Here is a 96,476-nt window from a genome sequence, read left to right on the forward strand (position 1 = left end):
GTCAACGTGGGCTGTGTGCCCAAGAAGTTGTTTGCCTACGCCGCACATTTTGCCGAGGACGTCGAGGATGCCCGGGGCTATGGCTGGGATCTCAAGGTGGAATCCTTCAACTGGCAGCGCCTGGTAGAGAACAAGAACACCGAGATAACCCGCCTCAACGGCATCTATCACAACCTGCTGACCGGCGCCGGTGTCACGCTGATTCATGGTCGAGCCCGTCTGCTGGATTCGCACACGGTGGCCGTAGGTGACAAACGTTTCACGTCTGAACGCATACTGCTGGCGACCGGAGGCTGGCCCTTCGTACCCGAGTTCCCCGGACGCGAGCACGTCATTACCTCCAATGAGGTTTTCTATCTCGAGCAGCTGCCCGCCCGCTGCGCTGTTGTCGGCGGGGGGTATATCGCTGTCGAGTTCGCCAGCATATTCAACGGTCTGGGCTGCCAGACCAGTTTGCTGTACCGGGGCGAGCAGTTCCTGCGGGGTTTTGATCAGGGATTGCGTGACCATATGGTGGTCACCATGCAGAACAAGGGGCTGGATCTGCAGTTCAATGCCCAGGTCGAGCGCATCGACAAGCAGGCTGATGGCAGCCTGCTGCTGCACCTGCACAACGGTGAGACGCTGGAAACCGACCTGGTCCTCTACGCCACCGGCCGTCGCCCCAAGCTTGATGGGCTGGGCCTGGAAAACACGGCCGTCACCCTGGATGAGAAAGGCTTCATTGCGGTGGATGAGTTGTACCAGACTACCGATCCGGCGGTTTTCGCCATCGGCGATGTCACCGACACCATCCAGCTCACGCCTGTGGCACTGGCTGAAGGCATGGCACTGGCTCGGCGCCTGTACCGGCCGGAGGAGTATCGTCCGGTAGATTACGAGGATCTGGCAACGGCAGTGTTCTGCATTCCCAACATCGGCACCCTGGGGATGACCGAAGAGCAGGCCCGGGCACAGGGCTACAAGCTGGATATCTTCGAAAGTCGTTTCCGTCCGATGCGCAACACCCTGGCCGGCAATGCCGAGCAGAGCTTCATGAAGCTGGTGGTGGACCAGGCCAGCGACCGGGTACTGGGCGTGCACATGGTCGGCCCCGACGCCGGCGAGATCATTCAGGGGCTGGCGGTAGCCCTCAAGGCAGGTGCAACCAAGTCGGTGTTCGACGCCACGCTGGGCATCCATCCGACGGCGGCGGAGGAGTTCGTTACCATGCGTACGCCCTCGCGCCGCGACTGATCGAGGCGCCCGGCGGCGTCAGTGGTGGTGACCCTGCCCATGGTGGTCATGCACAGCGCGGTCGGCTGCAGGGGAGGGCTGTTCATGGACACGCACCTCCACCTCCAGCGCTCCGGCGCGCTCGAACTCCAGGGTCAGGGCGTAGGCAGTGTCCGCGGTCAACGGCTGCCGGAGATCGAACAGCATGACGTGGTAGCCGCCGGGTACGAACTCGACGCGGTCGCCGGGTGCGATTTCCACGCGCTCGATCTGCTGCATCTTCATCAGATCACCCTGATGTACATGTTCGTGCAGCTCGGCGTGACCCGCGATCGGAGTGCTGACCCCGATCAAGGCATCCGGCTGCTGCCCATGGTTCTCTATGACCATGTAAGCCGCGCCGGTGGGGGAGACCGGGGGCAGGGGGCGGGACCAGGGGTGCTGCACCCGGAGGTCTCCCGCCTGATAATCGTGGGCATGAACCATTCCGATAAGGCTGCTGCCTAAAAGCAACAGAGTTGAAGCCAATATACGCATGAGACCCCCTAGAAGTTCTTCGCAGGACGCTGGCCGGGCAACCCGTACAGGCGGACCGAGTATGGGACAGGAGGTGAACAGGGCGCAACCGCAGCTGTAATTGAACTCGATCACAAACTCGAGAAAAGCCCGCTTAAAGAAGAGGGGTATAGCTTATCGCCACCATACAAATGGTCCACAATCGAGTCATATGCGAGACGAAGCACATCATGCGGGATAGACGAAAACTGGAGCGCCATCACGTGAGCAGCAGCCTTGAAGTATATGATCTCGACAGCGGACAGCTACTTGGCCGTGTGGTTGATCTGCACGCCGAAGGTCTGATGTTGTTGAGCGAGAAACCCATCGAGCTGAACCGGGCCTGGGCTCTGCAGGTCAACCTGCCGATGACCCTTGACGGTGTCAGCGAATTCACCCTGGATGCGGAAAGCCGATGGAATCGCGAGAGCATCGGCGGCCAGCAGTTCTGGACTGGACTGCAGTTCACCTACCTGCCAGACGAGTCCCGGCAATGCATAGAGCGCATGGTGTCCAGTCGCTGACCGCACTGCCGCCCGGGCATCAGGCCCGGCTGAGATGGTTATCCCAATGCAATGCGTGCTGGACCAGCAACTGCGGCCCGGCACCGCTCGCTTCGATACGGAACAGCCCCGCGCCGGAAGACACGACGAAGCTCCCGTCTGCTCCGACCAGCACTCCGCCCGGATCAGCCAGCAGCACGATGCGCAGTGGCTCGGCGGAGCGATAATCCAGCAGTACCACGCACTTTCCCCGCGGCGCGGTAATCGCCGCCACGGGAGAATGCCGACTGATCGCGACACTCGCGGTATAGTTGCCCAAGTGCGCCTGCTGCGGAGCGGGCACGCGCCGGTCTCGGTGTCCAGCCGGGCGATCAGGGGCGGTGTTTCCCATTTCGGGCCTTCGAACTGGTAACCGGCGATGACCACGTCATCGCTGCTGATCTCCAGGTGGTGGCAACTGAACTGGTGATGGGACGGCTCGCAGCGCTGCAGGATCGTTCCGTCGTGGCGATCCATCACCACCAGGGCTGGCTTCATGGACTCCAGGTTCAGCTTGAACCGGCCATAATCCGGGTGGGTCTGGATTCCGCCCATGGTCACCACCAGGCGTTGGCCATCCGGGTGCAGGCGCAGCTCGTGCGGGCCCATGCCGGCCACGGGGAAGTCCTGCAGGTGCCGGTAACCGTCATCGGCGGCGTAGACGCGGATATACCCCTCGCCACTGGGATAGTGATTGGCAGTGGCATAGAAGCGCCTGCCATCCTGGCTGAACACCCCGTGGCCATAGAAGTGAAAGTCTTCTCCAGCTTCGACCAGCGCCTCAAGAGTGCCGTCCACCATATTGATTACATAGAGATTTATACCCGGCCTGCGGGACAGGATCACCGCATGGTCGGTGCTCGGGTGCGGCAACCGCTATGGCAGCGCTCGGCTACCGATATGCGGAACAGCTCTTCTCCGGCAGTGTTGGCGGCGACGATGAAGTGTTCGCCGAGGGCGTCGTTGACCGAGCTGAGAAAGCGCAGCGGCGATTGCCCCGGGCCGAGACCATAGCTGTGCCAGCTGCAGGCGGATGCGATATGCCACCAGCACGCCCCATCCGGTTCCGTGGCGAGGTGGACCGGGTGTGCTTCGACACGACGGCGGAGGTTCAGTTGCTCGATGGGGCCGCCGGCCCATTATGGGTACAGCGCCGCGGCAGTCGATCGGTGGTGGTATGGAGTCCCTGACAGGACAAGGGCGCGCGCCTGAGCCAGTTCCCGGCGCACGGCTATCGTCGCATGCTGTGCATCGAGGCCGCCAACGCCGGGCCGGATGCGCGCCTTCTCGAGCCGGGGCAGGTCCAGCGGCTGCAGACCATTATCAGCCGGCAACCGCCGGGCGGGGTGCCTACTGCTGCATCTACTACTAAATAACGACACCAGCCCTGCCAAGGAGGCATTCACGGTGCTTGCATGGAGTAACTAGTATCCAGGCATGACCTGAGCCGTGGGGCCAGGCTGCGCACAGAGGACTTCAACAATGATCTACGCCAATCCTGGAGCTGCCGGCTCCCTCATCACCTTCAAGAACCGCTATGGCAACTTCATCAATGGTGAGTTCGTCGCCCCGGTCAAAGGCCAGTACTTCACCAACACGACGCCGGTTACCGGCGAAGCCATCTGCGAAATCCCCCGTTCCACCGCCGAAGATATCGATCGGGCGCTAGATGCCGCTCACGCGGCGAAGACGGTCTGGGGTAAGACCTCTGTGCAGGAACGCTCCCACATCCTGTTGAAGATCGCCGACCGCATCGAGCAGAATCTGGAACTGCTCGCCGTGGCCGAGACCTGGGACAATGGCAAGGCGATACGTGAAACCCTGAATGCCGACATTCCGCTGGCCGCCGATCACTTCCGCTACTTTGCCGGCTGCATTCGCGCCCAGGAAGGTAGTACCGCGGAAATCAACGAAACCACCGTGGCCTACCACTTCCATGAGCCGCTGGGCGTGGTGGGGCAGATCATCCCCTGGAACTTCCCGATCCTGATGGCTGCCTGGAAGCTGGCGCCAGCGCTGGCGGCGGGTAACTGCGTTGTACTCAAGCCGGCCGAACAGACCCCGGTCAGCATCCTGGTACTGGCCGAGCTGATCGCCGACCTCCTGCCACCGGGCGTGCTCAATATCGTCAACGGCTATGGCCGGGAAGCCGGCGAGGCGCTGGCCACCAGCAAGCGTATCGCCAAGATTGCCTTCACCGGCTCCACCCCGGTGGGCCGGCACATCATGCGCTGTGCGGCGGAGAACATCATCCCGTCCACCACCGAGCTGGGGGGCAAGTCCCCGAATATCTACTTCGCCGACATCATGAAGGCCGAAGAGAGCTTTATCGACAAGGCTGCCGAGGGGCTGGTACTGGCTTTCTTCAACCAGGGTGAGGTCTGCACCTGCCCATCCCGGGCACTGATCCAGGAAGGCATGTACGACGACTTCATCGCCCGCGTGCTCGACCGTACCCGCCGTATTAAACGCGGCAATCCGCTGGATACCGAGACTCAGGTCGGCGCGCAGGCTTCTGAACAGCAGTTCGACAAGATTCTGTCCTATATGGAAATTGCCCGGGAGGAGGGTGCCGAGTTCCTTATCGGCGGCAACGCCGAGCGCCTGGAAGGCGAATTGGGCGGCGGTTACTACATCGAACCGACCCTGCTCAAGGGACACAACAAGATGCGTGTGTTCCAGGAGGAAATCTTCGGCCCGGTGGTCAGCGTCACCACCTTCAAGGACGAGGCCGAAGCGCTGGCCATCGCCAACGATACCGAGTTCGGCCTCGGCGCGGGCGTCTGGACCAGGGACATGAACGTTGCCTACCGCATGGGCCGGGGTATCCAGGCCGGGCGGGTATGGACCAATTGCTACCATATGTACCCGGTCCACGCCGCCTTTGGCGGCTACAAGAAATCCGGTGTCGGCCGGGAAACCCACAAGATGATCCTCGACAGCTATCAGCAGACCAAGAACCTGCTGGTCAGCTACGACGTGAATCCGATGGGCTTTTTCTGAGCCCTCGCTGAACAGACGGCGTACCGGCGCGCTCCACTGGTACGCCGCAGTAGCATGCTCCGCATCTTCAGGCCCTTCGGGGCCTTTTTTTATGCTACCAAGCTGTTGAGAAACTACGTCCAAAGTACCATGTCGGTTACTGTCGGTGTGCTGCTTAACTGGGTTCAGTGGCCAATGACAAAAAGGATAAGACCATGTACACAATACCCAATGATGGCAGAGGACGCTCAGCATCTCTTCGCAGCGCCATGACCAGAGCCGTAGCCTCTACGCCGGCTGTCTTCAACCCTGTGTTGAGGCTGACGCCGCTGGCGCTCGCACTGGTGCTGGTGCCCTACGGCCACGCCCATGAACGGCTCAGCCTGCCGGCACAGATCATCCTCGGCGGCGGCGACGATGGCCAGGACCTGCAACTGCCGCTGGCCCGGCATACCGTGACCGCGGAACAACTGAACGCCCCCAACCTGGGCGCCAACCTCTCCGAATCCCTGCAGCGGGCCCCCGGGCTGGTGGCGCTGAACCGCCAGAACTACGCCCAGGACCTGCAGATATCCTCGCGCGGCTTCGGTGCCCGCTCGCAGTTCGGCGTGCGCGGGGTGCGCCTGGTGCAGGACGGCATCCCGCTGACCATGCCCGACGGCCAGGGCCAGCCGGCATTGTTCGACCTCGATGGCCTGCAGCGCATCGAGGTCCTGCGCGGCCCGTTGACCACCCTGTACGGCAACGCCTCCGGCGGCATCATCCAGGGCTTTACCGGTGAAGCGCCGTTCTACCCGACCCTGGATAACCGCACCGCGGTGGGCAGCGACGGCCTGTGGCGCTCGCGTTTGCGCTACGGTGGCCAGCATGGCGACCTGAACATCAGCGCCAATATCTCGCGACTGGAGACCGATGGCTACCGCGACCACAGCGACACCCGCCGGGACATCGCCAACCTGCGTCTGGGTTGGGATATCGATGATGTCTCCAGCCTGACCCTGCTAGTCAACAGCCTCGATCAGCCTGACACCCAGGACCCGCTGGGACTGACCGCCGAACAGGTGCGTGCCGACCGGCACCAGGCACCGCCCCAGGCCGAACTGTTCGATACCCGCAAATCGGTACGCCACAACCAGATCGGCCTGAACTACCAACGGCGCCTGGCTAACGAGGACCAGTTGACGGTCATGGTCTATGGCGGTGAACGGGACATGCAGCAGTTCCTGGCCTTCCCCGGCAGTGGCGCGACCGCCGGTGGCGGGGTGGTCGAGCTGGACCGGCGCTTCGGGGGCGGCGAGCTGGGCTGGCAACGCGAGACTCGGCTGTTCGACCTGCCAGTGACCCTGGCCGCCGGCCTGGCCTACAACTACCAGGGCGAGGAGCGCAAGGGCTTCGTCAATGCCAACGGCAGCAAGGGCGGGCTGCAGCGCGACGAGTTCAACCGGGTGGACAGCCAGGAAGCCTACCTGATCAGCACCTGGCAGTTGGCGCCGCGCTGGGAGCTGGTCGCCGGGCTGCGCTACAATCGCGTGGAATTCGACTCGGATGACGACTACCTGGTCGACGGCCAGGACGACAGCGGCCGCATGCGCGTGCACCGCACCAACCCGGCGCTGGGCCTGAACTGGCAGTGGACCCCGCAGCTGAGCCTGTACGCCGCGCTTGGCCAGGGCTTCGAGACCCCGACCTTCCAGGAATTGGCCTATCGACAGGACGGCGCCGGGATGAACCAGGCGCTCAAGCCGAGCCTGTCGCGCAACGCCGAGGTCGGGCTGAAATGGCGCCGGGACAATACCCGACTGGATATCGCCCTGTTCGACAGCCGGGTCAAGGACGAGATCGTCACCGGCACCAACCAGTTGGGTACCGGCCGCGCCACCTATACCAACGCCGGACGTTCCACCCGCCGCGGGGTGGAGCTGAGTATCGAACAGCAGTTCGCCCATGGTCTGAGCGCCTATCTGGCCTATACCTGGCTGCAGGCCGAATATGACCGCTTCATCGATGGTGACGGCACCAGCCACGCCGGCAACCGCCTGCCGGGCATCCCGCGCCACAGCTTCTTCGCCGAACTGGCCTGGCAGCCACAGGACAGCGGCTTCGCCACCGCCCTCGAGGCCCAGGGCATGAGCCAACGCTACGCCACCGACGACAACCAGCACCAGGCCTCCGGCTACACCGTACTGAACTGGCGCGCCGGCTACCAGCAGCCGATCGGCAACCTCACCCTCGAACCTTTCGCCCGGCTGGACAACCTGACCGACCGCGAATACATCGGTTCATTGATCGTCAACGGCTCCGGCGGCCGCTACTACGAACCCGCCCCGGAGCGCAGCTGGCTGGTGGGTCTGGGCCTGCAGTACCAGTGGCGCTGACTGGAAGGCCGGGTTCCATCCCAGCCTGCGTTGTTTCGGGCCACCCACGGGTCGAGATGGAGCTCAATCCTCTAGCTTCCACGACTCCTCAACCCTTGTAGATCAATGCCTCTGCAGCAGCCTTGCGCTGACTTTTCTCGGCCTTCTTGCGCGCACTGACCGCTGCCACGCATTGCTGGTCGTCATGCAGGATGACGATGCATTCCAGGCACTGGATGCACTCGTCGTAGTCGATCCGTCCATCGCGGTGTATCGCGCCTATGCCGCAGTGGTTGCGACAATGCTGGCAGGGCTGGCCGCAGGCGTCGATGCGTTTCAGCCAGGAGAACAGGCGCAGCCTGCCGAGTATCGCCAGGCCGGCACCCAGCGGGCACAGGTAGCGGCAATAGAACTTGTGGATGAACAGGCCCAGCCCGAGCAGCAGCAGGGCATAGGCGACGAAGGGCCAACTGCGTACCAGGAACAGGGTGATGGTGGTCTTGAACGGTTCGACCTCGGCCAGGCGCTCGGCCAGGGTCTGCGATAGCAGGGCGCTGACCAGCAGCACCAGCAGAATCCCGTACTTGATCCATTGCAGCCGGCGATGCAGTGGCTCCGCTATCTTCCACTGCCGCAGGCGCAATTTCTGCCCCAGCCAGGCGACCAGTTCCTGCAGCGCGCCGAACGGGCAGAGCCAGCCGCAGAACAGGCCGCGCCCCCAGATGAACAGGCTGATAAAGGTAAAGCTCCAGAGCACGAAGATCACCGGGTCCATCAGAAATACCCGGATATCGAAGCCCTCGACCAACGCTAGCAACAGGGTGGTGATATTGACCACCGACAATTGCCCCTGGGCATACAGCCCGATGAACAGCAGGGTGAACAGCAGGAAGCCGCCGCGCAGCAGGTGAAAGGCGCGGCCGTGCCGGCTGATCCGGTGTTGGAAGGTGAATATCAGGCTTACCAGCAGCAAGGCGCTACCCAGCAGCGCCAATTGCCACCAGCGCTCCTGCCACAGGCGCAACCACACCGGAGCCGGTTTGTCGGCGGCGCTGGGCTGGTGGATTTCGAACAGCGCGGGGTCGGGCTCGACGGGGTGCTCCAGCACCAGTTGGCTTTCCACCAGGTGATTGCGTTGCAGGTTGACGTTGAGCCGCAGTTGGGCGGGTTGCGCCGGGTTGTAGGCGGCGTGGGCCTTGATGCGGAAGATATGCGCCTGGAGATCATCCGTGGGCGTTATCGCCAGGCTGTCCAGCAGGTTGCCATTGTCGAAGTCCATATCGTGCAGCTCGATGGCCTGGCCGTTCTGCACCAGCAGCAGCCGGCTGGGCGAGGAGGCGGGAGTGAAGTCCTCCGGCACATGGCGGTAGCTGCCGCGGGACATCACCAGCAGCGCCTGCTCTCCGTCGCGCAGGCTGTTCTGCAAGCGCGCAAAACCCTGCTCCCCCAGCAGGTTGCGCCCGCTCATGGGGGTATCCAGATAGGCAAAGAACAGCTCGCTGAAGGCCTGGTCGCGATCCATGCCCGGATAATGTGCCAGCGAGTGCCCCAGGTGTTGCTCCAGTTCGTCAGGCTGCAGCAGCCAGTGCTGGACCAGCCCACGTTCGAGCAGCTGTTGCCAGTCCAGAGGCTCGAACATATCCATGCGCGGTGTCGCCAGCGGCGCGCTGGTAAAGCCTTCGAGATAGGCCCGGGCTACCGCCAGCGCCGATTGCAGCACGCTTTCATTGAGAATCACCACCGACACCGTGGCCTTGCTGATGCCATCGAACTGGGTAATCGACTGGCCGTCACTGGAATCCGGCTTGCGCCCGCCAACCACTACCGGCTTGCTCAACGGGTGTTGACGGTACTGCTCGACAAAATCCAGCAGGGCCTTTTCCCCCATGCCATGCAGGAACACCGGTTCATGGTGGCCCAATACCCGCACTCCGGCCAGCACCCCGTCAACATTCAGGCCAATCAGCAGGCGTATGGGTTTGCCGGCAAATCCCTGCAGGCTGGAATGGTCGGTGGACTCGAAGGCATAACCGAGTAGCTCGTTCAACTGGTATACTGGGTAGGCCGGCACATCACCCTGTTTGGCGTCGATCCGGGTCGCCTGGGGAAACAGCGACTGAATCACCTCCCTGAGCTGTGCCGGTGGAGTGCTGTCGGCTGTCAGCAGGGGGCTGTGCAGCAGCAGGATTAGTGCCAGCGAGCGCAGCAATGGCTGCAGTCGAGAGAACAGCGTCATGGCATGCCTCGATCGGTTCATGGTGTATCACCATGCTTATCCGAATCGCGGTTGGCCACCATGCGACTTGGGGTGCGTCGGAGCACGACTTCAGTCGTAAAAACGCCGACACCGCCTGCTTTGAGGTAACCTGTGGCTTCCATAAATAAAACAACAAGGTCGATCATCACCATGGCCTACGATATCAGCCAACTGCGCAAATTCGTCACCCCCGAGATCATCTTCGGCGCCGGTTCACGCAAGACGGTAGCCAACTACGTCAACACCTTTGCCGCCCGCAAGGTCCTGTTGGTTTCCGACCCCGGTGTGGTCGCGGCGGGCTGGGTCGCCGATGTGGAACACAGCCTGCAGCAACAGGGCGTGGACTATGTGCTGTATACCGGGGTGTCAGCCAACCCACGGGTAGAGGAGGTGATGCAGGGCGCCGAACTCTATCGCGCCTCCGCCTGCGATGCGATCGTCGGCATCGGCGGGGGCAGCCCGATGGACTGCGCCAAGGCCATCGGCATCGTGGCCACCAACGGCGGGCATATCCTCGATTTCGAAGGGGTCGACACCATTCGCACGCCGGTGCCGCCAGTGATCCTGATCCCGACCACGGCGGGTACCTCGGCGGATGTATCGCAGTTCGTGATCATTTCCAACCAGCAGGACAAGGTCAAATTCTCGATCATCAGCAAGGCTGTGGTGCCGGATGTGGCGTTGATCGATCCCGAGGTCACCGCCACCATGGACCCGTTCCTGTCAGCCTGCACCGGGGTCGATGCGCTGGTGCATGCGATCGAGGCCTTCGTCTCCACCGGCAGCGGCCCGATGACCGATGCCCACGCCCTGGAAGCCATGCGGCTGATCAACGGCAACCTGGTCGAGATGATCAAGCAGCCCGACAATATCCAGCTGCGCGAGAAAATCATGCTCGGCAGCCTGCAGGCCGGGCTAGCGTTCTCCAATGCCATCCTCGGTGCGGTGCATGCCATGTCGCACAGCCTCGGCGGCTATCTGGACCTGCCCCACGGCCTGTGCAACGCCATCCTAATGGAGCACGTGGTGGCCTTTAACTACGACGCTGCACCGGACCGCTTCAAGGTGATCGCCCAGACGCTGGGGATCGATATCCGCGGCCTGTCCAACCAGCAGGTGCGCCAGCGGCTGGTGCAGCACCTGATCGACTTCAAGCGCGCCGTGGGCTTCGAGCAGACGCTGGGCATGCACGGGATCGGCATCAGTGATCTGCCGATGCTGTCGGTCCATGCCATGGACGACCCCTGTATCCTGACCAACCCCCGTGAACCCAGCCTCAGGGATGTGGAAGTGGTTTATGCCGAAGCCCTCTGACCCACGCCGCGAGATGCTCACCGGCCTGCTGGGGCTGGGGCTGCAGTCCGCGCGTAAAAGCTACTACCCGGAACTGATGGACCGTCTGCAGGAGCTGGAGGCCGAGCGCAATCGCTACAAGTGGCTGTTCGAGAATGCCGTGCACGGTATTTTCCAGGCTGACCTGGAGCATGGCATCCGAGCCGCCAACCCCTCGCTGGTGCGAATGCTTGGCTATCCCTCGACCGAGGCCGTGGTGGCGGCAGCCACCGAGCTGAAGGACAGTTTCTTTGCCGGCGGGCCGGCGGAGTTCGTCCAGGTCTGCAAGCGGCTGCAACAGGAGGGTGAACTGGTCGGCTACGAGACCCGTCTGCGGCGGCTGGATGGCAGCGAGCTGGATGTACGCATGAACCTGCTGCTCAATCAGGAAGAAGGGCAGCAGCTGGTGGAGGGCTTCGTGGCCGATATCAGTGGTCGCAAACAGGCCGAGCGGGCGATGCAGCAGCTCAACGAGCAACTCGAGCAACGGGTGCATGAGCGCACCCTGGAACTGGAAAACCTCAATGACAGCCTGCGCCGCGAGATCATCGAGCGCGAGCGGGTGCAATGTGCCCTGCGCGATGCCCGGGATGCTGCCGAGCTGGCCAACCGCAACAAGGACCACTATCTGGCGGCGGTCAGCCATGACCTGCTGCAGCCCTTGAACGCCGCACGGCTGCTCATGGCCACCCTGCGTGAGCGTGCTCTGCCGGCAGCGGAGGCGCAACTGGTCGAGCGCTCCCATGCTGCGCTGGAAAGTGCGGAGGACATCCTCAGCGACCTGCTCGACATCGCCCGGCTGGATCACGGCAATGTTCCCCTGGACCTGGGCAACCACACCCTGGCGGAGGTCATCGACCCGCTGTTGAGCGAGTTCCAGGGGCTGATCGAGGCCAGCGGTCTGCAGGTGCGGACCAGGCTCGGGCGCTGGGCCGTACGGACTGACTACCGCATGCTCAGTCGAATCATGCGCAATCTGCTCAGCAATGCCATTCGCTATACGCCCACGGGGCGGATACTGATCGGCTGCCGGCGTCGGGGTGATCTGCTGAACATCCAGGTGTGGGACACTGGCCTGGGCATTCCCCGCGAGCGTTTCGATGACATATTCCGCGAGTTCAACCAACTGCATGGCGACCGGGTCGGGCCGCGCAAGGGCGCCGGGCTGGGGCTGGCCATCGTTGAACGTATCGCCCGGCTGCTCGAAGCACCGCTGCAGGTGCACTCGGTGGTGGGGCAGGGCTCGATGTTCAGCGTCACGCTGCCGCTGGCCAAGGCAGACGCGCCCAGCCCGCCGGACGCCGTGCTGCAGCGGCTGAGCGCGCCACTGCAGGGCCGACATCTGCTGGTGATCGACAACGACACGATGATCCTGTCGAGCATGCAGGGGCTGCTGGAACAGTGGGGCGCCCGGGTGCAGGTGGCGGTGGACCTGCCGGGTGCGCTGGCGGTGCTCGATGGCCGCCGCCCCGATGCCATCTTGGTCGATTACCACCTGGATGCCAGGCAGACCGGCTGCGATGCGGTGGGCGTGCTGCGGGAGCACTTCCACTGGCAGATCCCGGCGATCATGATCACCGCCGATCGCAGCGAACACAGCCGGCAACGACTGCAGGACCTGGGCATACCGGTGCTCAACAAGCCGATCAAGGCCGGCAAGCTGCGGGCCATGCTCGGCCAGGTGCTGCACTAGCCCTGGCCCTGGGAACGTCAAGCACCAGCTTGATGGGCGAGTCAGCCGGTAACGCCATTGCCGCTGGCCAGCCCCGGTACGAGCTGGTGCTCGAACCTCCCAGGCTCGAGTCCTTCCATCTCGGCCAGAGCCAGGCAGCAATGTGCCCGAGATTGAGTGGAAAAATGCGCTTCCTCCCAAGGTGGCAAGCGAGCCAGTGCTTTGGCAGCAGCTCGCCAACCCTTGGTAGGCCCCACCAAAGCCCGGTGTTTTCAGCTCCTTGGCAGAATAGGGGGGCTGCCTGCGCTTTCCGATAATCCGCTGGACGTTCAGTTTCGTCAGTCACGGATTCCATCGGAGAGCACAATGAACAAGAACAATACTGCCTATCCTCTGTTGACCGCATTGGCTGCAGCCATGCTCAGCGCACCGGCCTCGGCAGCCATTACCCTGTACGACCAGGACGACACCAGCTTCTCGGTCGATGGCTATTTCAACGCCTTCTATGTGCACAACAAGGTCGACCATATCGACCCCGATCTGGACCGCAATCAGTCGCGGGTGAAGATGGGCTTTCTGCCCAACTACATCGGCTTCAATGTCGACAAGAAATTCGACAACCTGACCGTCGGCGGCCGTTCCTCGTTCTGGGTCACCATCAACGACAGCCAGGACAACGCCACCGAGACCGGCATCGATGTGCGCCAGTTCTACGGCACGGTGTCCGGCGATTGGGGTGAGGTGCTGTTCGGCAAGGACTTCGGCCTGTTCGGACGCTCCAACATCATGCTCGACGAGTTCCTCACCGCCTATGGCCAATCCAGCGACACGCTCGGGCTGGTCGATGGTGGCGGGGTGTCCTTCGGCAATATCGGCACCGGCTATCCCTATCCCTTTCCCACCTCGCAGATCACCTACCGCTCGCCGGTGATGAACGGCTTTCGTGCTGCCGTGGGTATCATGGACCCGGTCGATGGTCACCTGGTCGACGATAACGGCGTGCAGACCGGCAAGGATTATCAGGACAGCCCGCGTTTCGAGACCGAACTCACCTATCAGTTCGAGTTGGGTGGCGCGCAGCTGCACACCTGGCTCAACGGCATGTACCAGCAGGCGGATAACACCGGCGCGGGTGTGGACTCGGTCACCTCACGCGGTCTGGGTTATGGCCTGCAGGCCAAGCTGGGGCAGCTGTCGCTGACCGGTTCCGGCTTCAATGCCGAGGGCGTCAACCCGTTCTTCACCAACAACGCCACCCAGGCCAGCCTGCGCGAGAGCGACAGCAAGGGTTACCTGCTGCAGGGCTCCTATGCCTTCGGTAAGACGCGGGTAGCCCTGTCCTATGGCAAGACCCGGGATGACGGCAACGGTCTGGGCTACCAGGCGGACTTCAAGACCAGCGGCATCGGCCTGTTCCACAGCATCAACGACAACCTGACGCTGGTCGCCGAATACAACCGCTTCGACCTGAAGGACCGTGATGCCGGCGACCGGGTGGAGAAAACCGATACCCTGGCCCTGGGGGTGGCGCTGGGCTGGTAAGCGCCTGACAGGGAATGGCCTCTCGTTCTTTAGCACTAGCCCCTTGCTACTCAAGCAGCATGGGGCTGAGGCGGGGGGCTCAATAGAATGTCGGTCAGTGAGTATGGAGGTAACCATGCAGCAGATACTGGCAGATTGCTTCCAGACCGCCATGACCGACGTTGCCGATCCCGAACTGGCGGCGCAGAGCCTGGCCAGCCAGTTGCTTCATCCACACCTGGGCTTCGTGCTGTTCTTCTGCTCCGCGCACTATCCACTGGAACGGCTGGGGGCGGCGCTGGAACAGCATTTCGGTGGTGTGATGCTGGTCGGTTGCACCACCGCCGGAGAGATCACCCCGCAGGGCTATGGCCGTGGCTGCATCAGCGCGGTCGGTTTCGACTGCCGCGCCTTTGCCATCGACAGCACCCTGATCAGCGCGCTGGATGACTTCAGCCTGGTGGATGCCCAGGCGGTGGTTGACCGCATGCTCAACCACTGCCGCCAGGCGCGGCTGGCACCGATCAAGGGGCACACCTTCGCCCTGACCCTGCTCGATGGTCTGTCCAGCCGCGAGGAGGTAGTACTCGCCACCCTGGGCGCGACCTTGGGGAGCATCCCGCATTTTGGCGGATCGGCTGGCGGCGACGATCACCCGGTGCATACCTATGTCTATTACCAGGGCCGCTTCCACAGCGCCGCGGCGGTGGTGGTGATGGTCAATACCTGGCTCGACTTCGAGGTGTTCACCACCCACAACCTGCAGGCCAAGGCCGAGAAGCTGGTGGTGACCGCCGCCGACAACGACCGCCGCACAGTGCTGGAGCTGAATGCCGAACCCGCGGCGCAGGAGTACGCGCGGCTGGTCGGCGTACCTGTGGAGCAGTTGAGTAACGCCACCTTCGCGCTGAACGCGCTGGCGGTGCGGATTCGTGACCAGTTCTATGTGCGCTCCATCCAGCGGGTCAATGCCGACGGCAGCCTGACCTTCTATTGTGCGGTGGATACCGGCATCGTGCTGACCGCCATGGCCTCGCGACCACTGTTGCCGGACCTGCAGAAGCAGATGGCGCAACTACGCCAGCGCCTGGGCGAGCCGGTGCTGATCATCGCCTGTGACTGTGTGCTGCGCCGGCTGGAAGCGGAGCTGCGGGGGCAGGATTCCGAGCTGGCGGCCTACATGGCCAGCAACGCGATAGTGGGCTTCAACACCTACGGCGAACAGTTCAATGGCATGCATATCAACCAGACCTTCACCGGGGTGGCCTTTGCCTACCCGGGTTGAGGCAAGCGCGCAGGCCGATCGTGATGAGCTTCTGGCTCTGCGTGCAGCCAACAACAAGTTACGGCGAATCAATGCGGCGTTGATCGAGCGGGTCGAGTCGATTGCCAACCCGCGTACCGAGAGCTATGCGGCCTTCCAGCATTCGGTGGAACTGGCCGAGCAGGTCCGCGAGCGTACCCAGGCGTTGAATGAAACCATGGCCGAGCTGCAGGCCAGCAACCGCCTGCTCAGCGAGGCGCGGGCCCGGGCGGAAACCGCCCGGCATCACCTGGCGGATGCCATCGAAAGCATGAACGACGGTGTGGTGCTGTTCGACAAGGACCAGCGTGTGGTGCTGTTCAACAGCCACTATGCGCGCTTCTGGAAGGGCACCCGGGCGCGAGTGCGCGAGGGTATGCGGCTGGAGGAACTCAAGCGCCTGGCCACCGCCACAGGCCTGGTGACTGACATGGAGGCCGGCGCGGATGGGCACATGCTGTACCGCATGCGCAACAAGCGCTGGGTCCAGGTCAGCGAGCGGCCGACCCGGGAGGGTGGGCTGGTCATCATCTACACCGACATCACCGACCTGAAGAACTCCGAGACGGCCCGCCGGGAGCAGGCCCTGGCGCAGAAGACGCGACTGTTGCAGCGCACCGTGGACAGCCTGTCCCAGGGCGTTGCCGTGGTCAACGAGCAGGGCAGGCTGGAACTTTGGAACTACCGCTTCCTAGAGCTGGCTGGACTGGCCCCGATACGCCCGCATCGACCCTTCGCCGAGGTGCTGGAGGACAGCGAGCTGGAGCTGTTCACGCCGTACAGCCACATCACGGCGGGCCAGCCGCAACTGACCCGGGAACAGCGCCTGGACAACGGCCGGGTGCTGGAGATGCGCAGCCACCCCATGCCCGCCGGCGGCTTCGTCAATACCTATACCGATATCACCGAGCGCGACCTGTATGCCAAGGCGCTGCTGGAAAGCGAGCGCTGGGTACGCCTGATCACCGACCAGTTGCCGGCCATGATCGCCTATGTGGAACAGGATCTGAGCTATCAGTTCACTAACCGGATGTACGACGAATGGTACGGTTGGCAGCGCGGCAATATCCTCGGGCAAAGCATGATGCATGTGCATGACGCGGAGCAGTTCGCCCGCCTGGAACCCTATATCGAACGGGCCTTCAAGGGCGAAAGCGTGAGCTTCGAGTTTGCCGAGCGCAGCCTCAACGGGGATGAGCGCTACCTTCTACGCTCCTATGTACCCAACCGCAACCCGCATGGCGAGGTTATCGGCCTGTTCGTGCTGATCCGCGATGTCACCGAGCGTCGGCGCAGCGCCGAAGCCCTGCAACAGGCCTACCAGCATCTGGAACAGCGGGTGCGGGAGCGTACCCGGGAGCTGACCAGCGTCAATGACCAGTTGCGCCAGGAAATCAACGAGCGCGTCAGGGCAGAGGCGCGCCTGCGCGAGGCCAAGCATGAAGCCGAACAGGCCAACCTGTCGAAGACCAAGTTCCTTGCCGCGGTCAGCCATGATTTGCTGCAGCCGCTGAACGCGGCGCGCCTGTTCACCGGGGCACTGCTCGAGCATCCACTGCCGCCGGCCACTAGCGCGCTGGCGAGGCAGATCAACCAGTCCCTGGAAGATGTCGAGAACCTGCTCGGCACCCTGATGGATATCTCCAAGCTCGATGCCGGCGTGATCAAGCCCGACGTCGGCTCCTTCAATATCGCTGACCTGCTGGACAATCTGGCCAACGAGTACCGGCAGGTCTGCACCAGCCAGCACTTGCAATTTCGTTTTGTCGGCAGCCAATGCGTGGTGCACAGCGATGTGCAGTTGCTGGCGCGCATTCTGCGCAACTTCCTGACCAACGCGGTTCGCTATACGCAGCAGGGCCGGGTGCTGCTGGGTTGCCGTCGGCATGCCCAGGGGCTGCGCATTGAAGTCTGGGATACCGGCATGGGCATCGCCCAGGACAAGTTGGAAGAGATATTCCAGGAATTCAAACGCATCCAGTGCGCTGACCACGCCCGCGATCAGGGGCTGGGCCTGGGGCTGGCCATTGTCGATAAGATCGCGCGCATGCTTGGCCACCGCATCCATGTGCGTTCGGTGGAGGGCCGGGGGTCGGTATTTTCCGTCGAGGTTCCCTACGGCAGCCGCAGTCCGGGTCCGGTCACGCAACTGAGCATACCGGCTAGCATTGGTGAGCATCTGCGCGGCGCGCGCATCTGGGTGCTGGATAACGACCCGTCAATCTGTGCGGCCATGCGCACCTTGCTGGAGAACTGGGAGTGCCAGGTGATCACGGCGCTGTCGGCCGATGACCTGGCCAGCCAGGTGGACGACTTCCGCGCCGCCGCCGACCTGCTACTGGCTGACTATCACCTGGACAACGGGGTCAATGGCGTGGACGTCGCCGCAGCGATCAACGCCCGCCGCGCTACGCCCCTGCCGGTGCTGCTGATCACCGCCAACTACAGCAACGAGCTGAAACAACAGGTGCGCGAACTGGGCCATATGCTGATGCACAAACCGGTCAGGCCGATGAAACTGAAGGCCGCCATGAGCCATCTGCTGGCCCCGACGATCAGCGCCTGAGATAGGCGCTGAAATCCACATCGACGACGGACAGAATGGCCTGCACCCGGTTGCTGACGTTGAGTTTGCGTAGGATCTCGGAAACATGCGCCTTGACCGTGGTCTCGGCGATATTCAGGTGATAGGCGATCTGCTTGTTCGACTCGCCCTTGGCCATGCGCTCCAGCACCAGCAACTGCTTGCGGGTCAGGGCATACAGCAGCTCCGGTGACAGCGGCGTCTCTTCCGGGGTGCGCCGGGTGATGGTGCGGCTGGAGCGGATGATATCCGACGGCAGGTAGACATCACCGGCGAGGATCTGCTCGATGGCCTCGGTCATCTGCGCCCTTGGCGAGGATTTGGTGATGAAGCCCACCGCGCCATAGGTAATCGCCTGCAATACCACCTGCTTGTCTTCCTCGGCGGAGACTATCACCACCGGAATGGACGGTGACTCGTTGCGCAGGGTGATCAGGCCGTTCAGCCCATGCATGCCGGGCATGTTCAGATCCAGCAGGATCAGGTCCAGGTCATCATGTTCCCTGGCGATGCCCAGGGCACTGTCCAGGTCGTAGGTTTCCAGCAGTTCGGAGCCGGGAAAGCCGGCTGCAACCACGTTGCAGATAGCTTCACGGAACAGTGGGTGATCGTCGGCTATCAATATCTTGTGCATGGCCTGCTCCAGGCTGCTCTTGTTATGGGCTGCCAGTCATTGTGCTCGCAGCATTTTGTAATATGTCCGGCATTACACCCTGTGGCGGGGCTACTTTCAAATAGTACATTGGCATCACAAGATACAACCAAAGTAGTAGATGGCGGCCCGAATCCCGGCTCATCCTGCCAACAAGTAGCGTTCAACGAGTACCAAGGTAGCATTCAACTGCACCCCCCAGGCCCTAGCATGCAGGGGGAGCAGGGCTGGCCTGTACTGGCACATTGTCGTGCAGCAAGCCTCGGGGTGTAGCACGCCCGCGCTACGCCGGCTCTCAGCGGGCAGGGAGATCTGTCGTCGAGCAGGCGCTCGACAACCCGATATTTATGGGAGTTTCGGGGTATGCATATTCTGTTGCTGGATGATCACTTCATTGTCAGGCAGGGCTACCGCAGCCTGCTCGCGGCGCAGTATCCGCAGGCCGGCATTCTCGAAGCGAGCGATGGCGAGGAGGCACTCTCGGCAGTCCAGCAGCGGGTACCGGACCTGGTGATCCTCGAGGTCAGCCTGCCTGGCATCAGCGGAATCGAGACCGCCCGCCGTCTGCTGCAGCGCTGGCCGCTGCTGCGTATCCTGTTCTTCAGCATGCACGATGAGCTGCCGTTGGTGCGCCAGGCCCTGGCGGCCGGCGCCATGGGTTTCATCACCAAGGGGGCGGGGCGGGAGGTGCTGATCGAGGCCGTGAAGCGCTGCCTGGCTGGTCACCGCTACATAGAGCAGGAGCTGGCCATCCAGCTTGCCTGTTCGGCGGATGACAGCCGGCTCGATCCGCGCCTGGAGTGCATGACGCCACGTGAGTTCGAGATTTTCGTCATGCTGTCCAAGGGCCTTGCGCCGCGTCAGATTGCCCACCACCTGTGCCTGAGCAGCAAGACCATTTCCAACAACCTGACCAGCCTGAAACAGAAGCTCGAGGTGACCTCGTTGACCGAACTGGTCCACCTGGCCATCGATACCGGCGTGATCCGCCTGCATGGACTGGTTGGCCGGCAGGCGGGTTGAGAGGGACACCTAGTTTAGCGTGCCTGGGAGCTGAGATGGGCTTCCCAGTCCACCGGGCAGTCGGTGCAGTTGGTCATGTGCATGTTCAGGTAGGTGCCGTAGTGCAGGCGGGTACCGGTCATGGTGGCCGACTCGAGATTGGCGTGGTTCATCTTCGACTCCTGCAGATTGGCATCGCTCAGGTCGGCGCCCTTGAGGTCGGCCTTGGGCAACCAGGCCATCTCCAGATTGGCGGCACGCAATATCACCTCGTGCATGCGTGCTGCGCTGAAGCGGGCGAACTCCAGGTTGGCGCCGGTGAAGTCGGCCTGCCTGAACTCGCCGCCCTGGGCATTCAGGTTCCAGGCCTGAACCGCCACGAAACTGCTGCCGATGGCACTGGCACCGCGCATGGCGGTCTGTTGTAGGCTGGCACGGTTGAAGTTGGCGCCGTCGAGCCGGGCGTTATCCAGTTTGGCCTGGTCCAGTTTGGCGTGACGCAGGTCCGCGCCGCGCAGATCGGCGCCGGTGAAGTCGGCCTTGCTCAGGTCCTTGTGGCGCAGATCGGCCTGACGCAGATCCACGCCGGGGCAGGCGGTGCCGCGTACCAGCGCACAGCCATTGATGGTGACGATATCTTCCTCGGCAACATCAGCCACCTGGGCATGCAGTCCCAGGGTGAATAACGCCAGGCCGGACATCAGCAGTATCTGGGGTGTCAGTGGTTTCATGGTTGGTACCTCTGCCTGTGATTCATGCCGTTGCGCCAGGCTGAGCCTGGCGCAACGCGGGTCAGTGCATTCCCGATCAGCGCTTGGCTGTCTGTTCCCAGGAAGGCAGCTTGAACACCCAGAACGAACCACCCTGGGCGACCGGCTTGGTCAACTCGGCCATATCGCCGCCCCACAGTGGAACCGCGCCGCCGTAACCGGTGGTAACGCCGATGTACTGCTCACCATCCTGTTCCCAGGTGATCGGCGGGGAAATGATCCCGGTGCCGGTCTGGAATTTCCACAGCTCCTTGCCGGTCTTGGCATCGAACGCCTTGAAGTAGCCATCGCCTGTGCCGGTGAACACCAGGTTGCCCGCGGTCGCCAGGACGCCTGCCCACAGCGGCAGCGGTTCCTTGTGCTCCCATTCCACCTTGCCGGTGGTCGGGTTCATCGCGCGCAGAATGCCGACATGGTCGTCATACAGACGCTTGATGCGGAACCCCATGCCCAGGTAGGCCGAGCCCTTGTTGTAGCTGACTTCCTCGGTCCAGTAGTCTTCCTTCCAGTGGTTGGCGGGAACATAGAACAGACCGGTGTCCTTGCTGTAGGCCATCGGGTTCCAGTTCTTGCCACCGAGGAAGGGCGGCGATACCTCGACCGCTTCGCTACGCTCCTGGCCGGGCTGCAGGCGTGGCGGGCGTTGACCTTCGTTCTCCACCGGACGACCGGTCTCCAGGTCGATATGGCTGGCCCAGGTGATGTTGTCGACGAACGGGAACGCATTGATCAGCTTGCCGTTGTTGCGATCGACCACATAAAAGAAGCCGTTGCGGTCGGCGTGGGCGGTGGCCTTGACGGTCTTGCCCGACTGGTCCTTGTAGTCGAACAGCACCAGCTCGTTGTTGCCGGAGAAGTCCCAGGCATCGTTGGGGGTGTGCTGGTAGAACCACTTCACCTCGCCGGTGGTCGGGTCCACGGCGACCTGGCCGGAGGTGTAGAGGCTGTCATAGTCAGCCGGGTCGCCGTCCTTGGAGGTCCGCGCCCAGCCATTCCACGGCGCGGGGTTGCCGGCACCCACGATGATGGTATTGGTTTCCGGGTCGAAGCTCGCGCTCTGCCAGGGCGCACCGCCACCATGGCTCCATGCTTCGACCTTACCGGTGGGGGAGTTCGGATCGTCCGGCCAAGAGGGCGCCCTGATATCGCCGGTGGGCGTGCTGTCCTTGCCATTCAGGCGGCCCATATGGCCTTCGACGAAGGGGCGCATCCAGATTTCCTTGCCGGTCTCGGGGTCACGGGCAAACAGCTTGCCGACCACGCCGAACTCGTCGCCGGAAGAGCCGTGGATCAGCAGCATCTTGCCGGTCTTCTGGTCCTTGACGATGGTCGGTGCCCCGGTCATGGTGTAGCCGGCACGGTGATCACCGAACTTCTCCCGCCAGACCACCTTCCCGGTGTCCTTATTCAGCGCCACGATACTAGCATCCAGGGTGCCAAAGAACACCTTGTCGCCGTAGATCGCCGCGCCGCGATTGACCACGTCACAGCAGGGCCGGATGTCATCCGGCAGGCGATGGGAGTAGCTCCACAGGCGTTTGCCGGTCTTGGCATCCAGGGCGAACATCCGCGAGTACGAAGCGGTGACATAAATCACACCGTCGTGCACCAGCGCCTGGGACTCCTGCCCGCGCTGCTTCTCATCGCCGAACGAGAACGACCAGGCCGGAGTCAGCTTGAAGACGTTCTTATCGTTCACCAGGCTCAGCGGGCTGTAACGCTGGGCGTTGTTGCCCATGCCGTACATCAGGACGTCGTGGGTGGTGGTGTGATCGTTGGCGATATCGTCCCAGGTGACTGGCTTGGCCGCCACGTGGGATGCGCTCAGGGCAAGTCCAGCCGTGAGGATAAGGTATCTCACAGCCCGGGCTGCAGGCCTCATGGCAGGAAGTGTTTTTGTTGTCATGGCAGTGTTCCTTGTTGTTGGAAGAGGGCAGCGTTGCTGGTCCACGCCAACATCTTGGTCAGGGCCGGGAAGGGGCGAAACGGAAAATAACCCGTAGTTGGCGGGAAATAGTCCCTTGCCGATGCTCCTTGGGAGCGCTACCGGGGGATCGCTACTTCAGTAGCAGGAAATTGCTGCCTTGGTAGTTGCGGGTGGCAGGTCGTGCCCTGGGCGGCTGCCTTTGTGACAGCAGGGCTGCCCATGAACTACTACCAAGGGAGCAGGGCCCGACAACCAAAGCAGGATAGGGGGGGAGGCCGGGGCCTTTCTATCATGCTTGCCGACTGCAGAATAAAAACCATCCGTGATCACTCACAGATCACCCGGCCGCGAGGTAAGCAGGATGACACACTACAAGAAGACACTGAAACTGGTCGCCATCAGTCTGGCATTGGCAGCCGGCCAGGCATGGGCGCACGGCAATGTGACACCCCAGGCGGTCGACACCAAGGGCCTCAGCGATCTGGGCGATGAGTGGTTGGACACCAACCCTTACCGCGAAGGCCATCCGGAATACGACACCGCCGTGACCATCGGCGCCTCCGCCTATAACCAGAACTGCGCTGCCTGCCACGGGCTGGATGGAATCTCGGGGGGCATCAACCCCGACCTGCGTTACCTGGAGACCGGCGACTACGGGGATGAGTGGTACAAGGAAAGGGTCGTCAACGGAGCCGTGCGCGACGGCCGGGTGTATATGCCGAAGATGGCCGACTTCCTCAGCCAGGAAGCACTATGGGCGATCCGCGCCTGGCTGGAAACGATTGCCATAGAGCAGTAAGGCGCCGGTCTGGCGACCGGGAGAAAGTCGACAAGGGCCAACCTGGCTCCTATGGTAAAGGAGGCTTGCCTATGTAGCATCTTGTGGTTCAAGTGCTTAACCGGGTCTGTCGGCAGGTGCCGCCTGGCTCGATCGTCAACCCACCGGAGGATTCAACCATGTGGACCAAACCCAGCTATACCGCCCTGCGCATTGGTTTTGAAGTCACCATGTACTTCGCCAACCGTTGAGCGCAAACGCGCCGTCTGGCCGGTTGCCACGCTGAACCGGTCCGGCGGTCGCATCCGGGGGCCATGCCATGCTGATTCATATTCTCGGTTCTGCTGCTGGCGGTGGCTTTCCTCAGTGGAACTGCAACTGCCGCAATTGTGATGGTCTGCGCAAGGGAGAGATCAACGCCCGGCCGCGCACCCAGTCCTCGATTGCGCTCTCCGACGGTAGCGGCAACTGGGTGTTGTGCAACGCCTCACCGGATATCCGTACGCAACTGGAACAGACACCGGTGCTGCAACCCGGTCGTCAACTACGCGATACCGCCATTGGCGGGATCATTCTGATGGACAGCCAGATCGATCACACCGCGGGACTATTGACCCTGCGCGAGGGCTGTCCCCACCAGGTGTGGTGCACGGAGATGGTGCACCAGGACCTGACCACTGGCTTCCCGCTGTTCAACATCCTGGACCACTGGAACGGTGGATTGCAGTGGAACCGCATAGAGCTGGACGCCGGCTTCAGCATTCCGGCCTGTCCGGCGCTGGAGTTTACCCCGATCCCCCTGCGTAGCGCCGCGCCGCCGTACTCACCGCATCGTAACAATCCGCATCCCGGTGACAATATCGGTTTGCTGGTACGTGATACCAACACCGGCGGGGTGCTGTTCTACGCCCCTGGCCTGGGCCAGCTCAGCAGCCAGGTGCGGGATGCCATGGCCATGGCCGACTGCCTGCTGGTCGATGGCACCCTCTGGCGCGAGGATGAAATGATCCACGCCGGTGTCGGCACCAAGCTCGGCAGCGAGATGGGCCATCTGCCACAGAGCGGGGAGGGCGGGATGATCGAGGTACTAAGCGCCTACCCGCAGAGCCGGCGGGTGCTGACCCATATCAACAATACCAACCCGATTCTGGACGAAGACTCGGCCGAACGCGCCGAGTTGACGCGTCACGGCATCGAGGTCGCCCATGACGGGTTGGTGATCGACCTGTAAGGAGAGCAGCGTGCCAACTGAACCGATGAGCCGTGCGGCGTTCGAACAGGCCCTGCGTGACAAGGGGCGTTATTACCATATTCACCATCCTTTCCATATCGCCATGCATGAGGGGCGCGCCACACCGGAGCAGATTCGTGGCTGGGTTGCCAACCGCTTCTACTACCAGTTGAACATCCCGCTCAAGGATGCCGCGATCCTGGCCAACTGCGACGATGCTGCAGCACGCCGGGAATGGGTGCAGCGGATCATCGATCACGACGGTACAGCCGAAGGCGCGGGCGGTATCGAAGCCTGGCTGCAACTGGGCGAGGCCGTCGGTTTGCACCGGGAAGAGCTGCTCGATCAACGCCATGTGTTGCCTGGCGTGCGCTTTGCGGTCGATGCCTACGTCAACTTCGCCCGCCGCGCCGGCTGGAAGGAAGCCGCCAGCTCGTCGCTGACCGAACTCTTCGCCCCGCAAATTCACCAGTCGCGGCTGGACAGCTGGCCGGAGCACTATCCCTGGATCGATCCGCAGGGCTATCGCTACTTCCGTACCCGCTTGAGCGAAGCGCGCCGGGACGTGGAACACGGCCTGCGTATCACCCTGGATCATTACCGGACCTTCGAGGCCCAGCAGCGCATGTTGGAGATCCTGCAGTTCAAGCTGGATGTACTCTGGAGCATGCTCGACGCCATGTCGATGGCCTACGAACTGGAGCGGGCGCCATACCATACCGTCACGGACCAGCCCGCCTGGCATCGGGGGATCAAGTTATGAGCATTCCGTCATTGGCAGCCGTACCGACGCTCCGGCCTGGTTATCGCATGCAATGGGAACCGGTGCAGGACTGCCATGTGCTGCTCTATCCCGAGGGGATGGTCAAGCTCAATGGCAGCGCCGCCGAGGTGTTGCAACGGGTCGATGGCCGGCGCTCGGTCAACGAGATCATTGCTGAACTGCAAGCCTGCTTTCCGTCGGCATCCGGGCTGGATGAAGATGTAATGGCCTTTATCGGGGAAGCTCATGAGCAACACTGGATCCGTTTCCGCTGACAGCCAGGTCCGGTCGGAACAGGGGCCGCCGTTGTGGCTGCTGGCCGAGCTGACTTACCGCTGCCCATTGCAGTGCCCCTATTGCTCCAATCCGCTGGAGTTTGCCGAGCACAAGCAGGAGCTGAGCACTGCGCAATGGATCGACGTGTTCAGCCAGGCGCGGGCGCTGGGCGCGGCCCAGCTGGGCTTCTCCGGTGGCGAGCCGCTGGTACGTGACGATCTGGCCGAGCTGATCGGCGCCGCCCGGGAAATGGGTTACTACACCAACCTGATCACCTCCGGCATGGGCCTGAACCAGTCGCGTATCGACAAGTTCCTGGAGGCCGGGCTGGATCATATCCAGATCAGCTTCCAGTCCTCGGACAGCGAGGTGAACAACATGCTGGCCGGCTCGCGCAAGGCCTTCGATCAGAAACTGGCGATGGCCCGGGCGGTCAAGGCTGCCGGCTATCCCATGGTGCTGAACTTCGTTACCCACCGGCACAATATCGACCAGATCGAGAAAATCATCGAGTTGTGCCTGGCACTGGAAGCCGACTTCGTGGAGCTGGCCACCTGTCAGTACTACGGCTGGGCCCACCTGAATCGCGCCGGCCTGCTACCGACCAAGGCGCAGCTGGATCACGCTGAAGCCGTGACCAACCGCTACCGAGCCCAACTGGCGGAGCAGGGCCACCCCTGCAAGCTGATCCTGGTGACCCCCGACTATTACGAGGAGCGACCGAAAGGCTGCATGAACGGATGGGGCAATATCTTCCTGACCATTACCCCGGATGGCACGGCCTTGCCTTGCCATAGCGCCCGGCAATTGCCGGTGACCTTTCCCAGCGTCAGCGAATACAGCCTGTCGCATATCTGGTATGACTCCTTCGGCTTCAATCGCTATCGGGGCGATGACTGGATGCAGGAGCCCTGTCGCTCCTGTCCCGAAAAACACCAGGATTTCGGCGGTTGCCGCTGTCAGGCTTATATGCTGACCGGGGATGCGACCCAGGCCGATCCGGTGTGCAGCAAGTCACCGCACCATCACCAGATACTGTCCGCCCGGGCCGAGGCCGAACTGCCCCAGCCACCGATCGAGGAACTGACCTTTCGCAATGAACGCACCTCCAGAATCATCTGCAAGGTCTGAGCGGGCCGGACGCTGGCGCAGTGATTTTTCCGCTGCCGATGCGGTGGCCGCGGGCACCGATTACGCTGACCTGACCTGCGATGAGCAGCGGGTGCTGTGGGTCGAGTTTTTCCCAGGGGAGGGACGCAGCGCGGTAGTCGAGTGGACACCCAGGGGCACACGGCGCCTGACGCCGCCCGGCTACAGCGTGCGCAGCCGGGTCTACGAGTATGGCGGCGGCGCGTTGTGTCTTGCCGGCGATGGTCTGGTGTTCGTCAACGAGGCGGACCAGCAGCTCTATCACCAGCGGTTCGATGACCTGTCCTGTACCCAACTGAGCTGCGCTGTCGATTGCCGCTACGGTGGGCTGGTGTTTGACCCGGTACATCGCCGTATCATCGCCGTGGAGGAACAGCATGGTGGCAGTGAGGTGGCTCACCGACTGGTAGCGATCGATCTGCGTGGTATCCGGCATCTGCTGGCCGAGGGTGCGGACTTCTACAACAGCCCCTGTCTCAGCCCCGATGGCCAGCGCCTGGCGTGGATCGAATGGCAGCGCCCCGAGCTGCCCTGGACCAGCAGCACCCTGTGCTGGGCCAGGCTGGACAGTCAGGGGCTACCGGGCGATGTCGAGCGCATGGGACATGATGAGTCGCTGCAGCAGCCACTATTCAGTGACCGCGGTGAGCTGCTGTGCCTGACGGATCGCACTGGTCACTGGCAGCCCTGGCGGCAGTTGGCCGACCAGCAATGGCAGCTGCTGCCGTCACGGGCTGCCGACCACGCGCCGGCGCCCTGGCAGCTCACCCCCAGGCATTATCTGGCCTTGCCGGATGCTTGGCTGGCGCTGAGCTGGAGCGAGCAGGGCTATGGCCGCCTGGCTCTGCGCCATGCCGATCGGGGTGAAGAGCGACTGCTGGCTCAAGGTTATACGCGCTTTCGCGGGCTGGCCTGCAACAGCAACAGCCTGTTCTGCCTGGCCAGCTCACCGGACTGCAGTGCAGCTGTACTGCGCATTTCCCTGGATAGCGGGGAGGTCAGGGTCCTGGCCCAGGCGTCCAGTACATTGGGCTCGGAAGATATCTCCCGCCCCGAACCCATGGCTTATCCAACCGCGCAGCAGGAGATTGCCCATGGCTTCCATTATCCGCCATGCAACAGCCAGGCAAGACTGGCGACCGATGAACTCCCACCCCTGGTGATCTTCACCCACGGCGGGCCGACCTCGGCCTGTTATCCGGTACTGGATAACCGTATCCAGTACTGGACCCAGCGCGGTTTTGCCGTCGCCGACCTCAATTATCGTGGCAGCGTCGGCTTTGGCCGGGCCTATCGGCAGCGGCTGCAGGGCAACTGGGGTGTGACCGATGTGGAGGATGTGCTGGCGGCCATCGAGCATCTGGCCCAGCAGAAACTGATTGACCCGCAGCGGGTGTTTATCCGCGGCCAGAGTGCTGGTGGTTTTACCACACTGAATAGTCTGGTCAGTGCCAGCGAGCGCTTCCGCGCGGCGGCCAGCCTGTATGGTGTGAGCGATCCGTTGCAGTTGCGTGCCGTCACCCACAAGTTCGAGGCCGACTATATCGACTGGCTGATCGGCGACCCCCATGAGCAGCCCGAGCGCTACCAACAGCGCTCGCCGCTGGCCCAGGCTGCAGCCATCAGCACACCGACGATTTTCTTCCAGGGCATGCAGGACGCGGTGGTACTACCGTCCCAGACCGAGCAGATGGTCGCGGTATTGGAAGAGCAGGGCGTAGCCGTGCAGTACGTCAGGTTCGAGGAGGAGCGTCATGGTTTTCGCCAGCCTGCCAATCTACAACAGGTTCTCGAAAACGAATTAGATTTCTACCACAACTATTTGTAATTTAAGAATTTAAACAGAAGGTGAGGTGCCACTGGTTTTCGGGGTGTAGCGCACCCGCGCTACGCCAAGGTCCCCGCAGCCACGCAAGATTATGGAGATCAACAGACTTCATGCAACCCTTGGAACTACCACGCCTACCCAACGATGGCCGGCACTACCAGCTCTACACAGCCTCGAACGGACTGCTCTGCCTGCTGGTCAGTGACCCCATGGCCGATGCCGCCAGCTGCGTGGTCCAGTTCCGCGTGGGCAGTCACGACGAGCCGAAACATCTCCCCGGCCTGGCTCACCTGCTCGAACATATGCTGTTCATGGGTTCGGCGGATTACCCCCAGGCCGGCTCATTTCCGCAATTGGTAAGCCAGTGGTCCGGGCGCTTCAATGCCAGCACCGCAGCGCAGCGCACACGCTACCACTTCAGCGTCACCCCGGCCGGACTCGATGCCTGCCTGGCCCAATTGACAGACATGCTGACAGCCCCCTTGTTTTCCCCTGAGGCAGTGGCCGCGGAACGCCAGGTGATCGACGCCGAGTTTCATACCCGGCTGGCGGATGACGCACTGCACGAGCAGGCTGCCCTGGGCCAGGTCTTCAACCCGGCCCATCCCCTGAGCCGTTTCAGTGCAGGCAACCTCAGCACTCTGGGGCTTGAACCCGAGGCTCTGGCAAAAGCGTTGCGGGCGTTTCATCGCCGGCATTACCAGGCGGCGAATGGCTGCGTACTGATCCATGCGCCACAGCCCATGGCAGAGCTTCAATTGTTTGCCGCCCGGCTGGCTGAACGCCTGCCTGCCCAACCTCAAGCACCACGTCTCAGCCCTGGCCCACTCTTTGCGCCACAGGCATTACCCGGCCTGTTGCGTTGGCAGAGTTGCGCCCAGCAGAACCAGTGGCTACTGCTCTTTGCATTGAACAATGTGCAAACCGGGCAGGGCGCCAGCGCCCTCGGCTGGCTATGTGAATGGCTGGCCAGTCCAGCGCCTGCCGGCGCGCTTGGCTGGTTACGCAGGCAGGGGTTGATTGCCCAGCTGCAGGTCAGCACCCAGCATTACACCGACCAGCAAAGCTTATTGCGTATCGAGTTTGACCCATTGATCGAGGACAGTGACTATCCCGCGCTGCTCAATGGCTTCTTCTCCTGGTTGACGGCACTGAGACTGACCCCGATACAAGCTTGGCCACAGGCTGCCCGGCAGCAACTCGCCGATCAGGCTTTTGCCCATGGCCTACGGGGGGAGCCGTTGCACTGGCTCACCATGCAGGCCGAGCGCACCCTGTACCAGCCACCGGAACAGATTCTGGAAAGTACCGGCCAGTGGGCTGGACTTGATCAGCCATCCTGGCTTGGGTTGCTTGAACAGCTGCAACCCGAGAGCGTCCTGCTTGTCCAGAGCCAGAATGACGAGACCGCCTTGCCGCAACAAGCGGCCTGGACGCGTACTCACTTCGCCTTCAGCCCCTTGAACTGGCAACCCGTCGCAGGCCACGGTCAAGCGCTGGCCGAGGCGGATTGGCCGATCTGGGCAGTTGCCGAGCCGGAAGCCGAATGCCACGCCGGGGCCGACTGCAACTCTCTGCCAGGATTGCGCAGCATCCCTCTGCCGATCGAGTCCGAGGGGCAGGGCGGAGATACTGTCCGTCTTGCCTGGTGCTGGCCAGAGGGGCGACTGGATCGTTACCAGCGGGACAGGCTCAAAGTCCTGTGGAACCTGCAGACCGAGCCATTACATGGCTGGGCTAGCGCCAGTGGTATCAGCCTGGCGTGGCAGGATCAGGCAGGTCTGATCTGGCTTGAATTGAAGGGTCCGCGGCAAGGACTCCGGGCGGGTGTCGCCGCAGTGGTAGCGGCGCTGGCCCGGCAACCCGATCCGACCCTGCAGCATCTGGCCGAGCATCGCCATCAAAGAAATCTCAACGAGCGCCGGCAGGCGCTGCCTGCCTACCGCCTGCTGGAAGAGCTCGATATCCAGCTGAACCCGACACCGAACAATCCCGGCAGTGCACAACCAGCAGCCGCTCAGGTAGCCTGGCTGTATCCCCGGCAGTGGCAGTCCGAGTGGCTCAAGCTGGTAACCACCAGCCTGCAACAGCTCTGCCCGCGACTGGCAGAATCCTTCAACTGGCAGCCCCCTGCGCTGCGCCTGTTGGGGGAGGGCACCACCACCATTCGGGTGGACTGCCAGCACGCTGACCGGGCCTATCTTCTCTATTGTCAGGCCGGCTCAAGCAGCCTGGCCCAGCGTGCCAGCTGGCAACTGCTGCACCGGCATATCGGCTCATCCTTTTTTGACCAGCTGCGTACCCGCCAGCAACTGGGTTACTGGGTCGTGGCCCGTTACCACGAAGTGGCTGGAACCCCGGGGCTCATCCTGTTGCTGCAATCGCCCACTCACGATCATCAGCAGATCGAGACCGCCGTGAGCAACTGGTTGGAGAGCGAGCGCAAGCGCCTGGCTGAACTGCACTTTGCGCAGATCCGACACCAGGCGCAGCAGCTGGCAAGTCATCTGCGCGGGCAGTCCCGTTCGCCATCTGGTCAGCTGGAGCTGCATTGGGCCCAGGGGCTGGGATTGCCTGGTGCAGCGGTGAACGACGTCTGTACAGCCCTGGAGCAACTCACCCCAGCGTCATGGGCAGAAACGCTGGATGACTGGCTACAGCGACCTCGCCGGCTGCGCTTGCTCAGCCGGCCAGCACAGGAAAACTGAGCGGATCATACGCCGGGTTTGCGCTGCACTGCGACGACACGCTCGGCGGGCACCCGCAACTGGCGCAGCAGATATTCCTTGAATTCGGGCGTGTAGGGCTGCAACTCGATCGCCTGAGCCATACAACCCAGCCAGGCGTCCCGCTCAGCCTCGCCAATCGGCCAACTGGTATGGAACATGGGAATACTGATCGAACCGTAACGCTCCTGGAACAGTTTGGGCCCGCCCAGCCAGCCGCTGAGGAAGCAGGCCAGTTTGTCCCGGGCAAGGGTCAGATCCTCGGCATGCATGGCCCGAATGGCACGGGCGGGCTCCCAGCTATCCATGATCCGGTAGAAATCATCCACCAGTTGGCGAATGCCTTCGATACCCCCGGCGGCCTGATAGGAAGCGTCCTGAGTACCGTACATGGGTGGTTGAGCAGACATGTCTTTCCTCTCATCAGCAGTCCAGTGGCAGCGGTCACATGGCCTCTGCCTGTCGGGCTACAGTCTATCAACAAAGGAGCGCCATTTTGCCGGACCTTTGTTGTGTCAGACAAAACTGAGGAAGAACAGCATGAAGAAGGGCGCAGCAATGGTCAGGATCAGGCCACTGATGATGGCGGTGGGCACATATTCGTAATGGCAAGCCTGGCGCACAAAGGGCAGGGTGGTGTCCATGGCGGTTGCTCCGCAGACACCGATACTGCTGTTGGCAAAGTTGCGCCCCAGCATGAACACCACGGTCAGGCCGATCAGTTCGCGCATCAGGTCGTTGAGCAGGGCTACGCTGCCATAGGCCTCGCCCAGGTATTGTCCAGCCAGGGCGCCGGACAGGCTGAACCAGCCAAGACTGTCTGCCTGCGCGGTGCCGGGGCGGTTCAGCAACCGGAAAATGGAAAGAAGGAAAAACCGCAGTGGTTTTCAGTATGTCATCAAGGGCGCGAACTATAGCGCACAGAGGGCTTGGTTTGTAGCCATGCGAGGCTGGCATGCCCAAGGACCCATCCGGATAAATATACGATTTAACATAATATACCTTATGCGAACTACTGTGTAGCAGCGCTGATTATTGCCCTGGTCTGGTGTCTGTGGTCCATTCACTCGTCCAGTCAGAAAGCATACAGGAGTTGCTGATGATGAGTATCGACGAAGCCCGGCTTAAAGCCGGGTTTTTTGTGGGCGAATGTCTGGAATTGTTCGGGATCAGTGAACGTACCTGGTACCGCTGGTGTCAGCATGGCGCCCCGATATGGGCATACCGGTTATTGCATCTGCGGGCCGGCCACCTGGACCAGTTGGGCTGGAAGCATTGGCAGATCCGAGAGGGCATTCTCTACTTCGACGGATTCAAATCACACGGCTACCAATGGGAGCCAGGCGAACTACTGGCATATCACTGGACACGGCACAACACCAGAAAAGCAAGGACGGAGTTTGCGCCCGCCGCCCGAGCTGACCTCGCGCCTGATTCGGCAAGCCGAATCAACCCCGGCGCTCGCCCTTCGGGCGCTGCGGCACATACGTGCCTTGCGGTGCTCGCGGGCGGCGGGCGCGACAGTTAGGAGTAAGGGAACAAGAAAACCGTGGGGCGTTGCCCCACACCCCCCCCTAACAACTTCCAAAATATGAGGCACCCGGGGTGCCTCTGGCCCTATGCAGGCCCGGATGGAACCGGGCCGCCGGGCCGGTGCAACCATTCAGAGATCGGAGATCGGAGGAGGGAAAGAAAAAACCGTGGGGCGTTGCCCCACACCCCAATCCTCGCCGGATAGGCAGGGGTGCGGGGAGAAAAACCCTCCCCACACCCCAGCCAGAGGATGAATTGGAGAGGAGTCCATCAAGGGTTCGCTCCGCCCGTGCCTCCGTTCGACGGGGCAAGCCCCGACGAGCCGGGGGCGCGGCCCTTGACGGGGGAAGGCACGGAGCTGCTATCAGGTAACGTCACTAAAACCCGACGAACGGTAGCATTATCGGTAACGTTACCATTGACCATTATCGGTAACGTTACTATAATTAAGGCACACACAAAGCGGAGGGTTTGAAATGACATACGAAGAATGGCTGGGAGCGAACTACCTCACCGACGACGCCGAGGCCCGCAGACTGTATGCCGAGAGGAATTGCAGCATTGGCCACCCGTATCACGTATGGCGTGAGCGGTACGGGTACGCCGACACCGCGACAGCCCGGGCCGACTATGCCGAGTATCAAAAACAGCTGGATCTTCTGACACCGAAAAAGCGGAAACCGGGCAGACCGGCGACAGGCAACGCGATGACCCCAGCCGAGAAACAACGCGCCTACCGCGAGCGGCAAAAAAAGCGTGAGAAGGAACTGGAGGCGCGGGTATTGGTGCTAGAACAGAAATTGGAAAATGCCCTGGCTGAAATCGAGCGCCTAAAAGTAACGTTACCGGAGTAGAGTTAACGAACGCCGAAGCAACAGCGATCACAGGATAAGGCCAGACCTGGAACCGGCGACCATATAAACAAACGCGCCCCCGAGTAAGTCGGGGGCACGATACTTGAAGGAGGAGAATTCAGAGAATGGGAAGCAGGTAGTAGGTTCCCGCGGCACCGACGAGGATGCCGACGACCAGGGCGATCGGAACGCGAGACGCTGGAACAAGCCTGGCGGGCTTGACGCTCTTAAGAAGACGCTCAACGTCTGCTGAGGGGTTCGGTTTACGACTGGATGAGCCGGCGGGCTGGTCCCGGCGCATGTATTCCCTGTCAATTAGAGCCATTCTTGCCTCCTATCATGGCCATGTTCGGTATAGGAGCCTGAATGATGGCCCGACATTGCTGCAATGGCAAATCCAGCGGGGTCATGCTGGAGTCGTAGCAGAAGCAGCCGCGCTTGGATTCAATGCAGCCTGCCACGGGTTTCACAGGCGGTGTATGAGTCCATTGGAAGGTAGATTGCGGCAGCGGCGCGGGGGCGGCACTGCCTGCCCCTTCCGCTGCCGCTGAGCTGTCCGCCTCAACCAGTTGCATTGACTTGAAGCCGTCCGCCAGGGAATAGGCAACACCACAAGCACCCAGCAGAATCAGCGTCAGCAAAACAGTGATCTTACGAGGGATCCGGAACTTGTGCGTATGAATCGTTGCTGACTTGTACAGCTTGAAATGCTCTTTCGGAAACTTCCACAGATAGTGATCCGCCCTCTCCTGCTCACGTCGATCATTCGGATCGGAAACAGCAAATCCCCAGGTATAAACGTTGGCACCCTGAATACCGTTGGGCCGGTACAGATGGATATGTTCCCCGCAGAGCTTGCGGATGTGATGATGAAGGAAGCTTGGACTCTGCGTAATGAAGATAAGGTCATGCCCGGTATGACGGTGCACTTCCATTGAGGTCAGGCGTTCATCGGTAACGGGACCAGGGCGAGCGTTAGACGGAAATATCTCCTGTGCTTCGTCATAGATGACAAGGGAGCCTTCCGGCGTGTCCCTCCAGTCGTCAGGAGCAGGTTTAACCTTCTCGATCTGCAGACCGTCAATACGGGCATACACCGCCCTACCCTCGTCCAGCGCCTTCAGAATGCGCCCTATCGTGTACAGCGTCTTTCCGCTGCCCGGAACGGCAGTAATGATTGTAATCATGCTGAGAGCCCCACAGAGATTCGTGCAGCGGTAATTGCTGCCCTGGTAAGTAACGCGGAACCGATAATGCTGATCGCCTGATCAATCCCGGCAAGTGCGATCAGATCAATGACCGCTGACGGAAGCTGGCCGACGAACTGCGTCGCTTGTTCCAGGGCGAACTGAACCAACGACTTGATGCCGGTGTATGTGAACAGGCCAATGCCCAGGGAAACGAAAACCCGAGCGATAGCCGAGGACAGTACCCATATCAGAATGGGGGCAAGTAATGCAGGCATCAGTTTCTAGCCCTCGCAATTCCCAGGGAAATGAAAGCAGCGAAGATGGCCGCACTGGCCAGCACCAGCGGTCTGATGAAGGTGGCCAGATCACAGAAAGGCTGCCAGTTGAATTGAACTGGCGGGAACAGTCCCAGTTCGATGGTGTATGGCTCCGGGCAGGACGCTGCCAAAGTGAAGTCGAATTCTTCTTCGTAGTCCTGATCTTCGATCAGGGGCCATTCCACTTCAGGAGCATCAAAAGGCTCCTGGAACCATTCGATGAAGGAACAGACGACTGAAGCCCAGTCGCAGAAACCGGGCCATTCACCAGCAGCGCCACCGGGTGAAGGTTCAGTAACAGGAAGTTCACCAGGGGTTTCGGTGGTGGTTTCTGTGCTTGTATGAGTGCCGTTGGTATAAGTATTGGTCGTGGTGGTATTGGTAGTGGTTATGGTGGTGTCACCATAGGTGATATTGGTTGTCGTCTGCGTAGTAGTAACAACAGTGTCACCAGTAACAGGATCTGTACTGGTAGAAGTAGTCTCAGGCCCAGCAATTGAAGAAGGGCCACTGATTGTGGTGTCTGTATAACCCGGCAGAGGGTTACCGATGCGACGCTGGGCATCACCCGCAGCCTCGGCAACCTGACCCGGTGGCAATGCCGGCAATTGCGCTTCCAGCTCTGAAAAATCAACAGGAGCAGGAAGGAGCTCGGGGACACCCGGCTCGGTAATAATCATGCCGCGAAGCTGAGGAAAGGATCCATCCTTGGTAGGCCAGTTGCCAGAAGGGTATCTGGAGGTGCAGTTATTCAAAAAGGAATAACCGGGAGTACTAGCATCATGAGGGGCCACCATAACTGAAACAACGGTGCCAGCCGGGTAGTTTGTACCCCCCAACCGAAAAGAGCCTGACGCCGTAATTGTTTTTACTTCACCAATGCTAGTAAGTGCATACGGCTCGCGGCGGCACATATCCATGGGATGATAATTCCCATCAATGGCACAAATCGCACCAACGGGGCACTGCATTTCATATTTTACCCATTCCTGCGTCAACTCATCCCAAGCCCAATCAACCGCAAGGAACAGACCAGTAACAGCAGCAGAAGCAGCAACAGACGCAGGATTCACACGAACAAAGTTTTTCAGGCCATTAGCGACAGAGCCATATGGGATAACAGGATTTCGCGTAACCGTAAGCGTATTGAGCGACGAAGGAGGCACCCGGACAGTCTGACCGAAAGAGCTGCGAATGCCTGACGAAGTATGCGCGCCACTACTGCCGAAGTTGCGATAATCAGACGGCCCTAAATCAATGATTTCCGCCGCACTTACGGACGAGGCAGCAAGAAGAACGGCAGCGAGAAGAACAAAACGAGCAAGAACCATCCGGCGTATTCCTCTGGCATATGTCACCCGATGAAGTAGGCACCGGCCAGCCACAGGTAGCTGATCAGTACGTTGGCCAAAAAAAGCTTTTCAGGAACACTCATGTACTGGAAACCCATAACAAGCACTCCGAAAAAGAAGGGGGGCAAAGCCCCCCGTTACTGGATGGGCAATTAGAAGAAACTTGCCTTGATCCAGCGGAACGCCATAACAGCGGCCGCACAGATGACAATGGCACCACCAATGGTGACAATATCTTCCCGGACAGCCTCAACAGCCGCTTCAGCCTGAGCAGCAATACCTTCCATAACGATTACCTCTTGAAAAATTGACTCGCCACCATTGATATTCCCCAGGCAGTAACGCAGGCGAGCAAATACGCACTACCAAGCTGCATAGCATCTTCGATGCTAAGCGGAGGAAGAAGAAACGTTGTCTGCACCCACTCAGTACAGACATTGTTCTGAACTTGAGCGCAGACGAACGACATTTAACCCACCTTGGACGATGGAACTTGCTCAGGTTTGGGAGGCAGAGCCTGGAGCCGAACAGGAAAACCGCCCAAGTTATATTGCTGGTAAGCCTTACGACCTTGATAGATCGAAGCAGATACCGGAATAAACACTTCCGCACCAATCATGCTTCTATAGGAGTTATGCAACCCCTGTTTGACTTGTTCAGCAGAGACCCGAACATCAAAGTAACAATCGACCGGCCGGCCCTTTTCGTCGGAACTAACAGATTTAACCTCGATAATGGCAATGCGCATGTCATCACCAATAGTACGATCTTCAACCCGGAAAACCTCACCATGCAGCACCATTCCAAATAACTTAGACATAGTTAACCTCATGCAATTTTAAGTTCATGCCAAGAGCACACCGCCCTGGCTTCCATTACCTTCCTACGGAACGGAACGACTTTGCCGGCGGAAATATCAGCATCACCGAGGCCGGCAGCCCGGAGAATTGAAAGATGGCGGTACCAGACCGTTTTAGTGAAGGATTCACGCGCCCTCTCCCACCCTTCCGCTTGGATGAGCAGCCATGCGCCATAAGCGGCTCTGGCGGCGTTTTGGGCGTTGCGGGCACGGGGTTTATCGGGAATGGGTTTTCCTGCCGCCAGCGCCTTCACACGGCGTTCACGCCAGTTAGTCATGGCGTTATCAAATTCACGTTGGGTGGACACCTCAGCAGCGGCGAAGATGCGTTGTTTCAGGTCATTGTCTGTGGTCACTTCGGCACCCCCAATCATTCGGTCAAAGTAGTCATGCCACTGCATGCGGAGGGTTTCAGCAGTGCAGGCTTTCCAATCGTTACGGTTCCAGAATTCACGGCCCAACGTCAGTTCAAGGCGCAACAGGCGGTTTGCCTGGTCAATTTCGTCCCGGGTGTACTGGCGGCCGGTGTAGCCAGTGCGGGACATTTGATAGGAGAGATGCGGGCCCTTGGCGTAGGCCTTGCCCTTGCGGAGCTTGGATTTTTGCGACCAGTAGACGGTGTCGCCAGCCTGCTGGCTGACGCGGTACCGGCCACCCTCGCAGTCGCGGAGGATGCGCAGCGCGTCACGGACCTCGCTCAGGGAGCCAAGCAGCAGGTTTTCGGTAACGTCCACTCGCGACACGGTCCAGAGCGACAGGTCAGCGGGGAGCTCAATCCCGGTACCCTGCATTGCAAAAAGCCGCATGGCGTCAATACAACCTGCAAGATCCAGACGACTGGACGCGCCAGTGCCAAAAACAGAACAGCCGTCACCCATGACCCGAGCCGGGGAACCCATGATCCAGAAATCATGGCCGCTGGCCCTGATGTTGATCTGGTGAGAATCAGAGGCGATGGAATCCCAGGCGATAGATTCATAACGAACGTCACCGGTGAGCGGGCAGTAACGCTGGATGCGGTCGCCCAGCGTCAACGCTTTTTCGCGGGCCTGATCCGTCAGGAACTGGATCGGCACCCGGCAAGTTACCCAGTCAATCAGCATGACGATTTACCCGGAAATTCCCCACGTGGGGACAAAGTGGCGGTGTTACAGGGACCGCCACTCAGATTTGCATCCGACAGCGCAGCATTAAAAGCCAGAGCAACCTCATGAATGAGCTGTGCCTGGAAGACGAGAGACGTGGCCAGTCCAAGAAAAAACGGGAACACCCAGTTGTAAGCAAAGAAGCGAAGAGTGCGGAACCAGATACGGAAGCGAATTGAAGTCACCATGCCGCAGCCATCCCACCAAGGTCATGAAGACGAGCCATTCCTATGTTCCAGGCATCGCGGTGGTCCGGGTGATTGCGATACTCAATAAAGCGGGAATCCGTCAGCATCAGACGCATAGACCGATAACTGGCAGGGACAGAGACCGGGAGGCCTGTAGCATCACAGAGCTCTTCAAATTCGAAGGACAGCTGATGTTCACTCCGAGCCATGACGTTCACCATGACGTTAAAAATTAATTGACATGGGCGTTATAGTCAGGCGGAGAATGGATGTCAAGTTTTGCTTAACGTCGCAGAAAAATTAACGTTGACCTAAACTTGACTCCAAAGCCTTCAGGAGGCAGGAAATGAAGACACTCAGCGACTACTTAGACCAGGCAGCAGAAATCACAGGCAGCGATTACCAGACCGCTAAGCGATTGAATATGACCCGATCGGCGATAAGCCTTTGCCGGTCAAAAGGGACCATGAAGACGGACAACATTGTCGCCTTGGCTGATCTTATCAGCGTGAACCCGGCATTGATTGTGGCTGCTTGCGATATCGCGAAGAACCCTGAGAACGCCCGGATCTGGGCAAAGTGGGGAGCGGTGGCAGGGGTAATTATGGCAGTGACAGCTGATCAATTATTCTTTAATAATCAATCGGTTACGGCAGATGCTTTAACTGCACTGTTTATACCTTATGCGAACTACTGTATTCGTTATTATCAGCCTATGCTGGTTTTGTTGCGCCTACTACAAACGCGCTCCTCGTCATATCTGCTTTCATCCATTATCAATTTTGCACACCGAGGGAACATCAATGTCCCCTCGGTTCACGCAATCAGCTGAGGGCTGCGAGCGCCTTGTCGTAGTCGGGCTCGTTGCCGATTTCGGATACCAGCTCGCTGTGCAGTACCTTGTCGTTCTCGTCCAGCACTACCACCGCACGAGCAGTCAGGCCGGCCATGGGACCGTTTTCGATGGCGACGCCGTAGTTGCGGATGAATTCGCTGCCGCGCAGTGTGGACAGGTTTATCACGTTCTCCAGGCCTTCTGCAGCGCAGAAACGGGCCTGAGCAAAAGGCAGGTCAGCAGAAATGCACAGAACTACGGTATTGGGCAGATTGCTGGCCTTGCTGTTGAAGGTACGTACGGAGGTGGCACAGGTGGGCGTATCGACGCTGGGGAAGATGTTCAGGATCTTGCGCTTGCCGGCGAAGGACGACAGGCTGGCATCCGACAGGTCCTGGCGTACCAGGCTGAAGGCAGGTGCCTGATCGCCAACCGAGGGGAAAGTGCCACCGATGCTGATCGGATTACCGCGCAGTGTAACAGTTGCCATTCTCTAGCTCCTATAGCTCGCAAGTGCATCAGAAATCGATGCGGTAGAAGAAGTCCAGTGAGCTGGCCAAGCCACCCACTGCTTCCAGATATAATCGTTTGGTCAGATCGTAACGCAGTGCCAGCCGATTTGCCTGTTCAAAAACGCCAACTCCGTAGCGCAAACTCAGTTTTTCGGTGATATAGCCGGTGGCAACCACGCTGGTGGTCAGGCCGCTTCCCTCTGTATCCAGCTGAAAGTCATCAATGCCCAGTGAGCTGGCGATGTTCTTGGCGATCGGCGTGCTGCCTGCCATCCCGAGCGCCAGGGCAGCCTGTCCAAGCAGGTTGCTGTCCCCGGTATCGGCACCAAGCGGCCGTCCGAGGATCAGATAGGCCAGCGCCTGTTCCTGGGCCATGGCGGGTTCGGAGAACACTTCAGACACAGGTGCCTCGGCCTGTCCGGTCAGACGCAGTCCGGCGATGACATCATCGACTCGGCGTATTGCTTCGATGTCCAGATAGGGCTTGCTCAGCGGACCGGCAAACAGGATCTGCGCACGGCGCAGCTCCAGTCGCTGGCCATAACCACGGAAGCGTCCATCCAGAATATTCAGATCGCCCGTGGCCGTCAGGTTCTCCCGAACCTGCAGCAGCCCGCTGAGCCGCCCGGTAAGGCCGAAACCGCTGAAGTGCAGCTGATCGCCGACCAGCAGGCGGACATTGGCGGTGATGCCCAGCGGTGCGTCCTGCTCCATTTCGGGTTCGGCGCCAACGATTTCCGCATCCGGAGATACGCGAACCGCCGCCGGCGGCAGTTCTCGCACCGTGATTTCCCCTTCAGGTACCGCGATGTCGCCGGTGATATTGAGATTGTTGTCCTGTAGTCCGATGTGCAGGTCCGGACTGGTCAGCAGGTCGGCATAGGGAGCCACGCGAATGGGAAGATTCTCGCCATACAGTTTGAGGTCCACATGCATAGCCGGGGCCCAGGCGGCAGTCCCGGCAAGCCTGCCCTGCCCCGCTCCGCTGTTCCAGCGGCCATCGATGGACGCCTGCTGACCGGTAATGGCGACAAGCATTTCCAGCTGCTCGAAACTGACCGGCAGATCCGGTCCGCTGACCTGGCCATCACGCAGCTGTACCTGACCCTGCACCAACGGCTCCTTCAGCGTGCCGCTCAGGCTTCCATTGCCGATCAGGTCACCACTGAGGGTTTCCACCTGGGGCAGGAAAGGCCGCAAAATATCCAGTTGGACGTTGTCCAGCATGAATTGACCGACGAGCGTCTGAGCACCGCCGGGGTCGCTGATACTGGCCTGGACGTTCAGGTTGCCGAGCCCGCTGCTGAGCAGCTGCAGGCGCGTTTCAGCCCGGCGTTGGTCCAATTCGGCGGTGAACTCCAGGGTGTCATAGGGCAGCTGCAACTCCTGATCCGGATTGCTGACGCGGATCTCACCCTGATGGCTGCTCAGGTGTACCGTGCCGACCGGTGCTGCGCCGCTGCGCTGCTGCAATCGAGCTGCCGCATCCAGCCGGCCCTGCCAGTCAAAATCCTCGGGTAACCAGGGCTGCAGGGAAGCCAGCGGGAAATTTTCCAGCTGCAGGTTCAGCTGCCTGTCGGGTAGCAGCTGCTGCTCGCCGCTGAAGCATAGTTGACTGTCCAGATGGGCCCAGCAATGGGCGCCAAGCCGCAGATCCCCATCATGCATCCGATAGGCGATGCTCGCCGGATCCTGCAACTGCCAGAGCATGTCATCGGCGGCTATATTGCCGCTTGCCACAGACCCGCGCCAGGCGTCGTCACCGAGCCGGCCCGACAGCCTGGCATCCAGCTCAAGCACACCGCCCTGAAGGTCTGCTGCCAGATAGTGGGAGGCCTTGTTTCCATCGATCGAGAGACTCAGATCCCCCAGGCGGGTATCGCCATTACGCAGGCGCGCCGCTGTCAGGTTCAGACTGCCGGGCAACTGCTCGTCGAGGGTGACCGTACCGGCCAGATCAAGGTTGGCCATGGCAAAGGCATCGAAGGCCAGACGCTGCCCCTTGATGTCCATGCTGATTTTCGGCGACGCTGCCGCTCCGGATGCCTGAATCCGGCCGGCGAGATGTCCTCCAAGGCCAGGCCACAGGGTATGCAGGGCGGGCAGCTGCAGGTCCAGCGCACCGGACACCGTCTGCCCCCACTGCCCGGCTCCGCTGATCCGATTCTCACCCTGCTGCAGATTCAGCTCGCGCAACTGCCACTGTTCATCTCTGGCGCCCACCGCACCCTGCAGGCTCAAGGGCTGGCGCCGCAGGGTGCCGCCGATATTCCAGTCCGCGTCCAGCTCCAGCTGTCCATTGTGCAAGCGACCTGTACTGGTGACAGGCCCGCTCAGGGAGCCTGGCAACTGGCTGACGAACAACTGCGGGTTCAATCCGTCCAGGTGCAGGTCAGCCTGCCAGGTTATCGCCTCTTCCATTCCAACAGTGGCTGCGCCTGTGAGGCTGCCGCCCGAGGTGGTCAGCGTCAGTGGATTGATATCGAGCTGGCGCGCCGTACCACTCAGGGAAAGGCTCAAATCCGCAGTCTGGCCGCCGGCCCCACTGAGCCCGGCCTGCAGATTGGACTCGATACGCTCACCCCGCAGATGCGCCTGGGCATTAAGCTGGTTCACCTGCAGGTCGCCGAGCGACTGCGGATACAGCCATTGCCAGGGAAACTGCAGCATCTGCAGCTCGGCATCGGCGCTCAGCTGGTCTTCCCAGCCGAACCGGCCGTTGAGGTGCAGCAGGCGAGCAGGTTCGTCTGTCACGTTCAGTTGCAGCTCAACGCCACTGAACTCGCTGGTGGTGAGCTGCCCACTCAGCTGCAGATCCACATCACCGCCCTCGCCCTCCAGCCGGCTGCGCGCGGCCACCCCGATGCCCTGGTCCAGATCACCCTCCAGGTCCAGTTCGAGATCATGCAGGGTCAGGGTTTCCGGAAGCGACTGCGTTGCGAGGAAGGCACTCCCCCGCCAGCGTGCCTGCAGCGGCAGCTCCGCGCGCAGGGGCTGCACCTGGGCGGTAAGCTGACCGTCCAGATACCCGCTGCTGCGCGATTCCAGTTCGAGATTTGCGGCACTGCCTCCCAGCCGAGTCTGTAGCGCCCAGGGGCGACCATCGATCGGAGGCAGTTGAATATCAGCGAGAATCAGCAGTGGCCAATCCCCGCTCATGCGTACGTCCCCATCCAGTTGCCAGGCCATGTCCATACCCTGACCACTGAAGCGAGTGATGTGCAGGTTATCGCCGCTGGCCTGTGCCTGCAGCTGCACATCCTGCAGCATCGCCGGCGCGCCATTGAGTTCCAGCCTGCCGAGGCGCGCCTCATGCAGGTGAATACCCAGCGGCAGCCGGATATCGGGCAGATCGATGTCCCGACGGGGCTCGTCCTCACTGTCATCGGGCTCGGTGAATACCTGAACGCGCTCGGCGGCCAGCAGTTCGATACACAGCCGCCTGCCTCCGAGACACCCCGGTGACCAGTTCAGTTGGGCCTGCTCCACTTCCACCCGCAGGGTCTGGTCATGCCAGAGAATCCGCGAAAAAGCCCAGCCCTGCCACAGCCGCCCTCCTTCGAACTCCAGCTGGAGACGCGGTTCCAGTCGTTCTGCCTGCTGCAGCAGCCAGCGGTTGCCCGCTTCGCTTCCCAACAGCCCCGCAAGCATGGTGAGCAGCAATACGCACAGGACAAGCAATATCAGCAGGCCACGCAACAGGGCCCTGAGCAGAAACCGACTCACAACTCAGCCCCCATGGAAAAGTGAATGCGAAAGCCCTCATCCGGGTCGCTGATCGACTGGGCCAGATCAAGACGAATCGGCCCTACCGGCGACACCCAGCGAATGCCGACGCCCGCGCTGGTCTTCATCGGGTCGGTCCAGCTGTCCATGGCGTTACCGTGGTCCACAAAGGTCGCAGCACGCCATTTGGGGATGAATTCGTATTGGTATTCGAGACTGCCGGCGAGCATGAAACGGCCACCAACCCGGTCGCCAGTCTCGTCAGTCGGCGACAGCGTCCGGTAGTCATAGCCACGCACGCTCTGGTCACCACCGGCGAAGAAGCGCAGCGATGCCGGCACACTGGCGAATCCGTTGCTGGCGATGCCCCCAGCCTGCAGACGCCCCAGGAACCGATGCCGTTCATGCAACGTATACAGTCCCCGGGCGCCCAGGTGGAGTCGGATGAAATCGATATCCGAAAGCACCCCCGCCTTGGCGCCCTGCAAGTCCATCAGCAGGCTGTAACCTCTGGAGGGGTCCATCGTGTTGTCGCTGACGGTGCGCTGGAAGCCCAGACTTGGAATCAGCAGAGTACTGCGCCCCGAATCCGCACCCAGGGAGTAGCGCTCCTGTTCCAGGCGCAGGCCTATGCTGCGATCCCAGCCGTTGGCCAGACGCCGCTGGAGCAGTGCACCCAGCACCATGCTCTGACTGTCGGTATCGTCGATGTTTTCCCGCTGCCAGCCGGTGAAGAAACGCAGGTGACTGGACTGCGGCGGCGTAAGCGGAATCTGATACCAGCTCGAGAGTTTCTGTCGGGGCTCGGACAGCTCCATCTCCGCTCCCCGGCTGTGGCCACGGGAATTGAGCCAATGCTGTGTCCACTCGGCTCTGGCACGGGGGCCCACGTCGGTGGAAAAGCCCCCGCCGAAACCCAGCGAGTGGCGCTTGCGGGCGTTCAGGGTGACCTGCACCGGTATCTGCAGATCCTGGGCCTCGCTGGCGGGCGCCGATACCTGCACCGCATCGAAGTAGCCGCTGGCCAGCAACTCCCGGTTGAGCTTGGCAATGAGGTCGGCATCGTAGGGCACCCCGGGTTGGAACGGCACCATACGCTGCAACAGGTCTTCGTCGAAGGGGGTGTCGGAAAAACTGACCGCACCCAGGTGAAAGCGAGGGCCGGTGTCATAGCGCAGGATGATATCTGCCATGCGCTGCTCGACATCGATCAGCATGCGGTTATCCAGAAAGCGCCCGGAAAAATAACCGTAGCGCAGCGCCTGGTTTTCCAGCAGGGATTTGGTGTCTTCGTAATGGCCGTGATGGAGTTGCGCACCGGGACGCAGGTGGCGACTGCGTGGTAGCCGGAAGAAGTCCTCCTCCGCACCCTCGCCGCTTACCTCCAGGGTCACCTCATCCAGTCGAACCGGCTCCTGCAAAGACACATCCAGACGCAGCACCGGTTTGGCATCGGTACCTGTCACCCGAGGGCGGACCCGTGCGTGGTAGTACCCAAGGGCCTGCAATGCACTGAGCGCCTGCTCCCGACTGGCCCGCGCCATGCGCCACATGGCCTGCCGGCTGTCTGCCGAAATGGGGCCGATGTAGGCTTCTATGTTCTGCTTTGCAGCGTCATTGCGCGGCTGTATCACTACTTCCAGCTCCGCCCTGATCCCGGCGGTAAAAAACAGTAGTACCAGCAGTGCAAGTAAACGGGCCATGATTCAATCCGATCAAGGGTGGCAGCAGGTCGATGGTGGCCATGGCCGGGAACACATCAACGACGCTTGCGGGAATGCTACCATGCATAATCTGAAGGGCCGATCCCCTATTTGCCCTTTCCGCGTCTTTTCAATGGGATTTACATGAAAATAGTTTCGTTCAACATCAATGGCTTGCGCGCCAGACCTCATCAGCTGCAGGAGCTGGTCAATCAGCATGCGCCCGCCGTGATCGGGCTGCAGGAAACCAAGGTGGATGATCAGCAGTTTCCCCTCGAGGCGGTGCAGGAGCTGGGCTATCACGTGCATTATCATGGCCAGAAAGGCCATTACGGCGTTGCGTTGCTGACCCGTGATGAACCCCTGTGGGTACGCAAGGGCTTTCCGAATGACGGCGAGGACGCACAGTGCCGGATGATCAGCGCCGCCCTGCCCTGTGCCGATGGCCAGCCACTGATCGTGTTCAATGGATATTTCCCCCAGGGCGAGAGCCGGGACCACCCGATCAAGTTCCCCGCCAAGACCCGATTCTATGCAGACCTGCAGGCCCATTTGGAGCAGAATTTCGATCCCGCCCAGCGCATCGTGGTAATGGGTGATCTGAACATCTCGCCAGAGGACTGCGACATCGGCATCGGTGAGGCCAATGCCAGGCGCTGGTTGCGTACTGGAAAGTGCAGCTTTCTGCCGGAGGAACGGGAGTGGCTGCAAAGACTCAAGGACTGGGGGCTGGTGGATACCTTCCGGCATAAGAATCCCACAGTGAATGATCGTTTCAGCTGGTTCGACTACCGCAGTCGCGGGTTCGAGGATGACCCCAAGCGCGGACTGCGGATCGACCTGGTCATGGCCAGCAAGGGGCTTATCGAACACTGCATCGACACTGGCATCGACTACGGGATCAGGAGCATGGAAAAGCCATCGGATCACGCCCCGGTCTGGGCCAGGTTCAGCCTCTGACCGAGAAGCCTGACGCCACTTGCCGGCGTCAGGCTCCCGTGGCCCTGGTCAGGCCATTTCCTCCTCGGGTACGTCCAGAACCAGCTCCCCGTCGCGCAGGGTGACGTGCACAGTGCCGCCGTGATCGGCCAGATCGCCGAACAGGATCTGCTCCGCAAGCGGACGCTTGATCTTGTCCTGGATCAGCCGCGCCATCGGCCGAGCCCCCATCAGCGGGTCGTAACCGTGTTCGACCAGCCAGTTGCGTGCTGCATCGTCCACATCCAGCAGTACATGCTTGTCTTCCAGCTGGGCCTGCAGCTCGGTGAGGAACTTGTCCACCACCGACTTGACGCTGTCGTGGGTCAGGCGGCCGAACTGGATGATGGCATCCAGACGGTTGCGGAATTCCGGAGTAAAGGTTTTCTTGATCACTTCCATGGCATCAGTACTGTGGTCCTGGGTGGTGAACCCGATGGACGCACGGGCCATGGATTCCGCCCCGGCGTTGGTCGTGAGCACTATGATCGCGTTGCGGAAATCCGCCTTGCGCCCGTTGTTGTCGGTCAGGGTGCCATGGTCCATCACCTGCAGCAGCAGGTTGAAGACCTCAGGGTGCGCCTTTTCGATCTCGTCAAGCAGCAGCACGCAATGGGGCGTCTTGTTCAGCGCCTCGGTCAACAGGCCGCCCTGATCGAAGCCCACGTATCCCGGCGGTGCGCCGATGAGGCGTGACACCGTATGGCGCTCCATGTATTCGGACATGTCAAAACGCACCAGCTCCACGCCCAGGCTCTTGGCCAGCTGCCGGGTGACCTCGGTCTTGCCTACCCCGGTGGGACCGGCGAACAGGAAGGAGCCGACCGGCTTGTCCGGCGACTTCAGACCGGCACGGGACAGCTTGATCGCCGTACTCAGGGCCTCGATGGCCTGATCCTGGCCGAAGACGACCAGTTTCAGATCCCGCTCAAGATTTTTCAGCAACTGCTTGTCGCTGGTCGACACATGCTTGGGCGGAATCCGCGCGATCTTGGCCACTATGGCCTCCACCTCGGCGACATCAATGCGCTCGGGGCGGTCTTCCGCCGGTCGCAGGCGCTGATAGGCGCCGGCTTCGTCGATCACATCTATGGCCTTGTCCGGCATGTGCCGGTCATTGATGTAGCGGTCGGCCAGCTCCGCAGCCGCTTTCAGTGACTCGTCGGTGTAGCGGATACCATGATGTTCTTCGAAGCGGCTGCGAAGCCCCTTGAGAATCTGGATGGTGTCGCTGACCGAGGGCTCGACCACATCCACCTTCTGGAAGCGGCGTGCCAGTGCACGATCCTTCTCGAAAATGCCGCGGAACTCCTGAAAGGTGGTGGACCCTATGCAGCGGATCTCACCCGAGGACAGCAGCGGCTTGAGCAGGTTGGACGCATCCATGACACCGCCGGAAGCCGCGCCGGCGCCAATGATGGTATGGATTTCGTCGATGAACAGGATCGCCTGCGGACGCTTCTTCAGCGCCTTGAGCAGCGCCTTGAAGCGCTTCTCGAAGTCCCCGCGGTACTTGGTACCGGCCAGCAGTGCGCCGAGATCCAGCGAGTACACCACGGCCTGGGTCAGTACGTCGGGTACCTCGCCATCCACGATACGCTTGGCCAGACCTTCGGCAATGGCTGTCTTGCCGACACCAGCCTCACCCACCAGCAGCGGGTTGTTCTTGCGCCGGCGCACCAGGATCTGCGCCACCCGTTCGACTTCGTCGGCGCGCCCTACCAGAGGGTCGATGCGGCCGAGACGCGCCTGCTCGTTGAGGTTGGTGGCATAGGCGTCCAGCGGATTGCTGGAGCTGACGGCTTCGCCGGCCTCCTCGTCAAGATTCTCGGAATCCATCTGCACACTTTCGCTGTCATCCGCCACCTTGGAAATACCGTGGGAGATGAAATTGACCACGTCGATACGGGCGATGTGCTGCTGCTTGAGGAAGAAGACCGCCTGGCTTTCCTGCTCACTGAAAATGGCCGCGAGTACGTTGGCGCCGTTGACTTCGCTCTTGCCGGAGCTCTGCACATGGAACACCGCTCGCTGCAGCACCCGCTGGAAGCCGAGTGTCGGCTGGGTTTCACGTTCGCTGTCCTGGCTCGGGATCAGGGGCGTTGTCGAATCGATGAATTCGGACAGCTCACGGCGCAGGCGTTCCAGATCAGCACCGCAGGCGCGCAGGACCGCCACGGCCGCCTGGTTGTCCAGCAACGCAAGCAACAGGTGCTCGACGGTCATGAACTCATGCCGTTTGCTGCGAGCCTCCTTGAACGCCAGGTTCAGGGTAATCTCAAGGTCTCTGTTAAGCATATGCGCCCCCATCATCAAGCGACATTGTTCGTCTAGGCTTCCCGTTCAATCTGACACATAAGCGGGTGCTGACATTCCCGGGCGTATTCATTCACTTGAGCCGCCTTGGTTTCCGCCACATCCTTGGAGTACACACCACAGACTGCTTTACCTTCAGTATGGACCTGAAGCATCACTCGTGTAGCCGATTCGCGGTCCAGAGAGAAAAAAACTTCGAGTACCTCCACCACGAAATCCATCGGTGTGTAATCGTCATTCAGCATGACCACCTGATAGCGTGGCGGCGGCTTGAGTTCGGGCTTTCCGGTCTGGACAGCCAGATCACCCTGGTCCTCATGCTCCGGTTGACCCGGCATCTGCATAAAGGTTAGTTGAATTTCCATCGTTGCATAGATCTTGTGTGTCGGTTTGAGGCCATGAAAACCCCACCGTTGCGCTGTGCGCGGCAGGTTCATGAGTGAAGTATGCATCAGGCTACAGGCAAAATGTGCGCTGGTACACAGCTTGCCAGCACCCAACTTGACTTAAAATGATCCACTGTTAAAAAGTGTAACAGGCGTGCCCTGTATACGCTTAAGTGTATCGGGCGTTGGTTATGTTTGGGGACAGCAGAGGAATGCAGCATGGAGATCGGCAAGGTCAAATGGTTCAATAATGCCAAGGGGTATGGCTTCGTCGTCGCGGAAGGACGTAACGAAGACCTCTTCGCCCATTATTCTGCCATCCAGATGGATGGATATCGCACGCTCAAGGCCGGACAGCCTGTGCAGTTCGAGATCATTCAGGGCCCCAAGGGTCTGCATGCCGTCAACATCCAGGCGTTGGGTGAGCCGGTACGCAGATCGGAAGCCCCCGCCAGCGATCTGGCAACTGCCGAGTAACCACAACCGCCCGCTCCTCCTGCTGTAACGGGCACTCCAGATACACACAAGCCGGCAAATGCCGGCTTGTGTCGTTCTGCAGTCGGTAAGGCAGATGCTTACATTGCAGCAATCACATCGTCACCGAACTCGGAGCACTTGCGCAGCTTGGCACCGTCCATCAGGCGCTCGAAGTCGTAGGTAACGGTCTTGTTGGCGATGGCGCCTTCCACACCCTTGATGATCAGGTCGGCGGCTTCCACCCAACCCATGTGACGCAGCATCATCTCGGCGGACAGAATCAGGGAACCGGGGTTCACCTTGTCCTGACCGGCGTACTTGGGTGCGGTACCGTGGGTGGCTTCGAACATGGCAACCGAGTCGGACAGGTTGGCACCGGGAGCAATACCGATACCACCTACTTCGGCAGCCAGGGCGTCGGACAGGTAGTCACCATTGAGGTTCAGGGTGGCGATCACATCGTACTCGGCCGGACGCAGCAGGATCTGCTGCAGCATGGCGTCAGCAATGGCGTCCTTGACAATGATGTTCTTGCCGGTGTTGGGATTCTTGAACTGCATCCACGGGCCGCCGTCCAGCAGCTCGGCACCGAACTCGTCGCGAGCCACTTCGTAGCCCCACTCCTTGAAGGCACCTTCGGTGAACTTCATGATGTTGCCCTTGTGCACGATGGTCACCGAGCTGCGGTCGTTGTCTACCGCATACTGCAGTGCCTTGCGCATCAGGCGCTTGGTGCCCTGCTCGGATACCGGCTTGATGCCGATACCGCAACCTTCGGTAAAGCGGATCTTGGTGACGCCCATTTCCTCGGTCAGGAACTTGATCACCTTCTCGGCTTCAGGGGAGCCTGCCTTCCACTCGACACCGGCGTAGATGTCTTCGGAGTTCTCGCGGAAGATGACCATGTCCACGTCGCCGGGGTTCTTCACAGGGCTGGGGACGCCGGTGAACCAGCGGACCGGACGCTGACAGACATAGAGGTCCAGCTGTTGACGCAGCGCCACGTTCAGCGAACGGATACCGCCGCCCACCGGCGTGGTCAGGGGGCCCTTGATGGAGACAACGTAGTCCTTCACAGCTTCCAGGGTTTCTTCCGGGAGCCAGGTGTCCTGATCGTAAACCTGAGTGGCTTTCTCGCCGGCGTAGACTTCCATCCAGGAAATCTTGCGCTTGCCACCGTAGGACTTCTCAACGGCAGCGTCGACGACTTTCATCATGACGGGAGAAATATCGACACCGATACCATCACCTTCGATGAAGGGAATGATCGGGTTGTCAGGAACGTTCAGGGAAAGGTCGGCATTAACGGTAATTTTGTCGCCGCTGGCCGGCACCTGGATCTTTTGGTATCCCATTTGTGACTCCGTTGTCGTTGTCAATGAAGAACCCGGAGGCTTGTTCCGGGTCGTAAGAATACGGCACTGGTGGGGCCGTATTGTTGTAGTTTTCCTACATAAAGTCACGCACTTTATAGTGGCGACCTCGATAATACGTCTGTTTCAGGGAATTGGCCATGGCGCGAACTCAAAGAATGTAGTGCGACTACATTTCTCGCTACAAGCGCCGCATACAGCATCTTGGCTGGTTTTCTCGGCAAATCCAATAGGCATATAGATGATGCCGGAAGATTTCACCACTGACGCTGTTTGCGTTACCCTATCGCCCTTAATCGGGAGTCATGCATGCGTTTTCTACCCCACGTTACCGTTGCCACCATTGTAGAGCGGCAAGGACGGTTCCTCATGGTTGAGGAGATCAGCGGCAATTCAGTGGTTTTCAACCAGCCCGCCGGGCACCTGGAGGCAGACGAAAGTCTAATGCAGGCTGCTCTGCGCGAAACCCTTGAAGAGACCGCCTGGACCGTCGAACTCACCGGCGTTACCGGCATCTATCTGTTCCGGGGCGCCAATGGCGAAACCTATCAGCGCACCTGTTTCTCGGCCGATGCCCTGGAGCATCAGCCCGAACTGCCGCTGGATGACGGCATTCTCGCAGCCCACTGGCTGACCCTCGAGGAAATCCGCGCCCGCGAATCACGACTGCGCAGCCCCCTGGTGCTGCAGTGCATACTGGACTATCTGAACCGGCCGCGTTACCCACTGGATCTGATCCGCTGACATGAATACACAAGCCAAGCCCCCCGCTGATACCCGGGTCATCGTCGGCATGTCCGGCGGTGTCGACTCCTCCGTTTCCGCTGCCCTGCTGCTGGAGCAGGGATATCAGGTGGAGGGGTTGTTCATGAAGAACTGGGACGAGGATGACGGCACCGAATACTGCACCGCCAAGGAAGACCTGGCCGATGCCCAGGCAGTGAGCGACAAGCTGGGCATCAAGCTGCATACCGCCAACTTCGCTGCGGAATACTGGGACAACGTGTTCGAGCATTTCCTGGAGGAGTACCAGGCCGGACGCACGCCCAACCCGGATATCCTGTGCAACCGGGAAATCAAGTTCAAGGCCTTCCTCGAGTACGCCCTGTCGCTGGGCGCCGATCTCATCGCGACCGGCCACTATGCCCGCCGTGCGGATCGCGATGGCCAGTCGCTGCTGCTGCGCGGGGTCGATACCAACAAGGACCAGAGCTACTTCCTGCACGCCGTGGGCGGGGAGCAACTTGCACGCACCCTGTTTCCTGTGGGCGAGCTGGAAAAACCCGAGGTGCGGCGCATCGCGGAAAGGTACGAGCTGGCGACCGCACGCAAGAAGGATTCGACCGGCATCTGCTTCATCGGGGAGCGTCGCTTCAGCGACTTTCTCAAACGCTATCTGCCCGCCCAGCCCGGCGAGATCCAGACCACCGACGGCAAGGTCATCGGCCGCCATCACGGCCTGATGTACCACACCATAGGTCAGCGCCAGGGGCTGGGCATCGGCGGCCTGCAGGGGGCCAGCGATGACCCCTGGTACGTGCTGCGCAAGGATCTGGACCGCAACGTACTGGTGGTCGGCCAGGGTAATGATCACCCCTGGCTGTTTTCCAGTGCACTCGAGTGCTCGCTCATCTATTGGGTCAACCCCATGGACATACAGGAGCCCCTGCGCCTCACAGCCAAGGTCCGCTATCGCCAGCCGGACCAGGACTGCACACTGGAACCGGCCGAAGGCGGCTGGCTGATTCGCTTCGATGAGCCTCAGCGAGCGGTGACACCGGGTCAATCCATCGTCTTCTATCAGGGCGAGGTGTGTCTCGGCGGTGGCGTCATCGAGACCGCCATTCCGGCATTCAGCGAGGCCCAGGCATGACCGGGTACGAAGAGCAGGCACTGGCTCTTGGCGGCATCTTCGAGGCTGCCATCCAGGTAGACAAGCTGGCCCGCAGCGGCCAGTACGCAGAGGGGCCCGCGGCCTGCCTGGTGCAGAGCATTCTGGAGCGCTCCCCTGCCACTACGCTGGATGTGTATGGTGGCTCCCACCATCAGATCCGTGGCGGCCTGCAGGCCCTGGAAGCCATGCTCGAGCGCGATACCGCTGCCCTGCAACGCGATGCCCTGCGTTACGCCATGAACCTGATCGCACTGGAACGCCAGCTGGATAAGCGTCCCGACATGCTGGAGGTGTTGGGGCGGCGTCTGCAGCAGGTGGAAAATCAGGTAAGCCATTTCGGCCTGCTGCACGATAACGTGATGGCCGCGCTGGGCGGTGCCTATCAGGATACCCTGAGCACCCTGCGCCTGCGTATTCAGGTGCATGGCGACATGCGCCACCTCCAGCAGCCGGACATCGCCAACCGCATTCGGGCCCTGTTGCTGGCCGGGATTCGCTCGGCCCGCCTGTGGCGACAGCTGGGCGGTCACCGCTGGCAGCTGCTGCTGTCACGCCGCAAGCTGCTGGAGGCGGTCAGAACGATTCTCAACGGCTGAAGGAATAGCGCGGATGATGTATAATTTGCGCCTTTCTGCCAGCCCTATAGATGAGATCCTTCATGCAACTGTCCTCCCTGACTGCCGTATCTCCCGTTGATGGCCGTTACGGCAGCAAGACTGCCTCCCTGCGCAGTATCTTCAGTGAATATGGTCTGCTCCGCTTCCGCGTACAGGTTGAGGTGCGTTGGCTGCAGTGTCTGGCTGCCCATCCCGGCATCCCCGAGATCAAGCCTTTCTCCGCCGAGGCCAATGCCCTGCTCAACAGTCTGGTAGACAACTTCCAGCTGAGTCATGCCGAGCGCATCAAGGAGATCGAACGCACCACCAACCATGACGTCAAGGCGGTGGAGTATCTGCTGAAGGAAGAGGCCAAGGCCCTGCCCGAACTGGATGCCGTCGCCGAGTTCATCCACTTCGCCTGCACCTCCGAGGACATCAACAACCTGTCCCATGCCCTCATGCTGCGCGCCGGGCGTGACGAAGTGGTACTGCCAATGATGCGCCGGATTGCCGACGAGATCCGCAATCTGGCCGTACAGTTTGCTGATATTCCCATGCTGTCCCGTACCCACGGCCAACCGGCTTCCCCGACCACACTGGGCAAGGAGATGGCCAACGTGGTGTATCGACTGGAGCGCCAGATCGCCCAGATCGAGGCCGTACCGCTGCTGGGCAAAATCAATGGTGCCGTCGGCAACTATAACGCCCACCTGTCCGCCTACCCTCAGGTGGACTGGGAGGCCAATGCCCGCAGCTTCATCGAGGACACACTGGGGCTGACCTTCAACCCCTACACCACCCAGATCGAGCCGCATGATTACATCGCCGAGCTCTTCGACGCGGTGGCGCGCTTCAACACCATCCTCATTGATTTCGACCGAGATGTCTGGGGTTACATCTCCCTGGGCTACTTCAAGCAGAAGACCGTGGCTGGCGAGATCGGCTCCTCCACCATGCCGCACAAGGTCAATCCGATCGATTTCGAGAACTCCGAGGGCAACCTGGGGATTGCCAATGCCATCCTTCAGCACCTCGCGAGCAAGCTGCCGATCTCCCGCTGGCAGCGTGACCTGACCGACTCCACCGTGCTGCGCAATCTGGGCGTCGGCTTCGCTCACGGGGTTATAGCCTACGAGTCAACTCTCAAGGGAATCAGCAAGTTGGAAGTGAATATTCAACGAATTGCTGAAGACCTGAACAACAGCTGGGAAGTACTCGCCGAACCCGTGCAGACGGTCATGCGTCGCTATGCCGTGCCCGAGGCCTATGAGAAACTCAAGGAGCTGACCCGGGGCAAGGGCATCACCCCGGAAGCCATGCAGGCCTTTGTCGACAGTCTGGAGATTCCGCAGGAGGCCAAGCGCGAACTCAAGGCATTGACCCCGGCCAGCTACATCGGCAATGCCGCCGCACAGGCACGTCGGATCTGAGCTGCCGCGCTGCCCGGTCCAGGACCGGGCAGCAACCCTGAGCAAGCCCCCATCGCCACTCCACCCGCTCCAGCGCTCCGCGAGGCACCGTCATGACCCTTTCCGCATCCACCCTGCCCGGCGGCATGTCCGCTGAAGAGTTTCTTCGCGATTACTGGCAGAAGAAGCCTCTGCTCATCCGCCAGGCCTTTCCCGGGTTCGAGAGCCCGCTGTCCGCAGACGAGCTGGCCGGCCTGTCCCTGGAGGAGGAAGTCGAGTCGCGGATCGTACTCGAGCATGGCGCTACGCCCTGGGAGCTGCGCCGTGGTCCTTTCACCGAGGACAGCTACCGCGACCTGCCGGCACGGGACTGGACATTGCTGGTGCAGGCCGTTGACCAGTTCGTGCCGGAGGTTGCGGAGCTCCTCGATCAGTTCCGCTTTCTACCCAGCTGGCGGATCGATGATCTGATGATCAGTTTCGCCGCTCCGGGCGGCAGCGTCGGCCCGCATTTCGACAACTACGACGTGTTCCTGTTACAGACCCATGGTCATCGACGCTGGAAGGTCGGCCAGATGTGCGACAGCGACAGCCCCCTGCTCGAGCATCCGGACCTGCGCATTCTGAGCGACTTCCAGCAGCAGCAGGAGTGGGTGCTCGAGCCTGGCGACATGCTCTACCTGCCGCCGCGGCTGGCCCATTACGGCATAGCCGAGGACGAATGCATGACCTGGTCGGTCGGCTTCCGCGCCCCCAGTCATGCCGAGGTGCTGACCCACTTCACCGACTTCCTGGCCCAGTATCTGAGTGACGAGCAACGGTATGGTGACGCGGACCTGTCCCTGCCCGCCGACCCCGCGCAGATCGACGAACAGACCGTCGAGCGCCTGCAGCAGCTGGTTCTGGGGCTGGTTCAGGACCGGGAAGCGCTGGGCACCTGGTTCGGCCGCTTCATGACCGAACCGCGTTACCCGGAGCTTGTCCAGACGCAGGAACTGGACCCGGGACTGCTGCACGAGCTGCTGGCCAGCGGCTACGGGCTGGTGCGCAACCCGAGCGCGCGACTGGCCTGGCGCCAGGAGCGGCAGGACTACCTGATGCTGTTTGCCAGTGGCGAACACTGCATTCTGCCCCTGCACCTGCGTCCCCTGGTTCAGCTTATCTGCAACGGGCGCTATCTGGGCGCCGAGCAGCTGGCACCCTGGAGCGATGACGCTGAAGCCATGGAGCTGCTGCAGCAATTGCTCGGCAAAGGGGATCTGCTCCCCGAGCAAGACAGCGAGAACGAGGATGACGATGACTGAACCCCTTGTCCAGGTGGTGGAATGGTCGCGCACCCCGGCGCTGCGTGACATCCGCCAGCGCGTGTTCGTCGATGAGCAGCAGGTACCTGCGGAACTCGAGTGGGACGCGCATGACGCCGATGCCACGCACTTCCTGCTCACCGTCGAGGGTCGCCCCCTCGGTACCGCCCGCCTGCTCGCGGATGGTCATATTGGTCGCGTCGCCCTCCTTGCCAAGGCCCGTGGACAGGGGTTGGGCGAGCTGCTGATGCGCGCGGTCATGGCCCATGCCCGCAGCAAGGGCCTGCCGCGGCTGGCGCTGTCCGCCCAGACCCATGCCCTGGGCTTCTATCAGCGGCTCGGCTTCAGCGTCTGCTCCGAGGAGTATCTCGACGCAGGCATCCCCCACCGGGACATGTGCCTGCACTGGCCCACCCCATAATCGCAGTCTTGCTAGACTTGGGGCAGATCCCGATATCGAGAGCCCTGCGATGAAAGCACTCCCTCTGCTGATCTGGCTGCCCCTCCTGGTCCTGGCCAACACACTCGCATATGCTGCCCCCAGGACCGAGATCATTCCCCTCGATTACGGCATGGCCGAGGACCTGCTGCCGGCCCTGCAGCCGCTGCTGCATCCGGACGAGCGGGCCTCGGCCTACGGCAATCAGCTGATCATCCGCGCCGAGCCGGAGCGTCTGCAGGAAATCCGCGCCCTGCTCAGCGACCTCGATCGCAGGCCGACACGGTTGCGCATCAGCGTCGCCAATGCCGGCACCGGTGCCGCCAGCGAGCAGGGATACCAGATCGACGGGCGCATTCGCACCGGCGCCGGGGATATCGTCGTGGGCCAGCCTCGGGGCGGCAACCAGGCCCGCATCATACGCCGCGAAACCAGCCATGCTGACGACGGGGTACGGGTCATAGTGGCCAACGAGGGGTATCCGGTATTGATCCAGACGGGTCAGAGCATCCCCCTGACCACCACCACGACCAGTATCTACGGTCAGGTCATGCAGCAGACGGAGTATCACGACGTGACCTCGGGCTTCTACGCCACTGTGCGTTTGAACGGAGACACGGCCACCATCAATCTGAGTTCCAACCATGATCGCCAGAGCACCGCCGGGCGCGGTGTTGTCGACGTTCAGCGTACCGACACCGTGGTCAGCGCCCGGCTGGGCGAGTGGGTCACCATAGGTGGTGTAGACGACCTGGAAAGCGGTCAGCGCAGGGATGTCGGCCGCCGGATCACCACCCGCAATACCGCGCAGCAGAGCATTCGCCTGATGGTCGAACGGCTGGACTGAGTTTTGTTATAGATTTGTAGTGTTGTGTATTAATCACTACAAACACATTGACTTCTTTTCTGCTAAGTCGCATTATTGCCCCGCTCCCGCTAGCCAGAGCCCCTTACGGGCTCCGGATGAACTCCTGAACCTACGGAGTCATTCGTGTCCTTACCGCCCACAAGGCAGTTCGACGAGGTTGCGACTGGAACGAAGTTGTCCTGAGGGACGGGGAAGCGAACCAAACGAACAGACTGCATGACTCAGGCAGAACGCCGCCAGCGCCAGACGCAGGCAGTGTCTCCGACTCACGACGGGCTGAACGTCACCCTCTCCTCTCTCCTGTCATTCTTCAATTCCAGTCACTGTTTCGACGCACTGCGGAGTGCCGCGCCCAGGCCAAGGCTGTGGGTTCGGGGTCGACTAACGTCAGAACCAAACGCACATTTTGAAGGATTGACCATGTCAGCTTACCAAAACGAAATGAAAGCTGTTGCCGCACTGAAAGAAGCCGCAGGTAACGGCTGGAGCGCAATCAACCCGGAATACGCCGCTCGCATGCGCATTCAGAACCGCTTCAAGACCGGTCTGGACATTGCGAAGTACACCGCCGCCATCATGCGCAAGGACATGGCCGAGTACGATGCTGACAGCAGCGCTTACACCCAGTCCCTGGGCTGCTGGCACGGCTTCATTGGTCAGCAGAAGCTGATCTCCATCAAAAAGCACCTGAAGACCACCAGCAAGCGCTACCTGTACCTGTCCGGCTGGATGGTCGCTGCACTGCGCTCCGAGTTCGGTCCCCTGCCCGACCAGTCCATGCACGAGAAGACCGCTGTCTCTGCACTGATCGAGGAGCTGTACACCTTCCTGCGTCAGGCCGATGCCCGTGAACTGGACCTGCTGTTCACCGCGCTGGATGACGCCCGCGCTGCTGGCGACAAGACCAAGGAAGCTGAAATCCTGGATCAGATCGACAACTTCGAAACCCACGTTGTGCCGATCATCGCCGACATCGACGCCGGTTTCGGTAACGTCGAAGCCACCTACCTGCTGGCCAAGAAGATGATCGAAGCCGGCGCGTGCTGCATCCAGATCGAAAACCAGGTTGCCGACGAGAAGCAGTGTGGGCACCAGGACGGTAAAGTAACCGTTCCTCATGCCGAGTTTCTGGCCAAGATCAACGCTGTTCGCTACGCCTTCCTCGAACTGGGCGTTGATGACGGCGTCATCGTTGCCCGTACCGACTCCCTGGGTGCCGGTCTGACCAAGCAGATCGCCGTAACCAACGAACCCGGCGACCTGGGCGACCAGTACAACAGCTTCCTGGACGGTGACTACATCACCAGCGCTGACGACATCGAGAACGGCGACGTGGTCATCAAGGCCAACGGCAAGCTGCTCAAGCCCAAGCGCCTGGCCTCCGGTCTGTTCCAGTTCCGCGAAGGTACTGGTGAAGACCGCGTGGTTCTGGACTGCATCACCTCCCTGCAGAACGGCGCTGACCTGCTGTGGATCGAAACCGAGAAGCCGCACGTTGGCCAGATCGCCAACATGGTTAACCGCATCCGCGAAGTGGTGCCCAATGCCAAGCTGGTTTACAACAACAGCCCGTCCTTCAACTGGACCCTGAACTTCCGTCAGCAGGTGTTCGACGACTGGGTTGCCCAGGGCAAGGATGTTTCCGCCTACGACCGCAACAACCTGATGAGCGTAGAGTACGACGGAACCGAGCTGTGCAACGAAGCCGACGAGCGCATCCGCACCTTCCAGAAGGACGCGTCCCGCGAAGCCGGCATCTTCCACCACCTGATCACTCTGCCGACCTACCACACTGCCGCGCTGTCCACCGACAACCTGGCAAAAGGCTACTTCGCAGAGGAAGGCATGCTGGCCTACGTGAAAGGCGTTCAGCGTCAGGAGATCCGTCAGGGTATCGCCTGCGTCAAGCACCAGAACATGGCCGGCTCCGACATCGGCGACAACCACAAGGAATACTTTGCTGGTGAAGCCGCTCTGAAAGCCGGTGGTAAAGACAACACCATGAACCAGTTCGGCTGATAGCTGACGGTTCAAGGGCTGCGGCCCGGTGTTGAGGAGAGGCCACCTTCGGGTGGCCTTTTCCGTATGGGCGCTGGCAAGCTGCTGTCATGCCCGTGCAAAGGTAGCGTACAATACGCGATTCATCGTCGAACCTGCGGCCCTGCCCCAGGGGTTTTCGACTTCATGCAGCAGCAGGTTTTTAGAGAAATGGCACGCTTACATTTGGAATTTCCGGAAGATCAGTTCTACTTCACTACGCAGCTGACCGTCCGCATCACCGATATCAACTCAGGCAAACATCTGGCAAACGACTCCATGATCTCCATGATCTCGGAAGCCAGAGCGCGCTTTCTTTACCAATTCGGCATCGAGGAAGTCAGCGTCAATGATGTAGGCATCATAGTTACCGATCTGGCCACCACCTACCGGCGTGAAGCCTTCGCTCGGGAAACCCTGGTGTTTGAAGTGGGCCTGATGGACCTGAACAAGTATGGCGGCGATATCATCTTCCGCATCACCAAGGCGGAAAGTGGTGAGCTGGTGGCTCTGGCCAAGTCCGGCTTCGTGTTCTACAACTTCCTGGCAGCCAAGGTAACACCCATGCCGGAAGACTTCCGCCTGCGCTTCCCCGGCGTCAATCAGATCGAGGGCTGACTTAACCGGGCCGATCCGACAGAGTCCCGCTTCCCCTCAGGTATAAAAAACCCGGTCAGATGACCGGGTTTTTTGTTGGTGGAAACCGATTAACGAACTTCAACCTGGGTTTCTACTTCAGCTTCTACGCGACGGTTCATGGCGCGGCCATCGTCAGTGCTGTTGTCAGCAATCGGACGGGACTCACCGTAGCCCACAGCGTTAACGCGGGAAGCTTCAACACCTTCGTCGATCAGAGCCTGACGTACGGAGTTCGCACGACGCTCGGACAGATTCTGGTTGTAGGCGTCGGAACCGACGGAGTCGGTGTGGCCTTCAACAGTGGTGGTGACCGACGGGTAGGTACGCATGAACTCGGCCAGGCTCTGGATGTCCTGACGGAACTCGGGGCGAATGGTGTCGCGGTCGAAGTCGAACTTGACATCCAGCTCTACGCGTACGGATTGCATTTCAGGAGCCGGTTCCGGAGCCGGAGCGGGAGCCGGAGCCGGTTCGGCCTGCGCTACTACCGGAGCGGGCTTGCTGCCGCCGAAGTTCAGACCCAGACCCACGCCGGCCTGCCATTCGGTGTTGCCATGATCCAGACCATGCAGCACGTCCAGACCGGCCTTGACGAAGAAGTTCTCGTTCAGATAGTTCTTCACACCAACACCGGCCAGAGCCATGGTGGTACGGTCACGCTGGCTGGTGAAGGGCTGGTCCAGCTCCTGATGACCGAAGCCACCGGAAACGTAAGGACGGATGGCGCCCTGCCCGAAATGGTGAACGGCCTCCAGAGTAGCCATGCGGCCATCAATGCTTTCACCGGTGATGTCGGATTCCAGGCTCTTGTAAGTACCCAGGGAGGCGCTCAGCATGGTGTCGTCGGTCAGGAAATAACCGAGGCTGCCACCTACCAGAGTGCCGTCGTCCAGATTGCGCATGCTGTCGGTGAAGTAGCGCTTGGCGAACGCCTCAACTTCGACCGAGCCAGCGCTCTGAGCCATCACCGGAAGCGCAGATCCCGCGATAGCTGCACTTACTACGATACCTACTGTATTTTTCAATTTCATCTGTGAATCCCCGTTAAATCCATTCGGACGTTAGGTTTGCGCAAAACTTCAGACGCATTATAGCAGAACCGGAATAACATCAATAGATATTCGCACTAAAATGGATTGCTTATATGCTTCTTCAGCTTCTCCAAGGCACGCTTGTAACGCATCTTGGTAGCACTGAGGCCCATATTCATAATGTCCGATATCTCTTGAAACTCCAGTTCTGCCACAAAGCGAAGCACCAGTATTTCCCGGTCCACCTGATTGACGTGTACCAGCCAGTGATCAAGCCCCTTGCTGTCCACTGCAGGCTGCTCCGGCTCCTGCGCTTCTTCCTGAGTATCCAGGCTCAGCGCGTCGTACAATCGCCTCTTCCGCTTGTCTTTGCGATACTGGGTAATGCATTCGTTATAGGTGATACTATATAGCCACGTCTTGAACTTGGCCTTGCCTTCGAACTGCTTGAGCCCATGAAGGACCTTCAGCATCACCTCCTGACATACATCATCAGCATCCCTCTCGTTGCCCAGATATCGCGCGCATACATTAAAGAGCGTACGCTGATATCGGCGCATCAACTCCTCATAGGCAACGGTAGTATGAAAAAGTTCACGCTTAGCACGAACTACCAGTTCTTCATCCGTCATTTCAGATAGCTGGATTCGGTTGCGCGTTGCGGACGAACTGGTCAAAACGGGATCATCATCACAGTGTGGCTGGGGCCGTCTCGTGCTCAACGCGAAACAGCGTTCTCGGTAAGTCTGCGATTAGGCACGGAAATCAAGCGTCCCTCCTCGTCCAGCAGCAGCGTCTTCACCGTGCCTATCTCCTCGATCACTCCTTCTATATCGCCTACCCTGACCCTATCGCCCACATCATAGAGTTCCCGCAGGTAGACGCCGGCGATGATCTGACTGACAGTCTCCCGACTACCCAGCCCCATTGCCAGGGCTGCGGCCGCGCCGAAGGACACCAGGACGATAGCGATAACCGTGTTGAGCAGCTGGGTCTCGATCTGCAACTGACCAATAGCCAGCGACACGGTAATGATGACCAGAAGCCACTGTACCAGGCGGCTGATGCCACCGGCGTAATCGGCGCCAATACTTTCCACCGTGCCCTTGACCACCCCGGCCACCAGGTGGGAGAGCAGCAGACCGGCAAGCAGGATCAGCGCAGCGCCGAACACCTTGGGCAGATAGAGTGCGAAGGCGTCGAGGGTGGCCGATACTCGGGCCAGACCCAGTGTCTCGGCGGCCGACACTACAAAGGTCAGCACGATGAACCAGTATATGATCTTGCCCACAACCGCCGAGACTGGCGAAGCAATGCCTATACGGCTGAGCATGCGCGTGACCCCTGCCCCACGCATAAGCCGGTCCAGACCCAGCTTGGCCAGCCCCTTGCTGAGCACCGCGTCGACAATGCGCGCCACGACAAAGCCCAGCAGAACAATGATCAGGGCGGTGATGAGATCGGGAATGAAGGATGCAACTTTGGTCCACAGGGCTGTCATCGCAGAGATGAAGCTCTGGCTCCAGGTTTCATGTTCCATGGCAGGCTCGCTATGAATTCAGGTCGGAAGAGCTGGGGTTGTCCCGGGCACGCCGCACGGGTCTGACGTGTCGCAATCCGCGGGAACCTCCTTCGCTGATCACCCACCCCCAGTTGGCAAACAGTTTAAGCAGGTCGAACAGACCGCTGTGAATGTGGGCGCGGTGCAGCACCCGCTCCAGTCGCTTGTCATCCTCGGGAGATGCATGCGCAGAAGAATCCTGCATCAGATTGCGCAGGTGTCGCTCAAAAGGATCGTCCATGGGATTCTCCGAAGTCGGTGGATTCACAGACACAGACGCGCGTCGCCCGGGTTGTGTCACCCGGGCGACACCAACGGCTGTCAGTCCACCGTCACTCGGGCATCTTCAGTGCCACAGGGGAGACGATGACGCCGTTGTTATCGGCGTAAACGTACTCGCCCGGGCGGAAGGTAACGCCACCGAAGGTCACCGGCACGTTACGGTCACCGATGCCGCGCTTTTCGGTCTTCATCGGGTGGCTGGCCAGAGCCTGGATACCCAGAGCGGTCTGGATGAGAACATCCACATCACGAACGCAGCCGTAGACGATGATGCCTTCCCAGCCATTATTGGCCGCTTTCTCTGCCAGCATGTCGCCCAGCAGGGCGCGGCGCATGGAGCCGCCGCCATCCACGACCATGACCTTGCCAGTGCCATCTTCCTCGACCAGCTCCTTGACCACGGAGTTGTCCTCGAAGCACTTGACCGTGACGATCTCGCCGCCAAAGGAATCATGGCCGCCGAAGTTGCTGAACATCGGTTCGACTACCGCCACATCGGGGTAGGCATCACACAGATCCGGAGTTACATAGTGCATAGTCATCATGCTCCCGGCTTATCAGCCGTTGTTTTCCGCAAGGAAGAACCAGGTATCCATTACCGAGTCAGGGTTGAGCGATACGCTCTCGATACCCTGCTCCATCAGCCAGCGGGCCAGATCCGGGTGGTCCGAGGGACCCTGACCGCAAATCCCGATGTACTTGTCTGCCTTGCGGCAGGCGGCAATGGCATTGGCCAGCAGCTTCTTCACCGCTGCATTACGCTCATCGAACAGGTGGGCGATGATGCCGGAATCCCGATCCAGCCCCAGCGTCAGCTGAGTAAGGTCGTTGGAGCCGATGGAGAAGCCGTCGAAGTACTCGAGGAACTCGTCGGCCAGCAGGGCGTTGGCCGGCAGCTCGCACATCATGATCAGGCGCAGGCCGTTCTCGCCACGCTTGAGACCGTTCTCCGCCAGCAACTCCACTACCTGGCTGGCTTCGCCCAGCGTGCGCACGAAGGGCACCATGATTTCCACGTTGGTCAGGCCCATCTCGTTACGCACGCGCTTCATGGCGCGGCACTCGAGCTCGAAACAATCGCGGAAGGAATCGCTGATATAGCGCGAGGCGCCACGGAAGCCCAGCATGGGATTCTCTTCTTCCGGCTCGTACAGACGGCCGCCGATCAGGTTGGCGTATTCGTTGGACTTGAAGTCGGACAGACGCACGATGACCTTCTTCGGCCAGAACGCCGCCGCCAGGGTGCTGACACCCTCGACCAGCTTGTCGACATAGAAGCTCACCGGATCACTGTATCCGGCAATGCGCTTCTCGACGCTGTCCTTGACCTCTGCCGGCAGGCTGTCGAAGTTCAGCAGTGCCTTGGGATGCACGCCGATCATGCGGTTGATGATGAATTCCAGACGCGCCAGGCCCACACCCTCGTTGGGCAGGTTGGCGAAATCGAAGGCGCGGTCCGGGTTGCCGACGTTCATCATGATCTTGAACGGCAGTTCGGGCATGGCATCCACGCTGTTGGTCCGCACATCGAACTCCAGACGACCGTCATAGATGATGCCGGTATCGCCTTCCGCGCAGGACACGGTGACGACCTGGCCATCCTTGAGTTCGCTGGTGGCATTACCGCAGCCCACTACCGCCGGAATACCCAGCTCGCGGGCGATGATAGCTGCGTGACAGGTCCGGCCGCCGCGATTGGTGACAATGGCACTGGCACGCTTCATTACCGGCTCCCAGTCCGGATCGGTCATGTCGGAAACCAGAACGTCGCCGGGCTGGACCTTGTCCATTTCCGAGACATCGCGGATTACCTTGACCGGGCCGGCACCGATGCGCTGCCCAATGGCACGGCCTTCGACCAGTACGGTGCCCTTGTCCTTGAGCAGGTAGCGCTCCATGACATTGACGCTGCTGCGACTTTTCACGGTTTCCGGACGGGCCTGGACGATATACAGCTTGCCGTCATCTCCATCCTTGGCCCACTCGATATCCATCGGGCGACCGTAGTGTTTTTCAATGATCATGGCCTGGCGTGCCAGGTTGACCACTTCCTCATCGCTCAGACAGAAGCGGGCGCGGTCCGCAGCATCCACTTCAACCGTCTTCACCGAACGGCCGGCGGCAGCTTCTTCACCGTAGACCATCTTGATGGCCTTGCTGCCCAGGTTGCGGCGCAGAATGGACGGACGACCAGCCTCCAGCGTGGGCTTGTGCACATAGAACTCGTCAGGGTTGACCGCGCCCTGCACCACTGTTTCGCCCAGACCGTAGGCACCGGTGATGAACACGACATCACGGAAGCCGGACTCGGTATCCAGGGTGAACATCACACCGGCGGTACCGGTTTCGGAACGAACCATGCGCTGAACGCCGGCGGACAGGGCGACCAGCTTGTGATCGAAGCCCTGGTGCACCCGGTAAGAAATAGCACGATCGTTGAACAGGGAGGCGAACACTTCCTTGGTGGCACGGATGACGTTGTCCACGCCACGGATGTTCAGGAAGGTTTCCTGCTGGCCGGCAAAGGAGGCGTCCGGCAGGTCCTCGGCGGTAGCGGAGGAGCGGACGGCGACGGAGAGATTGTCATTGCCGGCGGCCAGCTCAGCGAAGGCCTTGCGTATCGCCTGGTCCAGAGCTTCGGGGAAGTCGGCCTCCATGATCCACTGACGGATCTGGGCGCCGGTACGGGCCAGGGCGTTGACATCATCCACGTCCAGCGCGTCCAGGGCAGCATTGATACGGTCGTTGAGACCACTCTGCTCGAGAAACTCGCGATAGGCATCAGCAGTGGTGGCAAAGCCGCCCGGTACGGAAACGCCCGCGCCGGCCAGATTGCTGATCATTTCGCCAAGCGAGGCATTCTTGCCGCCGACACGCTCGACATCCCCAACACCCAGTTGCTCAAAGGACACTACGTACTCTAGCAAGGTGATCTCTCCGTCATTCAATGAATAGGTTGGCAGCGCAGGCTTTACCGTCTGGTCTGCGAGTTACAAATACGCCACAATGCCGCTTTGACGCTTGCGTATTACTCGGGTTTGATACCCGAACCCGAAAAAATTCCGTTATTTTAAGGCTTCGCGCATGAAACGCACCGCTTTTTTCATTTCCGATGGAACTGGTATCACCGCTGAGACACTGGGGCAGAGCCTGCTCTCGCAGTTCGAGAACATAGAGTTCCGCAAGCTGCTGCGCCCCTATGTTGATACCGTTGAAAAAGCGCGAGACATGGTACAACAAATCAATGCCGCTGCCGAGGCAGATGGTCAGCGCCCGATCATTTTCGAGACTGTCGTCAACCGGGCCATCCACGACGAACTGGCCAAGTCCCAGGGTTACATCATCGACATCTTCTCTACCTTCCTTGCTCCACTGGAGCAGGAGCTGGGCGCCGGTTCCTCCTATTCGGTCGGCAAGTCCCACTCCATCCAGCACAACAGCAACTATCAGGACCGCATCGATGCCGTGCACTTTGCCATGGACAATGACGACGGCGCGCGCACCCACCATTATAAGGAAGCGGATATCATCCTGGTGGGGGTATCCCGGTGCGGCAAAACGCCATCCTGCCTCTATATGGCACTGCAGTACGGTATCCGCGCGGCCAACTACCCACTGACGGACGATGATATGGAGCGCCTGCAGCTCCCCGCAGCGCTGCGTCCTCACAAGCACAAGCTGTTCGGGCTGACCATCGACCCGGACCGGCTGGCGAGCATTCGCAATGAGCGTCGCCCCAACAGCCGCTATGCCAGTTTCGCCCAGTGCGAATTCGAGATTCGCGAGGTGGAAAACCTGTTCCGCCGCGAGAATATCCCGCACATCAACTCGACGCATTTCTCGGTGGAAGAGATCTCCGCCAAGATCCTGGTACACATGGGTATCGAGCGCCGTCTCAAGTGATCTCCAGGGTGCCCGCCAGGGCACCTTTCCTACCACCCCGTCCTGTACCCACCCCTTCAGTTCAGCGGCGTAATGTCGCACCACGCTTTTCGACAATTTTCTGTTGATCTTCGGCTTCGGATCAGTATGATGTCGCAACTGATAATGCTTATCAACACGATACTCATAACCAACAGCTGCTGCCTTTTAGGAGAGGAACACTCGATGCTGCATACCTCCACAGCCCTGCCCGGCTCCCGTGCCGTTGTCGGCACTCTTGCCCTTCTGGCTGCCAGCGTGGCCCTGGCCAACCAGCAAAGCGTCCGACTGGCCGACACCGTGGTTACCGCCGCCGGTTTCGAGCAGAAGGTCACTGACGCGCCGGCCAGCATCAGCGTGATCAGCCAGGAAGATCTGCAACGCAAACGCTACGGTAACCTGGCCCAGGCGCTGGAAGATGTCGAAGGCATCGATGTTCGACAAGGTACGGGCAAGACCGGTGGTTTGAATATCAGCATCCGCGGTATGCCGAGCCAATATACGCTGATCCTGATTGACGGTCGTCGCCAGAACGCAGCTGGCAATGTGACGCCCAACGGCTTCAATGAAACCTCCACCAGCTTCATGCCACCGATGTCTGCCATTGAGCGTATCGAGGTGATCCGCGGTCCAATGTCCACACTCTATGGCTCCGACGCCATGGGTGGCGTAGTCAACATCATTACCAAGAAGGTCGCCAGCGAGTGGGCTGGTTCGATCAGCCTGGATCATACCTTCCAGGAAAACCGTGATTATGGCGATGCCAGCAAGGCCAGTCTGTATGCCAGTGGCCCTTTGATTGAGGGGCTGATGGGGTTGGCAGTACGCGGCAGCCTGTATGACCGCAGCGCCTCGGATCTGAGTTTCGATAACGACAGCACCGTCAGCAAGCGTGGTGCAGCGCCGGTGGAAGGCCGTAACGACACGGTTGGCGCCCGCCTCACCCTCACTCCGCATGAAAATCATGATTTTGCCCTGGACTTTGAACGTGGCCGCCAGGTCTACGACAATGATGACTGTCAGTTGGGTAACCTGGACGGCAAGGCCACCGGCAGTGCAACCGGTGGGTGCGCAGCGGATGCGCCTACCGCCCATGGGTATAAGGACGAGCTGCGCTTCGAGCGCGAGCAGGTCGCGCTTACCCATACTGGCCGGTTGGGCTTCGGGGTGCTGGACAGCAGTCTGATGCATAACACCACAGAGACCCTTGGGCGTACCATCCCCGGCCGCAGCGCTGGCGGTGATATCGGAACTCCACTGCCGGCGGCGCCCTGGGCGACGGTCGGTGATGATCGCAAGCTGGAGACGACCAATCTGGTCCTGGACAGCAAGTTGGTTGCCCCAGTCGGCGATGCGCATATTCTCACTGTCGGCGGCCAGTGGTGGAAGGCTGAAATGACCGATGATATTGCCGGCACCGATTTCGAACAGACCTCCTGGGCGCTGTTCTCGGAGGACGAATGGCGCCTGCGTGATGACCTTGCGCTGACTTTGGGGGTGCGTTACGACGATCACGAAAGTTTTGGCGGGAACGTCAGCCCGCGGGCTTACCTGGTGTGGAACGCGACCGACAGCTGGACACTGAAAGGTGGTGTCAGCAGAGGCTACAAGACGCCGGACCTGAATGACCTGCATGACGGTATCAATGGCATTACCGCCCAGGGGCGTGCGGTAACCGTAGGTAATCCGGACCTTGATCCGGAAACCAGCACCAATACCGAGTTCGGCGTCTATTACGACAACCTGGCAGGATTCAATGCTAATGCCACGCTGTTCCACAACAAGTTCAAAGACAAGATCGCCAGCGGACCGCTGATTATCGACCATCCGTTGTGCCTCGGTAACGAGACTACCAACGGTACTCCCAACCCTGGCTGCTCACCCTTGATCAACGTAGACGAGGCTGTCACCAAAGGGCTCGAGTTGGCTGGGGGCTGGCAGTTCGCCCCGGCCTGGAAGCTGAATGCAAATTACACTTACACCGACAGCGAGCAAAAGAGCGGCGCAAACAAGGGAGCGGCGTTCACCAATACTCCCAGGCACATGCTCAACGCCAGTCTGAACTGGAGTGCAAGTGATCGCCTGGAACTTTGGTTCAAAGGGGAATATCGTGGCAAGCGTGACCGCTTTACCAGCCTGTATCAGAACCTGAGCCAGGAAAATCAGGCTGTCCAGAGTCAGGTCGGTGATCTCAAGGCTTATGAAGTGTTTCATCTGGGCGGGTCATTCCGCGCCTCGGATAATGTCACTCTGAATGCCACTATCTACAATCTGTTTGATAAGGACTTCCTGGACGGCGGTATCTACCAATATACGTCTGGCGGTGTTACGAATACCGGATGGGCATCGCACTATACGCATTCAGCCCAGTCCACTACAGGAACGTTGGAAGAAGGTCGCCGACTCTGGCTCTCTGCTACCGTCGACTTCTGATTTTTACTTCTCAAGACACCCCGGATTCTTCCGGGGTGTTGCCCCCCCAGTAATATTTTCTCCTCAATTAGCCACAGGTATGGCGCTATTGTCAGGAGCGCTTTATACTTCCACCCCTGTAATGATAATCATAATTATTTAGATTAGCGTGATGATCACACTGGAGTTCCCAAAAGAGCACAAAAAGGAGCGCTACCTGGATGTCGATCAACACTACTCCTCCCTCCTATCTCGTGGGCAGCATAGGGCTGCTGGCGAGCTGTATTGCCCTGGCCAACGAGAACTCGGTACAACTGCCGGATGTCACCGTGGTCTCGGCCACCGGTTTTGAACAGAAACTCACCGACGCGCCGGCCAGTATCAGCGTCATCAGCCGCGAGCAGTTGCAGAGCAAGCCCTATGCGGGCCTGGCCGATGCGTTGCGTGACGTCGAAGGTGTCGATGTCGGCGCGGATCTGGACAAGAACGGCAACATCAGTATCACCATGCGTGGCCTGCCGAAGGACTACACCCTCGTGCTGATCGATGGCCGTCGGCAGAGTGATATCGGCGACATCGGGCCGAACAACTTCGGCAACAGTCAGTTCATGTACATGCCGTCGATGGATGCCATCGAGCGCATCGAGGTGATCCGCGGGCCGATGTCCACGCTCTATGGCGCCGATGCCATGGGTGGCGTGATCAACATCATTACCCGCAAGGTGCAGGACAACTGGGGCGGTTCCATCAGCCACGGGCTGACATTCCAGGAAGACTCGCAGTTCGGTGACGACCGCAAGACCGACCTGTTCGCCAGTGGCCCGCTGATCAAGGGCCTGGTCGGGCTTGGGCTGCGTGCCAGCCTGTACGACCGCGAGCAGAGCGATCCGGGCTACAGCGTCGGCACCCTGGTCAACGGTGACGGCAGCCTGTTCGAGGACAGAGGCAGTTTCGGTGACAAGAAAATCGTCGCCGCGAAGAACTGGAACGCCGGTTTCACCCTGAACTTCACGCCGCTGGAGGATCACGACTTCCAGTTCGAATACGATATCGCCAAGCAGCGTTATGACAATACCGAGGGCCAGACCGGGACGCTGGACTCCGTCGAGAGCCTGTGGCGCGCCAGTCGCGGGATCATCCAGCCGCGGGTCGGTTACTCCGAGTACCAGCGGGTGGAGCGCGAGCAGTTCGTGCTGGCCCATACTGGGCGTTGGAACTTCGGTACCAGCACCACCAGCCTGACCCGCAGCACCAGCAACAACCTGGGGCGTTCCTTGCCGCTGACTGTGCAGGAGCGCAGTGATCTACAGGCCATCTGGGATCAGGCCGCGGCTGACCAGGGGGTGACTACCCCGGTGCTGACCGATGATCTGCGTGCAGAACTAGAAGGTTCCTTCTTGCCGCGTAAGCGTCGTGAGCTGGAAATCCGCAACACCATTTTTGATACCAAACTGAGCAACTCCATTGGCAACCACCACTTCACCATCGGCGGTCAGTACTTCTTCGCCGAGATGGAAGACGGGGTGTTCGGCATGGATGGTGCCGGCTTCCAGTCCGGTAAGACCCAGGACCACAAGCAGTGGGCGCTGTTCGCCGAGGATAACTGGGATCTCACCGAGAAGCTGACCTTCACCTATGGTGCGCGCTACGACGACCATAACATCTTCGGCTCCGAGGTCAGCCCGCGGGCCTATCTCACCTGGCGCACCACCGACAACTGGACGCTCAAGGGTGGGGTCAGCACTGGCTACAAGACGCCCAAACCGAACCAGCTGTTCCCCGGCATCGTCGGTTTCGGTGGTCAGGGTGTCAGCCCCATGGCCGGCTCGCCTGACCTGAAGCCGGAAACCAGCACCAACTATGAAGTGGCGGCCTATTACGACAACCTGAGCAACTTCAACGCCAACGCCACCCTGTTCTTCAACGACTTCAAGGACAAGATCGCCACCGCCGACGCAGTTCCCAACTGCTACAACACCAGCGGCGTGAAGTACCTCACCTCCGGCTGTGTGGACGTCGGACCGGGCTGGGCCGAGCTGGGCTACAACAGCTTCAGTCAGAGCACCAACGTCGACAAGGTCGAGACCTGGGGCATAGAGCTGGCAGCACGCTGGGAAATCATCCCGACGCTCAGCCTGAGCGGCAACTACACCTACACCGACAGCGAACAGAAAAGCGGTCGTCAGAAGGGCCTCCCGCTGGTCAACACGCCCGAGCACATGCTCAACGGTACGCTCAGCTGGGATGTATTGCCGCGCCTTAACCTGTCGCTGATCGCCGAAGTGCGAGACGAACGCTATCGCGGTACTGCGACCACCACCGGCCCGCAGTCGGTCACCCGCAAGCTGTACTACAAGTCCTATGATATCTATCACCTTGGCATGCGCTTCCAGGCCAGCGATGACCTGACGCTGCACGGCCGGATCAACAACCTGCTGGACAAGAACATGGCCGGCCGCAGCTGTGAGCCGACCTATGACGATCTGGGTACGCATGACAGCTGGTCCTGCTCGAATGACTACAACGTCACGGAGAAGGCGCGCAGCTTCTGGCTGTCAGCCAACTACCGATTCTGAGCATCAATCTCGGCCCGGGACTACCCGGGCCAGCTGACCGACAAGAGTAGGCAATGAAAAACCTGGCGATCGGCACCCTGCGGCAATGGCACTGGGTCAGTTCGGCGTTATGTCTGGCGGGTATGCTGCTGTTCGCGGTAACCGGCATCACGCTCAATCATGCCACTGATATCGAGGCCCGGCCGCAGGTACACAGCATTGAGCTGGAGCTGCCGGAGGAGCTGCTGGCGTCGTTGCCCGCCATGGCCGAGCGCGAGATGCTTGACGAGCCGCTGCACCACTGGTTGCAGGATAGCCTGGGCGTGCGTTTCGCCACGCAGGCCGCGGAGTGGTCGGACTCCGAACTCTATATCGGTATGCCCAGGCCCGGCGGGGATGCCTGGCTGACCCTGGACCTGGAGTCCGGCGAGTTGTTCTTCGAAAGCACCGACCGGGGCTGGATCGCCTATGCCAATGATCTGCACAAGGGCCGTCACAGTGGTACGGCCTGGAGTTGGTTCATGGATATATTCGCTGCGGTCTGCATTGTTTTCGCCCTGACAGGCCTGCTGCTGCTCGTGCGTCAGGCCCGCTCGCGCCCGACCACCTGGCCGGTGACTGGGCTCGGCCTGCTGATCCCGTTGCTCATTGCCTTGCTGTTGATCCATTGAGAAGAGAGAACCCATGCATAAAAGATTGTTATTGTCGCTGGCGACAGCGATCAGCACAGTCAGTGCCGCCGAGATAAAAGTATCCGTCGAGGTGCCGCGCCTGCCCGTGGCGGAGTACCACCGCCCCTACGTGGCAATCTGGATCGAGAATGCCGACGGCCACGTCGCCGACCTGTCGGTCTGGTACGACCTCAAGCTACGTGACCGCGAGGGGGAAAAGTGGCTGAAGGACCTGCGCCAATGGTGGCGGCGCAGCGGGCGCGCGCTGGAGTTGCCGATCGACGGGCTGTCCGCCGCGACCCGTCCGGTCGGCCAGCACAGCCTGCGCTTTGCCGATGATCACCCAGCGCTGGCCGCACTGGTGCCCGGCGATTACCAGTTGCTGGTCGAGGCCGCCCGGGAAGTGGGCGGTCGCGAACTGGTCCGCCTGCCCTTCAGCTGGCCGGTAACCGAGCAGGTCAGCCACCAGGCTGCCGGTAGCAGCGAGCTGGGCAAGATCCAACTGAACATTCAGCCTTGAAACCATTGACTTCAATCCAGGAGAAGAACAACTCCATGCTCAAACGACTCACCTGCTGGACGGCGCTGGCCGTCGCCATGACCCTGCCCCTTTCCGCCCAGGCCCACCGTGCCTGGATGCTGCCCTCGACCACCATACTCTCCGGCGACAACGCTTGGGTCAGCGTGGACGCAGCGGTATCCAACGACCTGTTCTATTTCGAGCATCACCCATTGGTGCTTGAAGGTATCGGCAAGGCACCGGAGCGTGCCAGCGCTGCGCCGGCGGGCCAGAATGCCGCCCCAGCCCGTCCGCGTCCGGCCAATCGCCTGCTGATCACCGCACCGGATGGCAGTGAGGTAGCCGCGCAGAATGGCCATGTGGGCAAGTACCGCAGTGTCTTCGATGTGGAACTCACTCAGAAAGGCACCTACAAGCTGGCGATCGCCGGCGCCCCGCGCTACTTTGCGCGCTACAAGGAGAATGGCGAGGATCGCCGCTGGATGGGTGAGCTGGCCGAAGCGGCGCAGGCCATACCGGCCACGGCCGAAGACCTGCAGATCAGCCGGATGGAGTCGCGGATGGAGGTATTCATCACCTCCGGCCAGCCCACCGATAGCGTGTTCACCCCCACTGGCCAAGGCCTGGAGCTGCAGCCGGTCACCCACCCGAACGACCTGTTCGCCGAGGAAACCGCCGAGTTCATCTTCCTGCTAGACGGCAATCCGGCTGCCGGCGTCGAGGTCAATGTCATTCCCGGTGGCATCCGCCATCGTGATGAACTGAACGATATCACCGTGACCAGCGATGCCGAGGGCAAGGTCGCCATTACCTGGCCGCAGCCCGGTTTCTGGTGGCTGGAAGCCAAGGCGGTGCAGGAAGATGGCCTCGAGGCGCCGCTGAACCAGCGGCGTGCCACCTATACCGCCACGCTTGAAGTCATGGCTCCCTGATGAGCCTGCTGGAGCTGTCGTGGTTGAGCGAGCTGCTGGCTGCCCATCGGTTGTGGGCGGCGCTGGCCTTCGGCGGCTGGCTGATGTTGTGCTGGTACTGCCTGGCTCCGGCCTGGCGGCGCCGGCGCAGGGGCAGTCCTGCAGCAGCTGCGGAATGGCTGATCGCTTATGCCAGCCAGTCCGGCGCTGCGCGGGAGATCGCCGAGCAGCTCGCACTGACCGCCGGGCACGATGGCCAGGCGCCGGCGCTGTTGCCGCTCAATGACCTGTCGCTGGACAACCTGAGTCGCCACAGCCGTGCCCTGTTTATCGTCAGCACCTATGGCGAAGGCGAAGCACCGGACAATGCTGCACTGTTCTGGCGCAGGGCCAGGCATCAGCGCCCGGCCCTGCAGGCGCTGCAGTATGGCGTGCTGGCATTGGGCGACAGCCGGTATGCTGACTACTGTGGCTTCGGCCGGCACCTTGACCGGTGGCTGGGTGCAGCCGGCGCGCAGCCAGCGATACCACTAACCGAAGTCGACCAACTCGCCCCCGGGGCCTTGCAGCAATGGCGCAATCGAGTCGACCATCTGTTCGGCCTGCCCGTAGTGGACGACAGTGCAACGGAAACGGCAACGAGCTGGGTACTGGCCGAACGGCGACAGCTCAATCCGAGCAGCCCCGGCGCCGCGGCCTGGCTGATACGCCTGTCGCCGATCGCCGCGATGCCGCAATGGCAGGCCGGCGATCTGGCCCAGATCCGCATCGGCTCGCTGCGGCGCACCTATTCCATCGCCAGCCTCCCCGAGGACGGCGCGCTGGAACTGATTGTGCGCCAGGTCGTCGGCGCCGATGGCCAGCTCGGACAGGGTTCCGGCTGGCTGTGCCGGCATGCCGAGTCTGGTGCCACGCTCGAGGTGGTGCTGCGTCCCAACCCGCAGTTTCATCTGGTCGAGCTGGACACCCCGAGCATCTTCATCGGTGCCGGCACCGGCCTGGCCGGCCTGCGCAGCCTGATCAAGCAGCGGCAACGCCAGGGCCACAAGGATAACTGGTTGATCTTCGGCGAGCGCTGCCAGCAGCATGACCGCTGGTTGGCAGAAGAGCTGGAGGGCTGGGCGGCCCAGGGTATGTTGACGCTCGATCGATGCTTTTCCCGTACCGAGGAGACGACCGAGTATGTCCAGCACCGCCTGACCAACAAGGCAGACCAGCTACGCCAATGGGTTGATCAAGGCGCCTGCATTCATGTCTGCGGCAGGCTGGCCGGCATGGGCAACGCCGTCCATGCTGTGCTGCAGGAATTGTTGTCGGCTGAGCAATGGCTGGGCCTGCAACAACAGAACCGCTACCGCCGGGATCTGTATTGACGATCTGCTGAACCCCACCCCGGCGGAACCATGCGGTGAGCGCAACGGTCAGAACAAGCACAGTCCGCTTCGTCTGGGCGGATGTTTTCAACTAATCGGGAGTGCATACATGGACATCATTCGCCTTATTGCCGCCATTCTCCTGCCGCCCCTCGGCGTCTTTCTGCAGGTCGGTTTGGGTGGCGCGTTCTGGCTCAACATACTGCTGACGCTGTTCGGCTACCTGCCGGGTATCATCCATGCCGTATGGATCATTGCACGCCGCTGAGTGCTTCCCGCCGCAATGCAACCACCTGGTTCCTGCCGGCGCGCTTGGCATCATAGAGCGCCTTGTCGGCGAGGCGTGAAAGGCTGTCGATGATCTGATCGGTATCGCCGCCGTGCTCCACTGACCAGCAGCTGCAGCCTATGCTGACGGTGACACGCCCCCAGACTGATTCGGCATGGGGCAGATGCAGATCATAGATGGCCATGCCCAGCGCCTCGGCACACTGCCTGGCTGCGTCCAGGTCCAATCCCGGCAGCAGTACCGCAAATTCCTCGCCGCCTACCCTTGCCACCATCTCGCCGGCCCGTTTGAACCTGTCTTTCATGAGATTTGCCACCGCTGCCAGACAGGCATCGCCCTCGGCATGGCCATAGTGATCGTTGTACCCCTTGAAGAAATCCACATCCAGCATCAGCAGGCTGACGGGGTAACCCATGCGCTGGGCGCGATGCAGTTCCTCGACCTGGTGCTGCTCGAAATGCCTCCGATTGGCCAGCCCGGTCAGGGGATCGGTGCGCGACATCTTCAGCAGCTCCTGCTGGGCCTGTTCCAGGCCAATGACATGGTCCCAGTGCTGCAGCAGGCTGAACAGCCATTGGCCTGCCCCCTGCAACAACTCCTCACGCTCGGCACTGACGTCCGAACTGGCTCTTCCCCTCGCCGCAAATACAAAACGCCGCTGCTGACTGACAAAGCCGATGAGCAGCGTGCGCTCATCCAGACGAGTGACTGACCAGCCGGAAGCCCGGACGAACGCTGTCGTCAGCCCATCCAGCCACTGCTCGTCGTCATACTCCATCCAGCGAGTGCGCAGCCGCCCGTCGTCCAGAAGTGCACAGGCATCAAGGTGCAGGTATTGCGCCAGTGTCTGCAGGGTCTGGGCCATCGCCCGAGGGTATTGCTCCTGACGCAAGTGCATGAGCTTGAGACTGGTGCCGGAAATCAGCTTGAGATAACCATTGAGGTAACCCAGTTCCGAGGTCCGCTCAGCCACCCTCAGGTCCAGACTGTCACGCTCCCGGGCCAGTTGCTCGATGGCGTTCTCGTGTTGCTCGGCGTAATGGGATATCCCTTCGTGCAGGGTTTCAAATCCGCGGGAGATGAGATCTATCTCATCAAACCAGGAGCGCTGGCTGCGCACCAGCGCCAGCCGAGGTGCATTCTTCTGCGGGCGGAGGGTCGCGACGTAGTCTGCTATCCCTCTCAGCGGCTTTCCGATGTCCTGGTGCAGCAGACGGAACAGAATGGCAAAGAGCATCAAGGTGTAGAGCGAGAACTCCAGCACCCGTTGCACAATGGAGTCCCGGATCAGTCGGGCCATGCGCTGGTTGTTGAAATGGATCTGCAACTCCCCCAGGCGCTGACGCTCATCCAACGGCGACACGATGAGCAATGTGGTATCGGCCGAGCCTACCGGCGGCTCTCCCAAGTCAATACCCAGCCCGGTTTCGGTCTGCAGGTGCAGAGAGGCAATATCCTCCAGTTCAACAATCCGCTGCAGCTGGCGCTCAAGCGCCAGGGTCTCGATATCCCACAGCGCGGTCTGCAACAGAGGAACCTGGGTGGCGGTCAGGTGCCTGAGCAGTTGCTCCTGCTGATTGCGCACCTCACGGCTGATGAGGATGACCTGGCTGATGGAAACCAGCAGCATGGAGCCAATCGCCAGGCAGACAAGGTGCAACAGCAGCCGCCGGCTGAAGGGACGAAATCTGGAGGGAACCGTCCGCATCACATATCCAGCCAGCGGGCATAGGAAAAGTCATAGGCCTCCAGCTTCGGATTGCACACTCGACTGAACTGGCAGAAATCGGTGCGACTTTGGCTTTTCCGTCGCTCTACAAGCCGTGCGGCTGCGGCTCTATCAAGTAACGAGAACATGGAGAACTTCAACTCTGCAGTTCCTTCGGTGGCAAGAAAATCTTGCCCGTGGTGGTAGTCGTAGAGCAATACCATCGCCCAGGCTCCCGCCATGTGGTGGCCACCTGCCAACGCGGAGAGCTCACCACTGAGCACCGCATCCAGAGCGGCTGGAGTGGCGTTGAGCGCAGAGATGAACACATCCCGTCCAGGAGTCAGCCCCAGATGACGGGCCGCTTCAGCTGCGGCGAAACCCTGCAGGTCGCTGGCGGTCCAGATAAGCCGGACGTCAGGATAGCGACGCAGTAGATGGGAGGTCTGCTCAAGCGCCTTGCCGTACGACCAGTCCGCATACACCTTCTGCAGCAGCGTGGTCTCTGGAAACTCCAGCAGCGCGCGCTCAAGTCCACGGTTGCGTTCGATTGAGGTGTGTGTGGAGCGATCGCCCGCAATGGCGATCATTTTCAACGGCTGATCCGTCGGCAGACTTTGCCGAGCCTCCTGAATGAGCGCGCGGGCGGCGATGTAACCGCCCTCTTCGGCCACTGGCACCAGGCTACCGAGCCAATGGCGGTAACGCTGCCGGGGGAAACCAACCTCTTCATTGGCTTCGCCGATCACGGAGTTGAATGCGAGAAAAATCGGAATATCTGCCAGTTCGGCCGCAGCCAGCTGCGCAGGCAGCGTGGCTTTCTCGCCGACCACTATCACATAGTCCGGACGCTGCTGCGCGGGACGCTCACCCAAGGCTTCCAGCAGATGAATCTGCGCCAGATAGTTTCTCTCGGCTGTCAGTATTTCCAGCTCGATACCCAGACTCTCGGCCACCTGCCCCATGGCTGCGTTAGCCAGGCTCCAGTAAGGCTCGGTGCTCTTACCGGGGTTGATGAACGCCATGCTCAGCGCGGCCGCAGGCAACGGCATGAGCATCACCAGCAAGACGGGAACGAGCCGACAGACAACGGCGAAAGGCAAACCTCTGGCTCCTTGGCTAAAAGCCAGAATAATAGCACATCACACCCTGCGAGCCATTATTTCGCCACCTCACGGTCGTCGGCTACCCCTTTGTAAATCACGCTGCGATTGCGTCCGTTGTTCTTGGCTGTATAAAGGCAGACATCGGCCCTGTGCATCCAGCTGCTGCCGTCGTCGTCCGGGAGCAGCAGAGTGCCACCGATCGACACCGTTACCGAACCGTCCGCGGTGCGCACCCGCTCACCTACCGCCCGAACTATGTTCTCTGCGACGATGCTCAGACCATTCAGATCGGCGCCGGGCAGCAACAGTACGAACTCTTCGCCACCGAGACGGAACAGGCGATCGGTACGACGCGAGGTATGCCATACCAGATCCGCCAGATCGACCAGCACCCGGTCCCCTTCGGCGTGACCATGGGTATCGTTGATTGCCTTGAAGTGATCGATATCCAGCAGCAGCAGACCACACTGGTTGCCATGGCGCCTGAAGTTGGCCAGAGCGATTTCGATCTCCTGCATCAGGGTGCGGCGATTCCCTACTCCGGTCAGAGGGTCGAGGTTGGCCAACTCCTGCAGGCTGCGGCGTTGTAGCGTCGTACGCCAGGCAAACAGGTAGGCGAACAGGCTGCAGATCAGCGCAGTGCAGGCGAAGATGATCAGATGCTGCAGATCGGGAAAAATCGTTCCGGGTCGCCACAGACCATAGAGGCAGATAGCGGCAAGCGAGCCCAGGGTGATCAGCGTGCTGCGCAGCGGCGGGGCAATGAAGAAGTTGAACAGGACAACACAGTAGAACCAGAACAGCCCGGTAACGGGGAGGTAGATGGCCACGATGATGGCGCCGGCGGCGTAGAGCAGTGACAGCATCTGCCCGGCCAGGCGAGATTGTCCACGGTACCAGGCGATATACAGTGCCGTCAGGGTGGTCAGGGTGAGCAGGGAATCCAGCGCCCCCATGACCCAGTCGCCAGCAACCCATCGATACAGCGCGAAAGGGAAAATGCTCACCAGGCCCAGCAGCCCTGCAAAGATCACGATGGCCAGATAGGCGTCGTGTCGCAGGCGGCTCCAGAGGTCACGCATATGCAGGTCCATCTGTTATTTTGCGTAAGGCTACCCCGAAGGCCCGGGCAATACAATGGCTATGCGCCATCAGATCAGGCGGCCTGGGCTGTATCCCTGATGCGCTTGACCATGGCCCGCAAGCCGTTGCCCCGGGTCACACTCAGATGCTTGAGCAGATTCAGACGACTGAAGTAATCCTCGATGTCGAACGCAAGGATTTCCTCCGGCGTACGCCCGTTGTAGGCCGCCAGAACTACTGCCAGCAACCCCTTGACGATGAAGGCATCACTGTCAGCATCGAAATACAGCCGGCCACCCTCGTTGCGGCTGGTCAGCCAGACCTGGCTCTGGCAACCACGCACCATGTTCTGCTCGACCCGGGCCTGCTCGGCGAGAGGCGGCAGCTCGCGCCCCAAGTCGATGATGTACTTGTAACGGTCCTCCCAGCTGTCGAAGAAGGACAGGCTGTCGAGAATGTCGTCGCTGGTCACGTCAGTACCAAATTGGCTCATGAAAAATCCTTAGAAGAACAGGCCGGTTTCCAGTTGAGCCTCTTCGCTCATCATGTCGCGGCTCCAGGGCGGATCAAACACCAGATCGACCTTGACCTCGGCTACATTGGGAACCAGCCGCAGGCGGTATTCCACGTCCCCGACCAGTACCGGGCCCATGCCACAGCCTGGAGCGGTGAGGGTCATCTCTATATTCACGCGCTTTGCCTGCTGGTCGATGCGCACCGAGTAGATCAGCCCCAGATTCACCAGATCCACCGGGATCTCCGGATCGTAAACCGTACCGAGCGCGGTCCATACGTCCTCTTCCCGGATCTGGTCGTCAACCGGCGGCGGAAAGCTCAGCAGCTCGGGTTCCAGTCCCAGTTTCTCGGCATCGGTGCCATCGACTCGGACCATCTGACCGTTATAGGTCACCGTATAGTTGCCACCCAGCGCCTGGGTAATGGTGACAAAGGTATCCTTGGGGATCGTCAGCGCAGTGCCATCGGGAACCCGCCGCGCCGGGCAATCCGCCCGGGCTACTACCATGCGTCTTTCCATTTCAACTCACACTGAAGCTTTCGCCACAACCGCACTGGTCTTTGACGTTGGGATTGATGAAGCGGATCTGGCGATTGATACCCTCGGTGACCAGGTCGATTTCAGTACCGGAGAGCACATGCAGACTACCGGAGTCCACCAGCAGCTCCACCTGATCGTCCAGCTGGTAATGCAGGTCGCCTTCGACGCCCTTCTCGACCAGATCGATGACGTACATGAAGCCGGTGCAGCCGCTCTTCTTGACGCTCAAGCGCACGGCCTTGCCCGGCTCACGGGCCAGCTGCCGACGGAAATGCTCCAGCGCCGCGGGGGTCACGGTGACCACCTGGCTGGTCGGGTCGAATGCCTGAACTGTCATTCTCTACTCCTCGACAAGAAACTGTTTTGCCTTGACCAGAGCCTCGACCAGCCGATCAATGTCCGCCCGGGTGTTATAGAAACAGAAGCTCGCGCGGATGGTGCCGGGTATCCCCAGCTGATCCATGATCGGCTGCGCGCAGTGGTTGCCAGTGCGTACCGCCACACCCTGCTGGTCAAGCAGCATGCCCACATCATGGGGATGAGTGCCATCAATCAGGAAACTCAGCACGCCGGCTCGCTGTGCCGCGGTGCCGACCAGGGTAATCCCCGGCAACTCGCGGACACGGGCTTCGGCGTACTCGAGCAGGTCGCGCTCGTGCGCCTCGGCGGCGTCCCGATCAATCCCCTGCAGATAGTCAACCGCCGCGCCGAGGGCAATCACACCGGCGATATCCGGGGTGCCTGCCTCGAACTTGTAGGGCAGCTGATTGTAGGTAGTACCGGCAAAGCTGACCGACTCGATCATCTCGCCTCCACCCTGGTACGGCGGCATGGCCTCGAGCAGTGCGGCCTTGCCATAGAGCACGCCCACGCCCGTCGGGCCGAACATCTTGTGCGCCGAGAACACATAGAAGTCGCAATCCAGCGCCTGCACATCCACCCGCATGTGGCTCATTGCCTGAGCCCCGTCAATCAGGCACAGAGCCCCTGCCTGGTGGGCCAGTTGCACGATTCGCTCAACCGGATTCACCGTCCCCAGAGCATTGGACACGTGACCGCAGGCAACCATTCGCACCCGCTCGTCGAGCATCTGCTGCAATGCATCCAGGTCCAGGGTGCCGGTACTGTCCACCGGGATCGGCTCGACGGTAGCGCCCATCTGCGCAGCTATCATCTGCCAGGGCACTATGTTGGAGTGGTGCTCCATGGCCGACACCAGGATCCGATCCCCGGGCTTCAGAGCACTGCGCCCCCAGCTGGCGGCTACCAGATTGATGCTTTCGGATGTCCCCCGGGTCCAGATGATCTCCCGCGGCTCGGCGGCATTGATCAGCTGGGCGACCTTGACCCTGGCCTGCTCGAACTTCTCCGTAGCCCGTTCGGCCAGCGCGTGGGCACCCCGGTGCACGTTGCTGTTGTCGTGCCGGTAATAGTCGACAATGGCCTGGATCACCGCCTCGGGCTTCTGCGTGGTGGCGGCATTGTCCAGATACACCAGCGGCTTGCCATGCACCTGCTGCTGCAGGATCGGGAAGTCCTTGCGTATCTGTTCCGCATCAAAGGCAGTGCGGGTTGCCAACGCCGCTTCACTCATAGGTCATTTGCCCCAGCTTCTCGTCGGCCTGACCGAACAGGGCAGTCAGCCGTGGACGCAGGTAATCCTGGATGGCCTGCTCCGGCACCTCGTTGAGCAGCTCGTTGATGAAACCGAAGCTCAGCATGCGCACTGCTTCCGCGCGAGTGACACCGCGGCTCTGCAGATAGAAGATCGAGGTTTCATCCAGCTGCGCGATGGTCGCACCGTGCCCGCAGCGAACGTCATCGGCGTAAATTTCCAGTTCCGGCTTGGTATTGACCTCGGCATTGGGCGAGGTCAGCAGGTTGCGGTTGCTCATTTCCGCCAGGGTCTTCTGTGCATCCTGATGGATATGAATGCGCCCGTTGAACACGGCCTTGGCCGAGTCGCCGATGATACCGCGGAACACCTCGTCGGTCGTGCAGTGCGCAACCTTGTGCTCGACGTTGGTGTGGTAGTCGATCAACTGCCGGTTGCGCGGCAGATAGACACCGTTGAGCCCCAGGTGCGCGCCCTGCCCGCAATGGTTGACGTGATAGTCGATGCGCTTGAGACGGCTGCCCTGCCCCAGCGCGAAGCCGAGGAAGCGGGCGTCACGGTACAGGTCCACGTGCACCCCACCCACATGCAGCAGGTCTTCCTGCTCGAGGTTGATGCGGTAGTGCTGCATCCGCGCGTTGTTGCCGACCACCACCTCGGTCATCGCGGTGACGAACAGATTCTGTTTCTCGTCGCCGGATACGTAATGCTCGATGAGCTCAGCCTCGGCGTTGTCCTCAAGCACCACCAGTACGCGCTGACTGCTCATCGCCGGCTGCGCTTCGGGAGTGGATACGTTGAGAATGTAAACCGGCTTGTCCAGCGTCTGGTTGCGCGGCACATGGATCAGCACGCCATCGGCCGCCAGGGCATCGCTGAGCGCGCCGAACAGATGCAGTGAGCTGTCCATGACGGTGCCCAGCTGGCTGCGAATCAGCTCGCGCTGGGCCGCATCGGCCTCGCTGAAGCGAGCCACGCCGGCCGGCAGTGCACTGGAGTGCTCTGGACGGAAGTGTCCATTGACAAACACCAGGCGGGTCGCATCCACCGGAATCGGATCAATCGCCTGCTGCCAGGCACAGTCGGCCACGCTGGCCCAGCGGGCCGGGTTGTCGTTCTGCAGAGGCAGCAGCGGTGTGTACTTCCAGGCCTCTGTCTTGCGGGTCGGCCAGACGGCCGCGGCCCAGCGATCGGCACCGCGGGCACGCAGATCGGCCAACCAGTCGGTGCCGTTCTGCTGGGACGCCAGCTGCAGGGCCTGCTGTTGAAAGTCAGTCATGCCTCAGCCTTCCCCGTTTTCCAGCCAGCCGTAACCCTTGGCTTCCAGCTCCAGGGCCAGCTCCTTGGTGCCGGTCTTGACGATCCGGCCATCGGCCAGAACATGAACGTAGTCAGGCACGATGTAATCGAGCAGGCGCTGATAGTGGGTAACCACGATGAAACTGCGCTTGCCGTCACGCATGGAATTCACGCCGTCGGCAACCACCTGCAGGGCGTCGATATCCAACCCCGAGTCGGTTTCATCGAGAATGCACAAATCCGGCTCCAGCAGCATCATCTGCATGATCTCGTTGCGCTTCTTCTCGCCGCCGGAGAAGCCTTCGTTGACGCCGCGCTTGAGGAAGTTGGCATCCAGATCCACGCGCTTGCTGGTTTCCCGCGCGAGCTTCATGAATTCCACCGAGGACAGCTCCGGCAGCCCGAGGTGCTTGCGCTTGGCATCAACCGACACCTTGAGAAATTCCATGTTGCTGACGCCGGGAATCTCCACCGGATACTGGAACGCCAGGAACAGGCCCTCGCGGGCGCGTTCCTCGGTGTCCATCTCAAGCAGATCCTTGCCCTTGAACTGCACGCTGCCGGCAGTCGCCTCGTAGCCCGGACGACCGGAGAGCACGTTGCCCAGGGTACTCTTGCCGGAGCCGTTGGGCCCCATGATGGCATGCACTTCGCCCGGCTTGACCTCGATATCCAGACCCTTGAGGATATCCTTCTCTTCAACTTTCGCGTGCAACCCTTTGATCGATAACATATTTTACGCCTGATAATCTGTATGAATCGTTTCGACAGCGTGGGTAATCAACCCACCGAACCTTCGAGACTGACTTCGAGCAGCTTGCCCGCTTCCACCGCGAACTCCATCGGCAGCTCCTTGAACACCTCACGGCAGAAGCCGTTGACGATCATGGACACCGCCTTCTCCGCGTCCAGCCCGCGCTGCTGGCAGAGGAACAGCTGGTCATCGCTGACCTTGGAGGTGGTGGCTTCGTGCTCGACCACCGCAGTCGGGTTCTTGCTCTCGATGTAGGGGAAGGTATGGGCACCGCAGCGGTCGCCGATCAGCAGCGAGTCGCACTGGGTAAAGTTGCGCGCCCCCTCGGCACCCGGGTTGATCCGCACCAGACCGCGGTAGGCACTGTCGCTGCGCCCGGCGGAGATACCCTTGGCGACGATGGTCGAACGGGTATTCTTGCCCAGATGGATCATCTTGGTGCCGGTATCGGCCTGCTGGAAGTTGTTGGTCAGTGCCACCGAGTAGAACTCGCCCACGCTGTTGTCACCCTTGAGGATGCAGCTGGGGTACTTCCAGGTAACCGCCGAGCCGGTCTCGACCTGGGTCCAGGAGATCTTCGCGTTGGTATGGGCCACGCCACGCTTGGTCACGAAGTTGTAGATACCGCCCTTGCCTTCGGCGTCACCCGGGTACCAGTTCTGCACCGTGGAGTATTTGATCTGGGCATTGTCCAGTGCCACCAGCTCGACCACGGCGGCATGCAGCTGATTCTCGTCGCGCATCGGCGCGGTGCAGCCTTCCAGATAGCTGACATAGGAACCCTCGTCGGCAACGATGAGGGTCCGCTCGAACTGCCCGGTATTGAGTTCGTTGATACGGAAATAGGTCGACAGCTCCATCGGGCAGCGTACGCCCTTGGGAATGTAGACGAAGGAACCATCGGAAAACACTGCCGAATTCAGGGCAGCGTAATAGTTGTCCTTCTGCGGCACCACGGTGCCCAGATACTGCTTGACCAGGTCCGGGTACAGGCGAATGGCCTCACTGATCGGACAGAAGATGACACCCGCTTCGGCAAGTTTCTCGCGGAAGGTGGTCACTACCGAAACCGAGTCGAACACCACATCCATGGCCACGCCGGCCAGCTGTTCCTGTTCGTGCAGCGGAATGCCGAGCTTTTCATAGGTGCGCAGCAGCTCCGGGTCCACTTCATCCAGACTCTTGGGCCGGTCAGCCATGCTTTTCGGCGCGGAGAAATAGGAGATATCCTGAAAGTCGATCTCGGGATACTTGACGTGGGCCCAGGTCGGCTCTTCCATCTCGCACCAGGCGCGGTAGGCCTTGAGACGCCACTCGAGCATCCACTCCGGCTCTTCCTTGCGAGCCGAAATGAAGCGGATCACGTCTTCGTTGAGTCCGGGCGGCAGGGTGTCGGATTCGATGTCGGTATGGAAACCGGCAGCGTATTCCGTCTTGATAAGGTTCTCGACTTCTTGAGTCACGGTATCACCTCAATCTCGCAGCCAGCATGGATTTACCTGGCTGCTGTCAGTGTCAGGCTGCAATACCTCTGCGGGTATTACGCAAAAACGTGCGGCGAACCGCGTATTCAGAGGATGCGATCCAGGTCCGCAACCTTGTGCTGGCCGGCGCAGCCGCCCTTGTCCTGGCGGGCGCGCACCCGTTGGATGTCGTCACGGGAGACCAGATCAGCGAGGGTTATCTCGCTCAGAAAATCGCGCAGTCGCGCACTCAGATCCGTCCAGAGATAGTGGGTAAGACAGACATCCCCCTGCTGGCAGTCACCCTTGCCCAGACAGCGGGTAGCATCCATCGAATCGTTCACCGCCTCGACGATCTGCGCCACACTGATGGCTGCTGCACCGCCGGCGAGCCGATAGCCACCGCCCGGGCCTCGGACACTCTCCACCAGTTTGCTGCGTCGCAGCTTGGCGAAGAGTTGCTCCAGATAGGAAACCGATACGCCCTGGCGCATCGAGATGTCCGCCAGCGTGATCGGCCCCTGCTCTTCGTGCAGGGCTAGATCCAGCATGGCTGTAACCGCGTAACGGCCTTTTGTGGTCAGTCGCATAACGATACCCGAATCCGGATTTGCTGGACTCGAACTATGCAATATCCAACCATTTTAGTCAACTATTAAGCCCGTAGAGCCACCCTTCCGGGCGACCGCTGCGGCGGCATAGTATAGAGCGTACAGGCCGACGCTTGAAGTCGAAGCGCCGGCGTGTTCTTCTTGATCACATTTGGGTAAAACAGCTGATACAAAGAGCATTTGCGTGTATCTTTCACCCACTTCAGGAATATGTCCCATCAGGAGTAACCAATGAGCCACGAAAAACAATTCTACATCAACGGCCAGTGGGTCGAGCCCAGCACAAACGACACCGTTGATGTGATCAACCCGGCGACCGAGGAGGTCGTTGCCACCATCGCCCTGGGCGGCGTCGAGGACGTCAACGCTGCGGTGGCGGCGGCACGCGCTGCGTTCGAGAGTTACTCACGCACCAGCCGCGAGGAGCGCATTGCCCTGCTGGAACGCATCCTGGAAATCTATCAGCGCCGCAGCGACGAATTCGCCCGGGCCATCACCCTGGAAATGGGCGCGCCGGCCAAGCTGTCGAAATACGCTCAGGCCCCCTCCGGTACCGGCCATTTTGCCGCTGCCCTCAAGGCCCTCAAGCATTTCGAGTTCGAGGAGCGTATCGGCAGCACCCTGGTGGTAAAGGAACCGATCGGTGTCTGCGGTCTTATCACCCCCTGGAACTGGCCGATCAACCAGCTTGCCTGCAAGATCGCCCCGGCCCTGGCTACCGGCTGCACCATGGTGCTCAAGCCCTCTGAAGTGGCGCCCCTGTCTGCCCTGCTGCTGGCCGAAGTGCTGGACGAGGCTGGCGTGCCCGCCGGGGTGTTCAACCTGGTCAATGGCGATGGCCCGACCGTGGGTGCGGCCATGTCCGCTCATCCGGATATCGACATGATGTCCTTTACCGGCTCTACCGGCGCTGGCCGCCAGGTAATGAAGAACGGCGCCGAGACCATCAAGCGGGTGGCACTGGAACTGGGTGGCAAGTCCGCCAATATCCTGCTCGACGATGTGAACTTCGAGAAGATGGTCGCCCACGGGGTAATGTCCTGCATGAACAACACTGGGCAGTCCTGTAACGCCCCGACCCGCATGTTGGTACCCAACAGCCGCATGGATGAGGTAGCAGAGATCGCCAAGGCCGTAGCCGCCAAGGTCAAGGCCGGCGCTCCCGACGCCCCTGACACCACCATGGGCCCGGTCGTGTCCAAGGCCCAGTGGAACAAGATCCAGGACCTGATTGCCAAGGGCATTGAGGAAGGCGCTCGTCTGGTGGTCGGCGGTACCGGTCGTCCCGAGGGGCTGGATCGCGGCTATTACGTCAAGCCCACCGTGTTCAGCCATGTCACCAACGACATGACCATCGCCCGTGAGGAGATCTTCGGACCCGTGCTGTCGATCATCGGCTACGAGGATGAGGCAGACGCCATCCGCATCGCCAATGACACCCGCTACGGGCTGTCCGGCTACGTCTCCTCCGCTGATCTGGAACGCGCGCGCAATGTCGCCCGTCAGATTCGCACCGGCATGGTCCATCTCAACGGTGCCCCTCTGGACAACGACGCGCCCTTCGGTGGCTACAAGGAGTCGGGCAACGGTCGCGAATGGGGTCATTACGGCTTCGAAGACTTCCTCGAGGTGAAATCCATTTTCGGTTACTACGCCGAAGGTTGATCCCCGCAGCCGGTGCGGCGCTCGCCGCACCGGCCTTCACTTGTCTCTTCCTCTTCCCCTTCCCCTCCCGATTCCCCGTTGCTCAGAAAAGGGGCAACACCGGCGGCGTTTGCTGGTCAGAACCCATGACATCCTCAGTCAGGGTTATCGGATATGGCGCGGGTTCATCGAGTTTTCATCTGGGTGGCGAGCGGGATCATTCTGCTGCTGGCGGCGTTGGTGCTTGCCGTACTGCTGTTCGACTGGAATCGACTCCGACCCATCATCAACGAAAAGGCCTCCGAGGCCCTGGATAGGCCCTTCGCCATCGAGGGTGACCTGTCGGTGGACTGGCGCCGCTACCCAGGCGCATTCGGGTGGCGCGGCTGGATCCCCTGGCCGATCATTGCCGTCGAGCAGTTGCGCATGGGCAACCCGGGCTGGGCCGAAGGGGATACCTTTGTCAGTCTGCAGCGCGCCGAAATGCAAGTGTCACTGCTCGCGCTACTGACACGAACCGTTCGCATCCCGCATATCAGCCTGCAGCAGCCTGAAGCCAGCCTGCAACGACTGGCCGATGGGCGCGCCAACTGGACCTTTGATCTGGGCAGGGAAGAACAGAATGAGGATGAGCAATCAGCCTGGATTCTGGATATAGGCACCATAGCTTTTGATCAGGGGCAGGTCACCATTGACGACGCGGTCAGCGAACTGAGGCTGGAGGCACATATCGAGCCCCTGGGCGAACCCATGGCGTTCGACGAGCTGGTCGGAACGGCGCAGACAACCGGCTCCACCGAGCATGCCTTCGCCTGGCGAGCCAGCGGACGTTATCAGGGGCAGCGGGTGGAGGGAGAAGGCAAGGCTGGCGGCGTTCTGGCGCTTCAGGACGCCGATCAGCCGTTTCCACTGGAAGCGGACGTACGTGCCGGCTCAACACGCATCCAGCTAAGCGGTACGCTGACCGACCCACGGAATCTGGGTGCTCTGGACCTGCAGCTGAAGCTGTCCGGGACCAGCCTGAGCAATCTTTTTCCTCTCACCGGAGTAACCCTGCCGGACACGCCGCCCTATTCCACCGACGGCCGGCTCAGCGCTGAGCTGAAGAGCGAGAATGGCGCCACTTACCACTATCGGGATTTCAACGGACGTATCGGCGACAGCGATATTCATGGTGACCTGACCTATGTGGCAGGAGAGCCCCGGCCACGCCTCTCCGGCAGTGTGGTATCCAATCAGTTGCTGTTCAGCGATCTGGCCCCGCTGATCGGTGCCGACTCCAATGAGCAGAAGCAGGCCCGGGGCAGCGACGCCAGACAACCCGCAGGCAAGGTCCTGCCCGTGGAAGAGTTCCGTACCGAGCGCTGGCAGACCATGGATGCGGATGTGCGCGTCAGAGGCAAGCGCATAGTACACAACGAAGAACTGCCGATCTCCGACCTGGACGCCCGGGTGCAACTGGAGAATGGACAGTTGAATCTGACGCCCTTGAAGTTCGGCATGGCCGGCGGCACGCTGGAGGCCGATATCGCGCTGAACGGCGCAAACACCCCACTGCAGGGCAAGGCCCGCGTCAAGGCCCGCGGTCTAAGACTCAAGGATCTGGTACCGGACTTCGAGCCCATGCAGACCAGTCTGGGGGAACTCAATGGCGATGCCGACTTGACCGGCACCGGCAACTCGGTTGCCGCCCTGCTCGGCAGCGCGGACGGCCAGATGCAGCTGGTGATCAACGACGGTACTGTCAGTCGCAGCCTGATGGAGATAGCCGGACTGAACGTTGCCAACTACCTGATCGCCAGGATGTTCGGCGACGAGGAGGTCCAGATCCATTGCGCCGTGGCCGACCTCAAATTCGACAAGGGCAGCATGACCACGCCGATCTTCGTCATCGACACTGAGAATGCATTGATCGAGGTGGATGGCACGGTCAATTTTGCCACCGAGGAACTGGATCTGGATATCGATCCGGAATCCAAGGGATTGCGCATCTTCTCCCTGCGCTCACCACTGTACGTACGCGGCACCTTCGCCGACCCCCGTCCGGGTGTCCACGCTGGCCCCCTGGCCCTGCGCGGCACCGGCATGCTGGCATTGGGCGCTCTGACGCCAGCCGCCGGCCTGCTGGCGCTGATTGCTCCCAGCGGCGAGCAGGACAGTCAGTGTCAGGCCTTGCTGGAGCGTACACGTGACAGTCGGTAATGAGTTTTTCGCGGGGGGGGGCTCTGGAAGGCCGTACAAGGTATTCCCCGCTCGCGCCGGATTACGCTCTCAGCGAGGCATCGCCTTTAACTGATGCCAATGCTGCTCGCCTGCCCCGAGTCATGCCCAGCCGTTGCTCCTCTGGATCAAGCAGCTTCTGATGAGGCGAGCTTGCCGGTTGCGGCAGCCTCAAGGTCCTTCTCCCGTTCGACAACGGCTGCTTCCAGCTCCGGAGAGCGTTTGGCCCATTGTTCCGGCGGTAAGGGCTGGGACCAGGCGATGGACTCGGGGCTGGTCAGGTCGGGGATAACGGCGAATTTCTTGCGGGTCAGGTAGTCCAGCACGAAGACATTGAAAAAGAAGCTGAACAGACCAATTTCGATAATAGTACGTAGCCAACCATTGGTTTTTATGCCCTCACGCATGTCGTGCATGAAGCTTTCCCAAATACCCATATGGCCATTATGGACTGGTGAAGGCTCTGGCACTGCTTCAGGACCCACTTCCATGAAGCTGCGGATGCATTCCCACTGGCGCATGGCCGCGATGCCCGGACCAGGACTGACCATGATGGCCCAGCCTTCCTTGTTCATATGAAAGGGTTCGTCGATCTGATGCTTGTACGGAAACCACAACAGCAGTCCACCCATCTTGGCAGCACCGAACTGACCGATCATGGTCGCGCTGGGAGCGATGGCATGTACCCGCTCCCAGGGTACTGTCCACTCCTCACCCTCCGGCGTAACGATGCGAACCTCACGGCGCTGGCGGTGAAAGCGCAAGGGCGGCATCAGGGGACGGCGGTAGGCTTTGATATAGCCTTTCCACAGAAAGCCCATCATTACGGTGCTTGTTATCAGCGACAGCCAGAACCCGATATATGTGTCATATCGGAAGCCGAAAAACAGCATATATACAGTTAACCCTGCAAAGAACACAGACATGGAGTGCAATGTCACCCAACCCGCTGATAATGAAAGACTACCGATGTCTAGATAGGTCTCGTTTTTGCGCCAGATCATACCCAGTACATCAGCGGCCGGCTCACCGGTAGGGATAGGCAGCGGAGAAAGGTGCTCCTGTTTCCATAACAGACCTGTCTTTACAGCGCCTACCTGCTGAGTCATGCAGTTCTCTCCGGCTGCAGCTTTTTATTGGATACAGGCTGTTCAATCAGCATTTTGTCGCTGGGCAACGGGCCATCCTCATTACTGTGTACGGTAATCTTCCCGCCTTTGATCAGATAACGCACTCCCATTTTACCGCCCACTACTGGACTGCCTTCGGTGGCCGAACCTGTCATTAAAGCCAGAGGGGAATAATATAGAACTCGTACCTCTAGATGTTCCGTTTCGGACAGCTTCGCAACTTTTCCTACGATTTTGAGCCCCATCCCCTCTTCTATTGGCAGCCACTTGCATTCCAAATCGTCTTCCCAGGATGGGGTGATATTTCTGATAGACTGGTTCGGGCCGACCGCGGCAAGAACGATACCAAGGCGGGTCGCTTCAGGATCTGCACCCGGCAGCACGAGACTTAGCTTGCTAGGTTCAGATCTCAAAGAGCTGTGATTCCCGCGAGTATGTGAAACGAGGCGGGTTTGTACTTTTAGCTGGGGTTTGAACAGCATGTTGATCAGGGAATGAAGTTCCTTAACCTGATCTTCCTCTGTCTCCGTCCAGCGTCGATTGTTACCCCAACAACATTGCTCTAGAAAACGCTGCATTTCGGTACGATGAGTGAAGTGACGCGAAGCAAGATATAGACCTTCAATCAACAAAACTCCCCAACCGACTAGACTCGTGGTTCGCATAAACCAAGATGTGGCTCGTGCCGCATCCCAGCGACCAACCAGATACATGTAGGTCGCATAACCGCCCATACTTGCATAGGAGCCCGCCAACGCGGTCTGGCCTGCGCCTCTAACCAGTCGACCCCATTCGTCTTTTGACCAGTATGAGTTTGCCTTTCGCTGCTCACTCATTAGCTGGACCAGTTCGAAAAAACCAGCAGCCGTAGCAAAAGCTCCCACAAACGCACCCAGCAAAGTTACCAAGGGTAGCCGTATCGAACGTCTTGAGAACTCAATCGCCCCTCTGTGGTACGCCGCGTTCTGCGTCACCGCAGTCATCGCTGCAGCGATGTTGAACCATGTATTAAGATGCTCCGCCCCCCGCACAGCATCGTGCTCACGCAACTCATCCCGACTCCGCAACGCCAGCAGATTCACCCCATGAAGTAGCAGAGCTGCGAGTGACAATGCACCACCGTAGGCATTGAGTGCCTGGACGGGTTCCAGTTGTCTGACGAGTCCCAGTCGCAGCCGCTCAGCGGCCTGGTGGCTCCAGTCCCAGATTGCCTTGCCGGTTGGGCCGGTGAGTTGGTAGCCGGTTCGGGTTGATCTGATAGCGAAGTCGCCGGAGACCTTGAGCGCCACCATCAGCGTCAATAGCGGTTTGGGGAAATGCTGGATGGCAGCCGGTGCGCTGGCGTCCTTGAGATGTTCGGCTTCCAGTTCAGCGAAGGCTGCACCAAGACGGCTTACGGCGCGCCCCCAGTCATGACCATTGTTACCGCCCAGGCTCTGTAGCCAGCTGAGCTTTTCAGTACCGGCCAGACGGCCGATGAGGGTGCCGGCCAGTTCCTGATTGTCAGCACTGAGCACAGCCTCTATTTCGTTAAGCCGGTCTGACAAGTCGACCAGGTCGGACAGTTCAGGTGTAAAGGCCGACGCTACCAGGGACAACGGCTTCGCCGGCGTGGGGCTGCGCAACAGGTCCGTGGCGATTTTGACGCCGGGGCCGAGGGTGCAGAGTTCGCTCAAGGTGTTGAACGCCAGCTCGCTCAGCCATTCGCAATGTGTTCGGTCAGCATAGTTCGCATACCAAGTACCTCTTTCGTGTTGCGCAAGCAGCGTACGGGTATCCTGATACAGGGCCTCGCGTCGACTGGCCAGCCATTCCCGGTGAGGAGTGGCTACATTGTTGATCCAGTCTTCCATCTCGGCCAGCCGTACATGCTTGGCTATCTGCGCGCCAGAGCGGCTGTCGCTCATGTTGCGCCGCTTCCCAGCGCGGTAGTTGATGACCAGCCCCTTGATGTGCCCTTGCAGCTGCGCCGGAATGAAACTGCGAACCGGTTGATAGATGGCTTGCTGACGGGCATGCACCTCGCGCAGACGGGCATCGGCTGCCGCGTGCCCGTCGGTGCGGCGCAGGTTTTGGTTTATCTCGGTTTCTTCATCCAGAGTAGGCTGCAGATCACGCTGAGCCTGTAGCAACAACTCGCCTTGCTCAGGCGTGAGCTGCATATCCACGTCGCGGTATCGGTAATTGATGATACCGGCCAGCTCTGCGCCGTCTTCGTGGCGCAGGCTGTTGATGAAGCCTGCCATCAGGCCCTTATGACCGTTGAGCTCGTTCCACTGCTCTTCCATCTCGGTAGTTCTGGCCTGCTCGTGGTTCAGATCACGGAGCATACCGAGGATATCGTCCACTGCGACCATGACTGCATGCAGGCCTCCCGCCTGCTGCCGCGCCTGCCTGAGCCAAGCATCAGAGCGCTGGGGGTTCCAGGCCTCGCTGCTCCAGTAGCCTGGACGATGCGAAATATCTTCCTTTACTTCGGCCGAGACGCGTTGGAGGTCCTGAAGCCAGAGCGTGGTGTTGATATGGGCTTGCACACGCTCCGGAGAAGGATATTCCTGCATATGCCGGGCGACCGCCTGCTGACTCTGTTCGTATGCTTCACGATTAGCTCGAAACTCGTAGGCCATGATGCGGTTGCGGATCGCCGGGACCAGCTCAGGTATCAGCTCTTCGGCTCTATCCAGTGATGGGCAGTGGGTAGTCTCCAGTTCCACTGCCACCTTCGGCAAGCTGATGATCTGCATTTTTCTGCCGCGCTCGTCCGCGGATTCTGCCAGCAGGCTACAGATGGCCTCGGACAGAGGGACTTCTGTATACAGAATGCCCAGCGGCAGATGTTTATTCAGCGCCAACCCCACCTGCGGCCCTGTCTTGAACTGTGTATGTGGCGCACCGAGGGGCTGCTCCAGCAACTGGCTGCCTGGGGTGATGGCGAAGCGCCTGAGCGGACCTTCTCCCTGCCAGACATACAGGTAGCCAGGCCGTAGCCGTCGTACAGCTATGGGATGGCTCCGTGTGGAGTAGCCGGGTTGCAGGTAAGCATCGTCGACCGCGTCCTCTACCAGTGCATAACGGGTAGGCACAATGAATATCTCGCCTTCGCGCGCTGGGCAGCTTGCTACCGGGCTCTCGAGAGCGTCAATCGCAAACTCCCGTTGAGCTGCCTGGTCAGCTCGTTCCAGATTGAGAGCCTGATGTTGTCTGTCAGTAGTCATGCAATGCTTTCCATGCTATGGCTCAACGCCTGCCGCTGGGCTTCAAGTCTGATGGCGTCAAGTTTCTCTGCCGGCAACATGCCCGGTTGCTGTAACAGCGCGCGGTAGTTCGCATGTTCGCCACGTTCCGGGAAGTCCCGTCCGCACAGGGCCATCAGACCGGCCCAGCGCACGATGTCAGCTGCTGCACTGAAGCCATATTCATTAGCCCTGGCGCAACAGATTTTGACCCAATCGTCACGCTCGTTAGTTCCTAGATTGGCGAGACATTCGGGAAACCACGTATCCACATGTTCCAGTAGTTTCTGTGCGAAGGCGTGCTGCTTGGCCTGGTTCAAACCGGCCAGTTGGTCGGAGTTGAGCTGCAGCCAGGGTGTGTCGGCATAGCATTGGGCGTCAGTTGAAGCGGAGCTATGGAAGTCCTGCCAGCCGGCCCCGCCCCAAAGCCGAACCTGCTCAACCGGGCCAAGGGCGCTGTCACGTTGCTCGTCACTCATATCCGTCAGCCAGAGGTGCAGGATGCGAGGGTCGTAGTAGCGAAACAGGACTGTTACCCCACCGCTTACGCTGACGTGTACAAGACTGGAAAGATGCTGTACCAGCTCATCAATGGGCGCACGACTGGCAAGAGCTACGCCGGCAGTCATATACCATTGCTTTTCGAAATATTGGTTCAGCAAGCTGCCACGGTTGGTGGCAATCAATATCGGGCCTGCATCCGCCAGCTCAGCGTAACGGGTCCCGTCATAGAGGCGACTAAACTCGGGGGCGGGTTCCAGTTGGTAGATTATCTGGATGAGGTCGTCTATCTGCGCACCGTCCAGCAGGAGGTAGTGTTTCGTCGTTGTCAGCATGTTCAGAGCTCTCCTGCCGTGCAGACTTCGCACACAGCCATGGCGTTCGCTGCTGCCCGCTTGAGTGCCAGCCGCTGCAGGGCAACGGCTGGGCTGACGGGGGTGAGCAATTCCCCGGCCTGCTCGCCTTCTGCTTTATGAACCTCATCAGGCAACACTGGCTGGCTGCCACTCCCCTGCCCCGGACGCCCTCCTGCATTCTGCCGAATGGTCGGCCCCACAACCGTCACCCCAGCCGGCGTTATGCGGATAAAGCTGCCTCCTGCGCTGAGTGTCAGCTCGCTATCCGCTTCGATCACCATTTTCTGCCCGGCCTTCAGGTGTATCTCGCGGCCGGCTTTGGTCAGTTGTGCGGTGCCGGCCTGAATGTGCTGGCTTCCGGCAACGGTCAGATGATCATCGGCCTTAATCTCGGTCCTGCGGTCGGCGTGGGTAGTGTGGTGTTCTTCGGCCAGGTTCTCGGTGTAGCGGTTGGCCTCGATGCGTTCGTGCCGTTCGTTGCCGACGCGGATTTTCTGGTCGTGCTGGATGTTCTGATCCCAGTCGCGCTGGGCGTGGATGAAGATCTGCTCCTCGCCCGCCTTGTCCTCGATGCGCAGTTCGTTGAAGCCGTTGCCGCCGGGGCTGCTCAGGCTCTTGAAGACGGTTCGGGTCTTGTGCGCGGGCAGCTCACAGGGCACCGGGTGGGCGCTGTTGTACAGACAGCCACAGACCAGGGGCTGGTCCGGGTCGCCTTCGAGGAAGCTGACCAGTACTTCCATGCCGATGCGCGGGATGGTGACGCTGCCCCAGTGGTTGCCGGCCCAGCTGCTGGCCACCCGCAGCCAGCAGCTGGTGTG

Annotated in this window: 83 protein-coding genes and 1 pseudogene (1 of these 84 cut by a window edge); 42 read left to right on the forward strand and 42 right to left on the reverse strand. The window is 60.6% G+C overall.

Features of this window, described 5'->3' with window-relative positions; all coding sequences use genetic code 11:
* Positions 1-1,236 carry the 3' portion of a glutathione-disulfide reductase gene (gene gorA / locus BM046_RS12400; protein WP_090539923.1) on the forward strand. The gene continues 129 nt to the left of window position 1, outside the view, so only the last 1,236 of its 1,365 coding nucleotides appear in the window; its start codon lies beyond the left edge, outside the window; its stop codon occupies positions 1,234-1,236.
* A gap of 18 nt (positions 1,237-1,254) precedes the next feature.
* Here gorA and BM046_RS12405 read toward each other — a convergent pair whose 3' ends face one another.
* Entirely contained in the window at positions 1,255-1,662 is a 408-nt protein-coding gene (locus BM046_RS12405) for a copper chaperone PCu(A)C (RefSeq protein WP_407920444.1), read from the reverse strand.
* 299 nt (positions 1,663-1,961) lie between these two features.
* Here BM046_RS12405 and BM046_RS12410 point away from each other — a divergent pair, with 299 nt between their 5' ends.
* Positions 1,962-2,294: a PilZ domain-containing protein gene (locus tag BM046_RS12410; protein ID WP_268875200.1), complete on the forward strand. Its 333-nt coding sequence runs from the start codon at positions 1,962-1,964 to the stop codon at positions 2,292-2,294.
* 19 nt (positions 2,295-2,313) lie between these two features.
* Here BM046_RS12410 and BM046_RS16610 read toward each other — a convergent pair.
* Positions 2,314-3,158: pseudogene (locus BM046_RS16610) on the reverse strand (DUF1513 domain-containing protein).
* Between the two features lie 636 nt (positions 3,159-3,794).
* Here BM046_RS16610 and exaC point away from each other — a divergent pair.
* Together exaC and BM046_RS12430 are read left to right on the forward strand one after the other, a co-directional pair.
* Positions 3,795-5,315: an acetaldehyde dehydrogenase ExaC gene (exaC, locus tag BM046_RS12425; RefSeq protein WP_090539931.1), complete on the forward strand. Its 1,521-nt coding sequence runs from the start codon at positions 3,795-3,797 to the stop codon at positions 5,313-5,315.
* Positions 5,316-5,563: 248 nt separating this feature from the next.
* Complete coding sequence (locus BM046_RS12430; RefSeq protein WP_177197860.1) at positions 5,564-7,669, forward strand: TonB-dependent receptor family protein; 2,106 nt, start codon at positions 5,564-5,566, stop codon at positions 7,667-7,669.
* 88 nt (positions 7,670-7,757) lie between these two features.
* Here BM046_RS12430 and BM046_RS12435 read toward each other — a convergent pair whose 3' ends face one another.
* The gene (locus BM046_RS12435; protein ID WP_235818644.1) at positions 7,758-9,905 is read right to left on the reverse strand and encodes a 4Fe-4S binding protein; all 2,148 of its coding nucleotides are present in this window, start codon (positions 9,903-9,905) and stop codon (positions 7,758-7,760) included.
* The gene (locus tag BM046_RS16250) at positions 9,902-10,057 is read right to left on the reverse strand and encodes a hypothetical protein (RefSeq protein ID WP_177197861.1); all 156 of its coding nucleotides are present in this window, start codon (positions 10,055-10,057) and stop codon (positions 9,902-9,904) included. Before BM046_RS16250 ends, BM046_RS12435 begins: the two co-directional genes overlap by 4 nt.
* Here BM046_RS16250 and ercA point away from each other — a divergent pair.
* From ercA to BM046_RS12460, 5 genes are all read left to right on the forward strand, one after another.
* Positions 10,056-11,219 carry an alcohol dehydrogenase-like regulatory protein ErcA gene (gene ercA, locus BM046_RS12440; protein ID WP_090539937.1) on the forward strand — a complete coding sequence of 388 codons (1,164 nt, stop codon included), beginning with the start codon at positions 10,056-10,058 and terminating at the stop codon, positions 11,217-11,219. The genes BM046_RS16250 and ercA overlap by 2 nt on opposite strands.
* Positions 11,203-12,930 (forward strand): PAS domain-containing hybrid sensor histidine kinase/response regulator, encoded by a 1,728-nt coding sequence (locus BM046_RS12445; protein ID WP_090539939.1) that lies wholly within the window; start codon positions 11,203-11,205, stop codon positions 12,928-12,930. Before ercA ends, BM046_RS12445 begins: the two co-directional genes overlap by 17 nt.
* Positions 12,931-13,275: 345 nt before the next feature.
* Complete coding sequence (locus tag BM046_RS12450; protein WP_090539941.1) at positions 13,276-14,451, forward strand: porin; 1,176 nt, start codon at positions 13,276-13,278, stop codon at positions 14,449-14,451.
* A gap of 115 nt (positions 14,452-14,566) precedes the next feature.
* Positions 14,567-15,715, forward strand: a complete 1,149-nt coding sequence (gene nosP, locus BM046_RS12455; protein WP_235818645.1) for a nitric oxide-sensing protein NosP — start codon at positions 14,567-14,569, stop codon at positions 15,713-15,715.
* Positions 15,660-18,299 carry a PAS domain-containing hybrid sensor histidine kinase/response regulator gene (locus BM046_RS12460; protein WP_090539943.1) on the forward strand — a complete coding sequence of 880 codons (2,640 nt, stop codon included), beginning with the start codon at positions 15,660-15,662 and terminating at the stop codon, positions 18,297-18,299. The genes nosP and BM046_RS12460 overlap by 56 nt, the downstream gene beginning before the upstream one ends.
* Here BM046_RS12460 and BM046_RS12465 read toward each other — a convergent pair.
* On the reverse strand, positions 18,289-18,951 hold the full coding sequence (locus tag BM046_RS12465; RefSeq protein WP_090539945.1) for a response regulator: 663 nt from the start codon (positions 18,949-18,951) through the stop codon (positions 18,289-18,291). The two genes, BM046_RS12460 and BM046_RS12465, sit on opposite strands and share 11 nt — an antisense overlap.
* A 381-nt stretch (positions 18,952-19,332) precedes the next feature.
* Here BM046_RS12465 and BM046_RS12470 point away from each other — a divergent pair, with 381 nt between their 5' ends.
* Entirely contained in the window at positions 19,333-19,992 is a 660-nt protein-coding gene (locus tag BM046_RS12470) for a response regulator (protein ID WP_090539947.1), read from the forward strand.
* 14 nt (positions 19,993-20,006) lie between these two features.
* Here the strand turns inward: BM046_RS12470 and BM046_RS12475 are convergent, their stop codons facing one another.
* Both BM046_RS12475 and exaA read right to left on the reverse strand, forming a co-directional pair.
* Entirely contained in the window at positions 20,007-20,702 is a 696-nt protein-coding gene (locus tag BM046_RS12475) for a pentapeptide repeat-containing protein (RefSeq protein ID WP_090539951.1), read from the reverse strand.
* A gap of 76 nt (positions 20,703-20,778) precedes the next feature.
* On the reverse strand, positions 20,779-22,647 hold the full coding sequence (exaA, locus tag BM046_RS12480) for a quinoprotein ethanol dehydrogenase (protein ID WP_090539953.1): 1,869 nt from the start codon (positions 22,645-22,647) through the stop codon (positions 20,779-20,781).
* 382 nt (positions 22,648-23,029) lie between these two features.
* On the opposite strand from exaA, the gene pedF reads away from it, so the two are divergent.
* The 8 genes from pedF to BM046_RS12520 all read left to right on the forward strand — a co-directional run bounded on the left by pedF (position 23,030) and on the right by BM046_RS12520 (position 31,401).
* Positions 23,030-23,467 carry a cytochrome c-550 PedF gene (gene pedF, locus BM046_RS12485; protein ID WP_090539955.1) on the forward strand — a complete coding sequence of 146 codons (438 nt, stop codon included), beginning with the start codon at positions 23,030-23,032 and terminating at the stop codon, positions 23,465-23,467.
* 158 nt (positions 23,468-23,625) lie between these two features.
* Positions 23,626-23,697, forward strand: a complete 72-nt coding sequence (pqqA, locus tag BM046_RS12490) for a pyrroloquinoline quinone precursor peptide PqqA (RefSeq protein WP_090540094.1) — start codon at positions 23,626-23,628, stop codon at positions 23,695-23,697.
* 68 nt (positions 23,698-23,765) lie between these two features.
* Positions 23,766-24,677 carry a pyrroloquinoline quinone biosynthesis protein PqqB gene (gene pqqB / locus BM046_RS12495; protein WP_090539957.1) on the forward strand — a complete coding sequence of 304 codons (912 nt, stop codon included), beginning with the start codon at positions 23,766-23,768 and terminating at the stop codon, positions 24,675-24,677.
* A gap of 25 nt (positions 24,678-24,702) precedes the next feature.
* Entirely contained in the window at positions 24,703-25,440 is a 738-nt protein-coding gene (gene pqqC, locus BM046_RS12500) for a pyrroloquinoline-quinone synthase PqqC (protein ID WP_090539959.1), read from the forward strand.
* The gene (pqqD, locus tag BM046_RS12505) at positions 25,437-25,715 is read left to right on the forward strand and encodes a pyrroloquinoline quinone biosynthesis peptide chaperone PqqD (RefSeq protein WP_090539961.1); all 279 of its coding nucleotides are present in this window, start codon (positions 25,437-25,439) and stop codon (positions 25,713-25,715) included. The genes pqqC and pqqD overlap by 4 nt, the downstream gene beginning before the upstream one ends.
* Positions 25,687-26,847 carry a pyrroloquinoline quinone biosynthesis protein PqqE gene (gene pqqE / locus BM046_RS12510; RefSeq protein ID WP_090539963.1) on the forward strand — a complete coding sequence of 387 codons (1,161 nt, stop codon included), beginning with the start codon at positions 25,687-25,689 and terminating at the stop codon, positions 26,845-26,847. Before pqqD ends, pqqE begins: the two co-directional genes overlap by 29 nt.
* Positions 26,813-28,693 (forward strand): alpha/beta hydrolase family protein, encoded by a 1,881-nt coding sequence (locus BM046_RS12515; protein ID WP_090539966.1) that lies wholly within the window; start codon positions 26,813-26,815, stop codon positions 28,691-28,693. Before pqqE ends, BM046_RS12515 begins: the two co-directional genes overlap by 35 nt.
* A 110-nt stretch (positions 28,694-28,803) precedes the next feature.
* A complete protein-coding gene (locus tag BM046_RS12520; RefSeq protein WP_090539968.1) occupies positions 28,804-31,401 on the forward strand; it encodes an insulinase family protein in 2,598 nt (865 codons plus the stop codon).
* Between the two features lie 5 nt (positions 31,402-31,406).
* Here the strand turns inward: BM046_RS12520 and BM046_RS12525 are convergent, their stop codons facing one another.
* Both BM046_RS12525 and BM046_RS12530 read right to left on the reverse strand, forming a co-directional pair.
* On the reverse strand, positions 31,407-31,829 hold the full coding sequence (locus tag BM046_RS12525) for a group II truncated hemoglobin (protein WP_090539970.1): 423 nt from the start codon (positions 31,827-31,829) through the stop codon (positions 31,407-31,409).
* A gap of 105 nt (positions 31,830-31,934) precedes the next feature.
* Positions 31,935-32,270, reverse strand: a complete 336-nt coding sequence (locus tag BM046_RS12530) for a LysO family transporter (protein WP_177197862.1) — start codon at positions 32,268-32,270, stop codon at positions 31,935-31,937.
* Positions 32,271-32,518: 248 nt separating this feature from the next.
* On the opposite strand from BM046_RS12530, the gene BM046_RS12535 reads away from it, so the two are divergent.
* A complete protein-coding gene (locus BM046_RS12535; RefSeq protein WP_090539975.1) occupies positions 32,519-32,947 on the forward strand; it encodes a hypothetical protein in 429 nt (142 codons plus the stop codon).
* A 481-nt stretch (positions 32,948-33,428) separates the two neighbouring features.
* Entirely contained in the window at positions 33,429-33,806 is a 378-nt protein-coding gene (locus tag BM046_RS12540) for a bZIP transcription factor (RefSeq protein ID WP_090539977.1), read from the forward strand.
* 311 nt (positions 33,807-34,117) lie between these two features.
* Here the strand turns inward: BM046_RS12540 and BM046_RS12545 are convergent, their stop codons facing one another.
* The 6 genes from BM046_RS12545 to BM046_RS12565 all read right to left on the reverse strand — a co-directional run bounded on the left by BM046_RS12545 (position 34,118) and on the right by BM046_RS12565 (position 38,627).
* Positions 34,118-34,993 (reverse strand): zonular occludens toxin domain-containing protein, encoded by an 876-nt coding sequence (locus BM046_RS12545; protein WP_090539978.1) that lies wholly within the window; start codon positions 34,991-34,993, stop codon positions 34,118-34,120.
* Entirely contained in the window at positions 34,990-35,271 is a 282-nt protein-coding gene (locus tag BM046_RS12550; protein WP_090539980.1) for a DUF2523 domain-containing protein, read from the reverse strand. Before BM046_RS12550 ends, BM046_RS12545 begins: the two co-directional genes overlap by 4 nt.
* Positions 35,271-36,644 carry a virulence factor TspB C-terminal domain-related protein gene (locus BM046_RS16160; RefSeq protein WP_143084195.1) on the reverse strand — a complete coding sequence of 458 codons (1,374 nt, stop codon included), beginning with the start codon at positions 36,642-36,644 and terminating at the stop codon, positions 35,271-35,273. The genes BM046_RS12550 and BM046_RS16160 overlap by 1 nt, the downstream gene beginning before the upstream one ends.
* Positions 36,645-36,817: 173 nt before the next feature.
* Positions 36,818-36,952, reverse strand: coding sequence for a major capsid protein (locus BM046_RS16615; protein WP_407920445.1), 135 nt, complete (start codon positions 36,950-36,952; stop codon positions 36,818-36,820).
* Positions 36,953-37,134: 182 nt separating this feature from the next.
* On the reverse strand, positions 37,135-37,485 hold the full coding sequence (locus BM046_RS12560) for a hypothetical protein (RefSeq protein ID WP_090539984.1): 351 nt from the start codon (positions 37,483-37,485) through the stop codon (positions 37,135-37,137).
* Between the two features lie 8 nt (positions 37,486-37,493).
* Entirely contained in the window at positions 37,494-38,627 is a 1,134-nt protein-coding gene (locus tag BM046_RS12565; protein WP_090539985.1) for a phage/plasmid replication protein, II/X family, read from the reverse strand.
* 576 nt (positions 38,628-39,203) lie between these two features.
* Between BM046_RS12565 and BM046_RS12575 the strand changes: the two genes are divergently transcribed.
* On the forward strand, positions 39,204-39,689 hold the full coding sequence (locus BM046_RS12575) for a hypothetical protein (protein WP_090539988.1): 486 nt from the start codon (positions 39,204-39,206) through the stop codon (positions 39,687-39,689).
* On the opposite strand, the gene tpx is transcribed toward BM046_RS12575, so the two are convergent.
* The 3 genes from tpx to BM046_RS12590 are packed head-to-tail and all read right to left on the reverse strand — an operon-like array spanning position 39,682 to position 45,633.
* Positions 39,682-40,182, reverse strand: coding sequence for a thiol peroxidase (gene tpx / locus BM046_RS12580; protein ID WP_090539990.1), 501 nt, complete (start codon positions 40,180-40,182; stop codon positions 39,682-39,684). The two genes, BM046_RS12575 and tpx, sit on opposite strands and share 8 nt — an antisense overlap.
* 28 nt (positions 40,183-40,210) lie before the next feature.
* Positions 40,211-43,930 carry a translocation/assembly module TamB domain-containing protein gene (locus BM046_RS12585; protein WP_090539992.1) on the reverse strand — a complete coding sequence of 1,240 codons (3,720 nt, stop codon included), beginning with the start codon at positions 43,928-43,930 and terminating at the stop codon, positions 40,211-40,213.
* Positions 43,927-45,633, reverse strand: coding sequence for an autotransporter assembly complex protein TamA (locus tag BM046_RS12590; protein WP_090539994.1), 1,707 nt, complete (start codon positions 45,631-45,633; stop codon positions 43,927-43,929). The genes BM046_RS12585 and BM046_RS12590 overlap by 4 nt, the downstream gene beginning before the upstream one ends.
* 144 nt (positions 45,634-45,777) lie before the next feature.
* Between BM046_RS12590 and xthA the strand changes: the two genes are divergently transcribed.
* Positions 45,778-46,593 carry an exodeoxyribonuclease III gene (gene xthA / locus BM046_RS12595; RefSeq protein ID WP_090539996.1) on the forward strand — a complete coding sequence of 272 codons (816 nt, stop codon included), beginning with the start codon at positions 45,778-45,780 and terminating at the stop codon, positions 46,591-46,593.
* Positions 46,594-46,641: 48 nt separating this feature from the next.
* On the opposite strand, the gene clpA is transcribed toward xthA, so the two are convergent.
* Together clpA and clpS are read right to left on the reverse strand one after the other, a co-directional pair.
* Positions 46,642-48,909, reverse strand: a complete 2,268-nt coding sequence (clpA, locus tag BM046_RS12600; RefSeq protein ID WP_090540096.1) for an ATP-dependent Clp protease ATP-binding subunit ClpA — start codon at positions 48,907-48,909, stop codon at positions 46,642-46,644.
* 32 nt (positions 48,910-48,941) lie between these two features.
* On the reverse strand, positions 48,942-49,304 hold the full coding sequence (gene clpS / locus BM046_RS12605) for an ATP-dependent Clp protease adapter ClpS (protein ID WP_090540098.1): 363 nt from the start codon (positions 49,302-49,304) through the stop codon (positions 48,942-48,944).
* A gap of 228 nt (positions 49,305-49,532) precedes the next feature.
* Between clpS and cspD the strand changes: the two genes are divergently transcribed.
* A complete protein-coding gene (gene cspD / locus BM046_RS12610) occupies positions 49,533-49,790 on the forward strand; it encodes a cold shock domain-containing protein CspD (RefSeq protein ID WP_090539998.1) in 258 nt (85 codons plus the stop codon).
* Positions 49,791-49,888: 98 nt separating this feature from the next.
* On the opposite strand, the gene icd is transcribed toward cspD, so the two are convergent.
* On the reverse strand, positions 49,889-51,145 hold the full coding sequence (gene icd / locus BM046_RS12615; RefSeq protein WP_090539999.1) for an NADP-dependent isocitrate dehydrogenase: 1,257 nt from the start codon (positions 51,143-51,145) through the stop codon (positions 49,889-49,891).
* Positions 51,146-51,472: 327 nt separating this feature from the next.
* Here icd and BM046_RS12620 point away from each other — a divergent pair, with 327 nt between their 5' ends.
* The 9 genes from BM046_RS12620 (at position 51,473) to BM046_RS12660 (ending at position 60,331) form a co-directional block, all read left to right on the forward strand.
* Positions 51,473-51,907: an NUDIX hydrolase gene (locus BM046_RS12620; protein WP_090540001.1), complete on the forward strand. Its 435-nt coding sequence runs from the start codon at positions 51,473-51,475 to the stop codon at positions 51,905-51,907.
* Position 51,908: 1 nt separating this feature from the next.
* Positions 51,909-53,036, forward strand: a complete 1,128-nt coding sequence (mnmA, locus tag BM046_RS12625) for a tRNA 2-thiouridine(34) synthase MnmA (RefSeq protein ID WP_090540003.1) — start codon at positions 51,909-51,911, stop codon at positions 53,034-53,036.
* Positions 53,033-53,653, forward strand: coding sequence for a high frequency lysogenization protein HflD (gene hflD, locus BM046_RS12630; RefSeq protein WP_090540005.1), 621 nt, complete (start codon positions 53,033-53,035; stop codon positions 53,651-53,653). The genes mnmA and hflD overlap by 4 nt, the downstream gene beginning before the upstream one ends.
* Before the next feature lie 62 nt (positions 53,654-53,715).
* Positions 53,716-55,086, forward strand: a complete 1,371-nt coding sequence (gene purB / locus BM046_RS12635) for an adenylosuccinate lyase (protein WP_090540007.1) — start codon at positions 53,716-53,718, stop codon at positions 55,084-55,086.
* Between the two features lie 92 nt (positions 55,087-55,178).
* Positions 55,179-56,369, forward strand: coding sequence for a ribosomal protein uL16 3-hydroxylase (locus BM046_RS12640; RefSeq protein WP_090540008.1), 1,191 nt, complete (start codon positions 55,179-55,181; stop codon positions 56,367-56,369).
* Complete coding sequence (locus BM046_RS12645; RefSeq protein ID WP_090540010.1) at positions 56,362-56,790, forward strand: GNAT family N-acetyltransferase; 429 nt, start codon at positions 56,362-56,364, stop codon at positions 56,788-56,790. The genes BM046_RS12640 and BM046_RS12645 overlap by 8 nt, the downstream gene beginning before the upstream one ends.
* 49 nt (positions 56,791-56,839) lie before the next feature.
* Complete coding sequence (locus BM046_RS12650) at positions 56,840-57,655, forward strand: secretin N-terminal domain-containing protein (RefSeq protein ID WP_177197864.1); 816 nt, start codon at positions 56,840-56,842, stop codon at positions 57,653-57,655.
* A gap of 441 nt (positions 57,656-58,096) precedes the next feature.
* Positions 58,097-59,695: an isocitrate lyase gene (locus BM046_RS12655; RefSeq protein WP_090540014.1), complete on the forward strand. Its 1,599-nt coding sequence runs from the start codon at positions 58,097-58,099 to the stop codon at positions 59,693-59,695.
* Positions 59,696-59,884: 189 nt separating this feature from the next.
* A complete protein-coding gene (locus BM046_RS12660; RefSeq protein ID WP_090540016.1) occupies positions 59,885-60,331 on the forward strand; it encodes an acyl-CoA thioesterase in 447 nt (148 codons plus the stop codon).
* An 89-nt stretch (positions 60,332-60,420) separates the two neighbouring features.
* On the opposite strand, the gene BM046_RS12665 is transcribed toward BM046_RS12660, so the two are convergent.
* The 6 genes from BM046_RS12665 to ppsA form a co-directional block, all read right to left on the reverse strand.
* Positions 60,421-61,383, reverse strand: coding sequence for an OmpA family protein (locus BM046_RS12665; RefSeq protein WP_090540019.1), 963 nt, complete (start codon positions 61,381-61,383; stop codon positions 60,421-60,423).
* Between the two features lie 95 nt (positions 61,384-61,478).
* Positions 61,479-62,060 carry an RNA polymerase sigma factor SigX gene (gene sigX / locus BM046_RS12670; RefSeq protein ID WP_090540021.1) on the reverse strand — a complete coding sequence of 194 codons (582 nt, stop codon included), beginning with the start codon at positions 62,058-62,060 and terminating at the stop codon, positions 61,479-61,481.
* A gap of 41 nt (positions 62,061-62,101) precedes the next feature.
* Positions 62,102-62,923 (reverse strand): mechanosensitive ion channel family protein, encoded by an 822-nt coding sequence (locus BM046_RS12675; RefSeq protein ID WP_090540023.1) that lies wholly within the window; start codon positions 62,921-62,923, stop codon positions 62,102-62,104.
* A 10-nt stretch (positions 62,924-62,933) separates the two neighbouring features.
* Positions 62,934-63,185: a hypothetical protein gene (locus tag BM046_RS12680; RefSeq protein ID WP_090540025.1), complete on the reverse strand. Its 252-nt coding sequence runs from the start codon at positions 63,183-63,185 to the stop codon at positions 62,934-62,936.
* A 91-nt stretch (positions 63,186-63,276) separates the two neighbouring features.
* Positions 63,277-63,762: a ribonuclease E activity regulator RraA gene (gene rraA / locus BM046_RS12685; protein WP_090540027.1), complete on the reverse strand. Its 486-nt coding sequence runs from the start codon at positions 63,760-63,762 to the stop codon at positions 63,277-63,279.
* 21 nt (positions 63,763-63,783) lie between these two features.
* Complete coding sequence (ppsA, locus tag BM046_RS12690; RefSeq protein WP_090540030.1) at positions 63,784-66,153, reverse strand: phosphoenolpyruvate synthase; 2,370 nt, start codon at positions 66,151-66,153, stop codon at positions 63,784-63,786.
* A 157-nt stretch (positions 66,154-66,310) separates the two neighbouring features.
* On the opposite strand from ppsA, the gene ppsR reads away from it, so the two are divergent.
* From ppsR to BM046_RS12730, 8 genes are all read left to right on the forward strand, one after another.
* On the forward strand, positions 66,311-67,129 hold the full coding sequence (gene ppsR / locus BM046_RS12695; protein ID WP_090540032.1) for a posphoenolpyruvate synthetase regulatory kinase/phosphorylase PpsR: 819 nt from the start codon (positions 66,311-66,313) through the stop codon (positions 67,127-67,129).
* Between the two features lie 204 nt (positions 67,130-67,333).
* Positions 67,334-69,580, forward strand: coding sequence for a TonB-dependent receptor domain-containing protein (locus BM046_RS12700; RefSeq protein ID WP_090540034.1), 2,247 nt, complete (start codon positions 67,334-67,336; stop codon positions 69,578-69,580).
* A gap of 200 nt (positions 69,581-69,780) precedes the next feature.
* Positions 69,781-72,135, forward strand: coding sequence for a TonB-dependent receptor domain-containing protein (locus BM046_RS12705; protein ID WP_090540036.1), 2,355 nt, complete (start codon positions 69,781-69,783; stop codon positions 72,133-72,135).
* Between the two features lie 53 nt (positions 72,136-72,188).
* Positions 72,189-72,785, forward strand: coding sequence for a PepSY-associated TM helix domain-containing protein (locus BM046_RS12710; RefSeq protein ID WP_090540038.1), 597 nt, complete (start codon positions 72,189-72,191; stop codon positions 72,783-72,785).
* A 13-nt stretch (positions 72,786-72,798) separates the two neighbouring features.
* The gene (locus BM046_RS12715) at positions 72,799-73,305 is read left to right on the forward strand and encodes a DUF2271 domain-containing protein (RefSeq protein WP_090540040.1); all 507 of its coding nucleotides are present in this window, start codon (positions 72,799-72,801) and stop codon (positions 73,303-73,305) included.
* Between the two features lie 35 nt (positions 73,306-73,340).
* A complete protein-coding gene (locus tag BM046_RS12720; RefSeq protein WP_090540042.1) occupies positions 73,341-74,237 on the forward strand; it encodes a DUF4198 domain-containing protein in 897 nt (298 codons plus the stop codon).
* Positions 74,237-75,589 carry a sulfite reductase subunit alpha gene (locus BM046_RS12725; protein ID WP_090540044.1) on the forward strand — a complete coding sequence of 451 codons (1,353 nt, stop codon included), beginning with the start codon at positions 74,237-74,239 and terminating at the stop codon, positions 75,587-75,589. Before BM046_RS12720 ends, BM046_RS12725 begins: the two co-directional genes overlap by 1 nt.
* A 109-nt stretch (positions 75,590-75,698) precedes the next feature.
* A complete protein-coding gene (locus tag BM046_RS12730) occupies positions 75,699-75,857 on the forward strand; it encodes a YqaE/Pmp3 family membrane protein (RefSeq protein WP_090540046.1) in 159 nt (52 codons plus the stop codon).
* Here the strand turns inward: BM046_RS12730 and BM046_RS12735 are convergent.
* The 11 genes from BM046_RS12735 to iscR form a co-directional block, all read right to left on the reverse strand.
* Positions 75,841-77,508: a GGDEF domain-containing protein gene (locus BM046_RS12735; RefSeq protein ID WP_177197865.1), complete on the reverse strand. Its 1,668-nt coding sequence runs from the start codon at positions 77,506-77,508 to the stop codon at positions 75,841-75,843. The genes BM046_RS12730 and BM046_RS12735 overlap by 17 nt on opposite strands.
* Positions 77,509-77,585: 77 nt before the next feature.
* Positions 77,586-78,689: an ABC transporter substrate-binding protein gene (locus BM046_RS12740; protein WP_090540050.1), complete on the reverse strand. Its 1,104-nt coding sequence runs from the start codon at positions 78,687-78,689 to the stop codon at positions 77,586-77,588.
* Between the two features lie 56 nt (positions 78,690-78,745).
* Positions 78,746-79,774 (reverse strand): GGDEF domain-containing protein, encoded by a 1,029-nt coding sequence (locus BM046_RS12745; protein ID WP_177197866.1) that lies wholly within the window; start codon positions 79,772-79,774, stop codon positions 78,746-78,748.
* A gap of 74 nt (positions 79,775-79,848) precedes the next feature.
* Entirely contained in the window at positions 79,849-80,268 is a 420-nt protein-coding gene (locus BM046_RS12750; protein WP_090540055.1) for a SufE family protein, read from the reverse strand.
* A gap of 9 nt (positions 80,269-80,277) precedes the next feature.
* Positions 80,278-80,799 (reverse strand): putative Fe-S cluster assembly protein SufT, encoded by a 522-nt coding sequence (sufT, locus tag BM046_RS12755; RefSeq protein ID WP_090540058.1) that lies wholly within the window; start codon positions 80,797-80,799, stop codon positions 80,278-80,280.
* 13 nt (positions 80,800-80,812) lie between these two features.
* Positions 80,813-81,169, reverse strand: coding sequence for a HesB/IscA family protein (locus BM046_RS12760; protein ID WP_090540060.1), 357 nt, complete (start codon positions 81,167-81,169; stop codon positions 80,813-80,815).
* Positions 81,170-81,172: 3 nt separating this feature from the next.
* A complete protein-coding gene (locus BM046_RS12765) occupies positions 81,173-82,426 on the reverse strand; it encodes an aminotransferase class V-fold PLP-dependent enzyme (protein WP_090540062.1) in 1,254 nt (417 codons plus the stop codon).
* Positions 82,419-83,726 (reverse strand): Fe-S cluster assembly protein SufD, encoded by a 1,308-nt coding sequence (gene sufD / locus BM046_RS12770; protein ID WP_090540064.1) that lies wholly within the window; start codon positions 83,724-83,726, stop codon positions 82,419-82,421. The genes BM046_RS12765 and sufD overlap by 8 nt, the downstream gene beginning before the upstream one ends.
* Positions 83,727-83,729: 3 nt before the next feature.
* Positions 83,730-84,479 carry a Fe-S cluster assembly ATPase SufC gene (gene sufC, locus BM046_RS12775; RefSeq protein WP_090540067.1) on the reverse strand — a complete coding sequence of 250 codons (750 nt, stop codon included), beginning with the start codon at positions 84,477-84,479 and terminating at the stop codon, positions 83,730-83,732.
* Positions 84,480-84,526: 47 nt separating this feature from the next.
* Entirely contained in the window at positions 84,527-85,963 is a 1,437-nt protein-coding gene (sufB, locus tag BM046_RS12780) for a Fe-S cluster assembly protein SufB (RefSeq protein WP_090540069.1), read from the reverse strand.
* A gap of 107 nt (positions 85,964-86,070) precedes the next feature.
* Positions 86,071-86,553: a Fe-S cluster assembly transcriptional regulator IscR gene (gene iscR / locus BM046_RS12785; protein WP_090540071.1), complete on the reverse strand. Its 483-nt coding sequence runs from the start codon at positions 86,551-86,553 to the stop codon at positions 86,071-86,073.
* 252 nt (positions 86,554-86,805) lie between these two features.
* Here iscR and BM046_RS12790 point away from each other — a divergent pair, with 252 nt between their 5' ends.
* Entirely contained in the window at positions 86,806-88,239 is a 1,434-nt protein-coding gene (locus tag BM046_RS12790) for an aldehyde dehydrogenase family protein (RefSeq protein ID WP_090540073.1), read from the forward strand.
* Between the two features lie 153 nt (positions 88,240-88,392).
* On the forward strand, positions 88,393-90,420 hold the full coding sequence (locus tag BM046_RS12795) for an AsmA family protein (RefSeq protein ID WP_090540075.1): 2,028 nt from the start codon (positions 88,393-88,395) through the stop codon (positions 90,418-90,420).
* Positions 90,421-90,566: 146 nt separating this feature from the next.
* Here the strand turns inward: BM046_RS12795 and BM046_RS12800 are convergent, their stop codons facing one another.
* The 4 genes from BM046_RS12800 to tssI form a co-directional block, all read right to left on the reverse strand.
* On the reverse strand, positions 90,567-91,547 hold the full coding sequence (locus BM046_RS12800) for a hypothetical protein (RefSeq protein ID WP_143084196.1): 981 nt from the start codon (positions 91,545-91,547) through the stop codon (positions 90,567-90,569).
* A complete protein-coding gene (locus BM046_RS12805) occupies positions 91,544-94,783 on the reverse strand; it encodes a toxin VasX (RefSeq protein WP_090540079.1) in 3,240 nt (1,079 codons plus the stop codon). Before BM046_RS12805 ends, BM046_RS12800 begins: the two co-directional genes overlap by 4 nt.
* Entirely contained in the window at positions 94,780-95,637 is an 858-nt protein-coding gene (locus BM046_RS12810; RefSeq protein WP_090540081.1) for a DUF4123 domain-containing protein, read from the reverse strand. Before BM046_RS12810 ends, BM046_RS12805 begins: the two co-directional genes overlap by 4 nt.
* A 2-nt stretch (positions 95,638-95,639) precedes the next feature.
* On the reverse strand, positions 95,640-96,476 hold an 837-nt coding region (gene tssI / locus BM046_RS12815), incomplete at its 5' end, for a type VI secretion system tip protein TssI/VgrG (RefSeq protein WP_143084197.1).

The organism is Halopseudomonas formosensis, assembly GCF_900115905.1.
Classification (GTDB): domain Bacteria; phylum Pseudomonadota; class Gammaproteobacteria; order Pseudomonadales; family Pseudomonadaceae; genus Halopseudomonas; species Halopseudomonas formosensis.

Bases quoted from the DNA above. Each gene is read 5' to 3' on its own strand.
- BM046_RS12575 (WP_090539988.1), top strand. From the start codon at position 39,204: ATGAAGACACTCAGCGACTACTTAGACCAGGCAGCAGAAATCACAGGC.
- BM046_RS12465 (WP_090539945.1), bottom strand. From the start codon at position 18,951: ATGCACAAGATATTGATAGCCGACGATCACCCACTGTTCCGTGAAGCT.
- BM046_RS12545 (WP_090539978.1), bottom strand. From the start codon at position 34,993: ATGATTACAATCATTACTGCCGTTCCGGGCAGCGGAAAGACGCTGTAC.
- pqqD (WP_090539961.1), top strand. From the start codon at position 25,437: ATGAGCATTCCGTCATTGGCAGCCGTACCGACGCTCCGGCCTGGTTAT.
- BM046_RS12675 (WP_090540023.1), bottom strand. From the start codon at position 62,923: ATGGAACATGAAACCTGGAGCCAGAGCTTCATCTCTGCGATGACAGCC.
- BM046_RS16250 (WP_177197861.1), bottom strand. From the start codon at position 10,057: ATGGTGATGATCGACCTTGTTGTTTTATTTATGGAAGCCACAGGTTAC.
- BM046_RS12470 (WP_090539947.1), top strand. From the start codon at position 19,333: ATGCATATTCTGTTGCTGGATGATCACTTCATTGTCAGGCAGGGCTAC.
- BM046_RS12560 (WP_090539984.1), bottom strand. From the start codon at position 37,485: ATGTCTAAGTTATTTGGAATGGTGCTGCATGGTGAGGTTTTCCGGGTT.
- BM046_RS12680 (WP_090540025.1), bottom strand. From the start codon at position 63,185: ATGGACGATCCTTTTGAGCGACACCTGCGCAATCTGATGCAGGATTCT.
- cspD (WP_090539998.1), top strand. From the start codon at position 49,533: ATGGAGATCGGCAAGGTCAAATGGTTCAATAATGCCAAGGGGTATGGC.
- BM046_RS12795 (WP_090540075.1), top strand. From the start codon at position 88,393: ATGGCGCGGGTTCATCGAGTTTTCATCTGGGTGGCGAGCGGGATCATT.
- pedF (WP_090539955.1), top strand. From the start codon at position 23,030: ATGACACACTACAAGAAGACACTGAAACTGGTCGCCATCAGTCTGGCA.
- BM046_RS12435 (WP_235818644.1), bottom strand. From the start codon at position 9,905: ATGAACCGATCGAGGCATGCCATGACGCTGTTCTCTCGACTGCAGCCA.
- BM046_RS12710 (WP_090540038.1), top strand. From the start codon at position 72,189: ATGAAAAACCTGGCGATCGGCACCCTGCGGCAATGGCACTGGGTCAGT.
- BM046_RS12725 (WP_090540044.1), top strand. From the start codon at position 74,237: ATGAGCCTGCTGGAGCTGTCGTGGTTGAGCGAGCTGCTGGCTGCCCAT.
- BM046_RS12760 (WP_090540060.1), bottom strand. From the start codon at position 81,169: ATGACAGTTCAGGCATTCGACCCGACCAGCCAGGTGGTCACCGTGACC.
- BM046_RS12640 (WP_090540008.1), top strand. From the start codon at position 55,179: ATGACCCTTTCCGCATCCACCCTGCCCGGCGGCATGTCCGCTGAAGAG.
- BM046_RS12700 (WP_090540034.1), top strand. From the start codon at position 67,334: ATGCTGCATACCTCCACAGCCCTGCCCGGCTCCCGTGCCGTTGTCGGC.
- BM046_RS12735 (WP_177197865.1), bottom strand. From the start codon at position 77,508: ATGCTGCTGGTTTCCATCAGCCAGGTCATCCTCATCAGCCGTGAGGTG.
- nosP (WP_235818645.1), top strand. From the start codon at position 14,567: ATGCAGCAGATACTGGCAGATTGCTTCCAGACCGCCATGACCGACGTT.
- BM046_RS16615 (WP_407920445.1), bottom strand. From the start codon at position 36,952: ATGGAAGGTATTGCTGCTCAGGCTGAAGCGGCTGTTGAGGCTGTCCGG.
- BM046_RS12515 (WP_090539966.1), top strand. From the start codon at position 26,813: ATGAACGCACCTCCAGAATCATCTGCAAGGTCTGAGCGGGCCGGACGC.
- BM046_RS12410 (WP_268875200.1), top strand. From the start codon at position 1,962: ATGCGGGATAGACGAAAACTGGAGCGCCATCACGTGAGCAGCAGCCTT.
- BM046_RS12645 (WP_090540010.1), top strand. From the start codon at position 56,362: ATGACTGAACCCCTTGTCCAGGTGGTGGAATGGTCGCGCACCCCGGCG.
- exaA (WP_090539953.1), bottom strand. From the start codon at position 22,647: ATGACAACAAAAACACTTCCTGCCATGAGGCCTGCAGCCCGGGCTGTG.
- BM046_RS12540 (WP_090539977.1), top strand. From the start codon at position 33,429: ATGACATACGAAGAATGGCTGGGAGCGAACTACCTCACCGACGACGCC.
- BM046_RS12715 (WP_090540040.1), top strand. From the start codon at position 72,799: ATGCATAAAAGATTGTTATTGTCGCTGGCGACAGCGATCAGCACAGTC.
- BM046_RS16160 (WP_143084195.1), bottom strand. From the start codon at position 36,644: ATGGTTCTTGCTCGTTTTGTTCTTCTCGCTGCCGTTCTTCTTGCTGCC.
- purB (WP_090540007.1), top strand. From the start codon at position 53,716: ATGCAACTGTCCTCCCTGACTGCCGTATCTCCCGTTGATGGCCGTTAC.
- BM046_RS12650 (WP_177197864.1), top strand. From the start codon at position 56,840: ATGAAAGCACTCCCTCTGCTGATCTGGCTGCCCCTCCTGGTCCTGGCC.
- xthA (WP_090539996.1), top strand. From the start codon at position 45,778: ATGAAAATAGTTTCGTTCAACATCAATGGCTTGCGCGCCAGACCTCAT.
- BM046_RS12765 (WP_090540062.1), bottom strand. From the start codon at position 82,426: ATGAGTGAAGCGGCGTTGGCAACCCGCACTGCCTTTGATGCGGAACAG.
- clpA (WP_090540096.1), bottom strand. From the start codon at position 48,909: ATGCTTAACAGAGACCTTGAGATTACCCTGAACCTGGCGTTCAAGGAG.
- BM046_RS12720 (WP_090540042.1), top strand. From the start codon at position 73,341: ATGCTCAAACGACTCACCTGCTGGACGGCGCTGGCCGTCGCCATGACC.
- BM046_RS12460 (WP_090539943.1), top strand. From the start codon at position 15,660: ATGGCATGCATATCAACCAGACCTTCACCGGGGTGGCCTTTGCCTACC.
- BM046_RS12655 (WP_090540014.1), top strand. From the start codon at position 58,097: ATGTCAGCTTACCAAAACGAAATGAAAGCTGTTGCCGCACTGAAAGAA.
- exaC (WP_090539931.1), top strand. From the start codon at position 3,795: ATGATCTACGCCAATCCTGGAGCTGCCGGCTCCCTCATCACCTTCAAG.
- BM046_RS12620 (WP_090540001.1), top strand. From the start codon at position 51,473: ATGCGTTTTCTACCCCACGTTACCGTTGCCACCATTGTAGAGCGGCAA.
- hflD (WP_090540005.1), top strand. From the start codon at position 53,033: ATGACCGGGTACGAAGAGCAGGCACTGGCTCTTGGCGGCATCTTCGAG.
- iscR (WP_090540071.1), bottom strand. From the start codon at position 86,553: ATGCGACTGACCACAAAAGGCCGTTACGCGGTTACAGCCATGCTGGAT.
- BM046_RS12810 (WP_090540081.1), bottom strand. From the start codon at position 95,637: ATGCTGACAACGACGAAACACTACCTCCTGCTGGACGGTGCGCAGATA.
- BM046_RS12660 (WP_090540016.1), top strand. From the start codon at position 59,885: ATGGCACGCTTACATTTGGAATTTCCGGAAGATCAGTTCTACTTCACT.
- tpx (WP_090539990.1), bottom strand. From the start codon at position 40,182: ATGGCAACTGTTACACTGCGCGGTAATCCGATCAGCATCGGTGGCACT.
- BM046_RS12745 (WP_177197866.1), bottom strand. From the start codon at position 79,774: ATGCGTGACCTCTGGAGCCGCCTGCGACACGACGCCTATCTGGCCATC.
- pqqE (WP_090539963.1), top strand. From the start codon at position 25,687: ATGAGCAACACTGGATCCGTTTCCGCTGACAGCCAGGTCCGGTCGGAA.
- BM046_RS12790 (WP_090540073.1), top strand. From the start codon at position 86,806: ATGAGCCACGAAAAACAATTCTACATCAACGGCCAGTGGGTCGAGCCC.
- sufC (WP_090540067.1), bottom strand. From the start codon at position 84,479: ATGTTATCGATCAAAGGGTTGCACGCGAAAGTTGAAGAGAAGGATATC.
- ppsR (WP_090540032.1), top strand. From the start codon at position 66,311: ATGAAACGCACCGCTTTTTTCATTTCCGATGGAACTGGTATCACCGCT.
- rraA (WP_090540027.1), bottom strand. From the start codon at position 63,762: ATGCACTATGTAACTCCGGATCTGTGTGATGCCTACCCCGATGTGGCG.
- BM046_RS12550 (WP_090539980.1), bottom strand. From the start codon at position 35,271: ATGCCTGCATTACTTGCCCCCATTCTGATATGGGTACTGTCCTCGGCT.
- BM046_RS12445 (WP_090539939.1), top strand. From the start codon at position 11,203: ATGCCGAAGCCCTCTGACCCACGCCGCGAGATGCTCACCGGCCTGCTG.
- BM046_RS12535 (WP_090539975.1), top strand. From the start codon at position 32,519: ATGATGAGTATCGACGAAGCCCGGCTTAAAGCCGGGTTTTTTGTGGGC.
- BM046_RS12590 (WP_090539994.1), bottom strand. From the start codon at position 45,633: ATGGCCCGTTTACTTGCACTGCTGGTACTACTGTTTTTTACCGCCGGG.
- BM046_RS12750 (WP_090540055.1), bottom strand. From the start codon at position 80,268: ATGAGCCAATTTGGTACTGACGTGACCAGCGACGACATTCTCGACAGC.
- icd (WP_090539999.1), bottom strand. From the start codon at position 51,145: ATGGGATACCAAAAGATCCAGGTGCCGGCCAGCGGCGACAAAATTACC.
- BM046_RS12730 (WP_090540046.1), top strand. From the start codon at position 75,699: ATGGACATCATTCGCCTTATTGCCGCCATTCTCCTGCCGCCCCTCGGC.
- BM046_RS12705 (WP_090540036.1), top strand. From the start codon at position 69,781: ATGTCGATCAACACTACTCCTCCCTCCTATCTCGTGGGCAGCATAGGG.
- sufD (WP_090540064.1), bottom strand. From the start codon at position 83,726: ATGACTGACTTTCAACAGCAGGCCCTGCAGCTGGCGTCCCAGCAGAAC.
- BM046_RS12565 (WP_090539985.1), bottom strand. From the start codon at position 38,627: ATGCTGATTGACTGGGTAACTTGCCGGGTGCCGATCCAGTTCCTGACG.
- BM046_RS12430 (WP_177197860.1), top strand. From the start codon at position 5,564: ATGACCAGAGCCGTAGCCTCTACGCCGGCTGTCTTCAACCCTGTGTTG.
- BM046_RS12805 (WP_090540079.1), bottom strand. From the start codon at position 94,783: ATGACTACTGACAGACAACATCAGGCTCTCAATCTGGAACGAGCTGAC.
- BM046_RS12475 (WP_090539951.1), bottom strand. From the start codon at position 20,702: ATGAAACCACTGACACCCCAGATACTGCTGATGTCCGGCCTGGCGTTA.
- pqqB (WP_090539957.1), top strand. From the start codon at position 23,766: ATGCTGATTCATATTCTCGGTTCTGCTGCTGGCGGTGGCTTTCCTCAG.
- BM046_RS12665 (WP_090540019.1), bottom strand. From the start codon at position 61,383: ATGAAATTGAAAAATACAGTAGGTATCGTAGTAAGTGCAGCTATCGCG.
- pqqC (WP_090539959.1), top strand. From the start codon at position 24,703: ATGAGCCGTGCGGCGTTCGAACAGGCCCTGCGTGACAAGGGGCGTTAT.
- BM046_RS12450 (WP_090539941.1), top strand. From the start codon at position 13,276: ATGAACAAGAACAATACTGCCTATCCTCTGTTGACCGCATTGGCTGCA.
- BM046_RS12520 (WP_090539968.1), top strand. From the start codon at position 28,804: ATGCAACCCTTGGAACTACCACGCCTACCCAACGATGGCCGGCACTAC.
- BM046_RS12525 (WP_090539970.1), bottom strand. From the start codon at position 31,829: ATGTCTGCTCAACCACCCATGTACGGTACTCAGGACGCTTCCTATCAG.
- mnmA (WP_090540003.1), top strand. From the start codon at position 51,909: ATGAATACACAAGCCAAGCCCCCCGCTGATACCCGGGTCATCGTCGGC.
- ercA (WP_090539937.1), top strand. From the start codon at position 10,056: ATGGCCTACGATATCAGCCAACTGCGCAAATTCGTCACCCCCGAGATC.
- BM046_RS12800 (WP_143084196.1), bottom strand. From the start codon at position 91,547: ATGACTCAGCAGGTAGGCGCTGTAAAGACAGGTCTGTTATGGAAACAG.
- sufT (WP_090540058.1), bottom strand. From the start codon at position 80,799: ATGGTAGTAGCCCGGGCGGATTGCCCGGCGCGGCGGGTTCCCGATGGC.